The following is a 115343-nucleotide window of genomic DNA, read 5'->3' as shown; positions in this document are numbered from 1 at the left end:
CCGGCCGAGAACGGCCACAGCCCGCAGACCTGCACCGTCGTACCACGCCACTCGGTCGGAGCCTGGACGTACGTCGAGTAGCCGCCGCCCGGACGCGCCCAGCCACGGGGCATCGGCCGCTTTCCACCACGCGCCGGATCGACCGGCTTCTTCGCCTTCTTGCTCACGGTGACTCCCCAGCTGTCACAAGGACTCTCGAATCCCGGCCGGTACCGAAAGGTGGTTCGCCAGTACGACGCCCAGCGGCAGCGCGGCCACGAAGGCCGAGTCCTGCGAGCCGTACGCCGGACGGAGCAGGATGCGGGCGGTCGCGCCCAGGTTGTCGACGGCGGCGATCATGTCCGGGATCTGCTCGGCCGACATCACCGTGCCGGTGACGACCATGCCGAAGTTGACCAGACCCGCGCCGCGAGCCTCCTCCTGCGCGGTGCGGTCCGCGGCACGGGCCTCGGCCAGCGTCCGGGCCGAGGGCCGGTCCGAGGTGGTCGCGCGGAACAACGCGTTGCGCTTGTCCGCCTCGACCATGCGCGCCGTGGTGGCGGCGTCCAGCGGACGGTAGAGCAGCGTGACCCGTTTGCGGTCGATGTCCGGGTGTGGCCCGACCAGCTGGGACAGCACCGACGAGAAGACCTCGCCGCGTGGTGCCTGGCTCATCTGCCAGGTCACCGACCAGGCGGAGTCGTGCCGGTACTTGTCCCAGAACGCCTGCGCCCCGGCCGGGCCGACATCGGTCCACTGCAGCTCCGGCGCCATGCCCTGGCTCCGAGCTTCGTCGATCAGTACGGCGGCCGCCGGGTCGTACGCGATCCGTACTGTCTCGCAGAGCTCCTGAGCGGTGACTGGCCGGGCCGCGCCGGCACCGGTCGAGTTCAGGCTCTGGGTGAGCGCGGGCAGCCGGGACGCGAGCTCGCGGCCCATGTCCTCTTCCTTCCGGCGCTTGCCGCTACGGTCCGTGCCCTTGAAGGTCAGCGCGACCCGGGCCGAGATCAGGGCCGAGCCCTCGGGGTAGGTCTGCACGACCTCGGTCAGCATCGCCCGTGCGATCGGCGGCGTGCCGTCCAGCATGTTGTTGCCGACCTCACGGCGCAGCCGGATGCCGGTGTCCGGGGCGCTCTCGACCGTCACCGACGCGGCGACGATGCCCGGCTCGTGACCGAGCGAGGCGAGCCACTGGCCCCAGTGCGCCACCCAGACGTCGATCTGATCCTCGTCGACCAGCGAGGCGCCGTCCGGCTCGGCGTTGATGACGACGGTGAAGTGCCGGGTGCTCGGGTAGTACAGCAGCGCGAACGGCCGGCCGTACGAGTCCTGGAACTCGCTCAGCTGGGACGCGGCGGCCAGGCCGGGCAGCTGGAACTTGCCCCACGGGGTCCGTCCGAGCGGACCGGAGCGGTAAATGTTGTGCTTCGCCATCTTTGCTCGTTGCCATCCAATGTGGTTCGAGAGCCGTGCCAGCGCGGACATGCCGTGCTTGTCCTTGGTCATCAGCATCAGCAGGACGAAGCCGACGATGAGGATCATCACCATCGCGGCGCCGATACCGCCCGCCATGCTGGCGAAGACGGTCAGCAGCAGGCCGCCCATCATGATGCCGGTGCCGAGCGTGCCCAGACCGGCGATGCCCGCCGAGGCAGGCTGCCGCCAGTTGCCGTAGGTGCGCGGTGCGCTTCGGATGTTGTCAGCCGCTGCCACTTGGTCCGTCCGAGGATTGTTGTGCGTTCCGTCGCTGGTCGTCCCGTCGACGGTCGTCCTGCTGTTGCTGTGCTCGCGCCCGGTCGTTGTCGCGGCTCGTGTCGCGGGCGCGGCCGCGGCTGCCGGACGGCCCGTCAGACCCACCGCCACCGCCACCGCCACCGCCACCGCCGCCGGATTCCTGGTTGGCCGGCTGCAGGAGTTCTCCTTCGAGATGCTTGCCGGTTTCCTTGACCCCGTCGTACGCCTTCTTGGCCGCCACTGCGATCAGGCCGGCACCACCGGTAGCCGCACCACCAGCGGCCGCGGCAGCGCCACTGCTGCTAGCGGCAGCAGCCGCACCACCACTGCTGCTACCGGCAGCAGCCGCACCACCACTGCCACCGCTGGCGGCCGCAGCACCTCCGCCGCCACCGCCACTACCCGCGGCACCACCCGCGCCACCACCGCCACCGCCACCACCGCCGCCTCCGCCGCCCCCTCCGGAGCCGCTCGGGCTTTGCGCCTGCTGGCCGGAGCGGCCGACGTTACGGGCACCGGTCGGGCCACCGCCGCCACCGCTGCCATCGGGGCTCTGGCTGTCGACCGAGCCCTGCGCCTTGTCGGCGATCTTGTCCATGCCGGTCATCCGGGCGGCGATCGCACCTGCCCCGGCCTGCCCAGCGACCTGGGCGACGAAGGGGCAGACGAACTTCAGCAGCGCCGGCAGTGCGAACAGGGCGAGCCCGAGCATGGTGAGGCCGGTGACCGTGTTCATCACCTGAGCGCCGGTGTCCTTGCCCGAGAAGTCCAGGCCCTTGCCCTCGTTGGACGTCAGCACGATCGCCATCGCGTAGACGGCCGCCTCGACGGGTTTGAGGAGCGCCCAGGCCGCGATCCATCCGGTGACCTGGCCGAAATACTGCCTGCCTCGCTCGGTGTTGGTCGCGGCGGCCGCGATCGGCAGGATGCCGAGCAGCAGAATCAGCAACGCGCTCCGGACCACCATCAGCACGATCTGGATCACCCCGGCCAGGATGGTGAGGATGCCCATGGTGATCATCAGGCCGAAGCCGATCCCGCCGACCACCGTGGTCGCGGCGGCGAAGCCGAGCATCGCGGTCATCGTCTGGCCGAAGCCGCTGCCCTCGGGGATGCTGGTGATGCCGCACTTCCAGCCGTCGGTGGCATCGACGAGCGCGCTCGTGACGAGGCAGTCGGAGAACTTGTCGCCGGCCTCGATCAGCAGCTGCGCCACCGCGATGATCAGGGACGAGGCGACCGCCAGCGTCATCAGCGACTTGAGGATCTGCCGGGCCGAGTCACCGCGCTGACTCCAGGCCATCTGGATGGCACCGACGAGCAGACCGATCGTCGCGACGAAGACGGCGATGAACTGGGTGTGGTCCCAGATCCAGGAGACCGTGCCCTGCGCCGGTTGCCCGGTGTAGGTACCGACGGCCGGTGTCGGCACGTAGATCCAGAAGGTGCCGATCACGCCCATGATGACGTTCACGGCCTGGGCGATCGCGTCCACAATCGGCTGGAACATGAATTTGATCATCTCCTGGACGGCGTCCGGTAGCGCGGCGTCGATCGCGTCTTTCAGGCATTGGAGCCAACCGTCACCACAGATCAGGGCATACATGTCAGGACGTCCTCGGGGAGACGAACCGCAGGATGGCGGGCAGCGCCACCACCGCCAGCAGCATCATCGCGATGCCCATCAGGACCTTGAGCGTCTGCTCGGCCCCTTCCACGATGCTGGCGTTCTCGGGCGCGGCCGGAGTGGCGATCAGCTTGATGGCGGTGGCGTAGATCAGCGCCGCCACCGGTTTGTAGAGGATGAAGCCGGCGAGCCAGCCGACCGCCTGCTTGAACCACATCTGGCCCTTCTCGGTGTTCGTCGCCGCGGCGGTCAGCGGCAGCACACCGCAGAGCAGCACGAGCATGCCGTAGCGGACGATCATCAGGGCCAGCTGGATGATGCCGGTGATCACCATCATGATGCCGACGATGATGGTCAGCGCGAGGCCGACGCCGTTGTCCCGGAGCGGACTGATCATCTTCTCGGCCAGCTTGTTCGAGAAGGCGTTGTCGTCCGCGCCGATCGCCTCGGTGATGATCCACCAGGAGAACTCGTCGGCCGCCTGGATCAGGGCGGCGGCGAACGCCACCCCGGCACTGGACACGACCACCAGGGTGAGCATCGACTTGAGGATGTCGCGCAGCGGTTCGCCGCGGTGCGACACCGCCATCTGGATCGCTCCGAAGATCACCGCGAGCGTGGCCACGAAACCGAGGATGTAGTTGGTGTGGACCTGGAACCAGCCGACCGGCCCATTCGTGGAGATGTCCGGGGTGTCGATCTTGATCCAGAGAAAGCCGACCCCCTTCATCACCGCCTCGACGGCCGCCACCACGACCGCCTTGATGGCGTCGAAGAGCATGTTGAAGAAGTTGCCGAAGGCCCACTCGGCGGCTTCGCCGAGCTTGTCCGCGACACAGTCGCCCCAGTCCCAGGGCGCCCACGAGCAGCCGAGAACGATCATCAGGCGCCCCGGAACGCGACGTAGCCGTCGAGCGACTTCAGCACGTCGGGCGCGACCGACCCGTTGAAGCTGCCGTCGTCCTTCAGTTCGGCCTTCCAGTCACCGCCGGACCAGACCATCGTCACCGGCAGTGATCCGACGCTGTTCACGTCGACCCGGACCGCGATCGCGATGATCGCCCGGTTGCGCTGGTAGTCGATCACCTTGAAGCCGGTGAACTGCGCGGCATCGTCCTGGTTCCGTGGGGTCGCGGTGGACCGGGCTTCGGCCAGCGCCCGGGTCCGGCCGGGGCCGGGCGCGATCCGCTTGGCCAGGACCGCTTCGGTGAGGCCGGGGTTCCGGATCTGCCCGAGCGTCACCATGGCCGCGAGTACGGCGCCGGTCGGTGAATGGGCGAAGCAGTACCGCAGGCCGGACCGGTCCATCAGGGCCGGACCTCCCTGCTGCTGGAGCGGAATGAGCATGTCTGCCTCGAACTGCCAGGTGACCGCCGGCGGCGCCACCCGCGGGACGGTCTGGGCGGGATTCTTGACCTTGCAGCCGCCGGCACCGGTCGTGGGCGGACCAGAGGGTGTGACGGACGGCGTACTCGGTTGGTCTGTGGGCGTGGCGGGCGGCACAGACGGTTCGTCGGTGGGCTGTTCGGTCGGTACGACGGTGCTCGGGGCGGGCGTCGGCTGGGTCGCCGGCGCACCCGAGTCCCGGAGGAAGAGCCAGACCAGCAGGCAGACGACGACCGCGCCCGCGACGATCGCCGCGGACACGAAGCCACGCTCCTGCCAGAACGCGGTTCGCTCGTCCCCGGCGTCGTCGTCGGACTCCGGGCCGGAGCCGCTGCTGAACAGTCCCACCGGCGATCAGTCTCCGGTGACGATCTGAGCGATCACTTGAGCTGGTCGACGATCGCCGTCGCCGAGCCGATCACGATGCAGGCCGCCAGCACCCAGCCGAGCCGGGCCGCGTGCTCACCACCCTCACCGCGCCGCTGGCCGATGGCCATCATGGCGCCGGCGATGATGATGCCGAGGCCGCAGATCAGGTAGGCGATCCACTTGACCCAGGTGACCACACCGTCGAGCTTCTCGTGACCGGGCGGCTCGGGGTCAATCGTCGGGATCTGGTTCGCGACCTCCGAGATCAGGTGTACCAACATCATCGGGATGTTTGCCTTTCAGTACGGGGCGGGGTAGTCCGCAGGGTTTGACGCGCGAAGAGCGTAGATGGATTCAAGGACTTCGAAAACCTCGTCAGGTGTGTTGTCAGGGGTGGGTGCCTCCCCTCGGCGCCACTCCTCGATCCACGGGATGTCCCACACTCTCGGCACGCCACCACCGACGATGTCGGCGAAGTCGTCGAGCACGCGGGGCAGCCGGCCGGGTGCGTCCGCGATCAGCACCAGACCGAGTACGGCGACTCCCTGCACCACTCCGGACGCCCACTCGATGGCCGCCCGCTGCGCTGCCCGCAGACCCGAACCGTGCGTCCGGGCGACCAGGATCACGGGAGTCGGCACCGGCGGTGGCGGGATGGGCCAGCGGTGGTTCGCCGCCCGGGTCCCCGGCAACAGCAGCGACATGGTCGTCTCGCCGGCACCTCCGTGCACACCGAGCCACCAGAGCGTGTCCGCGGCCGGAATGGCGAACTTCGGCAGCCGTTGATCCTCGGCCGGCGCCGGAACGCCGTGCTGAGGCGCTGACGGCCCGCGCGGAGTGACGTCCGCGGGCCGCTCCGAGGGGCCTGGGCCCTGCGGCTGCGGACCCTCGGCCGGCGGTTGCTGCCGAGTCCACGGATTCTGCGTCATGGCCCCTCCTCTCGCGCTGCGTCACAGGCTGTCGCCCACAGTATTCTCTCGCTTTCCGGGTGTACTTTCGTGACCCATCCACAGGCGAGGATGTTTCTACCCCCTTATTGGGGTCAGCCGAGCCGTGAGCTCGCTGCCCGGGCGACCTGGTATGCCTTTGGTGCGCAGCACATGCTAATGGTCTACTTTGCCGGTTGGTCGGGTGGTGGCTCGCTGACACACCGGTCTGGACCACTGAGGGCGGCGTCGCTGTCGGACGAACGAGGGAGCCGGGTAGGAATGAGTGGTCGTCGTGGCTGAGAAGATCCCTTCCTGGCCCAAGGTGACGATCCGGCTGTACGACGACCACAACGCCGAGGTGAAGATCGCCGGCCGGAGCCATCCGGTCAACCACCACGATCCCCGGCAGGCCGCGATCGGCCTGGTCAGCGAGCGGGCCCTGCAACTCGGCCGGCCGGTGAAGGCCACCGCGGTCGAGTCCGACGGCGCCTCCTGGCCGCTGATCATCCATCCGGACGGCCGGGTCGAGGCGGTCGAGACCGAGTCCCGCGGCCGGGGCAAAGGGTCTGGTTCGGGCTCAGGCGGTCAGAAGCCGATCTGGCCGATCATCGTCGCGATGGTCGTCGCCTGCGCTCTCGTCATCGGTACCGTGCTGTATCTGGCCGTGTTCAGCAAAGGCGACCCCGTCGCCAAGCCGACCGAGTCGCCGAAACTGCCGACCTTGCCCGCGCCGAGCGTCAGGCCGGACCAGTTCGTCGGCCGGCCAGTGCCGAGCGGATGGTCCACCAATGCGAGCTGGACGGTGGACATCGCCGACGGCTCCGCTCCGGCGGTGTCGCCGGACGGCACGGAGGTCGCCGTACTGACGCCGGACAACAAGATCGCGGTGTTCGACAGCAACGGCAAGGTGCTCTGGCAGGACAAGGTGCCGCGTGGATCGGAGAACCCGGTCTACACCACGATCGACTCGAAGCGGGTCCTCGCGGTCGAGTCCCCGGAGACCTTGTATTACTGGGCCGGTGACGGCGCCCAGGCGACCGAGCTCGAGCTGCCGAACTCATCCTCCGTCCAATTCTTCGGTACGTCGCCACTGGTGCAGATGGGCACCGAAGCCGGGTCCAGCGTGATCTCCGGCGGCGAGCTCAAGACGGTGCCGAACCAGCCGCGGCTGTCCACGATCCTGCTGGCCGAGGGCGACAAGGCACTGATCGCGCGGTACGCCGGCCCGCTGTACTGGAGCCAGCCCGGCAAGGACCTGGTGAAGCTGGACCTCACGCCGCCGGCCAAGACGAGCGGCATCGACCACGTGGTCGCCGCGAGCCCGGGTCAGGCGCTGGTGCTCTGGAAGTCCACCACCCCCGGCATGGTGGTCCCGGCCGTGCACTCGACCGCCAACGGCGCCGCCGTCGCCACCTGCCCGACGGTCCGGCAGGGCGACAACGACGAGTGGGACTGGGTCCCGGACACTGCCCACAAGGTCGCGGCCTGGGGCGAGTGCCTGATCGACTTCACCGCCCGGAAGACGTTCCTGCACACGGACTTCCAGCCGCAGTCGATCACCGGGACGACGATCTACGGCACCGTCGAAGGCCACCTGGTCGCCACCACGCCGGGCGGTCGCTCGTCCGCTGTCGCCAGCAACACCGCGCGCCCCTGGGGCATCGCCGGCGGCCACGCGATCGTCGTCAACGACAACGTCGTCTACGCCTTGGACAAGAAGTGACTCGGCTTCTGCGGGCAGCGGGGGCGGTGGTGGCGTCGCTGGTACTGCTGGCGCCTTCGGGGATGGCTGTGGCGGCTGATGATCCCGGTCCGACGGGTTGGCCGACCATCCAGAAACCGGACGCCGGCGGCAGCAAGGCCGACCCTGGGCCAGTCGGCTGGCCCAGCGTCAAGGAACCGGAAGCCAGCACTTCCGGCGATCCCCAACCCGTCAGCTGGCCCTCCCCCAAAGAGAACTGAAGCGGCTGAATGACGAAGGCCCGCACTCCACGAAGGAGCGCGGGCCCTGTCGGGACCTACTGACCTCAGCCGGCGACGACCTCGAGGCGGACCGTGGCGGCCACCTCCGGGTGCAGCTGGACCGAGACCTGGTGCTTGCCGGTCGTCTTGATCGGAGTGGCGATCGCGATGGACCGCTTCTCGACCAGCGGGCCGCCGGCGGCCTTGATCGCGCCGGCGACGTCCGCCGGGGTGACCGAGCCGAACAGGCGACCGGTCTCACCGGCCTTGACGTCCAGCGTGACAGCGAGCTGCTCGAGCTGGTTCTTGACCTCGCTCGCGTGCTCCTTGCCCTGAATCGCCCGGGCGTCGCGCGCCCGCTTGATGGTCAGGATCTGCTTCTCGGCGCCGCGGGTCCAGCCGATGGCCAGGCCGCGCGGGACCAGGTAGTTGCGGCCGTAGCCGTCCTTCACCTCGACGATGTCGCCGGGGGCTCCGAGGCCCTCGACCTCCTGCGCCAGGATGAGCTTCATGTGCCGGACCTCCCTCAGCGAGCCGTGCTCGTGTACGGCAGCAGCGCCACCTCACGAGCGTTCTTGATAGCGGTGGCCACGTCGCGCTGGTGCTGCACGCAGTTCCCGGTCACCCGGCGGGCGCGGATCTTGCCGCGGTCCGAGATGAACTTGCGCAGCAGCGCGGTGTCCTTGTAATCGACGTACGTCGCCTTGTCCTTGCAGAAGCCGCAGACCTTCTTCTTCGGCTTCCGAATGATCTTGGCCATTGTGGTGCTCTCTTCCTTCCAGAGCCCGGCACACGTGCCGGAATGGTCTGTCTTACATGGTCACGACCCGGGATCGGATCAGAACGGAGGCTCCTCCATCGAGCCGCCGCCCTGGCTGGCCCAGGGGTCGTTCTGCGGGGCAGCCGCCTGGCCGCCGCCGCCCTGGGGGGTCGCCCAGGGGTCGTTCTGCGGGGCGCCGCCCTGGCCGCCGCCGTAGCCGCCACCCTGGTTGCCACCGCCACCACCGAAGCCACCGCCGCCGCCTTCGCCGCCGGGGCCCGAGCGCATCGCCCGGGTCACCTTCGCGGTGGCGCTGCGCAGGCTCGGACCGACCTCGTCCACGTCGATCTCGAAGACCGTGCGCTTGTTGCCCTCACGGTCGTCGTACGAGCGGGACTTGAGCCGGCCCTGCACGATCACGCGCATGCCGCGCTGCAGCGACTCGGCCACGTTCTCCGCGGCCTGCCGCCAGACGGAACAACTGAGGAACAGCGACTCGCCGTCCTTCCATTCACCTGTCTGCCGGTCGTACGTCCGCGGCGTCGACGCGATCCGGAAGTTCGCGACGGCCGCACCGGACGGGGTGAACCGGAGCTCAGGATCGTCGACAAGGTTGCCGACCAGTGTGACGACGGTTTCGCCTGCCATTGCCGTTCCTCCTGCTTTCGGGTGTGGCTTTGTCAACAACTATCAGTAGCGGCTGGCGCCGACAGTACCGATGGCTGCTGACGACCCCAGGTTCAGTGCTGGTCCGGCCGGATGACCTTGGTGCGGAGAATCGACTCGTTCAGCGTGAGCTGACGGTCGAGTTCCTTCACCACCGCGGGCTCCGCGGTCAGGTCGATGATGGCGTAGATGCCCTCGGCCTTCTTCTTCACGTCATAGGCAAGCTTGCGACGACCCCAGATGTCGAGCTTCTCGACCGTGCCACCTTCCTTGCGGACGATGTTCAGGTACTGGTCGAGGGACGGCTCCACGGTGCGCTCTTCGAGCTCAGGGTCGAGGATCACCATGACTTCATAACGACGCATGCGCGAACTCCACCTCCTTCGGACTTGGCGGCCACGGTCTCTCCGTGGCAGGAGGGCGATGCGGTGTGCTCCACGCCGACACTTGCCGTCGGCGCCAAGCAATGAGCCCGGTCGATGGACCGGGCCACACCCAAGAGAATACCAGCGTCCGGACGCCTACTTGACCATATCCACAGGCCTATTCCGGTGACTCTCCGTCACCGGCTCGCGACCTCGGGCGCCGTACGACGACCGACGAGCACCAGCAACGGTACGGCGAGAGCCGCGGAGATCACGGACAGGAGCGGGAACCCGCCGAGCGTGAAGAGCCACGGCGAGGTGCCAGTGGCGAACGCGGCGACGGCCCAGATGAACGACTCGACCTTGCTCTCCTGGTCCGCGGCGACCAACTGCGAACTGCCTCCGAGGTAGCACAGGTTCCACGCGTAGCCGAGCAGGAACAGCGCCGGTGTGAGTGCCGCACCGCCCTGCGCGACCAGCAGGGCGGACACGAGCAGCAGGCCGAGTCCGGCGAGCATCACGGGTCGCGAGCCGACCCGGTCGACGCACCAACCGGTCAGCGGGGACAGGGCGAACATGCCGAGGGTGTGAGCGGACAGCATCACTCCCAGCAGGCCGAGGCCCTCGCCGTGTTGGTGCGTGTGCACAGGTACGGAGGACATCAACGCGACCATCACCAGATGCCCGACGACCATCACACCGGCGGCGAGCATGACCGACGTACGACGAGCAGCAGCGGGGCGCGGACGGTCAGGAACTGCGCCTTCAACCGGGTGCGCACCACGGAAGTAGCTGGACGCGACCAGAGCAGAGAAGACAGCTGCCAGCGCGAGGAGGAACGGCCCGGCGATCACAGGCAGGCCGAGAGCTGCGGCGAACGACTGCGACGGTGCCATCAGGAAGGGCCCGCTGACAGCACCGGCCGTACTGGCCCAAACGACTGTGCTCATCGCCGCCCCGCGTCGCGCCGCTGGTACGGCGTCAGCGGCGGCGTACCGGGACAGGAGGCTCGCAGCGTTGCCGGCGCCGAGCAGGAACATGCCGGCGAAGAGCAGTGACACGTGTGCACCAACTGCGGTCAGCACTGCCAGCGCTCCACCGGCGACACCTACGGCGTAGCCGATGCGGATCGCCTGAGCGCGTCCCAGCCGGGCAGTCCACCAGCCCACGCCGAGTGCACCGGCCGCGGTGCCCAGCACGCCGGCCGTGTTGGGCAGACCGGCCAAGCCAGGGCTGAGCCGGTCGGAGATCAGGATCGTGCTCACCGCGCTCGCCGCGATCATGGCGGCGTTCATCAGAGCCGCGGCGAGAACGACGGGAATCAGCATGTCTTCAACGCTAGGAAGGCGGCCGTCGGACTTGAAGGCCTGATGTAAGGCGTTCGGCCTTGTCGAGAGGCGAAGTCGAAGGTGTTCTGGGGAGATGACCTTTCAGGAGCGAGACCTGGACCCGACCGACTGGCAGATCCTCGCCGAACTGCAGACCGACGGTCGCCTGTCGTTCAACCAGCTCGGCAAGCGGGTCAACCTGTCGCCGCCGGCAGTCGCGGAGCGAGTACGGCGGCTGGAGGAGGCCGGCGTGATCGTCGGGTATCGCGCCGAGGTCGACCCGGCCCGTGCCGGTCAACCGTTGTCGGCATTCGTCCAGATGCGTTGCACCACCGGGCGCTGCCTGCTGAAGACGACCCGCGCCGAGGACTTCCCCGAGGTGCTCGAGATCCACAAGCTGAGCGGCAACTCCTGCTCGATGCCGCGCGTTCGCGTCACCTCCATGCGGCACCTCGAAGGTCTCTTCGAGCGGCTCGGTGAACACGGTGAGATGAACACCCACATCGTGCTCTCCACCGAGTTCGAGGGCCGTCCGGTCCAGCCGCCGACACAGGAATCACGCCCGGTCACACGATCGGCCGGATGGGGTTCCTGACCGACCGGGGCGGTGGGGTGGGGAGCTTCGGAACTGTCGGTGCGTGGTTCTAGGGTGGATCGCATGAGCTTGAAGCTGGGTGCGCATGTGGATCAGGAAGACCCGCTGGCGGAGGCGGCTGACCGGGGAGCCGACCTGGTGCAGTTCTTCCTGGGCAATCCACAGGACTACAAGGCGCCGAAGCTCGCGTACGCCGACGGCGAAGAGGCGCTGAAGGAGCGGGCTGCCGCGGCGGGCGTCGATCTGTACGTGCACGCGCCGTACCGGCTGAACGTGGCGAACACGAACAACCGGATCCGGATCCCGAGCCGGAAGCTGCTGCAGCAGACACTCGACAAGGCGGCCGAGATCGCCGTCAAAGGCGTGATCGTGCACGGCGGGCACGTCGGCGACGAGGACGATCCCGAGGCCGGGTTCGACAACTGGCGCAAGTGCATCGAGCGGGCCGAGCTGCCGGTGCCACTGCTGATCGAGAACACGGCCGGCGGCGAGAACGCGATGGCGCGTCAGCTGGACCGGATCGCCCGGCTCTGGGACGCGGTGCAGTCGTCCGGCAACGACCGGCTGGAGAACGTCGGCTTCTGCCTGGACACCTGCCACTTCCACGCCGCCGGCGAGGAGCTGCCGACAATCGTGGAGAAGGTGCTGGCGATCACCGGCCGGATCGACCTGGTGCACGCCAACGGCTCGCGGGACGAGTTCGGATCAGGCGCCGACCGGCACAGCAACTTCGAGGAGGGCCACATCGATCCGGCCGACATCGTCGCGGTGGTGCAGGCCGCCGGTGCCCCGGTCGTGGTCGAGACCCCGAACGCCGACCACGGCCAGAAGGCCGACATCGACTACCTCAGGGCTCATCTGAACTAGCCGACTCTGTCCCTGCGGCTTCCAACCCGTGCAGCCAGTAGGTGATGGCAAAAGGCAGGAGCAGAGCCAGCGTCGTGGTGTTGCGACCAGGACTGAGCACTCCGGCCACCAGAGCGATCAGGAACACACCGGCCGACACCTGGAACACGTCGAGCTGCCCCACGACCCGCTGACGCAGAGTCATCCGCTCCAGCGCACACGCGACGTACGCCGCGATCAGTGCCAGTTCGGCGACCGCTGCGACGACCACGCCGAGCCAGGCCAGAGCGCCGTACTGGTCGATCTCGCGGAGGATGTCGGCGAGCTGGAAGACACCGACCATGACCGTTAGCGCGGCGCATCCCCAGAGGAGACGTCCGGTGGTACGACGTGCGCGTTCAGCGTCGGGTGGTGGGGCCGCCATGCGTGGGACGGTAGCGCAGCCGGGAGAATGGCCCGCATGCAGACCTGGCCCGAGCGGTTTCCCGAACTCTTCGCACCGGACTACTGGGCCTGGGGCGAGCTCGACGTCCGCTTCTCCACCGAGGAACCGCCGGACGAGCTGATCAGCAATGTGCACGTGATCGGCCGGACCGACGGCGGCATTGTTGTCTGTGGCAACGACCTGGGCTGGCGGTTCCTGCCGGGCGGAACGCGCGAACCCGGCGAGACGATCGAGCAGATCGTCCACCGCGAACTGCTCGAGGAGGCCGGCGCCCGGCTGACCGGGCCGATGACCTGGCTCGGCGCCCACCGGGCCGAGCACCGCCGCCCCGAGCCATACCGCCCGCACCTGCCACACCCGGTCTCGTACTGGGCCAACTTCGTCACGGACGTCGTCATCGAGCAGGAGCCCACCAACCCGGACGACGGCGAGCAGGTGGTGGAGGTCCTGGTCCTGCCGCCGGACAAGGCGATCGCCTACCTCGACGCCCAGCCCGACGGCATCATGGGCAACCTGGTCAGACTGGCTCAGGCAATGGGGCTGGTCTAGCCGCCCGCCACGGCAGGACGAAGGCGCTGAGCAGACAACACGCGCCCGCGACCCACAGCGCACCCCGCAGACCGATCAAGGCCGCGAGTACGCCGCCCAGTGCCATGAACGCAGGCTGCACACACCGCGAGCTGATCGACCACGCGCCCACCACCCGCGCCATGAACCCGTCCTCCGTGACCTCCATCCGGTACGTCGCGAACGACGGGTTGAACGCACCGGCGGCCACCAGCAAGCAAGTCTCGGCCGCGGTGATCAGCACGAATCCACCCCAGCCATCCGGCGCCAACGGGAACAGCAACAGCCACGGAGTCCGCAGTACGCCGAACACCAGCAGCATCCAATGCAGTCCGTACCGGCCGGTGAGCCAGGGCGCGAGCCGCGCGCCCAGCACCCCACCCAGACACGACACAGCGAGCATCACCCCGTAGCTCCACGGCGCCAGCCCGAGGTCGCGCAGCATGAACACCGTCAGCAGCGGCGACGTCATCATCACCGGCCCGCCGAACAGTTGCGAGGTCCAGAACAGTGCCGCCAGTCCCCGATGGCGAAGGATGTACCGCCACCCCGCGGTGATGTCCGCCTTGCCGTCCCGCCGTACCGGTTCCGACTCGGGCTGCTGGATCCGCCGGATGCCGAGCGCCGAGCCCAGGAACGACACCGCGTCGACCGCCAGGGTTGCGGTCGCACCGACGAGACTGACCAGCGCACCGCCGATCGCCGGACCGATGCTCAGCGAGATCCAGTTCGTCTGCTCGAACCGGCTGTTCGCCTCGGCCCGCCCCTCGGCCGGGACCAGCGCCTTCAGATGCGCGCCACTCGCCGCCTGGAACGCGATCAACGCGGCGGCCTGGAGGACGCCAACCACGCACAGCTGTGGATAAGTCAGTACGCCGAACGCCGCCGCGACCGGGACCGAGAGCAGTACGACGAAGCGGACCAGATCCGCGGTGATCATCACCGGCCGCTTCCGCCGCTGCTCGATGACATCGCCCATCGGCAACGCGATCGCGGCACCGGCGAGCGCCGACAACGCCGCGAGCATGGAGACCTGAAAGGTGCTGGCATCCAGCGCGAGTACGGCGATCAGCGGCAAGGCGCCGAGGCCGACCGCCGATCCGATCGCGCTGACGGTGAATGCGACCCACAACCGGCGAAAGTCTCGACCCAAAGACATCCCGCGATCGTAGGAGTGCTCACCGACAGAATCAGCGCAGGTTGAGACCACCGTCCAAGAGGACTACTTCGCCGGTGACATAGGTGTTGTGGACAAGTGCCGAGATGAGGTCGGCGACGTCCGCGGGCTGAGCCGCGCGGCGCATCGGGCTCGAGGTTTTCCACAGCTCCTGAGCCGCGGTCCAGTCCGCTGTCATGGCTGTGTCGACGAGTCCGGGCGCCACCGCGTTGACCCGAACCTCAGGCCCGAGCGCCGCGGCCAGCAACTTCGTGACGTGGTTCAGCGCGGCCTTCGAAGCGGCGTACGCGATCGAGCTGCCCTTCGGCCGGACGCCGGCGTGGCTGGTCACATTCACGATGGATCCGCCGGACTCGCGCAGCGCCGGCAACGCCGCCGTACACAACAACCATGGCGCGATCAGGTTCACGTCGAGCAGCCGGCGCCAGTCGTCAGCGGTCAACGCGTCCAGCTCCGCATGCGGCACCGGCCAGCTGATCCCGGCGTTGTTCACCAGTACGTCGAGACGCCCGTACTCGCGCATCACCCGCGGCACCAGCTCAGCCGCCTCAACATCGACACCCAGATCGGCCTGGAAATAAGCCCCACCAAGCTCCTCGGCCAAGGCCTCGCCAGCCTCGCGACTGGACCGCGAATGAACGGCGACCACCATGCCGTCCGCCGTCAACCGGCGAGCCGTCGCCGCTCCGATCCCCGATGCCGAACCAGTAACCAACGCGACCTTCTGCACCGCGCAAGCTTAGGAGCTGCGGTAGCGAAGGCCGTCCAGCAGGAGATCAAGTGCGCGATCAGCCTGGTCGCGGTTCTTGCCGGTGGCCAGGGCCACGCCGCTGATGCTGACGAGTACGTCCTCGGCGGAGACGTCGGAGCGGAGTTCGCCGGAGGCGGCGCCGGATTCCAGGAGTGGCTTGATCGCGCCGACCAGGAGTTCGAGGCTCTGGGCGTACGGGTTGGCGCCGGAGGCGGTGACGGCGCGGAGCGCGTCGGCCATGCCCAGCTTGCGGGTCATGTAGTCGATGAAGCGCCCCATCCAGGCCCGCAGCGCCTCGGCCGGTGGGAGCGAGTCGAGCAGCTCGGGCGCGGCGTCGCAGACCGCGGCGAGCTCGTTCCGGTATGCCGCCTCGATCAGCAGCTCGCGGGTCGGGAAGTGGCGGTAGAGCGTGCCGATGCCGACGCCGGCGTCCCTCGCGATGCCCTCCAGCGTCGCCTCCAGCCCGCACGTCGAGAACGCCCGCGCCGCGGCGGCCAGGATCTGGTCCCGGTTGCGCTGTGCGTCGGCGCGCAGCGGGCGGCCGCCCGTCCCCGTCATCTCCCCCTCCTCACACCGTTCCTCGAACCAGCAAACCTAGCGGACTTGATAACCGGAGGTCCCTCCAGTTAACTGGATTCATCCGGAGGTTCCTCCGGTTACAGCGTAGCTCGCAGAACAGGAACCCTGATGAGCAGGATCACTACTCCTTTCACGCATGACTCGACAGCCGCCGACGTGATCGCCGGCGTCGACCTCACCGGCCGCCGCGCGGTCGTCACCGGCGGCGCGTCTGGCATCGGCGTCGAGACCGCCCGGGCCCTCGCGTCCGCGGGCGCCGAGGTCACCCTCGCCGTACGCAACACCGCCGCCGGCGAACGCACCGCGGCGGACATCATCGAGACGACCGGCAACAACCACGTCTTCGTCGCGCCGCTCGAGCTCGCCGACCGCGAGTCGGTGCAGGCGTTCGCCAAGAACTGGACCGGCCCGCTGCACATCCTGGTGAACAACGCCGGCGTGATGGCCGAGCCGCTCAACCGCACCCCCGAAGGCTGGGAGCACCAGTTCGCCACCAACCATCTTGGCCACTTCGGCCTCACAGTCGGCCTGCACGAAGCGCTGACACAAGCAGGCAACGCCCGCATCGTCTCTGTCAGCTCCAGCGCGCATCTGCGCTCGGACGTCGTCTTCGACGACCTCCACTTCGACAACCGCCCGTACGACGAATGGGCGGCGTACGGGCAGTCGAAGACGGCCAACGTGCTGTTCGCCGTCGAGGCGGCCAAGCGGTGGGCGAGTGACGGGATCATCGCCAACGCACTGATGCCAGGCGGAATCCGGACCGCCTTGCAGCGGCATGTGGACCCTGAGGCGCAGAAGGGCTGGGACAGGTTCCAGTGGAAGACCACTGAGCAGGGTGCGTCGACCTCGGTGCTGCTCGCCGCGTCGCCGCTGATCGATGGCGTCACTGGCCGGTACTTCGAGGACAACAACGAGGCCGTGCCCAACACCGGTGAGGAATTCAGTGGCGTCGCGGCCTACGCGCTCGACCCCGAATCTGCCACCCGCCTCTGGGACCTCTCGGAGCAGCTGCTGGCACGCTGACCGCACGACCTTGAGCACAGCTCAACCATTTCGAGGGGCTCTTGGTGGTTGGTGCGTGCTCAAGGTGAGTGCGGCAGGACACCGGCTCGGCTACGGTCTGAGGCTCCGGGCCGGTAACCTGACCGACCGTGAGTGACTTGAGTATCCGGACCATCTCGGCCGACGACCATGCCGCGTACATCGCGACGCAACCGTCGGCGAGCTTCCTGCAGACCCCTGGGTGGGCGGCGGTGAAGAGCGAGTGGAAGGCGGAGTCGCTCGGCTGGTACGACCCGGCCAAGCCGGACGAACTCGTCGGCGCCGGTCTGGTGCTCTACCGGCAGATGCCGAAGGTGAAGCGGTACCTCGCCTATCTGCCCGAAGGTCCGGTGATCGACTGGGACGCGATCGACCTCGGCCGGTACCTGCGCCCGCTCGCCGCGCACACCCAGCAGCAGGGCGCCTTCGGCGTCCGGATGGGCCCGCCGGTGGCGACTCGGCGCTGGGGCGCGAAGACGATCAAGGACGCGATCGCCGCCGGCCAGCAGCCGAAGCTCGGCGACGTACGCGCGGACGCGATCGAGCCGTCCGGTGCCAGAGTCGCCGAGCAACTGCGGGCGCTCGGCTGGAAGGCGCCGCGCGTCGGCGAAGGCTTCGCGGCCGGACAGCCGCAGTACGTCTTCCAGGTCCCGCTGGCCGGCCGCAACCAGGACGACCTGCTCAAGGGCATGAACCAGCTCTGGCGGCGCAACATCAAGAAGGCCGAGAAGGCCGGCGTCGAGGTGACGCAGGGCGGCGTCGAGGACCTGAAGGCGTTCCATGCTTTGTACCTCGAGACGGCCGAGCGGGACCACTTCACCCCGCGGCCGCTGCCGTACTTCGAGAAGATGCACGCGGCGATGGCGAACCAGCCCGCCGACTGCTGTGACTTCCGGATCTACAACGCCTATCACGAAGGCGATCTGGTCGCGTCGACGATCTGGGTCCGGGTCGGCGGTCACTCCTGGTACTCCTACGGGGCCAGCTCGACCGCCAAGCGAGACGTCCGTGGATCCAACGCGATCCAGTGGCGAATGATGTCGGACGCACTCGCGGCGGGCGCGTCCGTGTACGACCTACGGGGCATCACCGACACCTTGGACCCGAACGACCCGCACGTCGGGTTGATCCAGTTCAAGGTCGGCACCGGCGGCGAGGCCGTCGAGTACGTCGGTGAGTGGGATCTGCCGTTGAACAAGGCGCTCTACACCGCATTCGACCTCTACATGAGACGGCGTTGACACCATGCCCTTAGTCCTGCACGTCGATTCCGATCGATGGCGCGAACACCTCCGTTCCACGTGGAACCCCGACATCATCCCGGTCGCCAAGGGCAACGGCTACGGCTTCGGCAACCAGCGCCTGCTGGCCGAGTCGCGCGCCCTCGGCGCCCGGACCGTCGCGGTCGGCACGTACTTCGAGGTGCCACCCGACCCGCGTGAGGACGTCGTCGTACTGTCGCCGTGGCGGCCGTTCCTGGAAATCCCGCAGAGCAAGAACGTGATCCACACGGTCAGCCGGCTGGCCGACCTGGTGTCGATCCCGGCCGGCAGCCGGGTGCTGATCGAGGTGATGACCTCGATGCGGCGGCACGGGATCGGGGCCCGCGAACTCCGGCACACGATGCTGCTCAACGCGCTCGACCGAATCAGGTTCGAAGGCTGGTCACTGCACTTCCCGATGGGTGCCGGCGGTACGTCGGCCAACCTCCGCGAGGCCCAGGAGCTCGGCAAGGCGGCCCAGGCGGTACGGCGAGGTCCGTTGTGGGTGTCGCACGTTCCGTCGCAGAAGCTGACCGACATCGGCGAGAACGTGAAGCTGCGGATGGGCACCGGGCTGTGGCTCGGCGATCGCGGCGCGCTGTCGGTGCAGGCGACTGTGCTCGACGTGCACTCCGTTCGCCGCGGTGAGCGGGTCGGCTACCGGCAGCGCCGGGTCAGCGGTGACGGTCACATCCTGGTGGTCTCGGGCGGGACCGCGCATGGTGTCGGCCTGGAGGCGCCGACCGCGGCGGCCACGGTTCGTCAGCGGGCGATCGCGATGGCGAAGGGCAGCCTGGACGCGGCCGGCATGGCGCTGTCGCCGTTCACGATAGAGGGCAAGCAGCGCTGGTTCGCCGAGCCTCCGCACATGCAGGCCAGCATGCTGTTCCTGCCGTCGTCAGTGGCACCGCCTGCGGTCGGCGACGAGGTGACCGTCGACGTCCGCTACACCACCACCAACTTCGACAAGGTGTCGATGGACTAGTAGCCGGCAGGCGACGCGAGATCGATGATGGTGCCGTCGGGGCAGCGGAGGTACGACGAAACCTGCCCCCACGGCATCTTCTCCGGCTCCTTCAGCGGCTCCGCGCCTGCCTCGACGGCCCGCCGGAAGTCGCCGTCGACGTCGTCGCTGACCAGCGAGAGCTCGAACGCGACCGTGCCGGGCTTGCCGACCGTGTGCGGCTCCGGCAGGTGACTCTGACCGACCGCGTAGTTCGCGAACGCGATCTTGGTCTCTCCGGCCTCCACCTCACCGGCACCCTGGTCCCAGTACGTGCCCTTCCACCCGAACGCACGCTCGAAGAACTCGATCGACGCCTTGGCGTCCTCGACGTACACGACTGTCTTGGCGAACTTCATCTCCGGCCTCCTGGCTCGAAAGGTTCTGACACCCAGGCTGACGTGTGGCGGGCGGAAATGTGACAGTTGACTTCAGGTGGACCTGAAGTTGCAGCGTAGAGTCATGAGCTTTCTGGAACGGATCGAGGAGCGGCCCGGAGCAGTGGAGCTCCGGGCGGAGTCGTACCGGCTGCTGGACCTCAAGCCCGGCGGCATCTGTGTCGACGTCGGCTGCGGAGCCGGGCATGCGGTCGCCGACCTCACGGCGGCCGGCCTGAAGGTGACCGGAGTGGACGCCGACCCCGAGGCGATCGCGGCGGCCCGAGAGCGGATGCCCGATGCGATGTTTCACGTGGCACATTCCGACGAGCTGCCGCTGGAGAACGAGTCGGTGGACGGCTATCGGGCGGTCCGCCTCTTCCACCTGCTCGAGGACCCGGTGCCCACGGTGGCTGAGGCCCGCAGGGTGATCCGTCCGGGTGGACGGATCGTGCTCGGCGGGCAGGACTACGGCTTCCTGCTCATCGACAGCGACGACCAGGACCTGACCGACGTCGTCCTGCTCGGGCTGGAGTCGCGGTCCGTCGCACCACGCGCCGCCCGCAGCCTCCGGGATCTGCTGCTCGACGCGGGCTTCCGCGACGTGGAGGTCGTCGTACGCACGGAAGTGGTCACGGACCACGACGTGATGGCGCGACAGCTCGATGCAGCGGCCGCGGCGGCGGTCGAGAAGGCGCTGATAACGCAGGAGGATGCCGACGGGTGGCTGGCCGAGCAGGCGGATCGTGGCCGGCGGGACCGCTTCCTCGCCGTACTGCCGACGCTGCTTGTCGGTGGCCGCCGCTAGCGTGAGGAAGATGATTCCACTCAAGGGAGTAGTGCTGGACGCGCCGGACCCGCAGCAACTCGCCAGATTCTACTGCGAGCTGCTCGGTTGGAAGCTGGATGACGACGACGCGACGTGGGCGACCGCGGTCGGCCCGAACGACACCAAGTTGTCGTTCCAGTTGGAGCCGAACTACCGGACGCCGTCCTGGCCGAGTGAGACCGAGAAGCAGCAGATGCAATTGCACCTGGACTTCAAGGTGGACGACCTGGAGGCCGCGCATGAACACGCGACCTCTCTCGGCGCCCGGCTGCAGGACTTCCAGCCGCAAGCCGACGTCCGGGTGTACGCCGACCCGGTCGGCCACATCTTCTGCTTGTTCGTCTAGGACTTGAGGTGGCCGCGCCACTTCACGGTCGGTAGCAGGGCGGCGTGGTCGACGCGGTCTTTGTTGGCGGCGACGATGTCGAACATCGAGTCGATCAGGGTGTCGGAGAGCAGGTGCGGCTGCAGGCCGAGGCCGACCAGTCCGGTGTGCTTCACGTTGTAATAGTGCTCGGCCTGCTCGACCCGCGGGTTGTCGAGCTGCTCGACCTGGACCGGGCCGGGGAAGCAGTCCGCGACGTGCTGGGCGAGCTCGGCGACCGAGTAGCTCTCGGTCATCTGGTTGAACACCCGGAACTCGCCGGCGTCGGCCGGGTTCTCGACCGCGAGCCGGATGCACTCGACGGTATCCCGGATGTCCAGGAAGCCGCGGATCTGGTGGCCGGTGCCGTAGACGGTCAGCGGCTCACCGAGCACGGCCTGGATGACGAAGCGGTTGAGCACAGTGCCGAACACGGCGTCGTAGTCGAACCGCGTCGCCAGCCGCGCGTCCCGGACGGTCTGGTCGGTCTGCTGCCCATAGACGACGCCCTGGTTGAGGTCGGTGACCCGCAGCCCCCAGACCCGGCAGCCGAACTCGAGGTTGTGCGAGTCGTGCACCTTGCTCAGGTGGTAGAACGAGCCCGGCTTCTTCGGGTAGAGCATCCGGTCCTTGCGCCCGTTGTGCTCGACCTCGAGCCAGCCTTCCTCGATGTCGATGTTCGGCGTCCCGTACTCGCCCATCGTGCCGAGCTTGACCAGATGGATGTCCGGGTTGATCTCGGCCATGGCGTACATCAGGTTCAGCGTGCCGACCACGTTGTTGTGCTGGGTGTAGACCGCGTGCTCGCGGTCGATCATCGAGTACGGCGCCGCCCGCTGCTCGGCGAAGTGCACGATCGCGTCCGGCTCGAACTCGCGCAGCACGGTATAGACGAAGTCGGCGTCGAGCAGATCACCGACGTACGACGGAATCCGCCGGCCGGAGACTTCCTCCCAGGCCGCTATCCGGAGGTCGAGGTCCTGAATCGGCACCAGGCTCTGCACGCCCAGTTCGCGGTCGTAACCCCGGCGGGCGAAGTTGTCGAGGACGGCCGTCTCATGGCCGCTGTCTGACAGATGAAGTGCTGTCGGCCACCCTAGGTAACCGTCACCGCCCAGAACCAATACGCGCACGGCTCGGCCGCCTTCCTTGTGGGACGTGGCTGTCTCACAGTCTTTCCTATCCCGAGTATCCGGCTCAGTAACGTGACCAGCCCCACTGATTAGCTGGCAATTGGCTATGAATCCGCAACTGGAGACGCCGGTTGGTGCGTGGGTGCACAATAGGCGGGATGGACATTGTGACCAAGGTAACCGGCGGATCCGGCGTGCGCCGGACCCGATTGTTGCTGTGGGCGAAGTATTCGGCGGCTTCGGTAGTCGCCACCGTGATCAGCCAGGTCGCCTTCGCGCTGTGTTACTGGTTCGGTACGGCGCCCATCGTCGCGACGCTGGTCGCCTGGGTGTGCGGCACCGTGCCGAGCTATCTGATGAACCGGCACTGGACCTGGGGCCACAGCGGCCGCCCCGGCCGGGACCTGTTGCCCTACGCAATCATCGTGGTGACGTCCGCGGTGCTTGCCGGGGTCGTCACCACCGTCACCGACCACCTCGTGCAGGACCGAGTCGCCTCGCACTTCTGGCAGACCGTCCTGGTCAGCGGCTCCTACCTCGGCACGTACGGCGTGCTGTTCATCCTGAAGTTCGTACTGTTCGACCGGTACGTGTTCGCCAAGCCTGCCGCTCCGGCCGCCGACCCCGTCGCAACACAAACTCCCGCAGCCACGTAGTCGTCATCACCCGCCCGTAGTTCGCGCCGTACACCAGGCCCGGGCCTTTCTTGCTGGTCCCGTCGCCCCGGCGCCGCATGGTCATCGGCAGTTCCACCACCCGGGCGCCGATGGCGAGTGCCCCGAGCAACAATTCCGACGACTGGTACTGCGGCTCGCGCAACGTCACCGCGGTCGCCAGCTCGGCCCGCATCGCGCGGAACCCGAACGACGTGTCGGTCAGCTGCCGCCGGGTCAGGATCGACGCCAGTACGGCGAAAACTCGGACCCCGACCCAGCGAAGCCGGCTGTCCGCATCCTCCGCGCCAAGCCTGCGCGACCCGGTGACGAAGTCCGCGCGATCGAGCAGGATCGGCTCGAGCAGTGTCTCGAGCTCGTCGTTGTCGTACTGCCCGTCCGCGTCGGTCGTCACGACGTACTCCGCTCCGCCCTCGGCGGCGAGGTGATAGCCCAGCCGGAGTGCGGCCCCTTGACCACGGTTGCTCGGGGCAACGCACACGAAGGCACCATGCCGGCGCGCGACATCGGCCGTGTCATCCGTCGCACCGTCGACGACGACCAGCACATCGACCGGCAGACCGGCACAGGTGCGCGGCATGTTCGTTAGTACGGCGCCGATCCCGGCGGCTTCGTTGTAAGCGGCAATCACTACGACGATGGGCGCGAACGACGGCTTGCCGAAATCCTTCAGCGCAAGGGAATCCACGTGGTCGGGGAAGTCCGCCATCGCCGGGCGTGCCTGATCTTTGCCGAGCAACGCCCGCAACCCGATCGCCCCGGCCAGCGGGAAGAAGACCAGGCCGGGCAACTGATAGCGCCAGGAGAACTCGAACGCCGCTGATCCGAGCAACAGGATCACACCGGCCGCAGCAGGCAGAAGAGCAGCGGCGCGGAGTCCAGACGTCCTGGCCCGACCGAACCCAGCAGCTGCGGCCAGTCCGATCAGTGCGGCGAGCCCCAGCAGCGACCCGGAGGTGTAGCCGCCGTTGAGCTGGTACGCACGCAGGATGGCCGCTGGAACGTGTGCGACCCGCGGCTCCGACCCGTCGTACTTCTCGACGACCTTCGCCGTGTTGGGGTCCTGCAGGTTCGGATAGGTGAGCTGGAACTGCCAGCGCGACAGCGGTACGTCGTCCGCCGACGAGGTCCGGGTGGGAGCGAACCCCTTGGCGAAGTCCTTCAGCGCTGCCCACGTCACGTCCAGCGGCTGGTGCCGGATGACTAAGCGAGCGAACTCAGTAGCCAGCGCCTGCTTGGTTGTGCCGGGCGGGAGCGGTCCCGGCCAGTTCGGGTCGCCGTAGTGGTTGTGGGCGTAGCTGTCGACGCCCAGCCGATGTCCGAGTGGCTCCTTCGGACAGAACAACCTGGTGCCTTCGTTGAGTGGCAGCTTGGAGCAGTCCGCGACCACAGCGGTCCGTCCGTAGAGCACCTGGTTCTCTGCGCCGGTGAAGCCCCACCGGCCGGTCTCAGCGTGGAAGTACACCGCGTAGGCGCTGAAGACGACGGCGAAGCCGGCTGCTGCTGCGGCAGTACGTCGTACGAGGCGCAGACGGTTCTTGCGCCAGGCGTTGCCCGCTATGAGCAGATAGAGCACCACTGGGACGAGCAGGGTGATGCCGATGGTGCGGACTGCGAAGGCGGCACCTAGTAGAAGACCCGCAACGGCGGCACGTCTCCAGCCGGGGACACCATGTGCGAGCAGGAGCCAGAGGATGGCTACGAGCAGTACGGCGAAGGTGGTCTCGGCCATGATGTTCTGCTCGATCTGCACCTGGTAGGCGTCGAGCAGAAGCGGAGCGGCGGCCACTGCGGCCAGCCAGCGGTAGACCGTGAGCCGGCGGGCGAGTGCGTAGATGGCAACGCCGAGCAGGAGGCCGACGACGTGCTGGACGACCACGACCAGGGTGAGCCCGCCGCCTAGCTTCATCAACGGATTCAGGACGAACTCGTAGCCGATCGGATTGAGCTGATCTGGCTTCAGCTCCGTCATGTTCTCGAGGTAGTGCTGCGAATCCGTGTAGACGATCGCCGGCCGGTAGGCGATGGTCGCAAGTACGCGCAGGATGGTGCCGAGCAGCAAGAACACAGCGAGCAGCCAATGTGCTCGCAGGAGGCGCCTCACTGCTGGCGGAAGTATTGCCACGTGCGGGCCAGCCCGTCTTCCAGCGACACCGCAGGCGCGTAGCCGAGGGTATTGGTGATGTCGACGATCACCGCCGGCATCTCCCCCGCCGGTGCCTCTATGTGCTCCGCCGGGACCGGACAGCCGGTCACCGTACGCACGGTCTCGACCAGCTCCAGCACCGACACGGACCGACCCGAGCCGATGATCGCGCGGCCGTCGTACCGGGTGTCGAGCGCCAGCAGCACGCCCGCCACCACGTCGTCGATGTAGACGAGGTCCCGCCGCTGCCGGCCGTCGCCGTACACCCGGACGCCGGTCCCGGTCAGGGCAGCCCGCATCATCCGCGGCACGAAGCTGTCCTTGTGCGACATGCCCGGCCCGTAGACGTTGGTGAATCGCAGCGCGGCGGTCGCCATCCCGTAGCTACCCGAGTACGCCGACAGCAGCATCTCGCAGGCCGCCTTCGTGGCACCGTACGGCGTGAGCGGTCGCAGCGGCAGGTCCGCCGTAATGGTGGACGTGCCGACGTTGCCGACCACGGCATTCGTCGATGCCAGGACGAACCGGTCGACCCCACTGCCGCGGGACAGCTCCAGCAGGACCTGGGTGATCGTGACGTTCTGTGCGAAGGTCTGCATCGGCGCGTCGACTGACCGCAGTACTGACGTCAGCGCGGCCAAGTGGACCACAGCCGTCGGCCGCGTCTCGAAGGCGGCGATACACACCTCCTGGTCCGCCAGGTCGCCGGTCACCACATGCACGCCCTCGTCCCAGGACGGGTCCGGCGGCTCACGATCCACGGCGGTCACCGGTACACCCCGCTGCCGCAGGCCGGCCACCAAGGCCCGCCCGATGAACCCAGCCGCGCCGGTCACCAGCACACGTTCGTCCATGACCTTCAACCTACCGCCGGCGGACCAATGGTGGGACACGGGCGAACAGTGTGCGACGAACCCTTGACCGCGGGTGATCATGATGGGCAGGATCGCCCCGGACGCGGACTGACAACCTTGTCATCGGGGCCGCGTAACGCCGTACAAGGGGGCTAGATGAACTTCCGCCGCCCACTGGGGCTCGTCACGTCTCTCGGTCTTGTTGTGACAATCTCTACTGCCATGACGTCAGCGAATGCCGTCCCGTCCAGGACCACAGAGGAGCAGCCGGTGGTGACCGGTTCTTCGTTCTTCACCTCGTTCGAACCGGGCCAACCGCAGCCGGGCTACACCGACGCGGTCGAGCGCGCCGACGGAGTACGTGGCCCGACGCCGACCGGCATCGGCGGCAGCGAGATGGACAAGGTCACTCACGTCACCGCGAACGGCGAGAACACCGGGTCCGGTGAGATCGCCACCAACGCGGCCGACGGCGACAAGTTCACCAAGTGGCTGGTCTTCCAGCCGACCGGCTGGCTGGTCTACGAGACCTCGGCGCCGGTGGTGATCCGCAAGTACGCACTGACCTCGGCCAATGACGCCGACGGCCGCGACCCGCAGAACTGGACTGTCCAGGGCTCGAACGACGGAAGCAACTGGACCACTCTCGACACCCAGACCGGGCAGAGCTTCGAGAGCCGGTTCCAGACGAAGGAGTACAGCTTCACGAACGAGACGGCGTACAAGTTCTTCAAGCTGGACATCACCCTGAACCACGGGGAGAACATCGTCCAGCTAGCCGACTGGTACCTGTCGAACGGCGCGCCGCTGCCGCCGCCCGGCCCGACCGCCGAGTCGCGGCTGGACTCCGGACCGAGCAGCGCCTACAACGCTCGCGCGCGGGTTGGCTTCACCGGCGTGAAGTCGTTCCGGTACGCCGGTCATCAGACCGCCGAGGGTCGCGGCTACAGCTGGAACAAGATCGCCGACGTCGATCTCACCGTCGGCAAGGACACCCGGCTGTCGTACAAGATCTTCCCCGAGCACACCGAGGGCGACCTCAGCTACCCGAGCACCTACGCCGCGATCGACCTCGCGTTCTCCGACGGGACGTACCTCAGCGACCTGAAGGCGAAGGATCACCACGGCTTCGAGCTCAGCCCGCGCGGTCAGGGTGACGCGAAGGGTCTGTCCACGAACCAGTGGAACAACGTCGAGGCGGATCTCGGCAAGGTTGCCGCCGGCAAGACGATCCAGCGGATCCTGGTCGGCTACGACAAGCCGTCGGGACCGGCCGACTTCCGCGGCTGGATCGACGACATCCGGATCGCCGCGGCGATCAACCCGGACACTGCGGCCCGCACGATCGCGGCCAAGCACCCGTCGGATCTCGCCCTGACCACTCGCGGCACCAACGCGACCGGCGGGTTCTCCCGTGGCAACAACTTCCCGGCGACCGCCGTACCGCACGGCTTCAACTTCTGGACGCCGGTGACGAACGCCGGCTCGACCTCCTGGCTGTACGACTACGCCAAGGGCAACAACGAGGCCAACAAGCCGACCATGCAGGCTCTGTCGATCAGCCACGAGCCCAGCCCGTGGATGGGTGACCGGCAGACCTTCCAGGTGATGCCGTCCACAGCGGCGACGCCGACCGCGGACCGCAAGGCCCGGGCCTGGGCGTTCAGCCACGACAACGAGATCGCGCGCCCGTACTACTACGGCGTCACCTTCGACAACGGCAACGCCGCCGAGATCGCGCCGACCGACCACGCGGCGATCCTGCGGTTCTCGTTCCCCGACGGGAACCCGTCGCTCGTGTTCGACAACGTCAACAACAGCGGCGGCCTGACCCTGGACCCGGCAACCGGCGTGGTCACCGGCTTCAGCGACATCAAGAGCGGCCTGTCCACCGGCGCCGGCAGACTCTTCGTCTACGGCGTGGTGGACCAGAAGGTGGTTGCCTCCGGCAAGCTGTCGAACGGCGGCGGTGCGAATGTCGGCGGCTACTTCTCCTTCGACCCGAAGGTCACCCAGGTCCAGCTCCGGATCGCGACCTCGCTGATCGGCACCGAGCAGGCGCGCAAGAATCTCCAGCTCGAGCTGGGCTCGACCAGCTTCGGCAAGGTGAAGGCGGCAGCGCAGGCCCAGTGGGACGAGAAGCTGCGCACCATCGAGGTCGAGGGCGCGACGGCCGACCAGCTCACCACGCTCTACTCGAACCTCTACCGCCTGTTCCTCTACCCGAACAACGGTTCGGAGAACACCGGGACGGCCAAGGACCCGGTGATCAAGTACGCGTCCCCGACCTCACCGAAGGTCGGCGCGGACACCCCGACCACCACCGGCTCGAAGATCGTGGCCGGCCAGACGTACGTGAACAACGGCTTCTGGGACACCTACCGCACCGTGTGGCCGGCGTACTCGCTCTTCGCGCAGGACGAAGCGGCCAATCTGGTGAACGGGTTCGTCCAGCAGTACAAGGACGGCGGCTGGATCTCGCGCTGGTCGTCACCGGGCTACGCGAACCTGATGGTCGGCACCAGCTCGGACGTCGCCTTCGCCGATGCCTACCTGAAGGGCATCAAGGGCTTTTCAGACGCAGACGTCCAGGCGATTTACAACGCGGCGCTCAAGAACGCGGCCGTCGTACCGCCGTCGGAGAACGTCGGGCGCAAGGGCCTCGACCTGTCCACGTTCAACGGCTACACCGCCAACACCACCGGTGAAGGCTTCAGCTGGTCGATGGACGGATACATCAACGACTTCGGCATCGCCAACATGTCGAAGGCGCTGTACGACGCGGCGAAGAAGAACGACCCGCGCAAGCAGGAGTACCTGGACAACTACAAGTACTTCCTGAACCGGGCCCGCAACTACGTCACCCTCTTCGACCCGGCGATCGGCTTCTTCCAGGGCAAGGACCCGAACGGTGTCTGGGGCAACTCACCCAGCACCTTCGACCCGCGCGACTGGGGCCACGACTACACCGAGACGAACGCGTGGAACATGGCGTTCTCCACCCCACAGGACGGCGCCGGATTGGCCGCTATCTACGGCGGCCGCGACGGCCTGGCCAAGAAGCTCGACGAGTTCTTCAGTACGCCGGAAGACGCGCTGCACACGGGTGGATACGGCGGCACGATCCACGAGATGCTCGAGGCCCGCGACGTACGGATGGGTCAGTACGGGCACAGCAACCAGCCGTCGCACCACATCACCTACATGTACGACTTCGCCGGTCAGCCGTGGAAGACGCAGGCTCTGGTGCGTGAGGCCCTGTCCCGGCTCTACCTGGGGTCGGAAATCGGGCAGGGATACCCGGGCGACGAGGACAACGGCGAGATGTCCGCGTGGTACCTGTTCAGCATGCTCGGGTTCTACCCGCTGCAGGTGGGCTCGCCGACGTACGCGATCGGGTCGCCGCTGTTCACCAAGGCGACGGTGCGGCTGCCCGGGGGCAAGAAGCTGGTGATCAGCGCACCGGGCAACAGCTTGAAGAACGTCTACGTGAAGAGCGTCAAGGTGAACGGGAAGAAGTGGACCTCCACCGCGCTTCCGCACGACCTGATCGCGAGCGGCGGCAAGATCGAGTTCGAGCTGACCGACAAGCCGTCGTCCTGGGGCAGCGGCCGCAACGACGCGCCGCCATCGATCACGACTCCGGGCGAGGACCCGATGACGTGGCGAGACTCGACCTCGGACGACGGCGCGGTGGTTGCTGCCGGCGGCCAGGACGTGACCGCGCTGACCGACGACAACGGGAAGACCCAGGTCACGCTGACGGGTGCGTCGCCGACCATCACGGTCGCCCTGCCGCAGGGCCGGCCGGTCGGGATGTACACCCTGACGAGCGGCTCCACCGGTACGGCGCCATCGGCGTGGGTGCTGGAGGGGTCGAACGACGGCACGACGTGGTCGACCGTTGATCGCCGTACGGGCGAGAGCTGGCGATGGGCGTCGTACACCCGGTCCTTCAGCGTGGCGTCGCCGAAGGCCTACACGCAGTACCGACTGGTGCTGACCGGTAGTGCTGAGGGCGTCACGCTGTCGGAGATCGAGCTGCTCGGGACGCTGAAGGGTGTCGAGCCCGGGACGCACCCGACCGACAAGCGGGTCGCGGAGACCAAGCCGAGCCCGACCCCGTCGCAGTCGATCGACCGGAACTACGGGTAAAAGCTGAGGGCGGTGACAAGTTTCGGTCACCGCCCTCTGCTCGTACTCCGGCGGAGCCTGCCCCTGAAAGGTTCCGCCAGAAAACTGAGGAGGGGTGGCGGTCCCCGCCCGGACTGCCACCCCTTCACCCGTATCGACGTTCGAATCGGCCGCAGGGTTGCCTCTCGGGCAAAGCGTCCGCATGCCGGACGGTGCCAGACGCTGTCTGACTGGTACAGCCGGTATGCCCCGTCGGGCAACGTTGGACGAAATAGCCGTCCGCAACGGTTAGGCTCCATCACTATGTCCGACGGGTCTGGCAGGTCTACCTGGCCACGGTTCGTGGGTGCACTCGTCTGGCTGCTCCCAGCGGTGACCGCGTACTGGGTATTGGCCGCCACAGGGGTGACGAACGGCGAGATCCTCCGTTACACCGCTTACTTCATCGGCGGCGTCGTGCTGCCGGGCGTGCTGCTGCTGCGCGCCTTCGCGCCGGCCCGGCGGACCTGGCCGGAGGACATCGGCATCGGCATCGTCGTCGGGCTCTCCTACGAGTTGCTCGGCTGGGCCTTGTTCACGGCCGCTGGGAAGCAGCAGTGGCTGGTGGTGTGGCCTGCGGTGGTGCTGGTCGTCTTCGCCGCCGTACCGCGGCTGTGGCGTTGCTGGCGGGCACAGGACGCGCCGCGGCTGCCGTTCGCCTGGGGCGCGACGCTGGCGATCCTCATGTCGCTGACGTTCCTGATCCACTACGGCGCCTCAGTCAGTGCACTGCAGGTTCCCGCGGACGGCGGCGACTACTACCAGGACGCGTTGTGGCACCTGTCGATCGTCTACGAGCTGGGCCGCTCCGTCCCGCCGCAGATTCCGCAGGTCGCGGGCGAGACGATGCAGTACCACTGGTTCGCCGACGCCCATCTGGCGTCGGCGGCACAGATCACCGGGATCGACCCCCGGCTCGTGCTGTTCAGGCTGTGGTTCGTCCCGATCATCGTCGGGCTCGTACTCGCGGTGGCCGCTCTCGCGCGTCAGGTCAGCCGCGCTTGGTGGACCGCTCCGCTCGCGGTCGCGCTGACCACCGTCGTCACGCGGGTCGCCCTCTGGGAGTACGTCGGCGGCGTCGGAGCCGCTCCACTCGTCTTTCTGAGCCCGTCGCAGTCTTTCGGTACGACGATCAGCGTCGGAGCAGCGGCTCTCCTGATCGGCGTGTTGTTCCGCGGTGCGCCGAAACGGTCCTGGCTCCTCGTGCTGCTGGTCGTGTGCGCAGCCGCCGGCTCCAAGCCCACCAACGTGCCGCTGCTGCTCGGCGGGACCGGCCTGGCGGCGCTGTTCCTGCTGGTGCGGAACAGGCGCCTCTTCTTGTGGACCGCCGGGGCCGGAATCGCCCTGGTGGGTGTGCTGGCAGCGTCGATGGTGACCGTGTCGGGCAGCAGCGCAGGTACTCCGCTGCGCCTGTTCGGGATGGTGCGGGCATTCCCGGGATACACCGAACTGACCGGACTCATCGGCGCTCCAGCGCCGGGTGGCTGGCTCACCGAAGGGCTCCGGAACGCCGACCAGCAGACGTGGAACTGGGCGATCGCGATCCTGGTGTCCGTCCTGGTGAGCAAGTCGGTGCTGGCGGTGTCGTTCCTGGGTCTGGGACAGCGCAAGACCCGTAGCGATCCGGCGATGTGGTGGCTGGTCGGCACGCTGATCGCAGCCCTGGCCGGGTTCCTGGTCGTCGACCATCCGGCCTTTGGTCAGCTCTACTTCCTCAGTGGCGCGCAGCCCTTCGCCGCCGTCGCAGCGGCGTACGTGGTGCACGGCGCGGTCAGCCGACACCGCCGCTGGTCCCGCCGGGTGACCATTATCGGTGGGCTGGTGGCCGGTACGGCGCTCGCTCTGGTGATCCGTGAGTACGGCAACGTCGGGTCCGCGCCTGTCACCCCGGCAGAGATCACCGACGCCATGTCGAAGCCGATGCTGTGGCTTGCGGGGGCGCTCGGGATCGGAGTGCTCCTCTGGCTCGTCGTCTGGATCGCCCGTCGGCAGGTCCGAGGTCTCGGCCTGGCCCTGCTGGTATGCATCGCAGTCAGCCTCGCCCTGCCCAGCCGGCCCTGGTCGGAGTGGCAGGACGCGGTGGACGGGATCACCGGGAAGCGCGAGATCCCTGTCCCGGAACTTCCGCTGTACAGCACGGACGAGATCCAAGCCGCGCTGTGGCTGGAGCAGAACGCACCACCGGACGACGTGGTCGTGACGAACACCGCCTGCCTGGTCCGCCGCCGACCTGGTCCGATCTGCGACTCGCGTGGCTATCTGGTCAGCGGCATCGGGGGTCATCGAACACTGATGGAAGGCTGGGCCTACACCCAGCAGTCGATGGCCAACCAGGGCACCGACGGAGAGCTTGGCTACAGCCTGCTGCCGTCGCCCTGGCCCGATCGGGTGGAACTGACGACGAAGGCGCTCACGGCGCCGACCGCTGAGGTGCTGGCCACCCTGCGCCGTGACTACGACGTCCGCTGGATCTTCGCGGACTCGCGAAAAGGCAAGATCGCCGAGGCCAAACTCGACCGGCTCGCCACTCGCAAGTACACCCACGGAGAGGTCATCATCTACGAACTGAAGGACTGAGCAAGATCGCTTGACTTGACGTGTCTAGACCTGAATCATGATCGAAATCCCCGACCGAGGAGCGAACCCATCGTGGGTCTGAAAGGCCTGCTCAAGCACGTCCCCGCCTACGTTTTGCTGCAACGCATCGTTGGTGCCGACCGCTTGCGCTACCGCTGTATCGAGGAGATCCAGCCTGGTGAAACCGTGCTGGACGTCGGCTGCGGGCCGGCGTACTACTTTCCGCGTCTGCCCAGCCCGCTGAACTACCACGGGTTCGACACCGACGCGCCGTACATCGACTGGGCCAAGGAGCGCTTCGGCGGGGAGAACGCCAGCTTCCACTGCGGCGACTTCGACGAAGCCGCTGCGAAGGCGCTGCCGCCGATCGACGTGGTGCTGCTGCTCGGGCTGCTGCACCACCTGTCGGACGAGCAGTGCACCGGTCTGCTCGACCTGGCCGCGAGTGTGCTGAGTCCCGGCGGCCGCGTGATCACCGTCGACACCTGCTTCGAGCCGACCCAGGGCCGGATCTCGCGGTGGATGTCGGAGAACGACCGCGGCGAGTACGTCCGGGAGCCGGCAGCGTTCGAGAAGCTCGCCCTGCAGTCCTTCGGCGAGGTCGACGGCAAGGTCATCAACGACGCCACGCATGTGCCGGCAAGCTACTGGATGATGCGGATGACGGCCCCGAACCGGACCTGAGCTCAGCCGAACCGGGCCTGAGCTCAGCCGGACCAGCGGCCGGTGAAGAAGGCGGCAGCCCAGATCGCGGCCAGGGGGACCGCGAGGGCGAGGTACAGGCGACCGAGCCAGGGCTTGCGCTGGGCCAGTACGGCGAGGCCGATCCACAGCGGCCACCACAGCAGGGTCGCGCGGGTCAGCGAGTAGATCCAGAACGACGTACAGAACGCACCGACGGTGGCCGCGATCCAGGCGGCCTCGCCCCAGGACCGGCGCCAGAGCAGCCATGCGAGCAGCACCAGGCCGACGGCCAGCGTGACCAGCTCGGCCCGGAACATCCAGGTCCAGTCGCTGCGGTCGCCGGCGAAGTGACCTCTACTCGCGGCCTCGAACGTGTGCACGAGCGACGTCCACGGCCAGGTGAACTCGCGCGCCCAGCCCTTCTCCTGCGCCTCCTGCCAGGCGAACCACGAGCCGTGGATCTGCTTCAGGTACGCCATGAAGCCGAGCACCGGTACGGCGGGCAGCGCCAGCCACGGCAGTGACAGCCAATCCCGCTTCTTCGAGGTGACGAACTCGACCAGCAGGGCGCAGATCAGGAAGATCCCGGACACCCGCACGGTCGATGCCAGCGCCACGAAGATCGCCGCCCGCGCCCACCGGCCCTGCCGCGCCGCCAGCCAGGCGGGAAACGCGAACGCACAGAACAGCGCCTCGGTGTACCCGGCGGCGAGGAACACGCCGACCGGCGCGGCGAACCACATCAGCGCCGCGCTCGGGCCGAGGTTCCTGAGCTCCGGAAACTCGTACTGCGCCAGCCGGGCGAGGTAGATCCCGGCGACCGCGCTGGCCACCGCTGACACGACGATGCCCGCGGCAACATATCCGATGCCGGTCCAGCTGACGATCCGCACCAGCAACGGGAAGCCCGGGAAGAACGCGGCCAGCGGCGCCCCGGACGGCTCGCCGTTGTCGTACCCATACTGCGCGACGGCGTTGAGATGCCACACATCCCACTGCAGCCAGGCCCGCCAGACCTTCGGGTAGTCGGTCCCGCGGTTGAACAGCAGCGGCGCGGAGATGGACAACAGGAACAACCCCGCTCGGGTGACCAGCCACCACCCGAGCACCTCTCGGGTCATCGCGGCCGGCATCCACCGCCGCAGACGCACTCCGTCCACCCGAGCCCGCCGCGCCCGTTGCGGCCGCCCAGGCTTGGGCTCCTCAGCCGCCGTCCGCTCAAACACAGACGCGACCGCCCACCATGAGACCCACCCGAGCCGAACTCACGCCCCAATGGTGCCCCATCCAGGAAAAGGGAGCCGTTGCGGGCGGCAAACGAAGACGGCACCCCGGTGCGGGATGCCGTCTTCTGAAGTTAGCCTGCAGCGGGTTGGTTCGGAGTTCTGGTGGGCTCGGCTGTCGTCGGGCCCCCGGTCGGGATCGGTGGCCAGCCCGGCGTCTTCGTCGGCTTGGTCTTCGTCGGCGTACTCGACGGAGTGTTCGTCGGCGTGTTGGTCGGGGTGTTGCTCGGCGTGCTCGTCGGCGTGTTGGTCGGAGTGTTGGTTGTCTGCGGCGGGGTGTAGGTCGGCGTCGGGCTGTCCTTGATGTCGTCGTCGTCGGGCTCGGGGAAGCCTTCGTCCGGCAGACCCTCGAGGGCGGGCTCCATGAACGCCAGCCAGGTCCGCACCGGCCAGTTGCCACCGAAGAACGCCGGGTCACTGCTGAACGGGTCGAGGTCGGACTCACCGCTCTTGCCGGCGCGATACAGCACCGAGGTGGACAGCTGTGGCGTGTAACCGGTCCACCACGAGGTCAACGTGTCGTCGCCCTCCTTGCAGCCGTCACACTTGGCGTTCTCGGCGCGGTGTTCGATCGCGACACCACCGGCGGTTCCAGTCTTGCCGGCCACCGGGCGGTCGAGCTGACCGGCCCGCTCGCCAGTGCCCTTCTCGACGACGTTCTGCAGGGCGAAGTTGACCATCCGCGCGATGTCCGGGGGGAACGCCTGCTTGATCTGCTTCTCCAGCCGCTTCTCCGACACCTCCACCTTGCCATCGGCGTTCGTCACGGTCTTGATCGTGTGGACCGGGGCGGCCTTGCCGTCGGCCGCGAAGGTCGCGTAGGCGTTCGCCATGTCGACCGGCGAAGCGTACGCATCCGGGCCGAGCACCGTGGACGGGTTGTGCCGGTCGTCCTCCAGGGTCTTCGAGGCCGGGATGCCGGCGGCTTCGGCCGCGTCGACGACCTTGCTCGGGCCGTCGTCACCCATCTGGTTGTCGACCAGGTCGTAGAAGGCCGTGTTGACCGACTGCTCGGTCGCCTTCAGCAGATTGACCGTGCCGTAGTCCGTGTTCAGTTCGTTCCGGAGCTTCTTGCCCTGGATCTCGATCGGGCTGTCGCCTTGGAACGTGTCCCACATGCTCTTCCCGTCCTGCAGTGCGGCGGCCACCGCGAACGGCTTGAACGACGACCCCGGCCGGCCCCTGAGCGTTGCCCAGTTCAACTGGTTCGTCAGGTAGTCCGGCCCGCCGTAGACCGCGACCAGCTCGCCGGTCCCCGGTTTCACCGCTGCCATGCCGATGTGCAGGTTCTGCCGGTTCTTCTTCGGCAACTTCTCCGTCGCCGCCGCGACCATGTCCTTCTGCTTGTTGACGTCGAAGGTGGTCACGACCTTCAGGCCGCCGCCGCTGATCTCGTCCTGGTCGTAGCCCAGCCGGAGGAGCTCCTTGCGGGCCATGTCGAGCAGGAAGCCGTTAGGCCCCTTGAAGCGGTCGCTCTTCTGCTTCTTCTTCAGCGGCGGGACGGCCTTGCTGTACTGGGCGTACTGAGCGTCGGTGATGGTGCCCATCTGACGCATCCCGTCCAGGACGTACTGGTACCGGCCGAGGACACGCTTCTTGGTCGTGGCGTCCTTGTCTTCCGGGTCGAAGATGGTCGGGTTGTTCAGCACGGTGGCGAGCAGAGCCGCCTGGGGCACTGTCAGCTTCGCCGGATCCGGCTGGCTGAAATACGCGTCGCCCGCGGCGGAGACGCCGTACGCTCCCTCACCGAAGTAGATCGTGTTGAGGTAGCCCTCGAGGGTCTTGCTCTTGTCCTGCGAGCGGCTCAGTTTCGTCGCGATGAACAGCTCCTTGAACTTCCGGGAGGCCGTTCGCTCCTGTGTCAGGTACATGATCTTCACGTACTGCTGCGTCAGCGTCGAACCGCCCTGGAGCTGCTCACCCCGGGCGATGTTGATCGCCGCCCGGGCCATGCCGGTCGGCGAGATGCCGGGGTTGGTCCAGAAGGTGCGATCCTCGGCCGCGATGACGGCGTCCTGGACCCGCTTGGGGATCTGCGCCAGTGGGACCGAGTGCCGGTTCTGGTCGTAGAACGAGCCGAGCGGCGTCTTGCCGTCGGAGTAGTACACCGTGGTGGTGTTGGTGGTGAAGGCCTTGTTGATGTCCGGGATCTCGGTCGTCTGGTAGACGATGAAGAAGGTCGCGACGCCGCCGATGATGCCCAGGAAGAAGAGACCGAGGAACCACCCGAGGGCTCGCAGCGCCCAGTGCCTCTTGGCCTTGCGCGCCGGCGCGGCCTTTCTACGAGCTTCACTCACTCTGCAATCCTCGACGATCTCACGGAAGTCATTGCCCCACAGACTACGGTGGGTGTGGTAACGCGCCCGAATCCGCTCCGGATGTTAACAAGTCAGGGGTCACCCGGTCACATGGGGCGCGAGCAGGGTCACAGCGAGTAGCGCGGCCGGGAAACACGCGAGGAACATGGTGAACGTGTAGCCCATGATGTCGCGCGCCTTCAGCCCGAGGATGGCCAGCGTCGGCAGCATCCAGAACGGCTGCAGCAGGTTCGCGCTGGCCTCGCCGAGGTCGTACACCACCACCATCCAGCCCGCGTCCACCTTGAGCTCGTTGGCGGCCTGCAGCACGTACGGCGCCTCGATCACCCACTTGCTGCCACCACTCGGCACGAAGATGCCGAGGACGCAGGAGTAGATCGCCACCAGCGGCGGGAACAGGAACTGGTTGCTTGCCTGCACCAACCACCCGGCCAGCCGCGCGGAGATTCCGGTGTACGCGATCATGCCGAAGATGCCGCCGTACAAGGGGAACTGCAGCAGTACGCCGGCCGCCGCGGGCGCACCGTCGCGCACGGCCCGGGCCATCCGCCACGGCCGCCAGTGCAGGAGCAGTGCGAGCAGGAAGAGGATGAGGTTGACCGTGTTGAGGTCCAGCGCGCTGAAGAAGCTCTTCCCACTGAAGTAGCGGACCAGATAGACCGCCCCGAGTACGACGATCAGCAGGCTGAACACCGGCGAGTGCTCCAGCCAGTCCCCCGGCCGGCGTGTCTCGTTGTCCTCCCGCTGACCGTTGTACGCCGAACCCCGGCCGATCAGTGGTCGCAGCTCGACGCCGAGGTGTTCCGCCGTACGGGCGTTGTCCTCACTCGGTGCGACGAACCAGGCCATCCCGACGCCGACGACGTACACGAAGAGCGTCGCGACGATCGCCTGCCAGGTGAAGATGGTGTCACTCAGCGGGATCAGCCCGCTGGCGTGTCCGCCCGCCTTGATGACCTCCTGCACCGGCGCCGGGCTGCTGCTGGCGCTGGCGACCTGCAGCGCCGCTGAGCCCGACAGGCCCTGCGCCCACACAGTGCCCAGGCCCAGGAACGCCATGGCGCCCAGCGCACGGTAGTCGGCCTTCGGCACGTTGCGCGCCACCTCACGCGCCAGGATGGCGGCGAAGATCAGACTGAAGGCCCAGTTCAGGTACGACGCCAGCATGGCGACTGCGGCGACGAACGCGACCGCGTTCCGCGGGCTCTGCGGGATCCGGGCCAGCCGGGTGATCAGCCGCGCGATCGGTCCGCTGGTCGCGACCGCATACCCGCCGATGATGATCATCGCCATCTGCAGGGTGAACGTGATCAGGCTCCAGAAACCGATGCCCCAGGCATCGACCATGCCGAACCCCTTGGTCGCGGCCGGATCATCGGGGCGCTTCAGCAGCGGCTCGCCGGTGACCAGGCCGAAGACCAGGACGACGAAGGTACCGACCAGGACGAATCCGAACGCGTCCGGCAGCCACTTCTCCGTGAAGGCGGTGAACCGCAGCGCGATCCGCGCCAGCGCGCCTTCGCTCTCGAGCTCGTGCTTCGCGTGCTTCGCATGGCTGTCGGCCATGACCCTCCGCTCCTGGACCACGACGCTGTGTGTCAGCTGATTAACGCAGATCGACGCCTGACGTAACAGGTTTCGCGGCGCGTTCCGTGAGCTAGATGACAAAGGATGGCTTTGTTAGGTCTTGTCCACAGCTCCCTCCTCTGCTTACAGTGGCGGCACGATGTATCGAACCGATACATCAGGTCATGACAAACTAGACCCGAGGGAGGTGGGTCATGGGAAACCGCAGTGGGGTCCTGGAGCTCGCCGTACTCGGTCTGCTGCATGAAGCGCCGATGCACGGCTACGAGCTCCGCAAGCGCGTCAACGCCCAGTTCGGGTGGGGACGCGTGCTGTCGTTCGGTTCGCTCTACCCGTGCCTGAAGGCGATGCTCCGCAACGGCCTGATCACGGCCGACGCCGGTACGCCGGAGTCCGGTCGCAGGCCGAAGATCGTCTACACGATCACTGCCGACGGCAAGGACTACTTCGCGCACGCGATGCACGACGCCGGTCCGTCGGCGTGGGAGGACGACACGTTCGGCGTCCGGTTCTCGTTCTTCGGCCGGACCGATCCGGCCACCCGGTTGCGCATCCTCGAGGGCCGACGGGCCCGGATGGAGGAGCGGCTGGCCAACTTCCGGGCAGCGATGAGCCGGACCGCGGAGCGGATGGACGCCTACACCCTCGAGCTGCAACGGCACGGCCTGGAGTCGGCCGAGCGCGAGGTCCGCTGGCTGAACGAACTGATCGACGGCGAGCGGCGGCAACAGCGGCCCCCTGACCAGCACCAACCGCCTACCCAAGGAGATCCCAGATGACCTCGATCCGCGTTGCGATCGTCGGCGTCGGCAACTGCGCCAGCTCGCTCGTCCAGGGCGTGCACTACTACCGGGACGCGAAGCCCGGAGAGCGCGTCCCCGGCCTGATGCACGTCGTGTTCGGCGACTACCACGTCAACGACGTGGAGTTCGTTGCCGCTTTCGACGTCGACGGCAAGAAGGTCGGCCTGGACCTCGCCGACGCCATCGGCGCCAGCGAGAACAACACGATCAAGATCTGCGACGTGCCGCCGACCGGTATCACCGTGCAGCGCGGCCACACCCTCGACGGCCTCGGCAAGTACTACCGCGAGACCATCACCGAATCCGACGCCTCGCCGGTCGACGTGGTCGCCGCGTTGCGGGAGGCAGCAGTCGACGTCCTGGTCTGCTACCTTCCGGTCGGCTCGGAGCAGGCGGCCAAGTTCTACGCCCAGTGCGCCATCGACGCGGGTGTCGCCTTCGTCAACGCGCTGCCGGTCTTCATCGCCGGCACCAAGGAGTGGGCCGACAAGTTCACCGCGGCCGGGGTGCCGATCGTCGGCGACGACATCAAGTCGCAGATCGGCGCGACCATCACGCACCGGGTGCTGACCAAGCTGTTCGAGGACCGCGGCGTCACCGTCGACCGGACGTACCAGCTGAACGTCGGCGGCAACATGGACTTCAAGAACATGCTCGAGCGGGAGCGGCTGGAGTCCAAGAAGATCAGCAAGACCCAGTCCGTCACCTCCCAGTTGCGGGACGAGATCGACGACCGCAACGTGCACATCGGCCCGTCCGACTACGTGGCCTGGCTGGACGACCGCAAGTGGGCGTTCATCCGGCTCGAGGGCCGCAACTTCGGCGACGTACCGCTGTCGCTGGAGTACAAGCTCGAGGTCTGGGACTCGCCGAACTCGGCCGGCATCATCATCGACGCGATCCGGGCGGCGAAGATCGCCAAGGACCGCGGGATCGGCGGCCCGATCCTGTCCGCGTCGTCGTACTTCATGAAGTCGCCGCCGGAGCAGTACGCCGACGACGTCTGCCGCGACCTGGTGGAGAAGTTCATCCGCGGTGAGGTCGAGCGCTGACAATTCGTCCCTCAGCCCCGCAGTCGGTTTCGACCGGCTGCGGGGCTGTTTTATAGGTTGGGCGGCATGCGGCTGCATGTGGGGTGTGCGCAGTGGACCCACCCTGCGTGGCCACAGCCGTCGCGATCGAAGCTTCAGGCCTATGCCTCGTGGTGCAACGCGGTCGAGAGCAACACCACCTTCTACGCCACGCCTTCCCCCTCGACCGTGGCTTCGTGGGCCGCCCAGACCTCATCCGACTTCCGCTTCGTGGTGAAGCTTCCCCAGCTGATCACCCATGAACGCCGCCTCACCAACGTCGACGCCGACCTCCGCGCCTTCCTCACCGCGATCGAGCCGCTCGGCCCACGCACGCACGTCGTCTGGATCCAGCTCCCCGCCGCCTTCTCCCCCACCGACCTCGGCACCCTCGCCGCCTTCCTGCACCAGGCGCCCCGTTCCTTCAGGTACGCCGTGGAAGTCCGCCACCGCGCCTTCTTCGACGACCCCCGTACCGCTGGCTTGCTCGAGCAGGTACTGGCCCGGGTCGACGCGGAGTGGATCCCGTTCGACACCGTGACATTGTTTTCGCGGGAGGCGACGAGCTACGCCGAACGCGATGCCTGGATGAAGAAGCCTCAGGTCGCACGACGGACTCGGGCGCTGACGGCTTATCCGATCGTCCGGTACATCGGCCGCGACGATGTGTCGGAGACAGTCGATGGGTGGGACTATCTGGTCGAGTCGGTCGTTGCCTGGCTCGGTGAGGGGCGGTCGCCGACCATCTTCCTGCACACGCCGGACAACGCCGAGGCGCTCGGCTTGGCCCGCCGCTTCTACGATGCCGTCCACTTGCGCGTGCCGTCGCTCGCACCACTCCCATCGCCCGTCGAGGTCGATCCTCCCACGCTCTTCTAGGCCCTTTGGGGCCATCCGACTCTCCTGCTTGATGTGGGCGGATGTATGGCGAACACCGATCCCAGTCGGGGCCGTCGAGGAGGTGGCGACTGGGTGGTGGGTGTGCGTGTGGACTGTGGAGGGTTTTGGTGTCGACGGTGGAGGGTTTTCGCGAAATGGCGCAAGAAGCCCTCCACTGTCTGCCGGGGGGCCTCACCTGGCACGCGTCGTCCGTGCAACTCACCTGGCAGATTGCTGCTGAGCAACCGCCCACACACGCGACAGGAGGGCCAGTTATCCACAGCTGAAAAGTTCGCCGTTGGGAGAGGGGCGAATCTCCATATGTTCTCCGCCGAGAAACCGAATCTCGGGAGGACATCATGGAAAACACCGGTAGCAGCACGTCGACCCGCGAGGAGCGACAGGCCCGCGCGGACTGGCTGGTCGCCGAGCTGCGCAAACGCGCGGCCGTCTGCGAAGACCCGAACGAGCAGGCCAACCTGCACCGATCCGCGGACTCGCTGGTCCGCCTGGCCACGGCGTTCCGCGGATGACCGCCGACGTTCTCGCCCCGCGCGCGGGCGTGCCGACCTCACTCGACGAGCTCCTGCAGCGCAGCGCCGCGGCCGCGCTCCAGATCTCCGGCGCCGGCCAGTCCGCCTGGAACGGCCAGGTGATCGAGACGACCGGGAGCATCCTCGGCCTAGCCCACTGGGACGGGACCTTGTATCTCGATCGCGACTGCATCCTCGACCCACTGCGCCAGATGTACGAACGCTCCGGCGAGAAGCAACCCAGAGCGACGCTCGTCCGCTACCGCGAGGCCTTCTCCACGCTGCTGCACGAGCACTCACACTTTCTCGGCCCGGCGGGCGCGACGCAGGAGGCGGCTCGGATCGCCTTCACCGAGCCAGGCGCCCGGCAACTCGAGGAAGGCGTCGCGGAAGCCTGGGCCCAGGACCACCTGAACGAGTACCTGACCCTGCTCGGTGTCGACAAAGTTGCCCCCGGCATCGAAGATGTCCGGGCCCAGGGCCACTACCCGGCCTTCGTCCCCGCGGTCCGCGTGCTCACCGCCGACCTCGAATCCCGCAACGAGCTGGAGCCCGGCGGGCTGCTCAACGTCCTGAGCAACCAAACCGCCGAAGGTCAGTTCCCGGTGATGATCACTATGTTCTACAACTCCACCCAACTGCCCGAGCTCGACTCAGCAGCTCAGGGCGCCGACAACCACCGCCGGATCGAAACCCTCCTCCGCGAAGGCCTCAGCAACCTCGACCGATACGAATTCCTCCCACCCGGCTTCGCCGCCGCGCGCTCCCGCGCCGCCGCCGGCACCCTCCTCACCCGCATCGACGCCGAACTCACCGCCGCCGCATCCGTCCACACCCCCGCCCCCGTCGCCTGCCTACTCCCCGACCCCGCCAGGCCGGCTCTCTCCGGCCTGGCTCCCCCGGAGCTCTCCACGACAACCGCCGTACCATCAACCCTCACCCCAGCACCACGCTCACGCCGAGTCGTGGATCTAGGACGCCGATAAGCCACGTGCCGCCTCCAAACCCACGACTCGGCCCGCATCGCCCCGCTCATGCTCCTCCCGAGCCCGCAGAGGCTGCTTTCCGGAACATAGTCTGCGCCTGGCGCAACTTATGTTCCGGAAACCGCGGTAGCCCACTGCGGCGCTAGGCATGTCGCCGAGCTGGTCCCAAACCCGTTAGCCCGGGACACTGGGGGCGTGGTCGCCAGCGTGCAGGAGCTCATGGCGCAGCAGGCTGTGGCAGCGGTGAAGGTGACGGGTGCGCACCACAGCTCGTGGAACGGCTCGGTGACCGAGCTCCCGGTCGACGACCCCCGACGCGGCGTCGTCGGGCCGGATCAGTCACTCCGCTATCACCCCGTGAGCGTCATCGCCGTACTGCAGGACATGTTCGACCGGGCCGGGCAGCAGCGCGATCTCGAGACGCTGAAGGCGTACCGCCAGGCGCTCAGGGCGGTGTTCCACGAGAACATCCACCTGCTCGCCGCGGCGGGTACGTCGTACGCCTCGGCACTCGACGCCTACTACCGTCCGGCGAATCAGGTTCTCGAGGAGGCGGTCACCGAGCTCCACACCCAGAACGCCCTCGACGACTACATCGACGAACTCGGCCTGGAGGCGATCGCGCCCGGAATCAAGGCAGTGCGGACCGAGCCCGAATACCAGGAATACCTGCCTGCCGCCAAGAACTTCAGCCAGGCCCTCGGCAGCCGCGCCAAACTCTCGGGTGCGAAGGTCATCCACCGGATCGCGGTGGTCAACGCGGCCGAGAAGTTCCGGGTCGCGGCGAGCGGATCGCGACAGCCATGCGCTCGCCCTTTGCCCTGATCCACCACTACGACGCCTCAGACCCAGCCGACCTGATCCTCTCCGGCATGGCCGGCACCAAAGCCGAGCAGGACGCCTACGAAGAGGCCGTCAAGCTCGCCACCTACTGGTCCGCCAACCAGGACCTCCGCCACGCCCTGGACGCCGGCCTCACCCCGGTCTCATCTCCACTCACCCCACGCCCGTCCACCCGAACAGATCCCCAGCCCTCAAAGCCCAGCGCCCCGCGACGTGACTCCCCAGCCCTCAACGACTAACGCCCGCGGCTCCAAGACCGGCGGGTGACCTTGTCTGTCATTGCCGCCTGGTCGCGGTCAAAGCTCGGAGGTGCGTGGTCAGCGGCACGCGCAACGAGGCGGCCGCGAGCCGGTCTGACGTTGGTCGTTCATACGAATGTGGCTCAATCAGACAGGTCTGGGCCGGAGTCCACTCGGCCGCTGCCGAACAGGTCGGAAGCCTCTGTGCTCCGCGGTGTCTCAGGCATCCGGTCGGCGTACCGCTTGACCCGGGCGATCGCCAGGATGAGCGGAAGGCCGAGGAGACCGACGGCGACGAACAGACCGCCGAGTACGCGGTAGCCGGGGTCCTGCAACAGCAGGATCCCGCACGCCGCCGCGGCCGCGGCGAGTGCACCCCAGGGCCCGATCGTCCAGCGACGGGCCGTGCCCGCCGCAGCCAGCCAGCCCGCGAGGACAGCGACGATGGTCGCAACGGTCCCCGCTGCCTCACCATCCACGACGGCCGTCGCCGCCAGCGCAGCGAGGAGAACGATGATGGCAACCCAGACAGGCACCCTGGGTGCAGGTCGTACGTCGCGAAGCTCGGCCACGGCTCGCACCCTACTGCCACGCGGGCTCGTGCATCAGGTGCTGCGTGGTCACCAGCGCGTCCGCAGCACGGCTGCGGGTCATAGTGGTCCCTCCCACCGCTGTGTCTAGCGGGAGTGCGGTTCGCCAGTGGTCCAGTTCCAGCCGGCGAGCGTGGTGCGCATCAGCCGGGCCGCGGTGGACAGGTGGCTGTCGGCGCCCCAGTAGAGGGTCACACTACGACGGCAGCCGGGGTCGTCGACGGGGATCCAGGCGAGGGGGGCGCGGGTGGCGCTGCGACGGGCGAAGGCAGGGACGAGACCGACGCCCAGGCCCGCGCTGATGAGGTCGGCGATCGCGCTGTGTTCGTCGCTCTCACACACGATTTTCGGGGTCAGGCCGTGCGCCGCGAAAAGCCGATCGAGCAGCCGGCGCAGCCAGTGACCGTTGCGTGCGGTGACGAACGACTGGTCGGCGAGTTCGCCGACGGTCACGGACGCACGGCCCGCCAGCGGGTGATCGAGGGGAAACGCCACTCCCACCTCCTCCTCGAACAGTTGCGTCGCCTCCAGGCTCTCGCCATGGATCGGTTGCGAGGCGACGCACAGATCGATCTCCTGGGCGCGCAGCCGGCGGGACATGTCTTCGGGCGGTGACCAGTGGAGTTCGATCTCGACGGCTGGATGGGAGCGCTTGAAGGCCGCCAACGGCCCGGTGAGGGTGAGGAAGGTCTTGAGGCCAGCCGTACCACGCCCAGGCCCTCGCCAGTGGCCTCGGTGACGGCACGCCGTCCCGCCTCGAGCTCGCCGAGGGCGCGTTCGACGTGATCGCGGAAGAGCCTGCCCATGTCGTTCAGCCGGAGTCGGCCGCTGCGGTCGAACAGCGGCACGCCCAGTTCGTCCTCCAGCCTGGCGATCGTGCGGCTCAGCGACGGCTGGGCGACATGAAGCTCGTCGGCGGCCCGGCTGAGGTGCTCCAGCCGGGCGACCACCAGGAACTGCCGGAGCGAGTTCAGCTCCATCATGCCTCCCAAAGCATAACTTCATAGCAATATAGATCTTAGACAAGATAGCCCGAGCGTCATAACTTCGTGGTGCGAGAAACCGCAAACCCACCACGAAAGGAACCTCCAGTGACGATCTCGACGCAACGTGAGACGGACGAAGCCCAGATCCGCCGGCAGATCGGCCAGATCGTTCAAGGACTCAAGGACAAGGACCTCGAGGGCTTGAAGCGCCTCTACACGCCGGAGGTCGTGTCCTTCGACGTCGAGCCGCCGATCCAGCACGTCGGGGTCGCGGCGAAGGCCCGGAACTGGGCCAACGTGTTCGAGTTCTTCGAGACCGTGACCTACGAGGTCCGGGACTTGACCCTCGCCGTGGGCGACGACGTGGCGTTCGGGTACGCCTTTGCCCGCCTCAGCGGCCAACTGAAGAACGGGACGGCCACGAACGGCATGTGGGTCAGGATCACCTACGGCCTGCGGAAGATCGACGGGACCTGGCTGATCGCCCATGACCAGGTCTCGGTGCCCCTCGACATCCAGAGCGGCAAGGGAATGACCGGCCTCGAGCCGTGACAAGCCACCGGGAACGGGCCGAACGCGGCCCGCCGGCGACCGCCTCTCCCGCACCACTGACGAAGACCCCGCGCCGAGTCCGTGCGCGCCACACCCATGGAGATGAATATGAGTATCACCCCAGCGACCGTCGCGATCCCCAGCTACCTGGTCGGAACCTGGAAGGCCGATCCGGCCCACTCCGAGATCGCCTTCTCCGTCCGCCACCTGATGATCAGCAAGGCGCGCGGCCGGTTCACCGCGTACGACGTCACGATCGTCACGGGCGAGGACCTCCTGGACTCGTCGGTCGTCGCGACGATCGACCTGGCGTCCGTCGACACCGGCAATGCGACCCGTGACGACCACCTGCGCACCGCCGACTACCTCGAGGTCGGGAAGTACCCGACGATGGACTACCGCTCGACCGGGGTTCGCCGGACCGACGACGGCTGGATCATCGACGGCGAACTCACGTTGCACGGCGTCACCCGACAGGTGCCGCTGGCCGTCGAGGTGAACGGGTTCGGCCCGGATCAGTGGGGCGGACAACGGGCCGGGTTCTCGGCGACCGCCCAGATCAACCGGCGCGACTTCGGCATCGACATCACCGTCCCGCTGGACGCCGGCGGCGTCGCGGTCGGCGACACGGTGTCGATCGGCCTCGAGATCGAAGCCGTCCTCCAGAAGTGACCCACCCCGGACCGGCGGCGGCACACCGGTTCTACGACGAGTGAGGAGGGTGACTCATGGTCACCGGATTCGACGGGGTCCGCCAGGCCGCTCCGGCCCGGCCCGGTCCCGCGCATCGAACGAGCCCTGCCGGGTGGGTACTGCGGGCGGTCGTCAGTGCCCACACGGCCGCGATATTCGGCCAGCCGGTGTTCGCCGGTATCTACCTCAGCGGCGAGTACGACGGCCTTCGCTTGCACGCGGCGGGCGCCGACGCCACCACCTCCATCGGCTACCTGCAGCTGATCGCGGCGATCGTGGTCTGGGCTCGGCTGCGTCAGGCCGGGCCCTTCCTCGCCACGCTGGCATTGGTGACGGCCGAGACGGTGCAGTACTTCGCCGGGATGGACGGGGCTCTCTGGCTGCACCTGCCACTGGGGGTGCTGACCATCGCGGGGCTCGTCGTGCAGTTCGTCGCCGTGTGGCGGCGGCCGCTCGGGCCGGTCTCACGTGCGGAGGACGACGATGAGTGAACTGACCAGGCGCCAGGTGCTGGGCCTCGGCGGGGCGCTCGGCCTGACCGCGGCCATCGGGCTGTCGACCGCGGCCGCGCTGTCCCGCCATCCGGCCGCCACCGGCGCGCAGTTGCGGAGCGCCGTACCGCTGCCACCCGCGTTCCGGACGCCGCTGCCGCTTCCGCCGATCCTGAAGCCCGTCGGCACGGCCGGCGGCGTCGACCGGTACGAGATGACGCAGCGCGAGGCGGTCGTGGAGATCCTGCCTGGCGTCAGGACGCCGATGTGGACCTACGAGGGCGTCTTTCCTGGACCGACGATCGAGGCCCGCCGCGGCCGGCCGGTCACCGTGACGCACCGCAACGAGCTGCCCGTGCCGACCGTCGTCCACCTCCACGGCGGACACACCACCGCGGCCTCCGACGGGTACCCGACCGACCTCGTCCTGCCCGAAGGCTGGCAGGACGAGGCCCACGGGACGCACCACATGCACGGCATGCCAGAGATGGGCGGAATGCCAGGCATGCGCGATCCGCGGGCCGTGGTGACGAGGTTGACCCGGGACTACACGTTCCCGATGAGCCAACGTCCGACGCTGCTGTGGTACCACGACCACCGCATGGACTTCACCGCCCCCGCGATCTGGCGCGGCCTCGCCGGGCTCCATGTCATCCGCGACGAGATGGAAGAGGAGCTCGGCCTGCCCGCCGGGCCCCGGGAGCTGCCGCTCGTGATCATGGATCGCGCCTTCGACGGCGACGGTGGCCTTCTCTACCCCTCCCTCGACCCCGCCCTGCGCACGCGGCCGGGCGTCCACGAGCCCTACCTTGCCGGGGTCCTCGGCGACGTGATCCTCGTCAACGGCGCTCCTTGGCCCGTCCACGAAGTCGACGCGGCCCGCTACCGGCTGCGCGTCCTGAACGCCTCCAACGCCCGGCATTACGAGCTCGAAGCCGTCACTGACGATGGGCGCCGGCTCGACCTCGTCCAGGTCGGCGCCGACCAGGGGTTGCTTGCCGCGCCGGTCTTGCACCGGTCGCTGCCGATCGCCCCGGCCGAACGATACGACCTGATCGTCGACTTCTCCGGCGTACCGGTCGGCGATCGCGTCAGGCTCGTCAACCGGCTGGGTTCGGGACGCACCCGCGACGTGATGGCCTTCCGCGTCGCCCGTAAGGCCGCCGACCCCAGCCGCATCCCACCCGTCCTCTCCCACGATCTGCCGACCTGGCGCCGGTCGGACGTGGTCCGCGCGCGTGACTTCTCCTTCCGCGCCGGGCGCATGCACGGCGACCACGGCTGGCTGATCGGCGGCCAGCCGTTCGACCCCGCCCGCACGGACGTCACGACCCGCCTCGGCGACGTCGAGGTCTGGCGCCTGATCGCCGACGTACACCACCCCGTGCACCTCCACCTGGTCGGGTTCCAGGTGCTCTCCCGCGGCGGAAGCCAACCGCGCCCACACGACGCGGGCCTGAAGGACACCGTCTCCCTCCGCCCGGGCGAATCCGTAGAGATCATCACGCGCTTCAACGGTTACCGCGGCCGCTACCTCTTCCACTGCCACAACGCCGAACACGAAGACATGGGAATGATGGCCAACCTCGAGATCATCTGACCCGCAGGCCACCCGCCGCCCGGCACGCGAGCCCACTGTTCAGCTGGGTGCGCGGTGTCAGCTGTCGATCGGGCGATTGAGGGTGTCCAGGAGGTGGGTGATCACGGTGTCGGGGGTGCGGGTCCAGTCGGTGGTGAGGATGTGGTGGACTCGCCAGCCTGTCGCGGTCAAGGCTCGGGGGTGCGTGGTCAGGCGCTCGAGCAAGGAATCGGCGGCGAGGCGGTCTGGCGTGTCGACCAGAACCGCGAGGCGATGCCCGGTGTCGCCAGGCAGCTTCAGCGCCAGATCACACCGAAAGACCGACTCGCCCACAGTTGTTTCCACCTCGACACCGTGGGCTTCCAAAGCCACTCGCACCTGTTCGACCACGGAGGTGGTGTCTCGGAGCGAAGCGGTGGGCCTGGAGAGGTTGTAGGGGGCGAGGGCGGCTTTGGCGGCTGGAGTGTCTCCTCGGGAGACGGCGGCGGCGTAGGTGAGGAAGCGGCGGAGGGTGTTGGCGCCGTCGTTGTAGGTGTTGGTGATGGCGTCGGGTTCGATGCTGCTGACAACGACCATGTGCTGGCGGGCACGGCTGAAGATGACGTTCAGGCGCTTCTCGCCGCCGGCGGTGTTGATCGGGCCGAAGTTCATCAGCATCCGGCCGTCCGGTCCGGCGGCGTAGCAGACGCTCATCAGGACGATGTCGCGCTCGTCGCCCTGCACGTTCTCGAGGTTCTTCACGAACAGGCCGACGTCCTGCTCGCCGTGTGTCCGGACCTGCTCGGCCTCGTACTGCGCGCCGAACGCCGGATCCGCGTCGGCCAACTCGTCCAGCGCGCGTTCGATCTCACCTTGCTGAGCCTCGGAGAACGCGACGATGCCCAGGCTCTTGCCGGTCTGCCGGGCGAGCAGCTCGCGCACCAGCCCGGCGATCCACCGAGCCTCGGCCGGATTGGTACGGCGTACATAGGTGCCGTCGACGAGTCGGACCGCCGTGATGCTGCCGGCCAGCAAGCTGTCACAAACCTCAGCCAGGGCAAATGAATCCGACCGCAGCGTCCACGGTGGGGCGACATGCGCAGGCAGCCTGTCCGGCACGGTCGCCAGCCGGCCCTGGTAGAACGCTGCGTTGCTGAACGAGATCAGCGCCTCCGACCGGCTCCGGTAGTGCCAAGTCAGCATCGTCGACGCGAGCCGCAACGCACTGATCGAGAGAAAGCTGTCCTCGGTCAACGCAATCCCCACGTCCTCGGCAGCCTCATCCTCTGTCTCCTGAGCTCCCGTGACCGCCAGCGGGTCGGTTCGGACTTGGAAGTACTGGGTTGGGGGGAGTTGCATTTGGTCGCCGACGACGATTACCTGGGGGGCTCGGTGGAGGGCTGGGATGGCTTCTTCTACTGGGATCTGGCTTGCTTCGTCGTAGATGACGACGTCGAAGGAGGTTGTCAGCGGCAACGTGTCGGAGACTGAGGACGGGCTCATCAGCCAGACCGGGCGAAGCAGTGACACCACCGCGCCGGCGGCTCCCGAGGCGAGGTCCCGGATCGAGCGGTAGCGCATCACCTTGCCGAACTCGTGCTCCAGCTCCCGTCGGCCAGTCGCGAAGGTCTTCTTCCGTGCGCGGTCCTCCGGCGACATCCCGCTCGCACTCAGCTCGGAATGAGCCAGCTCGGTCAGGAAGCGCCGCCGTACGCCGGCCACGACGACATCCGCGTTGACCGTCGTGAGCTCGTCGTACACCAGACTCAGCTCGCCGACGATCGAGTCCACTCGCGCCGACGTCACTTGCAGCGCGGCGGCCGATCGGGATCGGTCCCACTCCGCCGCGCAGATCGCGTACTCGAGCTGCTCCGGCGTCGCATCAAGCCGTTGTACGACGCTCAGCACGGACTCCGGCGCCTCGGCCAGCTCCCGCAGCGCGGGACCGACAGCCCGTACGACGGACTCGGCCGAGGCAAGCCTGAGCGCCAACTCCCGCACACCGGCCACGGTCAACTCGTCGTACTGCGGCACCAGCAGACCGGACGTGGACGCCTCGGCCTGCTCGAGCGCAGAAGCGATCCGGGCCAGCCCGGCTGGAACTCCGGCCCGCAAGGTGATCCGCCAATCACCAAGCCGCGGGTCGCTCCGGATCGCCGAAAGCCTGTCGGACAGCGCACGCGGATCGTCGGTGCCCCATTCGCGACCGGTCTGCTCCGTGTGCTCCCGCACCGCCGCGGTCGCATCGTGCGCTGCGACAAGGTCGGTGAGAGTGTCCACGACGGACGGCCGCACGGCTCGCGCCGTACTGTCGAAGCGGTCCTTGACCAGCGACTTCACCCGGCGCCAGTCGCCGCTGAGGAAGGAGAGCAGGCCGCCTTCCTTGCTCTCGGCAACCTTGAGTGCCGCCTTGGCATCCGCCGGTGCCAGCGGCTCGGACCAACCGGACGCCGAGGACCAGGCCGACCGCTCCGCGGCGACGAGGCGCTCTCGCTCCACCACCGCCGCTGCCAACCGCTGCGCCGCGGCTGAGCCCGGATCGACTACAGAGATGAGCTCGCGATCGGCGAGTGGGCCAAGCACCCGACCGACCTCGCCGAGCGCCCTGGCCTCCTTGACCAGCCAATCGCTCGAAGGGACGCCGGACTCCGCGAGTGCGGCAGCGACCGCAGCCCACTGGTTCTCAAGCGAGCGAGCGCGCCGAGGTGCGCCGGCATCACCCCACAGCGATGGCACGACGTACGCGAGCGGACTGCGCGCGAGCACGCCACCCGAGGCTGGATCCGCAGCAGCCAAGTCCTGTGCGACTCTCCGAACGACCGAGCGTGAAGGCCACCAGGCAGCCGGCGACGGAAGCAAGCCAGGATCCAGGTCCAACCGGTGATCCCGCAGCTCGGCCAGCCGGTTCACGATGTCACGCAGGCCGGGCTCTCCGAGGGCCAGGTGATCCTCGAACGCCGAGACCGTGGCGAGCAGCTGATCCACCCGCGCCACCAGCGAGTCCCGTCGTACGGCAAGCGCATCCAGGTCGTCCGAAGCGGTGAGCCAGCTCTCGTAGGTCTCGCGCAGGCCGTGGACGAACGCCTTCTTGTCCGCCTGCGAGTCGTGAATCAGCGTGCAGAGCCCGTCCAGCCGCCGGCTCGCCAATCGAGCGTGTACGACGTCGAGCGCGGCCCGCTTCTGGCAGACGAACAGCACTCGCTGACCGCGGGCGACGAGGTCCGCGATCATGTTGGTGATCGTCTGCGACTTGCCGGTGCCCGGCGGGCCCTGGATCACGAAGCTCTCACCCCGCTGGGCACGCGCGATCGCCGCGACCTGCGAACCGTCCGCGGGCACCACCAGATGCCGTTCGGCGACGGGCAGTTCGGGCGGCGAGCTGCTGAGCGGCCGCGGCCGGTCGGAGAACAATTGGTCGAACGACGGACACGACTGCCCGGTCGCGAGGAGCTCGTCGTAGTCGCGGACCAGGCCGAGCGTGCGGTAGTTGAAGTTCGCCAGCGACACCGCGCACAGGTCGATGTCCCACGAGTACGGACCGCCCTCGGTGTCGAGCGTGTACGTGTCGGTCTCGATCACCGCCGGCCGCCGCGGTTCGGATCCGAGCGCGATGCTCAGCGGAAGCTCCGGCGCGGCCAGCTGCGAGCGGAAGATCTGTACGCCGAGCGGCTCGTAGTCGCTGCGCCGATAGGAGTATGCGTACTGCCGGCCGCCGAACTCGTGCACGGTGTTGCCGTGCTGCCGGCGGCGGTAGCTGCGCAGCTTCAGCATCGCCCGCTGCCGGACCAGGTCGATCCGCGGCCGTTCCCGCAGGTGCAGCCGCAGTCCCGGCTCAGTCGCCTTGATCTGCTGCGAGAGGCTCTCGTGCAAGTCCGCGATCGCGCGCGGATCGGCGAGATCGACCTTCTCCGGGAGGTTGATCCCGTACAACTGGTGCAGGTGGTGCCGCAGCGTCGGGTTGACCTCGGCGACCGGATCGGTGATGCGCAGCGTGTACGAATCCCGCACGCCGCGCTTCCTGGTCAACTCCACCTTGGCCAGCACCAGCGGCGACGCCAGCCGGGTCGCCGGGTCGTTCTTCAGGTCGTGCCACCGCAGGAACGCCGGGATCAGGCGCAGCTGGTCCTGCCCGTACTCCGCTCGGTCCCGCCTGGCCGTGGCGATCAGCTTGTCCAGAGCGTTCGCGGCGTACGGCGCTTCGTCGTACCGGATCCATTTGCCGAGGGGCTGGGCCTTGCCGAGCAGCGACGCGGCGAGGTCCTCCCGCCAGGTGAACAGCTGTTCGGGGCGGATCGTGCGTACGTCGAGCATCAGCGGGACGGACGACTCGGTCAGGTTCAGCGTCTGCGCGGTGGGGCGGAAGTTCACCAGCCGGTTGCGCCGGGACAGGTCGAACAACCGGTCGCGCAGTGCCCGGAGCACCGCCGTACGACGGTCGGCCGCGCCGCGGGTGATGGCCTCGACGTCGAAGTCGAGTGGTTGGTCGCGATAGTTCTCGAGCTGCTCGATCAGCGAGCGGAGGTCCTGAGCGCGGCGGTGCCGGCTCGGCTCGGCCATCTGGGCGGCCACCGAGACGATGACTGGGTGCAGGCCTGGATCGAGGGCGTAGAGGTTGCCTCTGGCCTCGATCAGCCGGGCGACGTCCTCGGTCCGGGACAGGTCGAGACCGCAGCCAAGGCCGATCAGGAGCTGGCCGAGGCTGAAGATGTCGGTGAGCGGATCGTGGTGACCGACCACGTGCTCCCAGCACTGCCACCCGGCCACGTGCACGGGCGCCGTGATGGCGGCCGCGACCGGCTCGACCACCGTGGTCTTCGGCCGGCCACCGCTGTCGCCGAGATCCAGGTCGGACTGCCGGTGCGCGACTACCTCGAATGCCGCTGCGACAGGCCCTTCGCGGAGATCGAGTTCACGCTGGTTGAGCACCGGCCGGCCGGCGTCCTCGGGACCGAAGCCGAGCCGCGCCTGCTCGTCGACAACAATCCGGTCGAGCCCGCGCAGCGGCGCGACCAAACCGCGCTCGTGCACCGCGGCCGTCGCATGGAACAACGGCAGCACCGCCGCCAGCAATGCGTCGTTGCCGAGCCCGCCCTGCGAGACCGCCAACGCAACGAGGTCCTTGGCGCTCACCCGACCACCTCGTCTGCGGCCTGGGTGAGCTTTGCGCGGCGCTTGTCGCTCCAGCCGAGTTCGTCATCGGCCAGATCGTCGTACGACGTGAGCCGCGCGCGCCGGGCGATCGCCAGCGAGGCGACGAGCCCGGCATCGCCGGTGTCCGGATCGGCCGTGGCCAGGTCCAGCAGCAGGTAGCACAAGTACCGTTTCGTTGCCTCGGTCAACGGACGAGGTCGCGGCAACGGCGCGCCGTCGACCGGCCGCACCGCCAGCGGCTCGTCGAACCGCGGAAACGACGTACCCGGTTCACCAAGGGGCCGATCCGTGAACCCAGCAGCAAAGGTAGCGACGGCGTCCGTACGCAGGCCGTCGGTCTGCGCGATCCAGGCGGCGAAGTCCGCGCTCAGCTCGCGCAGCACCACAGCGTCCAGCAGGTCCGGCGCGTCGACGTCGAGCGGACCGGTGATCAGCGACTCCACGTCCTCACCGGCGAGCCAGTTCTTCAGCGCCCAGGCCCGGGCGACGCCCTCGGGATGGGTCGTGCCCCGGCTCCCTGTGCTCAGATCCAGCTCGTCCGCCTGCCGCAGGTAGGCCTCGGGGTCCGCCGTACTCAGCCCGGTCTGGAGCTTGAGCAACGCGCGGACCGTCGTACTGAGGTCACCGCAGGCCGTCAACGCACCGCGGTCGGCGTACAACTCCGTAGCCAGGCCCCAGCGCCGATGGGTCTCCAGATACTGCGCCGGCGTCCGGGCGTCCCCAGCCGCCGCGTCCAGGAGCCGGTCGACCGCGAGATACGCGCCGTCCTCCGCATCCCACAGCACCCGGTGCGCCAACTCGTGACCCATCACCGCCGTCAGCTCGCCGGGCTCCAACTGATCGAGCAACGAGCCCTCGAAGACGACGATCGCCTTCCCGTCCTGGTGCAGGTAGAACGCATTGGCGTCCCCGTTCCCCCGCACCTGGAAGAACTCGACCTCCGCGTCCACGCCCAGCGCCTCCGCCGCGCGTCGCCCCGCCTGATGCACCGCCGGATGCGCGCTCTCCTCCAGCCGATACGCGTTCCGCAGCAACACGTCGCCAACCCCACCCACGGGCCCACCCCGCAACGCCGCCCACGCGTGCTCATCCACCCGGCGCACATAAGCCAGCACGCTCCGGTGGTACCCCAACGCGGACAACATTCCGTCACCATAACCACGCCCACCGACGAAAGTTCTCGTCAGCGGGTTGGAGGGATGAACTTGGCATGGTGACCGGAGGGGGTGAGGGTATGGCCGAGGCGTTTGGGAAAGCGGGGCAGCAGCCAGCGTTCCTCGGCGCGGGCGGTGGGGAACGCGCGGGCGATCTTGGTTTCGATGGCGTCGAGTTCGCGCAGGTCGCGCAGCCAGAAGGCGACGGCGAGGTTGGCACGGTTCACGACCGAGCAGCACATCCGCGTCTGCGGCATCAAAGCCAGCCCGGCTCCGACCATCTCCAGCTGATGGTGTGGAACGCGGAACCAGACCATCACCGATGCGTTGTAGCCGACCAGGTTGTGCGCGAAGTCCACCCGGGTGCGGGCCCACGGCGCATGCATGATCTGGCCGATCGCGCGGGTGACGGTGGCGACGCTCTTGCCCAGCTCCTCGGCGATCGCCGTCGCGGAACGGCGGATGTCACCGGCCAGGCAGCCGATGACGAGTTCGTGCAGCCGCGTCGGTACGGCGGGCGCGTCGATCCCCGTTACCGGCAACGCCTGCAGAGCCTTCACCTGGCGCTGACTCAGCACGCCGGGCCGCCAACTCGTTCCCTCCTTGAAGAAGGTCCGGGTGAAGTGCGTCCGAGTCCGCCGTACGCCGGGATCCGCGGCCAGCTCCGTCGCGACAAAAGCGTCGACCTCGGCGACCGACGGGCAGGACAGCGTGAGGACCAGGTCCGGACCACCAGACGTGCATTCGATCGTCAGCACCGACGGCGTACGGGCGATGTTGTCGATGACGCTCTCGCGACGACCGGCCTCGCAGTACACCAGGACCAGAGCCAGTACGCCGGTCAGCGGGTGGACGGAGGCGTCGAACCGGCCGTCGCGGCGGTCCGGATCAGCCGGGCTGACCGCGAAGCAGGAGCTCCACACCAGCCCCGTCTCGACCAGCCGGGACCACCGTCGCGACAACGTCGACGCGTCGACCCCCAGGATCGCCTCGAGCTGCGACCAGCCGGCCCGCGGGCTGAGCTGTAAGGCGTTAACCAGCGCGAAATCTACGTCGTCCACAACTCAAAATCCCCGCATGCGTCACAACGGCCACGCAAGTTCTCTGCGATGTCATGACAAGAATTTGATCGTCTGCGCGGACGGCGGAACATCGTCGGTGAGCCACTCGCAACCGCCCTTATCCTGACCCGACCCGGACAGTGTGAGCTCCTCGTCGCCCCCTTGGAGGATCGCTTGTCAGTTACTCCGTTGCTGCAGGTCGACGGTCTGCGGACCGAGTTCAGCACCGATCAAGGACCGGTCACCTCGGTGGACGGCGTCAGTTTCAGCCTCGCGCCCGGCGAGACGTTGTGCCTGGTCGGCGAGTCCGGCAGCGGGAAGTCGGTGTCCGCGTTGTCGATCATGGGACTGCTGGCCCGGAACGGCCGGATCACCGCGGGCTCGGTCCTCTTCGAGGGCCAGGACCTGGTCGGGCTGCCCGATCGGGAGCTGCGCCGGGTTCGCGGGCACGCGATCGCGATGATCTTCCAGGAGCCGATGACCTCGCTGAACCCGGTGCTGACGATCGGCGACCAACTGGCCGAGACGATGATTCTGCACCTCGGGCTGACCAAGGCCCAGGCCCGGCAACGGGCGATCGAGCTGCTCGAGAAGGTCGGCATCCCCCGCGCCAAGGACGTCGTCGACGACCACCCGCACCGGTTGTCCGGCGGGATGCGGCAGCGGGTGATGATCGCGATGGCGTTGAGCTGCGAGCCGAAGCTGATCATCGCGGACGAGCCCACGACAGCCCTGGACGTGACCATCCAGGCGCAGATCCTGCGGCTGATGCGCGAGCTCAGCGCCGAGACCGGTACGGCGATGATCTTCATCACCCACGACCTCGGAGTGGTGGCGGAGATGGCCGACCGGGTCGCGGTGATGTACGCCGGTCAGGTCGTCGAGGAGACGGACGTCTACACCTTGTTCGACGATCCGAAGCACCCGTACACCAGCGCCTTGCTGCGATCGATCCCGCACATCACCACCCCGGCCGGCGACCGGCTCAACCCGATCTCCGGCTCGGTGCCGAACCTGCTGCACATGCCCACCGGCTGCCGTTTCCACGACCGCTGCCTCCAGGCGATGGACCGTTGCGCGACCGAGCCGCCCGAACTTCTTCCGGTTGCCAGCCAGCACTCGGTCCGCTGCTGGCTGTACGACGAAACGGAGGTCCCGGCATGACGGATCCACTCCTGCAGGTCCGCAACCTCAAGCGCTACTACCCGATCCGCAAAGGTGTGATCGCCCGTACGGTCGGACACGTACGCGCGGTCGACGACGTCAGCTTCGACGTGTATCCAGGCGAGACGCTCGGCATCGTCGGCGAGTCCGGCTGCGGCAAGTCCACCACCGGGCGAGCCGTCGTACGGCTGGAAGCACCCACGGCTGGTTCGGTCGTGTACGACGGCACGGACATCGCCGGGCTGTCGACCGCGAAGATGCGACGGCTGCGGACCGAGCTGCAGATGGTGTTCCAGGATCCGTACTCCTCGCTCAACCCGCAGATCCGGATCGGCGAGCTGCTGGCCGAGCCCCTGATCGCGCATAAACGACTCGACCGTACGGCGGCCCACGCGAAGGCCGCCGAGATGCTCGAGACCGTAGGCCTGCCGAAGCTGTACCTGAACCGCTATCCACACGAGCTGTCTGGTGGCCAACGGCAACGAGTCGGCATCGCGCGGGCGCTGATGCTCGAACCGAAGCTGATCGTCTGCGATGAACCGGTCTCGGCGCTGGATGTATCGATCCAGGCGCAGGTGCTCAACCTGCTGAAGGATCTGCAGGGCGAGTTCGGCCTGACCTACGTGTTCATCAGCCACGGACTCGGCGCGATCAAGTACATCAGCGACCGGATCGTGGTGATGTACCTCGGCAAGGTGATGGAGACCGCGACCACCGCGGAGATCTTCGCGCAACCGAAGCATCCGTACACCGAGATCCTGCTCGACGCGTATCCCGAGCCCGACCCACGGCTGCGGGACCGGCAGCGGATCATCGTCGAGGGCGACGTACCGAGCCCGGCCAACCCACCGAAGGGCTGTGTTTTTCACACCCGTTGCCCGTATACGAAGGACATCTGCCGCACCGAGAGCCCACCGCTGGCCGACGGCGTCGCCTGCCACTTCCCACTGGAGGCGGCCGGCAGATGATCGCCTACCTGATCCGCCGGCTGCTGATCGGTATCCCGGTCCTGCTCGGCGTCACCGTGATCAACTTCTTCATCATCAACCTGGCCCCGGGCAGCCCGGCCGACCTGTTCCTCTCACCGACCGCGACCCCCGAGGACGTCGCCCGGACCGAGGCCGAGCTCGGGCTGAACAAGCCGATCTTCGTCCAGTACGTCAACTGGCTCACCCAGTTGCTCCACGGCAACCTCGGCGTCTCGTTCCAGAACCGCGAGCCGGTCACTCAGCTGATCGGCGACCGGATCGGCCCGACCCTGCTGCTGATGGGTACGTCGCTCGTCGTCGCCTACCTGGTCGCGATCCCGATCGGCATCATCGCGGCCCGGCGGCGCAACACGGTCGTCGACTACGGCGTCGTCGGCGCGTCCTTCCTTGGCATCTCGGTGCCGCACTTCTTCCTCGGCCTGGCGATGATCTACGTGTTCGCGCTGACGCTCGGCTGGTTCCCGACCGGCGGCATGCTCACCCTCGGCCGCGGCGGTGGGTTCGCCGATCGGCTGTCCCATCTCGTCCTGCCGGTCGTCGTACTCGCGACGGCGATCGCGGCGAACATGGTCCGGTACGTGCGGTCGAGCATGATCGACGCTTTCGGCCAGGACTACATCCGGACCGCGAAGGCCAAGGGCCTCGGTACTTCGGTGATCACCAACAAGCACGCGCTCCGGAACGCGCTGATCCCGGTCGTGACGGTGATCGGCGTCGACCTGTCCGCGCTGATCGGCGGCGCGATCGTCACCGAGCAGATCTTCCAGTGGCCGGGGATCGGGCTGCTGACGATCCAGTCGATCGGCGCTCGCGACTACGCCGTACTGATGGGCATCAACCTGATCGCGGCAGTGGCCGTGTTCGCCGCCAACCTGCTCACCGACATCGCCTACGCGGTGGTGGACCCGAGGGTCGCTTATGCATAAGAGGGTTGAACCGGAGGCCGGGCGGTCGTCCGCTCGGCTGATGCTGCGGCGGTTCCTCAAGCACCGGATGGCGGTCGCCGGACTGGTGGTCGTCGTTCTGATGGTGCTGATGGCCGCGCTGGCGCCCGTACTCGCGCCGCACAATCCGAACCAGATCTTCGACAAGTTCGAGGCGTCGCCGTCGAGTGAGCACCTGCTCGGCACCGACTCGGTCGGGCGGGACGTGCTCAGCCGGCTGATCTATGGCGCCCGGGTGTCGATGAGCGTCGGCGTCGGAGCAGTCGTCGTGTACGTCGTGATCGGCGTACTGCTCGGTCTGCTCGCCGGGTACTACGGCCGCTGGGTGGACCAGGTGATCATGCGGATCACCGACGTGTTCATGTCGTTCCCGTACTTCATGGTGATCCTGATCCTGGTCAGTGTGCTCGGCCCGAGCCTGCTCACCATCATCGTGGTGATCGGCGTCCTCGCGTGGCCGATGATCGGCCGGCTGGTTCGCGGCAGCGTGCTGTCGATCAAGCAGACCGACTACGTCCAGGCCGCGGTGGCGCTCGGCTACCGGACGCCGCGGATCCTGTTCCGGCACATCCTGCCGAACGCACTGTCGCCGATCATCGTGAACGCGACCTTCGGCGTCGCCCAGGCGATCATCCTCGAGTCCGGGCTGAGCTTCCTCGGGATGGGAGTCCGGCCGCCCGCGGCCAGCTGGGGCAACATGCTCAGCGAGGCGCAGTCGATCACCGTGCTGTCCAGCCAGCCGTGGATCTGGATCCCGCCCGGCCTGATGATCCTGCTCGCCGTCCTCGCCATCAACTTCGTCGGCGACGGCCTCCGCGACTCGATGGAGTCCCGCTCCTAGACCTGCCCCGCCCCCACTGCCCGAGAAGGGACCTCCCATGAATAGACCAAGACGGCTCAGCTGGATAGCGATAACCCCGCTGTTGCTGATCGCATCCTCGTGTGCGGGCGATGCCGGCGGCTCGGCCGGTGACACGCTGTACGTCGGCACGGTCAACCCGCCAGCCAGTTTCAACCCGATCAACCAGGCTGACGTGGCCGGGCAGTTCGCGACGCGGTTCGTGATGGACACCTTGATGGACCAGCCCGAGCCGCTGAAGTTCGTCCCGAAGCTGGCCGAGTCGATCGAGAGCAAGGACAACAAGACCTTCACCGTGAAGCTGCGGACCGGCGCCAAATGGAGCGACGGACAGCCGATCACCGCGAAGGACGTCGTCTACACGATCAACCTGATCGCCAACAAGGACTCGCTCACCACCCTTGGTGGCAACATCGCGCCACTGACCGGGCTCGATGGAACCGGCAAGCTGCCGAAGGGGCAGACCGCCGTACCGGGGCTGAAGGCAACGGATGACACCACGGTCGTGTTCACTACCAAGACGCCGACGGACCCGAACTACGTCAAGGAGATGATCGGCACCAAGATCATCATCATGCCCGAGCACGTACTGGCGAAGACCGCGCCGGCGCAGATCGACGACAGCAAGTTCGCCCAGCTCCCGGACGTGGTCAGCGGCCCGTACAAGTTCACGAAGTACACCCAGAACGCGAGTATCGAGTACGCCGCCAACCCGGACTACTACGCCGGTACGCCGAAGATCGCCAAGCTGATCATGAAGATCATGCCGGCCCCGAACCTGGCCGGTGAGCTGCAGACCGGGTCGATCATGATGAACTCCGGCGGCGGCATCGGGAACGTCCCGTTCCAGGACCTGAAGACGGTGCAGGGGATCAAGGACGTCGACACGTCGGTGAACCCGACGATCGGGTTCCAGACGATCCAGTTCAACGTGAAGACCTTCCCGGACGCGCGGATGCGGCAGGGGCTCGCGCACGCGATCAACCGCAAGCAGATCGTCGACGAACTGCTGCTCGGCAACGGCGAGGTGGTCGACGGGCCGTACACCAGCCAGAGCCCGTTCCTGGACAAGGACCTGAAGACGCTGACCTACGACCCGGCGCTGGCGAAGAAGCTGCTCACCGAGGCGGGCTGGGACTTCAGCCGGAAGATCAACTTCGTCGTCCCGACCGGGAACAAGATCCGCGAGCGCTCGGCCGACATCATGCTGCAGAACTTCAAGGCGATCGGGCTGAACGTCGTCCAGACCAACTACGACTTCCCGACCACGCTGGCCAAGGCGCGGGCGAAGGATCACGACATGGTGCTGATGGGGCTGACCTTCAACATCGACCCGGACGTATCCAACATGTACGCCTCGAACGGCTCCTTCAACCTGACCGGCTACGACTCGCCCGAGACCGACAAGCTGCTGGCGGCCGGCAAGTCCGAGGCGAACACCGCGGCCCGGCACAAGACCTACGACGAGCTGCAGAAGGTGTGGCAGGCTGATCTACCGGTGTTCACCCTCTACTCCGACTACGCCGTGGCAGCGACGAACAAGTCGGTGGCGGTGGGTGGCGCAACCCCGTTCTGGCCGGGCACCGTGGCCAACATCGGGCAGTGGGCCTTCGAGGGAGCGAACTGATGAACCTTGTCGAGGAAGCCGCCGCGATCGCACCTGACCTGATCGGGCTGCGACGCGAACTCCACCAGATCCCCGAGGTCGGCCTCGAGCTGCCGAAGACGCAGGCGCTCGTGCTCGATGCCGTGGCCGGGCTGCCGCTGGAGATCGGCACCGGTAAGGAGCTGACGTCGGTGATCGGCGTACTGCGAGGTGGTCAGCCCGGGCCGACGGTCCTGCTGCGGGGTGACATGGACGCGCTCCCGGTGGTCGAGGAGACCGAGCTCGAGTACATGTCGACCAACGGGAACATGCATGCCTGCGGCCACGATCTGCACACGGCCGGTCTGGTCGGTGCGGCCCGGCTGCTGAGCGCGCATCGCGAAGAGCTGCAGGGCAACGTGATCTTCATGTTCCAGCCGGGCGAGGAAGGGCTGGGCGGTGCCGGGTACATGCTGCGCGAAGGCCTGCTCGCCGCCACCGGTGACAAGCCGATCGCGGCGTACGCCGTTCACGTCTGGTCGCAGGCGGAGAAGGGCCTGTTCCAGACCCGGCCGGGGACGATGATGGCCGGCTCGAACCAGTTGCACATCACCGTCCAGGGCAAGGGCGGCCACGGCTCATCGCCGTACACGACCGTCGACCCGGTGCCGGTGGTGGCAGAGCTCGTACTGGCGCTCCAGACCTATGCGACGCGCAAGATCAACGTGTTCGATCCCGTGGTGATCACAGTGACCCAGCTCGCGGCCGGGATCGCCGTGAACGTCATCCCGAACGCGGCGAAGCTCGGCGCGACAGTACGGACGCTGTCGAACGAGACCTTCGATCAGCTGTCCCGGGAGTTGCCCGCGCTGGCCGAGGGGATCGCGTCGGCGTACGGGTGCACAGTTGATGTCGACTTCAGCAAGCAGTACCCAGTGACGATCAACGATCCCGACGCGACTGTGGACACCGTTGCCGAGCTGGGGCAGCTGTTCGGGGTGGATCGAGTGACGCCGCTGGACAACCCCTTGATGGGGTCGGAGGACTTCTCGATGGTGCTGGACGAGGTGCCCGGCTCGTTCATCATGCTCGGCGCTCGGCCGGACGATGTGGGTGAGGACGGGCCGTCGAACCACTCGAGCGTGGTGCGCTTCGACGACGCCGTACTCGGTGACGAGGCGGCGGCGCTGGCGCAGCTGGCTTTGGCGAAGCTGACTTAGGAACCTGCGGTTGGTCGGCCCGCCAGAGGCCGACCAACCGCAGGGGTTCTTCTAGGAAGGACCCGGGGCCGTCGATCTCGGTGGGATCGACGGCCCCGGGTAGCTCAGCTTGCTTTGACGCGGACCGTATAGGCGCCGCGGCTGCCGTACGTCGAGTAGCCGGTGTCGAGTGGGTCGCCGTACCCGACGTTCTCGATCCGGAGGTAGTAGCGGCCCTTCGCCAGCTCCTTGTCGATACGTCCGGACACGCCGGTCGGTGTGGACGCGTCGTTCTGACCGGAGGCGGGGTTGGACGTGGCGATCACCGTGCCGGCGGAGTTCAGCAGCTGAAGCCGGATGTCCAGGTTCGCGCCGTCCGGAGCGGGCATGGCGTGCATGGTGTACTTGCCGGCCGACACATCGAACCGGAAGACGTCCTTGTCCGCGTCGCTGGCGTAGATGCCCTTCTTCCAGCTGCCGAGCGTCAGCGCCGTCGCGGTGGCGGTGGTATCGCCGTGGTCGTCGGCCCGCAGCGCCAGGCCGTTCTCCGCCACGACGGCGAAGTCGTCCTGCTTGTTGTTGGCATCGGCGTACTCACCCTTGCTCCACTGGGTGATCGCCTTGTTGTAGCCCACGCCCATGATCGGCGCCCAGGCACCGTGGCCCTTGTAGTAGTTCACTGACGAGGTGCCGTCGTGGCTCAGACCGACGTTGTGACCGGCCTCGTGCGACGCGGCCTCGGCGAGGTTCTTCGCGCCGGTGCCGACGCCCTTGGTGAAGACCATCGCGGGCTGGTAGTACGAGTGCTGGCTGGTCCGGTCGTAGACACCGACGTACGCGATGCCACCGCAACCACAGCTGGACTGGTACCAGCTGCTCGGGTCGATGAGTACGCGCGTCCCGTACTGCTGGTCCGCCGCATCGGTCCGGGTGATCGCCGACTCCGGCGGCGCCTGAGTGGTCACGTCCACGTCGAACGGCGCGTAGTCCTCGGCGACCCGAGCCCACACGTCGTGTACGACGTCCTGCTCAGCGGTGCTCCAGTTGCTCTTGTTCCCGTCGGTGTCGTAGGCGGGGACCTTGACCGTTTCGGGCTTGCCGTCGGTGTTCCACCCCGTACCGGTGATGGTGTGGCCGTCGAAGTCCAGGTAGATGGTCCGATTCGAGCCCTTCTTGCTGTGCAGCTCGAAGGCCGGACCGGTCGCGCCGGTGACTGCCGCGGTCGCGAAGCTCGGGGAGGCTTCCGACGTACTGGAGGTGGCTCCGGCGACAGGCTCGCGGTAGAAGAGCGTGCCGTCCTTGTCCAGCCAGCTGGTCTTGTCGGTCGCCAGGATCCGCTCCAGCTGCGGAGCAGGGATCCCGTTGCGCTCGGCCAGCTCGGCGAGTCGCGACTGTACCTTGCCGAGGGCGGCCTTACCCTGAAGCTCCTGGCCCAGGATCTGGTCGATGGGGGTCGGTTCCGGTTGCCGGGCGTCGGCCTGGTTGCCGGCCACCACGGCCAGCGCACCGAAGACAACGGCACCGGCGCCCACCAGAGCACCGGTTCGGCGGAAACGGCTATGCATAAATAGGGGTCCTAGCCTCACTGTGTGACGTGCCTCACTTGCTGTGCGCCTCCGCGCACTGTCCGTAGCCTGCCCCGAACGTTGCCCCGCTGTATATGACTTTCGGCGGAATTAACCTTCGTCTGCTGAGCTGCGGTGGGGCCATCATTGCTGGGGTGGAGGGTCACCAGGAGGGGAGATTCCGATGCGGTTCATGATGATGTTCCAGGCCAGCGAGGCGTCCGAGGCGGGGCAAATGCCGAGCGAGAAGAGCCTCACCGAGATGACCTTGGTGATGTCGGAGATGGCCGAGAAGGGCGTTCTGCTCGCCGGCGAAGGGCTGCTGCCGAGCTCCGAGGGCTTCCGGATGCAGCTCAGCAACGGCAAGCAGCGGGTCGTCGACGGCCCCTTTGCCGAGACCAAGGAGCTGATCGCCGGGTTCTGCCTGATCGAGGTCGGCTCCCGCGAGGAAGCGCTCGAGTGGGGCTGGCGCTGCCTGGCCGCCGACGACGGCAACAGCAGCGGGCTGGAGATCCGGCAGGTCGCCGGCCCGGACGACTTCGGCGCCGAGTTCACGCCCGAGGCGCGGGCTCGGGAGGAGCAGACGTTCCTGAAGGCCGCTGAGAACCTTCAGAAGAGCAACACCTGACGGATCGACGCCCCGGCGGCGAGTTCGTCGAAGGCTTCGTTCAGGTTGTCGAGGTTGACGGTTTTTGTCAGCAACCGGTCCACCGGGAGCCGGCCGGCCTGGTAGAGCGCGATGTAGCGCGGGATGTCGCGGCTCGGGATCGACGAGCCGAGGTACGAGCCTTTCACCGTGCGTTCCTCCGCGACCAGGCTGACGGCCGGCACGCTGAACATCTGCGCCGGGTGCGGCAGTCCGACGGTGACCGTCGTACCGCCGCGGCGGGTGGCGGCGTACGCCTGCTCGAGCACGTTCGCGCTGCCGACCGTCTCGAAGGCGTAGTCGGCGCCGCCCCTTGTTGCCTCCCGTACCTGTTCGAGCGCGTCGTTGTCGCGGGCATCGATCGCGTGAGTGGCGCCGAGGTCGCGCGCGAGCGCGAGCTTCTCCGGTACGACGTCTATCGCGACCACCGGGTGTGCACCGACCAGGACCGCGCCGAGCAGCGCCGACAGGCCGACGCCGCCCAGGCCGAAGATGGCGACGCTCCGGCCGGCTCTCACCTGGGCCGTGTTGACCACCGCGCCGACGCCGGTCATCACCGCGCAGCCGAACAGCGCGGCGATCTCCGGTGGCAGGGTCGGGTCGATCTTCACCGCCGAGCGCGCCGAGACGACCGCGTGGTCGGCGAAGCCTGAGACCCCGAGGTGGTGATGCACGCCGTCCAGACGCCGTACTCCATTGAGAAGCGTGCCGGCGCTGTTGGCCGCGGCGCCTGGTTCGCACAGCGCGGCGCGACCTTCGGCGCAGGGGCCGCACTCACCGCAGGCGGGCACGAAGGCGAACGCGACCGTGTCTCCTGCGGTGAAATTTGGGGCTTCGGAGTGGACGACTTCACCGGTCGCCTCGTGGCCGAGGAGCATCGGCATCACGCGCGGCCGGGAGCCGTCGATCACTGACAGGTCCGAGTGACACAGTCCTGCGGCGCGGATCCGGACCAGCAGCTCACCAGGCCCGGGCGGCGCCAGCTCGACCTCTTCGATCCGCAGCGGCCGGGATTCGGCGTACGGGCTGGGCAGACCCATTTCCCGCAGTACGGCGCCTCGCACGATCATCCGGTGATCCCTTCGAGTGCTGCGCGGATGCGATCCGGGACCGGCACCGGGCGGCGATCCTCCCGGCCGACGAACACATGCACGAACCGCCCGGTCGCGGCGGGCGCGTCCGAGCCCGCGCGGAACAAGCCGATCTCGTACCGCACGCTCGAGTTACCCAGCTTGCCGACCCGCAATCCGGCGTCGACCGTGCCCGGAAATTCCAGCGGCTTCTTGAACGTGCACTGCGAGTCCACACACAGCCCGATCACCCCGCCATCGTGGATGTCGAGCCCACCGACCCGGATCAGAAAATCATTGATCACCGTGTCGAAAAAGCTGTAGTACTCCACGTTGTTCACATGCCCGTAGACGTCGTTGTCCTTCCACCGCAACGTAATCACACTGAAGTGCGGAAAAGACCTACGCTCCATCCGGCCACCATAGAGGCATGACGTTCGTGCTGATCCCCGGAGCAGGATGTACGCCGTGGCACTGGCAGCCGCTGACGGACGAGACGCGATCGGGCGGGACGACCTGCTGTTTCCGGCAGACTTCATGCGGCGGATGACACGAGCGTCTCGGGTTCACGCCGGACGAACTACCAGGCGCCCACTTCCCGATGCTCGGGCATCCGCGGGTAGTGGCCGATTATCTGACGAGCTGAAGGGTGGGACGGATGGGTGTGGTGGAGGGGCGCCAGACGGCGGCGTATGACGGGGAGATCGTCGTGTTTCTGATTGGGATGCGGATCAACTCGCTGCGGGCGGTGCGGGCTTGGTTGCCGGTGGTTCGGGCGATGGGGCCGATGTTGCGGGAGCTGTCGAAGGATCCATCTAGTGGGCTGCTTGGGTTCCGGACGATGCCGACGTGGCGCGGTGTCACCTTGATCCAGTACTGGGAGTCCGTGGAGAAGCTGCAGGCGTTCGCGAATGACAGTGGGCGGACGCATCGGCCGGCGTGGGTGGACTACTTTCGGCAGTCGTTCAAGGGCGGGGCCGCTGGGATCTGGCATGAGACGTACGTCGTGCCGGCCGGGAACACCGAGACGATCTACGGGAACATGCCGCTGACCGGGCTCGGCAAGGTCGCCGGTGTGGTGCCGGTGGGGAAGCGTGGGGAGACGGCAGCCGAGCGGTTAGGTGGCGAGGGAGCAGGTGGGTGAGCAGCCGCAGGGGCGTTGGGCGACGGCGCCGCCGGTGGTCCAGGTGAGGTCGGTGATGATGCGGTCCACGGTTTGATCCAGGGTGCTGGAGGGTTCGATGATCTGCTCGCCCTCGACGCCCAGGAGGTCGTTCGGCTGGTACCAGTCGCGCATTTGCTCCGGGGTGGCCTTCCCCAGTGGCTTGGTGGCGTGTCGCCGAAGCGTCTCTTCGAAGGAGAGCTGGAAGTAGTAAACGCCTGTCACACCCGCGTGGTCCGCGATCAACTGGTGCAGCATCTCGCCGTACGTCGGTTTGTAGAAGATGCCTTCCAGGATCACGTGGTAGCCGTGGTCGAGGGCGTAGCGGGCGGTCTGGTCGATCAGGGCGATGTTGGGGGCGCCGGCGCGATCGTGTTCGCGGAGCAGGATCCGGCGTAGGTAGTCCTGTTCGACCCAGGCGACCCCGCGCCCGACTCGCCGCCGTACCTCCTGCGCCGTGGTGCTCTTGCCGGATCCGGAGTTCCCCCGCAGTACCACCAGCCGCGTCGTAGCATCCCCAAGTTTCGCCACCCCGGAGACCCTAGACCACGCCGGAGCTGCGCGGCAGGATCCGACCGCGTCGAACATCCCTCGCGCCGGCATCTCACAGATCCCGCCACGCTCGCTGCTCTCGGTTGTACTGCGATAGCGAAAGGACGATGGCATCTACCAGGGCAGAAGCGCCGCTCTGCGGCAGACAGAAGGTGAACCTCAGGCCTTCTTCCGCGGCCTTCTCGTCATCACAGATCGACCGGCGTACCGACCGGTGGCACCGGGTGGGTGCCGGTGTGGTCGACGTGGAAGCGGAACCCGTGCGGGCTGGTCCACTCGATGCCGCCGGTGGGCAGCCTGCGGCTCTGCCATCCGCCGAAGGTTTTGGCGCGGTGGTGGAGTCGCCCGAGCGGTATGAGGTTGTCGGGATCGGTCTGACCTGGTGGACCGGTCCGGTCGTACGGCGTGATGTGGTCCTGGTCCATCCGGGTGGTCGCCTCGGCCGCGCCGTACGGGAACATGTCGACCGGGTGCCGGAGCCGGACGCGTTCGCGGATGCGGTCGGGGATTTCGTAGCTGTGGACATTGACCTGTTCGGCCAGGTCGATGACGGGCTTGACGACGATCTGGTCGTGGCCGAGCAGTTCGCTCAATTGGTTGAGCAGCAGCGGTCCGAGTTCTTCGACCCGGAGCACGCCGTTGCGGGTGGCAAGTGCCTTGTCGGTGAGGTGGACGTACAGGGTGTGCCGGTTGGCGCGCTGCCCGGTGTCGGCGGCGAGGCCGTGGCTGTAGGCGTGCTGCTTGAGCGCCGCGAGCCTGGCCGGAAGTGAGCCCGCCAGGGTCCGCCGCGTAAACGCGTCCGACTCGTACGGCGGCATGCCTGATGCACCGGAGTCGGCCGCCGTGCCGTGGTGATCCGGGTCGTCCCAACCCTCCGGGCCCGGATCGTCATCGGAAACGGCCCAATCGGCCGGAAGGGCCGGGTCCGAGGCATCGGCGCGAGCGTCGTCGTCGGTCTCCGCGTTGCTGTCAGGGCCGGTGCTGGTGGGCTCGCCGCTCGGGCTGCTGCTGTCGGGTGCGCAAGAGTCTTCGCTGACGACGGCATCGTCGGTGGGGTCACAGCGAGGGTCGGTGTCGGTCTCCGCGTCCTGATTGATATGGCCTGCGAGGGCGTCGACCGGCTCGTCGTGGCCAGTAGGTCGGTCGTTCGGCGCGGGCCAGTGGTCACTGTTGGGGTAGTCGTCCTCGGCAGGCCAGTCGTCCGGCGGCTCGGTGGGGCCGGTGTCCTCTGTGGTGTGGTCGCTGTCGCCGCGGGCGGGTGTCGTGGACAGGTTGTCGTCGTTGTCGGGGATGTGGGGCCGGGTGCGGGCGAGGTAGCGGGCGACCTGGAGGAGGTGGTGGGCGGCGGCCGGGTCGGCGATCCAGCCGATCGCCTTGGCGCGGCGCTCGTCCAGGGAGTCGGGGTCGCCGAGGATCTTCAGGGCGTGGGCGATGTCGTTGATGGTGGCGTCGAAGCGGATCACGTCGCCGGCGGCGGCGCGGACCCAGAACCGTTTGGTGCCGTGGTCGTCGGAGGGGCCGACGTAGACGCCGCGGGCTTTGGCGACCGCCTCGGCGTGGGCCCTGGCCAGGTCGGGGTCGGCCTCCCACATGGCGGCCTTCACGATGGTGGCCAGTTTGGTCGGGGTGACGGTGTTGACGATGCCGACGACGCGGCGGTCGACGATCGCGGCCGCCTCCAGCGACAGCGACAGGCAGGCGTGGGCGATCTTGCGGGCCCGCCACGCGACCGCGTTCCCGGCCAGCACGGCGGCCCAGATCCTGGGCAGCCGGTGCCGCAACGCCAACGCCTCACCGATGAAGGAGGCGGCCGCGCCGGTGGACATCCGGGTGACGGCGCCGAACTCGACCGGGGCGAACTCGGCCACCCCGGGGCAGCCGTCACCGCCGTACACCTTCAAGCGTTCGGTGCCGGGCAGCACCTCGCCGCGGTCGGGGGCGTGGTCGATGACGGCGTGCCGGTCGGCGTAGGCGAGGGCGGCCTCGAGCAGCCGCACCGCCGCGTGTTCTTGGACGTCGACGAACTGCGCCGCGGCGACCAGCAGGTCCGCGGTGTCGAGCTCATCCAGGTCATCGTCGAACATGTATCCGAGCATATGTTCGATTGGATGCCGAGGCAAATCAGCCAAGGCCGGAATCCCCTTATCCACAAGGGGATTCCGTCACATTCGAAGCCGCTACAAAAGTGGTAGGCAGCAGACTCGGCGCTCGTGTGACGTGCCGAGTCTGGTTTGGGACGGAGCAGCATGCACGCGAGGTCCGGCCACCTGGTGCGGAACTGTCCGGCTAGGCTGCGGGGGTGCGGTTTGTCCGGGATCTGGTGACGCTGTTGCGGCGGTGGGATTTCCGGCGACTGTTCGCGGTGCGGCTGACGTCGCAGTTCGGGGACGGGGTCTTTCAGGTCGCGCTGGCGTCGTACGTGTTGTTCTCGCCGGAGCGGGCGCCGGATGCGGGCGCGATCGCGGGGTTGTTCGCGGTGGCGCTGCTGCCGTACTCGGTCCTCGGACCGTTCACCGGCGTGCTGCTGGACCGGTGGTCGCGGCGGCAGATCCTGTTCGGGGCGAACCTCACGCGGGCCGGGCTCGTCATCGTGGTCGGCGTGATCGTGGCGGCGGGCAACGCGGGCGTGCCGTTCTACCTGGCCGTCTTGCTGACTCTCGGAGTGAACCGCTTCCTGCTCTCGGGACTCTCGGCCGGCCTGCCGCATGTCGTCGACCGTGACGAGCTGGTGATGGCGAACGCGGTCACCCCGACCTCCGGTACGGCGTCCTTCCTCGTCGGCGGAGGCGTCGGTGCCGGGGTGAAGCTACTCGTCGACTCGGATCTCGCCGTACTCGCGCTGACGGTCGTCGTCTACACCGCAGCCGCCCTGCTCGCGCTCAGGCTGCGACGCGACCAGCTCGGCCCCGACCTGAACGGCGACGAGCCAGGTGTGCTCGAGGCGATCCGGACCATCGCCAACGGCCTGATCGACGGCGGCAGGCACCTGAAGCAGCGCAAGCAGCCCGCGCTCGGGCTGGCCGCGATCGGCTCGCTCCGGTTCTTCTTCGGCCTCGTCACCGTCGCGATGATCCTGCTGTACCGCAACTACTTCTACGGTCCCGACAGCCTCGACGAAGCGTTCGGTGCGCTCGCAATCGCGACCGGCGCGGTCGGCGCCGGCCTGTTCCTCGCCGCGCTCGTAACGCCGTGGGCGACCCGGGTGATGACTCTGCGCCAGTGGATCACGCTGCTGTTCGTGGCTGCCGCCGTGGTCACCGCGATGCCGCTCGGCCTCTACACCCAGCCCGCGATGATCGTCGGTGGATTCCTCACCGGCTTCTGCGCGCAGGGCGTGAAGATCAGCGTCGACACCCTCGTCCAGACGGGTGTCGACGACGTCTACCGCGGCCGGGTGTTCTCGCTCTACGACATGATCTTCAATGTCGGGCAGGTCTCCGCAGCCGCGCTCGGCGCGGTGATCCTGCCCGACAGCGGGAAGTCGTACCCGGTGCTGGCCTTCATCGTGGTCGGCTTTGCCCTGACCGCGCTGGTCTACGCGCGGCTCAGCGCCGGCGGTTCAGGTGCCGCGCAACGCGGTGATGGGCTGGATGGCGGAGGCCTTCCACGCGGGGTACGTGCCGGCGACCAGGCCGATGAACGCACCCAGCAGGGGTGACCCGAACGCCAGCCTGTTGTCCAGAATCGGTGTCCAGTCCCGCACCCACGACACCCCGACAGTCAGCAGTACGCCGACCGCCGTACCGAGCAAGCCACCCAGGAAGCCGACGATCACGCTCTCGACCAGGAACTGCATGGCGACATGCCGCCGAGCAGCGCCGAGAGCTCGACGCAGGCCGATCTCGGAGATGCGTTCCAGCACCGAGAGCAGCGTGACGTTCGCGATGCCCAGACCACCCACGAGCAGCGCGACGGCACCGAGCAGCAGGAACAACGCGTTCAGGTCCGACTCGACACCCTTGCGTACGGCGCCCTGCTTCGGCGGAGCGTCGACGCGGAGAGCGCTGGGATTGTTCGGCTCGATCGCGACCGGCGCCTGCCCGGCGATCAACTGGGCCGCACCGACCTGAGTGCGGATCTCGACCGCGTCCGGCGATTCCAGGTCGTACGCCGTCTTGGCCGCGCCGTTCGGCATGATCACGGCATCGTTCAGCTCGGCCCGGCCGGTGACGGAGTCGAGGATGCCGATGACCGTGTACGGCTCCTCGCCGATGAACACCGCCGGCTGGGAGTCGACCCGGTTGATGCCGAGCCGCTCGGCCGCATGCTTGCCGAGCACAACAACCTTGTCGCCGCGCTGGTCATGCCCCGCGTCGAAGAACCGCCCGGTCTTCAGCACCCCACGCACCGCGTCGAACAGTCCGGCCGAGCCTGCCATCACCTGCAACGCATAGCCGTCCTTCTGGCTGTCGAGCGCGGCCACGCTGCGGACGAGGTCGTCGCCGACGTCGAGTGCGCTGACCGTGCCCGCGGCTTCCACACCGTTGAGCCGCCCGATACGATCCGGCGCGTCCCACGGCAGCTGAGTCGCGGCTTCACCCTCCTGCCCACCTTTGTCATCAGGCTGTACGACGACTCGCGTCGCCGCCGCCAAGTCGAATCGCTGGGTGATCTGCCCGGCCGCGGTTTGACCGAGCCCGACGGTTCCCACCAGCGCGGCGATCCCCAGCACCGTCCCCAGGGTGGTGAGGATCAACCGCGTCGGCCGGGCCGCAACGCCCGCCAGCGCTTCGTCCAGCAGATCGCGGACGGCGGGGGCGCTCCGCCGCCCCCCGGCGCGACGGACGAGGCCGGCGAGGGCGAGCCGCGGACGCAGCCGGCGACGGCTGCGCCGCGACGTGGTCGGCCCGCCGGCGGGATCCGGGAGGCCGGTCTGTGGGGTCACCACTGGAGGGTTCCGTCGACGATGCGGACCTGACGCTGGGCCCGGCGGCTGACGTGGTCGTCGTGGGTGATGACGGCCAGCGTCATCCCTTCGTGGTGCAACTCGTCGAACACTTCGAGGATCGCCTCCGCGTTGGCGCTGTCCAGGTTGCCGGTGGGTTCGTCCGCGAGTAGCAGACTCGGTTCGGCCACCAGCGCCCGGGCGATCGCGACCCGCTGCCGCTCACCACCGGACAGCGTGGTCGGCGCGAACTCCATCCGGTGCGCCAGTCCGACCCGCTCCAGCGCCACCCGCGCCCGGGCCAACCGCTCCCGCCGCGGCACTCCGACGTACACCATCGACAATGCGACGTTCTCCAGCACGGTCCGGTGGTCGAGCAGATGGAACGACTGGAACACGAACCCGATCCGCTCACCCCGCAGTACGGCGCGACGCCGCTCCCTCAGGCTCATCGTGTCCACACCGTCGAGCCGGTAGACGCCGCCGGTCGGGTTGTCGAGCAGGCCGAGCAGATGCAGCAGCGTCGACTTGCCCGACCCGGATGGCCCGACGATCGACAGGTACTCCCCCTGCCCGATCGTCAGGTCGACATCCCGGATCGCCCGGACCTCCGGCGGTCCGGGGAAGAACCGTCGTACGCCGATCATCTCCACCACCGGAGCCGGCAGTGCGACGGCTGTCGCGGTCATCGTCCCACCACCACTTGGTCGCCCTCGGAGAGCTTGACGTCGCCGGTCGGCGTGACCTGTGCATAACCATCGGCCGACAGCCCGACCTTCACCGGGACGAGCTCGACCTTTCCGTCCCGCAGTACCTCGACGCGTGATCCGCCGTCCGATCCCGACGACACCGCGGCCACCGGTACGGCGAGGACCTTGCCGCTGGTGCTCTTCACGGGGATCGTCACCCGGACGTTCGCATCCCGCAGCAGGGTCAGCTGCCGCGCGGTCAGCTTGTTCGGCGCGACGACGACGTCGTACTGGTCACCGTTGCGCGTCACTCGCTTGACCTTCGCGGCGACCGCCGTACCGTCGCCGAGATCCAGAGTCGCGGCCATGCCCGCCTTCAGGCGCTCGGCGGTCTGTGCGTCGACCTTCAGTGTCACCACGAGCGAGGCACCGCTGGCTGACATGACCACGCCGTTGACGGTGCCGCCACGCTCGACCTTCACGTCGTCGACCCGGCGCGGCAGCGTCTTCACGTAGACGATCTCGGAGACCGGTAACGGCGTACCAGCTTTGAACTCGGCCTCGTTGAGCGCGTCCTGCGCGTCGTTCAGGTTCTCCTCCGCGTCGTCGACCGCGCCCTGCTGGACGGACGTGTCCGGAGACTTGGCGGCCTTGGCCTGCTTGAGAGCGGCTTTGGCCTGACGCAGTGCGTTCTTCGCTTGGTCGACGGTCTTCTTCGCGGCGTCGACCGCCTCGGTGAGCCGCTCGTCCGCGACCGGAGCGTCGTACCCGGCCTTCTCGTAGAGCCGTTCGACGGCCTCCGCTGTGTCGCTGTCGTACTCGCTGTCCACATCGCCCGGATCGAACCCAAGCCGGTCCAGCGTCTGCTCGAGTTGCAGCACGTCCGGACCCTTGCCGCCCGGCGACAGTGTGCGATACATCGGCAGTACGCCGGCAAGCCCGATCACCGGGCGGCCGGTGATCTCCAGCAACGCCTTGCCCTCGGTGAGGGTCGACCCGACCGCCGGCACCTTGCCGGTGACGATCGGCGCCGTGGTCAGCCCGCTGGTCTCGACCCGGATGTTCACCGCGCCGTCGAACGAAGCGTCACCGCGGCCGACCACCTTGCTGGACAGCGCCTTCTTCTCCACCGGCACGGTGATCTGGGATGCCTTCGGAGCCGCCGTCTTCGCGGCCGCGTCCTCGGGCGAGGTGATCCGGGTGCCGGCGGCGACGCCCACTCCGAGCGAGACCGTCGCCACCGCGGACACCCCGACCAGGACCCGGCGCCGGGATTTGGGCGATGCGGTCACCGGCTCGCCATTCCGTCGCGGTACGCCTCGAGCTCGGCCTTGTGCTGCGTGACGAACTCTTTCTCCAGCTCGTACTGCACCTTCTTGTACGCGTCGTCGTACACCTTGGCCCGGCACTTCTGATCGTCGGTGGCCAGCGCGATCTCGAACTTCCGCAGGTCGGCGAGCTTCGCGGCGTCGACCTTGTCGAACGACGGCGGGCCCTTGACGACCTTGCCGTTGCTGTTCGGCTGGTTGCCGGTCAGCTGGCCGAGTTTCTCGCTGACCTTCTGCCGCGGCTCGTCGATCTTCTTGAAGCCGCTGTGGCCGGCGTCGGCGAGGCAGTCGGACCAGGCGCTGGTCGCGTCGACCACGCGCTGGTCGGACTCGATCCGCTTCATCAGCGCCTCGATGTCCTTGAACAAAGACTCGTACTTGTCCATCTCAGCCTTCGGGTTCTTGCCGTAGACCTCCTCGGCCGCCTTGCCCCGGCAGCCGAGGTTCTGGCTGCTGTTGTTCGTCGGGCCGCTGCCCTCCTTGGGCGCGATCACGACGGCGCCGGGGCCGTTCGCGTTCGGGCCGTTGAGCGCGACGTCGTACGCCTTCTGGGCCTTCGGCGAGAGGGCGTTGCGGATCTTGGTGTTCGGGTTGGTGTCGTCGGCGCCGGACATGGCCTTGGACCAGTCGATGGTGCTGATGCCGTAGCCATACTGCTGGGCGAACTTGTCCGCCGGCAGGTTGAACGCGTCGTTGAACTTGCTCTTCGGCTGCGCGTCCGGCGGTACGGCGACGTACTCGAAACCGGCCGCCTTCATACACGCGGCGGTGGCGTCCTCGACCTTGCGCTGCTTGGCCAGCTCCGCCTCGGTCGGCTGCTCGCCACCACGGATCGCCACCCGCATCCCGCCACCGGCCGAGCTGCTGAAGCCTTCGCCCATGTACTCCGCGAGCGGGCTCTTGTCGCTGTTCTGGTCACCCGTCGCAGCGGGCTCCTTCGCGTTTCCACACCCGGCCAGGGCCAGGACAGCCACGAGGGCGAGTGCTTTCCGTGAGGTTCTCATGGCTGTGGAGCGTGCCGCCGGCGCTGTGAAGAACCTGTGAAGGACCGATATGCACCGGGTGCTCTCAGTCGATCTTCATCGGATTCTCATGAAATTCGGCGACATTGAGGGGTATGCCAGCCCGGATTCTCGTCGCCGAAGACGATCTGAAGCAGGCGGAGCTGATCCGGCGGTATCTCGAGCGGGAGGGGCATCTCACCGTCGTCGTGCACGACGGGCGGGCCGCGATCGACGAGGCCCGCCGGCGCAGCCCTGATCTGCTGGTGCTCGACGTGATGATGCCGAAGGTCGACGGCCTCGACGTCTGCCGGGTGCTGCGAGCTGACGGTGACGTGCCGATCATCATGCTGACCGCCCGCTCCACTGAGGACGACCTGCTGCTCGGCCTCGACCTCGGCGCGGACGACTACCTGACCAAGCCGTATAACCCGCGCGAACTGGTCGCCCGGGTCCGGACCGTGCTGCGCCGCACGAGGAGCCGGGCCGAGGGAGAGGTGTATCGGGTCGGCGAACTGGAGATCGACCCGACGCGGCACGAGGTCCGGCTGTCCGGCAGGCTGGTCGACGTGACTCCGGCGGAGTTCAAGATCCTGGCGTGCCTGTCGGCCTCACCCGGGCGGGCCTTCACTCGGCAGCAGTTGCTCGAGCACGCCTTCGGGTTCGACCACTACGTGTTCGACCGGACGATCGACGTACACGTGATGAACCTGCGGAAGAAGATCGAGCCGGCTCCCGGCACTCCGTCGTACCTGAAGACCGTGTACGGCGTCGGCTACAAGTTGGCAGACAAGGTCGTGCCTGATGCGTCGTAGCGTGCTCGTCCGCTTCCTCGGACTCTCTCTCGCGGTCGCACTTGGTGCGGTGATCGCGACCGCGCTGATCGCGACGTACAGCACCTCGGAGCAGCTGCAGGGCGAGATCGATGCGAACACCGGCCAACTGCAGGTCGACGGCGAGATCTACTCGAAGCTGTCCGCGTACGCAGCCGACCATCCGACCTGGTCCGGTGTCGACAAACTCGTCCACAGGCTCGCCGACGAAACCGGCCGGCGGATCGCGCTGACCGAGCCTGACGGCACCGTGATCGCCGACTCGGCCCGGGTGCTCGGCGCCAGTCCCGACCTCCCTTCGGTGCCGGCGGCAACCGTCGACGCGAGGAACCAAGGCGGCGCGGTCTTCACCGGCGCTGTCTCCCGTACGACGTTGATGGAGAAGTCCGGCGCGATGGTCACCTCCGTCGCCAGCCCCGCGCCGTACCTCCTCTACCCGGGCTGGGGCATGAGCGACGAGGAACGCCGGGACCGCGAGCAGCTCGCCGAGAAGGCCGCCGCCTGCTACAACGCTTCGGGTCGCAAGGCGACAGTCGCGCGCGGAGACGGGAACGTCGCGCCGCAGGTCGTCGTCGAGTCGGAGAAGTCCGGGAAGCCTGTGAGTACGGTCAAGAGCGAGAACACGCTGCAGGTCCTCAAGCCCGGCCAGGCGGCATCCGACCCGTGCTTGCCGGCTGCACTCTATGCGCCGAGCGCCAAGGCGAAGATCGTGAACGACGACGAGATCCGCCGCGCGGTCGAGTGCCTGGACAAGACCGGCGAACCGTACCAACTCGTCGCCGACAACGGCCTGCGGACGGTGCTGCCCAAGGACAAGGCCCTGATGACGAAGGCCTTTGCCGACTGTACGAAGGAGGCCCGGTCGCAGGCCCTCACGCCGTACGTCGCTCCGTCGGCCAAGCTCTACCTGGGTGCGAAGAGCACGTTCAACGTGTTCTCCGGTGAGGGACTACTGCGGACCGCGGCGACCGCGCTCGGCGTGCTGCTGATCGCGGCACTGGTGATGCTCTTCGCCGGTCGCCGGCTGGTGCGGCCGATCGTGGCGCTCACCGGCGCGGCGCAGCGGATGCGGAACGGCGACCACGCGGCCCGGGTGCCGGTCTCGGGCCGGGACGAGGTGGCGCGGCTCGGGCATGCGTTCAACGCGATGGCGGAGTCGATCCAGCGGCACGATCATCAGCGGAAGGCGATGGTGAGCGATGTCGCGCATGAGCTCCGCACCCCGCTCGCCAACATCAAGGGCTATCTGGTCGCGTCGGAGGACGGCGTCGTACCGCTGGATCGTGAACTTGTGATGTCCCTGCTGGAGGAGACCGGGCTGCTCGAACACCTGGTGGCGGATCTGCAGGACCTGGCCCTCGCAGACGCGGGCATGCTGCGGATCCACTCGTCTCCGCGCGACCTGTCCGAGCTGGCCCAGCAGGTGGTGAGCGCACACCGCCCCGCCGCCGAGACCGCCGGTGTGACCTTGACCGCGGACGCGCCTGGCCCTGCTCTCGCATCGGTCGACGGCGCTCGGATCCGCCAGGCACTGGGCAACCTGGTCTCGAACGCGATCCGCTTCACCCCGTCCGGCGGCCAGGTCGTGGTCGGCGTACGACGTACCGGCGACGGCTACAACCTCACCGTCACCGACAACGGCACCGGCATCGACGCGGAACACCTGCCGCACCTCTTCGACCGCTTCTACCGCGCCGAACAGTCCCGCAGCCGTACGACGGGCGGCAGCGGGCTGGGCCTGGCCATCACCAAACACCTGGCCGAGGCCCACGGCGGCCACATCACCGTCACCAGCCGCCTCGGCTCCGGCTCGACCTTCACGATCTGGATCCCGGCTGGTTAACCTCGGGACCGTGGCCAGGTCGAGGAAGGCGCGCGTTGCCGACGTGCATGAGGTGGCGCTGGGGATGCCGCATGTCACGGTCTGGGCGGAGCGGGACACCGAGCGGCCGGTCTACCAGGTCGGCGGGAAGTCGTTCGTCTTCTTCCGGAACCCGCGGCCGGACGCCTTCGACCCCGACACCGGTGAGCGGTACGACGACGTGATCGTCATCTGGGTCGAGTCCGAGGAAGAGAAGCAGGCCCTGGTGTCGGACGAGTCGAACCCGTTCTTCACCACGCCCCACTTCGACGGCCACCCCTCGGTGCTACTCCGCGGCAGCCGCATCGGCGAGCTGACCAAGCAGGAGCTCACCGAGGTGATCCAGGACGCCTGGCTCTCCCGCGCCTCCAAACGCCGCGCGACGACCTGGCTCGAAGAACATCGGCTGAGCTGACCCGCTTCTCGCTGTCACACTGAGCGCTGTGAGCAACCCACCGCCGGAGGGTCCAAGCCAGAGCCCCGGCAGGCAGTCGCAGCCGTACCAGCCGTCAGGCTACCAACCGGGCAGCTATGGCCCTGGTGGACCGGCGGCGCCGAACTACGGCCAGCCTCCCCGGGAGAACCGGGCCGGGCTGGTCATCGTGCTGATGCTGGTGCTGCTGATCGCGGTGCTGGGCGTTGGTGGTGTCCTCGCCTACCGTCTGGTCCAGAAGGAGACCTCCTCGGCTCCCGACCCGGTTACGTCGGCCGCGCCACCGGCCAGTTCACCGACGCCACAGGGCTCGGTCCCGCAGCCGACCAAGACGATCCGGCCACCGACGACCAAGCCACCGACCAAGCCACCCGCCAGCACGCCGGCGAAACCGTCAGGGACCGTGGGCGAGCTGGCCCGGCGGTTTGTTGCCCAGCTCAACGCGAACAACCCCACGGCCGCAGCCGCACTCGCCTGCCAGAGCTCAAAGCAGCTGATCCCCACCCTCATGCTGGCGCAGCTCGAACCGCCGACCAGGCTCACCATCGGCACCCCGGTCGGTCAGCAGACCACCTTCGTGATCCCGCTGTCCGGCACCACCAAAGGCTCGACCGTCCAGGGCGTCATCGTGATCCACAGACTCGGCACCGAACCACTCTGCGTCCGCGCCTTCCAGGTCACCGCCCGCTAGCGGTTTGGGGAGCGCTACCCACCTGAATCGACCGGCCAGACTCCCCAGTCGATCCCTGACTAGCGGGGGGCGAGGGCGCGGGCGGTGTGGAGGAGGTCGGTGCCGGTTGGGAGGGTGGCGATGATCGGGGTGTCGAGGCCGTTGGCGACATAGCGGTTGATGTGGTCACGGCACTGTTCGGGTGTGCCGTGGACAATCAGGTCGTCGATGACCTCGACGGGTACGGCGGCCATGGCGGCGTTGCGGTCGCCGGTGGACCAGGCTTCGCGCATCTCCTTCATCGCGGGGCCACGGCCGAGCCAGTCGTGGAAGGCGGCGTAGCCGGGGACGGTGAGGTAGGTCGCGATCAGGAAGCGGCCGATGTTGCGGGCCATTTCGGCGTCCTCGGTGACGCAGACGAAGATTCGCGCGGCGAGTTCCTTGTCCGGTCCGAGCTCGGCACGTACCTGGCGTACGTCGTCCGCCGACAACCAGTTGGTGATCGCACCATCGGCCTCCCTCGCCGCCAGCCGCAGCATCTGCGGCCGCAGCGCCGCGAGCATGATCGACGGCGGCACCTCCGGCGCCTTCTCCAGCCGGAACCGCCGGATCGTGAAGCTGTCGAACTCCCCGTCCACCTTCTCCCCGGCGAACGCCTGCCGCAGGAACCGCAGTACGTCGCGAGTCCGCGCCAGCGGCGGGTCGTACGCGATCCCGTTCCACCCGGTCACGATCGTCTCGGACGACGCCCCGATCCCGAGCACGAACCGCCCCGGCGCCAGCTCGGCCAGCGCCGCCGCACTCATCGCCAGCGCCGCCGGCCCCCGCGTGTGCACCGGTACGACGGCCGTCCCCAACCGAAGCCGGCTGTCCCACTCGGACGCGAGTACCAACGGAGTGAACGCGTCCGCGCCGGCCACCTCGGCCGACCACAGGTCCGTGTAACCGAGATCGAACAGTTCGGCGATCAGCGGCCGGTGGTCCCGCAGCGGTACACCGGTCAGTGGAACGGTCAGGCCCCAACGCATTCAGATCATCCTCTTCAGCAACGGCAGTGGTGCGTACCGAAACACCCGCGCGAGCGGGCTCCACGGCCAGGAAGGAACGTACGCCTTCGGCTTCTCCGCCTCGATCGCGGCGACGATCGCCCGTACGCCGACGGCCGTGTCCACGATCAGCGGGGTATTCGCGACGTGTTCGTTCATCTCGGACCGAATGTAGCCGGGGAAGATCGTGCTGACCTTGATCGGTTTGCCGAGCAGCTCAAGCCGCAGCCCTTCGGCCAGCGACGCCAGGCCGGCCTTGGTCGCGGCGTACGTCGTCACCGTCTTCGGCAGACCTCGGACGGCGGAGACGGACGAGATGAAGACGAGGTGACCGGCGTTCCGGGCCCGGAAGAGTTCCATCGCGGCCTCAGCCTGAGCGAGAGCGCCGACAAAGTTGGTCATCGCGGTCTGCCGGTTCGCGTCGAACCGGCCGGTGCCGAGCGGCGCGCCCTTGCCGAGCCCGGCGTTGACGATGATCCGGTCGAGTTGCCCGAGCTCGGCATCAGCCTTGCGGAAGACCTCGAAGACCTGGTCGTGGTCGTTCACATCGAGCTTGTGGACAACCACCTCGAGCTGTGGATGATCCGCGATCAACTCTTTGCGCAGTGAGTGCAGCCGGTCGTCGCGGCGGGCGGTCAACGCCAGGTTGTGGCCCTTGGCGGCGAACTGCCGCGCCATCTCCGCACCCAGCCCTGCACTCGCCCCGGTGATCAGGATGTTCCGCCTCATGGAAGCCTCATCTGTAAGAAAGCAGTTCGGTGCCGTCGAGATGTGCGTGTTCGTTGTGGCTCACGACAGTCAGCCCACTGCGACCGGACAGGACCTTGGTGATCGCCGTGTTGATGGTGACCGGGTTCAGCCGCGGCCACAGCTCATCGCCACCGGACAGCAACCGGCTCACCATCGCCGCGATCGGCCCGCCTGACGTGAACACGACTGCCGTCTCGCCCTTGCCGAGCCGCGCCGCAGTACGACGTACCGCTGCCTCGGACCGGTCGCAGAAGTCCGTGAAGCTCTCGGTGTAGCCGTCGCCGCCGAGCGTCCAGCGTTCGGTGGCGGCCGTGAACATCTCCTGAAAGGCACGGCCGGGATGCCCGGTCCGGGCCAGGTCGGCCAGCATCACCGCGCGCCGTCGGTAGGCGGGTTTGTGGGCGACGATGACCTCTTCGTGGTCGAACTCGTCGAACCCCTTGTCCACCTCCGCGGTCGAATCGGCAAGCGCCAACGCGGCCGTCTGAGCGTGCCGCCGCATCGAGCCGCGGACGACGACATCGGCCCGAACCCCGCGCGCGACCAGAGCCTTGCCCAGCAGCGAAGCCTGCTGCTCACCTTGCGGCGAGAGCCGGTCGTAGTCGCTCTTCCCGAACGACGCCTGCGCGTGCCGGATCAGGTAGATGGTCGGCATTCAGCCCCTCATGATCCGGCGGCAGCGCCGCTCGAGCAGGTTGACCGGCAGCCAGAGGTTCTTGAAGCGCGGGTTGCGGGTCTGCTTGTGGTGGTAGCGGTAGTAGATCTGCTGCGCGATCACCGCCAGCCGGAACAGGCCGAACACCTCGTAGAAGGCCCAGTTCTCCGGCTTCAGCCCGGACCGCTCGCAGTAGTACTGCACGATCTCGTCCCGGCTGAGCATGCCGGGTGCATCCGACGGCTGCAGGCGGAACCGGCGGAACTGCCAGTCGTCGTCGGCCTGGACCCAGTACGCGAGCGCGCTGCCAAGGTCCATCAACGGATCGCCGAGCGTGGCAAGCTCCCAGTCCAGCACTCCGGCCACCTTTAGCGGATCATCCGGCGCCAGTACGACGTTGTCGAGCCGGAAGTCGTTGTGGATAACGCAGGTACGGACATCGGCAGGCTGATTGGCCTGAAGCCAGGTCATCACGCGCTCGTAGCTGGGCACGTTCCACGTCTTGGCCTTGCGGTAGCGGGTGGACCAGCCGTTGACTTGGCGTACGACGTACCCGTCGCCGCGGCCGAGGTCGGTGAGACCGGCTTGGCCGGCGTCGACTTGGTGGAGGTCGACGAGCGTGTCGATCACGGTGTAGCAGAGCTGCCTGGTCTGCTCGGCGGTCAGCTCCACACCCAGCTCGGACTTGCGTGGGATGGTGCCGGCGATCCGCTCCATCACGTAGAACTCGGAGCCGATCACCGCGGTGTCATTGCAGTGGGCAACCATCGTCGGGACGTACGGGAAGACCGGCTTGAGGGCGGCCTGGATCCGGTACTCGCGGCCCATGTCGTGCGCGCCCTTGGCCTTCGTCCCGGCCGGTGGACGCCGGAGGATCAGGTCGTGGCCGTCGTACCGCAGTAGATAGGTCAGGTTCGATGCGCCGCCGGAGAACTGCTTGACCTCGGGGAGGCCGGCGGGAAGCTGCGTCCGCTCGCGGAGCCAGCTGTCGACCGCGGGCACGTCGAAGGCATCTTCGTCCCGGACCGGCCGGGCGCCATCCGCCACACTCATCCCTGGTCGCCGGATGCCTCGGCCCGCTCTCGGGCTCGAGTGGCGATCTTGCGCATCTGGCGTTCGTACAGTGGCCGTGCGAAGCGCTTCGTTCGCCAGGCCATCAGCGCCGGGCGGTCCGGGATGATCAGGAACTGCTTCTTCTTGATCCCGGTGATCACGCCCGCCGCGATGTCGTCGGCCGAGCGCGGGGACTTCTCGATCAGCTGCCGCGCGGTCGCACCCATCGCGGTGTCGTCGCCCTGGATCGAATCGCCCAGGTTGGTGCGGAAGAACGACGGGCAGACGACCGAGACGGTCACGCCGTACGGGTGGAGTTCGTGCGACAGCGTCTCCGACAGGGCGACGACCCCGGCCTTGACCGTGTTGTACGAGCTCATCATCGGCGGGTGCACGAGCCCGGCCGCCGACGCGGTGTTGACGATGTGCCCGGAGCGCTGCCGCTTGAACACGGGCGTGAACGCGCGGCATCCGCGGACCACACCCATCAGGTTGATGTCGACGACCCGGTCCCACTCGTCCAGCGACTCGACGTCGATCCGGCCGCCGGTCGCGATCCCGGCGTTGTTCACCAGGATGTCGAGACCGTCCCAGTTCTCCTCACACCAGGCGACCGCCTTGGCCCAGTCTTCCGCACTCCGCACATCGAGTTTCAGGTACGGCGTCCTGTCGTCCGGAGCGTCGGCGGCGACGTCCGTACTGACCACTTGGTGGCCTTCAGCAACAAACCGGGCGACTAGGGCAGCACCTAGTCCGCTGGCTCCCCCGGTGACGAGAACACGGCTCACTTCGCCTCCTGCGGGTCCTGAGCCAGATACTGCGCCAGCTCGAGCTTGGCGATGACTCCACGGTGCACCTCGTCCGGCCCGTCCGCCAGCCTCAGCGCCCGCGCACTCGTCCACGCGGCCGCGAGCGGGAAGTCGTCGGACAGCCCGCCACCGCCGTGCAACTGGATCGCCATGTCGATCACATCCTGCGCCATCCGCGGTACTGCGACCTTGATCTGGCTGACCTCGCTCAGCGCACCCGCGAGCCCCTTGGTGTCGAGCAAGTACGCCGTCTGCAGGACGAGCAGCCGGGCTTGGTTGATCGCGATCCGCGCGTCGGCGATCCGCTCCCGGTTGCCGCCGAGGTTGACCAGCGGCTTCCCGAACGCGGTCCGGCTCGTGCCGCGTCGGAGCGCGAGCTCGAGCGCCTTCTCCGCCAGGCCGATCAGCCGCATGCAATGGTGGACACGACCCGGGCCCAGCCGTCCTTGGGCGATCTCGAAGGCTCGCCCCGGTCCCATCAGGATGTTGCTCGCCGGCACCCGGACGTCGGTGAACGACACCTCGCCGTGGCCGTGCGGCTCGTCGTACCGGCTCATCGCGGGGAGGAGGCGCTCCACCTTCACGCCGGGGGTGTTACGAGGGACGAGGACCATCGTGTGGCGCGCGTACCGGTGGGCGTCGGGATCGGTGAGACCCATGAAGATCAGCAGCTCACAGTCGGGATGGCCGACGCCGGTGCTCCACCACTTGCGCCCGTTCAGTACGACGTCATCGCCGTCGACGACCGCTGTCGCTTCCATGTTGGTCGCGTCGGAGGAGGCGACGTCCGGCTCGGTCATGCAGAACGCGGACCGGATCGTCCCGTCGAGCAGCGGCTCGAGCCACTGCTGCTTCTGCTCAGGGGTGCCGTAGCGGAGCAGGATCTCCATGTTGCCGGTGTCCGGTGCGTTGCAGTTGAAGACGTACGGCGCCAGGAAGGATCGGCCGGTGAGTTCGGCGATGGGGGCGTAGTCGAGGTTCGACAGGCCTTCGCCGTACTGCTCGTTGCCTGGTTCGGCGGGCGGGAGGAAGAGGTTCCACAGGCCGAGCTTGCGGGCCTTGGCCTGGAGTTCCTTGAAGGCGGGCTGCGGCTGCCACGGGTCGTCGGCCGCCCGGATCGCGGTGTGCAGCTCCGCCTCGAGTGGTTCGATCTCGGTCCGGATGAACTCCTCGACCCGTACGATCAGCTCCTGTGCACGGGCGGATGGTTCGAACCCCATTAAGACTCCCCTCGGTTGGCTTGACCGTAGCTCAGCCGCTAAGCAATGCTCAATAGGTGAGTCAGCGATTTACCGCGGATGACCGCCGCAAACAGTTGATCCGGATCGGGTTGATGATGTTGCGGACTCAGCCGATCCACGAACTGTCGATCGACGCCGTCGCCGGTGAGGCGGGGATCTCCCGCGGCCTGCTGTTCCACTACTTCCCGAGCAAACGGGACTACTACGTCGCGGTGATGTCGGCCGCCGGCCGCCGCCTGCTGCGGGTCACCAAGCCGGACGAGTCATTGCCGCCGGACGAACAACTGCAGCAGATGCTGCTGTCCTTCGTCGCGTTCATCACGCGGCGGCGAGCGGCGTACATCTCCTTCGTCCGCGGTGCGGCGGGCGGGGACGACTACGTCGTCGAGGTGTACGCCGAGACCCGCGCCGCGCTGACCACGCGCGTCCTGAAGCTCCTCGAGGTGAACGACGAGGCGTTCGAGCCGGCGTCCGTGGAGCGGATGACCGTGCATGCCTGGCTCGCGTACGTCGAAGACCACGCCATCGAATGGTCGGGCCTCAAGGAAGCCGACCGCCCGACCTCCGCCGGCCAACTAGTCGACCACGCACTCGCAGCGCTGGAAGTGCTCCGCAAGCTCTAGTTTGCTGGGCCGGTCGAGGCGCGGGTGATCAGTTCAGTGGCCAGTTCGATGTGCAGGGCCTCCAGTTGCTGTCGCTCGAGTAGCCGGATCAGGAGGCTGACCGCCATCCGGCCCATCTCTTCCAACGGCTGCCGGACCGTGGTCAGTTGAGGTGTGGTCGCGCGGCTGAGGTCGATGTCGTCGAATCCCGCTATCGACAAATCGCCAGGGATGTCGAGGCCGCGGTCGGCGGCGGCTTGGAGCGCGCCGATCGCCGTCTTGTCGTTGAAGGCGACCAAGGCGGTGGGGCGCTGGTCGAGGAGTTCGACCGCGGCTCGGTAGCCGTGCTGGCTCGTCGGCTCGACATGCCGGACGAGTGCGGGGTCAGGGAGGATGCCGACGTCCGCGAGAGCCGCCGCGTGACCGCTCAACCTGGCGTCGGCGGCGAGCCATTCGCGCGGGCCGGCGATCACGCCGATGCGGGTGTGACCGAGCGAGGTGAGGTGGGCGGTCACCTGCCTGGCGCCGGAATGGTGGGCGGCTGAGACGGACGCGATGTCGCGCGGGAGCGTCGTACGTGGATCGACCACGACGAACGGGAAGCGGCGGGCGCTCAGGCGGACCAGCTCTTCGGCTGGCTCCGGCGGGAGGATGAGGATCGCGCCGCCGATCTCGCGCTGGGCCGGCAATCGGGACAGCACCTGGTCGTGGGCTGCGGCCTCGCCCGCGTTGAGGATCACCTGCCGGCCGTGCCGGTTCAGCGTCTCCGCGATCGAGGACACGATCAGGCCGAAGTAGTCGGTCAGCAGGTAGGGGCAGCGCACATAGACCGCGCCGTCGACGGGCTTCGCCGTACCGCCTCGCGGCGCAGGCGCCCGCAGGCCGAGCTCCTGCACCGCCTGCTCCACCAGCCGCCGGGTCTCCGGCGCGACGCTGCCCTGCTGGTTGAGCACACGGGAGACGGTCGCGATGGACACCCCGGTGGCCGCGGCGACGTCCCGCACTGTCGCCCGCTTTGTTACATCGCCCTGTTTCACGCTCAGCACTCTAGCTGAGCGCTCCTGAGTCTTGACATGGGTCAGGCAGAGGCGTTTCCTGTGGCCGTTTGTTGCAGTTTTGTTTCATCGAGGGAGTGCGATGAGAACACAGGCAATCGGAGCCGCCCTTGCCCTGGCCCTGGGCTCACTGACCGGGCCGGCGGCGGCACAACCGGACAACCAGGTGCACGTGTGGGTGACCACGCCGGACCGCGCGGAGCTGCTGCACGAGCGGGCGCCGGTGAACTTCCAGCCCGGCGCGAGCCCGCGTACGACGATCACGGTCGAGCCGAGGACGTCGTACCAGACCATGGACGGGTTCGGCGCTTCGATCACCGACTCGTCGGCGAACGTGCTTTACCGGCTCAGCGCCGCCGACCGCGAGAAGACCCTGCGCTCGCTGTTCGACCCGCGGGCCGGGATCGGGGTGAGCTTCCTCCGGCAGCCGGTCGGCTCGTCCGACTTCACCGCCGAGGCCGAGCACTACACGTACGATGACGTACCCGCCGGGCGGACCGACTTCGCGCTGAAGCACTTCAGCATCGCCCACGACGAGCAGCAGATCCTGCCGCTGCTGCGCCGCGCGAAGCAGCTCAACCCGTCTTTGAAGGTGATGGCGACCCCGTGGAGTCCGCCGGCCTGGATGAAGACCGGCGACTCCCTGGTCGGCGGCCGCCTCGAGGACGACCCGGCCGTGTACGACGCCTACGCGCGCTACCTGGTGAAGTTCGTGCAGGCGTACACCGCCGCCGACGTACCGATCGACTTCCTCACCATCCAGAACGAGCCGCAGAACCGCAACCCGAGCGCGTACCCGGGCACCGACATGCCGGTCCGCCAGGAAGCCGCGGTCATCTCGGCTCTCGGCCCACTCTTGCTGAAGGCCAGCCCGCGGACGAAGATCCTCGGCTACGACCACAACTGGACCACGCACCCCGGCGACATCGCCTCGACTCCGCCTGGCGAGGACCCGGAGACGGACTACCCGTACAAGCTGTTGCGGACATCGGCCGCTCGCTGGATCGCGGGTACGGCGTACCACTGCTACTCCGGCGACCCGTCGGCGCAGACCGCACTGCACAAGGCGTTTCCGTCAAAGGGCATCTGGTTCTCCGAGTGCTCTGGATCGCACGGGCCGAACGACACTCCGCCGCAGATCTTCCGCGGCACGCTCACCTGGCACGCCCGCAACCTGATGCTCGGCACTACCCGCAACTGGGCCAAGTCGGTGGTCAACTGGAACATCGCGCTGGACTCCACCGGGGGTCCGCACCTCGGCGGCTGCGACACCTGCACCGGTCTGGTCACGCTGCAGACGGACGGCACAGTCAGCACGGACGCCGAGTACTACACGATCGGCCACCTGTCGAAGTTCGTGAAGCCGGGTGCGGTCCGGATCGGGAGTACGTCGTACGGGACGACCGGGTGGAACGGGCAGCTGATGTCGGCGGCGTTCCGGAATCCCGACGGGTCGACGGCGCTCGTCGTACACAACGAGAATGACGACCCGCGCTCGTTTGCGGTGGCGGTCGGGGATCAGTACTTCGACTACGAGCTGCCTGGCGGCGCGATCGCGACCTTCACCTGGCCGCGGCTGTCCGTGTCGACGCTGAATCCAGTGTCGTTGGAAGGAGCCACGGCGACGGCGTCGGTCAACAATGCCGAGGCAGGGCTGGCGATCGATGCTGATGGCTCGACGATCTGGCAGAGCAAGGAGGCGCAGGCGCCCGGGCAGTCGGTGCAGGTCGATCTCGGCGCGGCGCGGGCCTTCCGCCGGGTCGCACTCGACAGCGGCGGCAATCTCGGCGACTACGCCCGCGGCTGGGAGGTTGCCATCAGCAACGACAGTACGACGTGGCGGACGATCGCGACCGGGACGTCATCCGGGCAGCTGACCACGATCGACGTACGACCGGTGAACGCGCGCTACCTGCGGATCACGTCGACCGGTGCCGCCGGCAACTGGTGGACCCTCGCCGACGTACGCCTCTACAACTAGCCTCTGCAGGCAACCCACCGCGACCGATCGGTCTCGGTGGGTTGCCTCACTGGCGTTCTGGCGCGTGGAGAGAACTGCGAAACAGGAGCGTCATACCTGGTTGCTACCGTCTGGAACTATGACGGAGCGAGCGGAACTGATCGAGGGAGTGGAACTGGAGGCGGTTCCGAACACCGATCCCGCCGTACTGACGCTGGCCTCGGCGCAGCAGGCGGAACTGGCCGCGATGTACGGCGAGGACCAGCCGCTGGTCGCGCTCCACCCCGACATCTCCTTCATCCTGCTCCGCCTCGACGGCATCCCGGCCGGCTGCGTCGGCCTGCAGCCGGTCGGCCCCGGCCTCGGCGAGATCAAGCGCATGTACGTCGAACCGTCCTCCCGCGGCTGGGGCCTGTCCCGCATCCTCCTCGACGCGGTCGAATCCGCCGCCCGCACCGCCGGCCTGACCCGCCTCCGCCTCGAAACCGGCACCCGCCAAACCGAAGCCATAGCCCTCTACACCCGCCACGGCTACACCCCCACCCCGCCCTACCCACCCTTCGAACACGAACCCGCCTCCCTCTGCTACGCCAAGAACCTCTGATCCGGCCGCATTTGGTGGGTTCACCCATCAACTTGTGGGTTCCCCCACGGAATCCGGGCCGGGAACCCACCACATGGTGGGTGAACCCACCAAAGGTCAGGGATTCGGCAGGTCCAGGACCAGGTGGTTGCCTTCGGGGTGGAAGCCGAGTTTGTTGAGGTAGGGCTTGGAGTCGCGCATGCGGGGTGGAGCCAGGACCTGGTGGAAGCCGTGGTCGGTGAAGACGTCGCTGCGGCGGTAGACGAACTCGCCAGGGGTGAAGTCGCGGTACTTGGGCAAGACGTAGTCGAGGTCGATCTGGGCCCGGCCGTCGCCGGCGTCGTGGGCGAGGACGACACCGACGGTGCGGTCGCCGTGCTGGACCAGGAAGGCGTACGGACTGTTGTCCGCGGCGAAGCTGGGGTTGAAGCGGCTGATGTCCTTCTGGTGAGAGGTGAGTACATGGCCGAGATACGCGTCGGTCCCGTTGACCTGGAGGACGGTGTATTCCGCTTCGTCGTGCCGGTGCCCGAGTAGTCGCCAGAGATGGATCAGGTTGATGACGGCCAGTACGGCGTTCATCCCGACCATCGGCCAGACTGCGATCGCGGCGTTGAAGCCGATCAGGATCACGCAGCCGACCAGGTTCAGCACCCGCAGTCGCAGGATCCGGGTCTGCAGCAGCGACAGTACGACGAGCGCGGAACCGCCCCACCCGACAATGCTCAAGACGTCCACAGCGCGAGGGTAGACCAGAACGACGAGTGGACTGGTCAGGTCAGACTGGTGGTGTGACCGAATCGCTGCTGCTGAACGGTGAGCTTCTGCGGTCCGTCGACCCGGGGTTGCTGAGAGCAACGAGCTACGGCCACTTCACCTCGATGCAGGTCCGCGACGGCCGGGTGGACGGTCTCGACCTGCACTTCGAGCGACTGGACCGGAGTTCGCGCGAGGTGTTCGGTCGGCCGGTCTCCGCCGACCGCGTGCGCTCTCACCTCCGCGCCGCCCTCGACCACGCCGGCTCCGGCGACCTCTCTATAAGGGTCAATGCCTTCGCATCCGACGACGCCGAGCCCAACCTCCTGATCCGGATGAGCCCACCGATCGACCCCGGCGCGACACCCTTGAGACTGCTTGCCTTCCAGCACGAGCGCGCGGTCCCGCACCTCAAGCACACCGGCACCTTCGACCTCGTGTACTACGGCCGCCAGGCAAAACTCGCCGGGTACGACGACGCCGTCTTCCACACCGCCGACGGCGAAATCTCCGAAGGCTCCATCTGGAACATCTGCTTCGCCCGCGGCACCACCATCGTCTTCCCGTCGGCCCCGGCCCTCCCCGGCATCCGCGAACAGGTCCTCCAACGCGGCCTCGCCACCTTCACTACGATCCCGGTCCGGCTCACCGACCTATCGACGTACGACGCCGCCTACCTCACCAACTCCATCGACCCAGCCCTCCCCGTCGCCGCCGTAGGCACGACGCGGTACGAGCCACACCAGCCGTCAGCTGACGTGATCGCCAAGGCCTACGCGGCTGTGCCGGCGCAGGAGATCTAAGAGCGCGAGGACCACCAGCGGAGGAGTTCTTCGCGGGCCTCATCTTCGCCGAGAGGGCCTTGGTCCAGGCGGAGGTTCATGAGGAATTTGTAGGCTTCGCCGACTTCGCGGCCCGGGGGGATGCCGAGGATCTCCATGATCTGATTGCCGTCCAGGTCGGGGCGGAGGGCGTCCAGTTCCTCTTGTTCCTTGAGCCGCTCGATCCGGGCCTCGAGGTCGTCGTACGCCGCGCGGAGGGCGTCGGCCTTGCGCTTGTTGCGGGTGGTGCAGTCGGCGCGGGTCAGGATGTGCAGGCGGTCGAGTTGGTCGCCGGCGTCGCGGACATAGCGCCGTACGGCGGAATCGGTCCACTCGCCGGTGCCGTAGCCGTGGAAGCGCAGGTGCAGCTCGATCAGCTTGCTGACCTGGTCGATCTGCTCGTTGCTGAACCGGAGCGCCTTCATCCGCTTGCGGGCCAGCTTCGCGCCGACCACGTCGTGGTGGTGGAACGTCACCGTGCGCTCGCCCTCGAACCGCCGGGTCTTCGGCTTCCCGATGTCGTGGATCAGCGAAGCGAACCGAACGACGAAATCGGGCGTCGGAACATCGAGACGCGATTCCAGATCGATGGCCTGATCGAGGACGGTGAGTGAGTGCTCGTACACGTCCTTGTGCCGGTGGTGCTCGTCCTGCAACTGCAGGAGCGCGGGCAACTCAGGCAGCACGTGATCGGCCAGCCCGGTGGAGACCAGCAGATCGAGGCCGATCCGCGGGTGGTCGGAGCAGACCAGCTTGACCAGCTCGTCGCGGACCCGTTCGGCCGACACGATCGTGATCCGCTCGGCCATCGCGGTCATCGCGGCCACCACGGCCGGGTCCGGGGTGAACCCGAGCTGCGCGGCGAACCTGGCCGCCCGCATCATCCGCAGCGGATCGTCGGAGAACGAATCCTCCGGGGTGCCGGGCGTACGAATGGTCTTGTGCGCGACGTCCTCGATCCCGCCGTACGGGTCGACCCACTGATGCGAGGGAAGTCGGACGGCCATCGCGTTCATCGCGAAGTCGCGCCGGGCCAGGTCGCCCTCGAGGCTGTCGCCGTACGAGATCTCCTTCGGCTTGCGCGAGTCGGGATCATAGGACTCCGACCTGTACGTCGTGATCTCCAGAACCCAGTCGCCCTTGCGACAGCCGATCGTGCCGAAGGCCTTGCCGATGTCCCAGATGTGGGTGGCCCAGCCCGCCAGCAGTTGCTCGACCACGTCCGGATGCGCCGAGGTGGCGAAGTCCAGGTCCTTGCTCCCCCGATCGAGGAGAATGTCCCGGACAGGACCCCCGACCAGGGCGATTTCATGCCCGGCGGCGGCGAACCGGGTACCGAGTTCGTCGATCACCGGAGCGATCTTCAGCAGCGCCTGGACGCCCCGCCGCTGGATGGCGGACAACGATCCGGCGGAGCCTGACTGGTCGGCAAATGGTGACACGGGGAACTAGGTTACGGTGACGGCGTGTTCAGACGGCGACTGAGGCTCTCCGCGGCGGCAGGTGCGGGCCTGCTGATCGCTGCGGCGGCAGCGTTTCTCGGCATCGCTCCGGCGCCCGCGGCGCCGGCGGACGAGCCGGTGGTCGACGTCTCGATCGACTCGTTCGCTCCGGTCGCGCCGAAGCCCGGCGACCCGGTGACGATCAAGGGCCGGATCACGAACACCAGTACGACGACATTCCGTGCTCCACAGGTACTCGCGTGTATCGACCGCGAACGGCTGACCAGCAACGACGACGTCGCCGACATCGACACCGAGCAGGACGTGGCGATGAACGAGCGGGACAGCTGCACCCGGTTGACCAACCCGGAGACGCCGACCTTCCAGCAGTTCGAAGAGCCGCTGGCGCCGAAGGCGTCGGTGCAGTTCAGCCTGACGGTGCCGTGGGACGAATGGCGCATCACCAAGAACACCGGTGTGTACGTCGTCGGCGTCGTCTTCCGCGGCCAGCCGGAAGGTAAGGACAGGGCGACCGCCGGCCGGGCGCGCACCCTGATGCCGGTGATCGGCGCCGAGCCGCTGCCCGGCAAGGTGAACACGGCCCTCGTCATTCCGTTGCGCCATCGACCTACCCAATTGGGTGGCAGCAGGTTCGCGAACGAGTCGCTCGCCGAGTCGATGGCGCCGAACGGCGACCTCGGCCGGCTGCTCGCGATCGGCGACCGGCGCAAGGTGACCTGGCTCGTCGATCCCTCGATGCTCGACGAGGCCCGCCAACTGCAGAACGGGTACGTCGTCACCGGACCCGACAACATGACCAAGACAGGCACCGGCCAGAAGGTGGTCGCCGCGTGGCTCAAGGCGTTCGAGGCGAGCCGTGCCAAGGGCAACCAGGTCGTCCTTCTGCCGTACGGCGACCCGGACGTCGCCGGCCTGATCGAGGCGGGCGACCCGCTGAAGAAGATCGTCGGCGACGCCCGGGCAGCCAGCGAGGAGTTCAACCTGGCGGCCGGGTCCAGCGTCGCGGCCGGCTTCACCAACGGGCTCTGGCTGGAGGGCGGCTCGGCCCGCAGCAAGTACCTCGCCGCCGCGTCGACCGGCTTCCGCGGTTCCACCGACCAGGACCTGAACCTGGTCAGCAGCTCGTCCTGGACGACAGCCGCCCGACCGAACCTCACGCCCTCCCCGGTGTACGACGTACTGACTCCGGAAGGTCCGCAGAGCGAGGTTCGCACCGTCATCGCGGACTCGGCGCTCACTGCCGGCGGGCCGGACCCGGACGCTGCCGACAGCCCGCTCCAGGTCCGGCAGCGGTTCGCAGCGGAGACTGCGCTGCTGGCCGCGAGTGGCGCGAGCACTGTCTCGGTCGTCGCGCTGCCGCCGCGTGGCTGGGACGCCGACGGCCGCGCGACCGCTGCGCTGGCCAGTGGCCTGTCGCTGCCGTGGATCAACCAGACCGATGTCGGCACGGTGGTCGCGACGGCGAAGAACCCGCAGACCACCAAGGCACCGAACGTGCCGCGCACGGATGCTGTGCTGAACGGCAACCAGGTCGACGCCGTCCACGGGCTCACCGACACGACACTGACCTTCCGGTCGCTTCTCTCCGCCCCGGAGAACCTCAGCGAGTCGATGGAGCGGGCGCTGCCCCGGTCCGCGTCGACCGGCTGGCGTGACTTCCCCGACGAAGGCCAGCGCTACGCCGCGATCGAGACCTCCTCGGTGAACCAGCAACTGGCCAAGGTGCATCTGGTCAACAGCGTCGACGACAAGGGACTGCACCGCGAGATCAAGGTCAACCTGGCCGGCAGCAAAGGCACCTTCCCGCTGACCATCACGAACAACCTGGACTATTCCGTCCGGGTCGGGATCGTGGTGACGCCGGCGAACCGGACCGACCTGCGGATCAAGCCGGTCCAGACCAAGGTGCTCGGTCCGAAGGTCAAGGCGACGTACCCGATCGCCGCGAGCGCGGAGGCGAACGGTCTGATCCGCGCGAACGTCCAGGTAGTCACCGCCGCCGGGGACCCGGTCGGCAAGCCCCAGGAGCTGGTGATCCAGGCCGCGCAGTACGGCAGCGTCGGCTGGATTCTGGTCGGCGCCGCCTGCGCCTTGTTGTTCGGTACGTCGTTCGTCCGCATCTACCGGCGGATCCGGACCGAGCGGAAGAATCCCGCACCGCAGGCAGACACCCCAGACCCACTGCATCCGGCGCCACTGGATCCCGAGGCGACGACCCCGGACCGGCCCGAGCCGCGGATGAACGGCGTACCGGAAGACGTGCCGGCGTCCCTGAAAGAAGGAGTCGGTTCGAAGGATGGCTGACCGCACCCTGCGATCCGCGGCGGTGATGGCAGCCGGAACGGTGCTGTCCCGCCTGCTCGGATTCGTCCGGATCGCCCTGCTCGCGGCCGCCATCGGCACCGCGCTGCGCGGCGACATCTTCACCGCTGCGAACACGATCCCGAACAGCCTGTACATCCTGCTGGCCGGCGGGGTGTTCAACACCGTGCTGGTCCCGCAGCTGGTCCGGGCGATCAAGAACCACGACGACGGCGGCCAGGACTTCACCAACCGGGTGCTGACCTTCGGCTTCGTCGTACTCGCGGTCGTGACGGTCGCGTGCGTACTGCTCGCGCCCGCGATCGCCGAGCTCTACCTGCCGAAGGAGCTGCACGACCCCTCCCGGGCGTCCGAGCGGGCGTCGATGGTGATGTTCGTCCGGCTCTGCCTGCCGCAGATCTTCTTCTACGGCGCGTTCGTGCTGGTCGGCCAGGTGCTGAACGCGCGGCGCCGGTTCGGCCCGATGATGTGGGCGCCGATCGCGAACAACATCGTCGCCTGCGCATCGATCGTGGTGTTCCTGCTGGTCTACCGGACCGGCGACAACCCGCCGACCTACAGCCACGGCGAGGAGTTGCTGCTCGGTCTCGGGCACACGATCGGGATCGCCGTACAGCTGCTGGTGCTGCTGCCGTATCTGAAGGCGAGTGGGCACACATACAAGCCGAAGTTCGGTCTGCGTGGCACCGGGCTGGGTCACACGGCGAGGCTTGGCATCTGGACCGTGCTGTTCGTCGCCGTGAACCAGGTGACGCTCGTGGTGGTCACCCAGCTCGCCATCGCGGGCAGTGCTTCGACGGACCCCGGCGCCAAGGCGGGTCTGTTCGCCTACAGCACGGCGATGCTGATCATCCTGGTGCCGCACGGCATCGTCACCGTGTCGCTGGCGACGGCCGCGCTGCCGCAGATGTCGGCGCTCGCGGCCGATGGCGACGTGACCGAGGTGGGCCGGCTGTCCGCCCGGTCGATCCGGCAGACGCTGGCGATCGTCGTACCGGCGGCTGCCGCGATGGTCGCGTTCGCGTACCCGATCGTCACGGTGATCGCCGGGTACGGCTCTGGCAAGAACAACCTGACGCTGATGTCGTACACGCTGATGACGCTCGCGTTGGGGATCGTGCCCTTCACCATTCAGTACTTCCAGCTGCGCACCTTCTACGCGTTCGAGGACACCCGGACACCGTTCTTCCTCCAGTGCGTGATCGCGGCGACGAACATCGTGGCGGCCGTCGTGGGCGTCCGGGTGCTGCTGGACGAGGAGCACCTGCGGTTCAGCGGTGTCGTGCTCGGGGCGGCGTACGCGCTGGCGTACCTGGTCGCCGTACTGATCTCCCGGCCAGTGCTTCGGCGGAAGGTGCCGCGGGTGCATGGCGCCGGCATCGGGCTGCCGCTGCTCGCGATGGTGATCGCCGCGGTCATCGGCGCCGGCCTCGGCCGTGCCGCGCTGTGGGTGCTCGACGCCGCGATCGACTGGTCCGGCCCGCTCGGCGCCATCCTCCAACTCGCCGTCGCGGCCGCGGTGATGCTTCCGGTGTACGCCGGGGTGGCCCGGGTACTGCGGATCCACGAGGTGACCGACGTGGTGTCGATGGTCACATCAAAATTGCCGGGCCGCCGCTGAACCAACCAGCTTGTGCACTCGTGCACACCTGTGTTCCTGACGGGGGCACTAGCATGGGGGCTGGCGATCAGGCCGCAGGGCATCGAGGAGGGCGAGAGACACCGTGTCGAACCAGACCGTCAGTCCTGGTGCCCTGCTTGCCGGACGCTACCGGATCGCCGAGCTACTCGCGGAGATCGACGGTGCGCGGGTGTGGCGGGCAGTGGACGAGGTGCTCAGCCGCGCGGTCGTCGTCGACGTCCTGCCGGTCGGCGACCCCCGGACGAACCTGCTCTTCGACGCCGCGCGGCGAGCCGCCGCCGCGGCCGACCCGCGCTTCCTCCGCGTGCTCGACTGCGACATGCACGACGGCGTCACGTACTGCGTCCGTGAGTGGGCCGGAGGCCGCCCGCTGGAGCGGATGCTCAGCAGCGGCCCGCTCACCGGGCAGCAGGCCGGCTGGCTCGCCCGTGAGGTGTCCGAGGCGCTCGAGAACCTGCACCGCACCGGCAACGCGCACGGCTCCATCAGCCCGTCCACGGTCGTGGTCACCGACGCGGGAGCCATCAAGGTCGTCGGCCTCGCCACCGAGGCCGCGCTCCGGTCGACCGGCCCGGGTTCGCCCGAGCAGGACGTCCGGGCCCTCGGTGAGCTGCTCTATGCCTCTCTTACCGGCCGCTGGCCAGGCCCTGCTCCGGCGTGGGGCTTGCAGCCCGCTCCGGTCGAGCACGGCCGACTGCTGAGCCCGCGTCAGGTCCGCGCCGGCGTGCCGCGCTCGCTGGACGACATCAGCGACCGGCTGCTCAGCGACCCGCCGCGGCACCACGCCCCGCCGATCACGAGCGCCGCAGGCCTGTCCGCTGCGCTGTCCGGTGTCGTCGGCAGCTCGCACGAGCCGCCGAGCCAGATGGACGAGACGGTCGCGATCGCCCGGCAGAACGGCAGTGTCGACGACGCCACCCAGGTCGTTCCGCAGCAGACCCCGCCCGCGCTGGACCCGACGCCGTACCAGTCGTCCAACGGGCACGAGGTCCAGTCGGCGTACTCGGCTCCGGCCGAGCCCCGGTCGCGACGCCAGCCGCCCCCGCCGACCGACAACGGCTACGGTCGCCGGCGTCCGCCCGAGGAGCGGAAGCCGAAGGGCTCCTGGGGTGGCCGGATCCTGATCCTGCTCGCCGTACTGGCGCTGCTGTCGGTGATCGCGATGGCGCAGTTCCTGCTCAAGGGCGCGATGAACAACGACCAGGGCTCCGGCTCCGGCGGTGCCACCACCGCTCCGCAGAGCACCGGCACGACCGCGGCATCGGGCGGCCCGGCCAAGATCGTCGGCGCCAAGGACTTCGACCCGCCGCCGGACGGCAACGGCGAGGAGCACCCGGAGGACGTGCCGAACACGTACGACGGCAAGCAGAGCACCACCTGGACGACGATGTCGTACAAGAACAAGCCGGAGCTGGGCGGTGTGAAGCCGGGCGTCGGCATCATCTACGACCTCGGTACGGCGACCACCGTGTCCAAGGTGGCGGTCACGCTCGATGGTGACGACACCAGCCTGCAGATCATGATCCCGAAGGACGACACCAGCCAGTCGCCGTCCACGGTCAGCGGCTGGACCCCGGTCGCCACCAAGGAGGACCAGCCCGAGGGAACCACGACGCTGACGCCGTCGTCGCCGGTCAAGACGCAGTACGTGCTGGTCTGGCTGACCAAGCTGCCGAAGGCCGACAGCGGCTACCGGGGCGAGATCTCGGAGGTCGCGATCAGCAAATGACATCCGACGTGTCCCGCATCGGCACCGCCGAGCCGATCGCCCAGCCTGTGCAGCATGCTGGGCCGGTGAGCTACGACCAGATGGACGACCACGAGCTGCTCCGGCTGCACGTGGCCGGCAACCCGGACACGTTCGGGTTCCTGGTCCGCCGGCACCGGGACCGGATGTGGGCGGTCGCGATCCGCACCCTGGGTGAGCCCGAGGAGGCGGCCGACGCGCTGCAGGAGGCGTTCATCTCGGCGTTCCGGCGGGCCGACTCGTTCCGCGGCGACGCCAAGGTGACCACCTGGCTGCACCGGATCGTGGTGAACGCGTGTCTGGACCGGATCCGCCGGCGCCAGGTCCGCGCGACCGACCCATTGCCAGAGGACGAGGACCGCGCCGCCGAACTGGCCGGACCGGCCGAGGAAGACCCGGCGGAGGTCCGCGAACGGCGCCTCGACGTGCTGAACGCGCTCAAGCAGATCAACGAGGACCAGCGCAGCGCCCTCGTCCTGGTCGACATGGAGGGCTACTCGATCGAGGAAGCGGCCGCCATCCTGGACTGCGCGCCGGGTACGGTGAAGAGCCGCTGCGCCCGTGGCCGGGCCAAACTGCTGCCACTGCTCCGTCACTGGCAGACGACGCGCGGCGGTTCGGACGATTCCGGCGTACCGGAAAAAACCGCCGCCGAAGCGGTGGGAACCGAATGACTGGGTACTCCGTCGAAGCGAAGTCGCCGACCTGCGACCCCGCCTCCATGCCTCGACCCGGAGTACTCCGATGACCACACTGCGTTCCTCCCGTGAGGGGGCGACTTCCCGATGACTGATTCGGGTCTGCCAACCAGTGAGCACCTCGAGCACCTGGACACGGACACCATCGCCGACCTGATCGAGAACCTGCTGCCTGCCCCCGAGGCGCATCGTGCTCGTGAACACGTGAAAGCCTGCCCCGACTGCCAGCAGACGTTCGACGCCCTGGTGCAACTGTCCGAGGACCTCGCCGAGGAGGGCCGGAACGATATCCCGATGCCGGCCGACGTCGCCGAGCACCTCGACGCGGTGATCGTCTCGGAGTCCGTGCTGCGCTCTTCGACGGTTGGTGTGCACTCGCTGGTCCAGATCCGCGAGGAACCGCGCCGGCACCTGCCCAAGCTGCTGGGTGCGGCCGCCGCGGTCGTGGTCATCGCGGCGATCGGCGTCGGTGTGGTCTTCGCCACCAAGGACGACGCTCCGGGCGGCGCGGCGGGGATCAACCCGACCAACGTGCCGACCGGCGTACCGACCCTGACCACCAAAGACGTCGGCCCGCAGGCGCAGCGCTGGCTGGAGAGCAGCAGCAATCCGCTTCTGCACGGCTCCGCCGCCGAGATCGCCTGCGCGCGTACCTTCGCCTCCAGCCGGCCGAACCCCCAGCTCCGGCTGGTCCAGCCCGCCAAGGTCAACGGGCAGCGCGCCACCGTGATCGGCCTGCAGGGCGAATCGGCCCGCGACGTCCAGCTCTTCGTGGTCACCGGATGTAACGAATCAGGCGGCGTCGCCGACCCCTTCTACGACACCACGGTGACCCTGCGCAATCGGTGAGACGGTCGTGACGTGGATCGGCCCGGCGATGGGTACCGTGGGAATGGTCGGCCTCTAGGATCCGTTGAGTACGACGTACCAGAACTCGACGACACCGAGGAACGCCTTTATGAGCGACGCAGGAGTCCGCAACGTCATCATCGTCGGCTCCGGACCGGCCGGTTACACCGCCGCCGTGTACGCAGCGCGCGCCCGGCTCGAACCACTCGTGTTCGAGGGCTCCGTCACCGCCGGCGGCGCGCTGATGAACACCACCGAGGTGGAGAACTTCCCCGGGTTCAGCGAGGGCATCATGGGCCCGGCGCTGATGGACGAGATGCGGACCCAGGCCGAGCGCTTCGGCGCCGAACTGGTGCCGGACGACATCGTCGCCGTGGACCTGACCGGTGAGATCAAGGTCGTCACCGACTCCGCCGGCACCGAGCACCGCGCCAAGACCGTGATCCTGGCGATGGGCTCGGGCTACCGCAAGCTGGGCCTGCCGGACGAGGACCGGATGTCCGGGCACGGCGTGTCCTGGTGTGCGACCTGTGACGGCTTCTTCTTCCGTGAGCAGGAGATCGCGGTCGTCGGCGGCGGCGACTCGGCCGTCGAGGAGGCCACCTTCCTGACCCGGTTCGCGAAGAAGGTCACGCTGGTGCACCGCCGCGAGGAGCTGCGCGCCTCCAAGATCATGGCCGACCGTGCGTTCGCGAACGACAAGATCGACTTCGCCTGGAACTCCGAGGTCGCCGAGATCCACGGCGAGGACAAGCTGACCGGCGTCACCCTGCGGGACACCGTGACCGGTGAGACCCGGGAGCTGCCGGTGACCGGCCTGTTCATCGCGATCGGGCACGACCCGCGGTCCGAGCTGATCAAGGGCCAGGTCCGCCTGGACGAGGAGGGCTACGTCCTGGTCCGGGAAGGCAGCACCGAGACCAACCTGCCCGGCGTCTTCGCCGCCGGCGACCTGGTGGACCACACCTACCGGCAGGCGATCACCGCCGCCGGCACCGGCTGTGCGGCCGCCCTGGACGCCGAGCGCTTCCTGGCCACCCTGGAGCACGAGGCGACCGCGGCGGCCGCGGCTGCCACCGAGCCTGTCACCGTCTGAATCTCACAATCACTGAAGGAGTTACGCCCGTGGGCGAGAAGATGAACGCCGTCACCGACGCCGAGTTCGACCAGACCGTGCTGAAGAGCGACAAGCCGGTGCTGGTGGACTTCTGGGCCGAGTGGTGTGGACCGTGCCGCCAGGTCTCCCCCATCCTGGAGGAGCTGAACCAGGACCACGGGGACAAGATCACCTTCCTGAAGATGAACGTGGACGAGAACCCGGTCACCCCGAGCAACTACCGCGTCACCGGTATCCCTACCATCAACGTCTACGTGAACGGTGAACTGGCCAAGTCCATCGTCGGCGCCAAGCCGAAGGCTGCGCTGCTGAAGGAATTGGCAGACTTCACCTCCTGAATGACGCAGGACACCCGTCCGCCACGGCAAGGAGCAGTTGATGGAAGCCCCGCACGGCGTGTACCGAGTAGGCGACAGCGGTGAGGCCGTCGCCGAGATCATCGGCAAGCTCCAGCGGCTCGGCCTGCTGGCAGGCGGTCACGACGTCTACGACGAACTGACCGCGCACGCTGTCCGGGGATTCCAGCAGCAACGCGGGCTGATGATCGACGGGATCGTCGGCCCGCAGACCTACCGGGCGCTCGACGACGCCCGCTGGCGACTCGGCGACCGCCTTCTGACGTACGTCGTATCGCATCCGTTGACCGGTGACGACGTACTGGCGCTGCAGGCCAAGCTGCAGGAGCTGGGCTTCGCCGTCGCTCGCGTCGACGGAATCTTCGGCGCGGATACTCAGCGCGCGGTGACCGAGTTCCAGCGCAACATGGGCCTGCCGGCCGACGGCACGTGCGGCCCGTCCACCTTTAAGGCCCTGCAGCGGATCCGCCCGATGGCGACCGGGGGCCGGCCGGACGCTCTGCGCGCTTCCGAGGCAGTCCGGGCCGCGGGTCCGCGCCTCTCGGGCAAGACGGTCGTCATCGACCCGGGCCATGGTGGCTTCGACTACGGCTGGGAGGGCTACGGCCTGCGCGAGTCCGATGTCGCGTACGACCTGGCTTCCCGGATCGAGGGCCGACTGGGCGCGACCGGCGTACGGGCGTACCTGTCGCGCGGGCGTGATCAAGGGCCGGACGAGCTGGCCCGGGCCGCGTTCGCGAACGAGACCGACGCCAACCTGTGCGTGTCCCTGCACACCGACGGTTCGATGAACCCGGAGGCGCAGGGCGTCGCGACGTACTTCTACGGCAACGACCTGCACGGCGCGTCGTCGAGCGTCGGTGAGCAGTTCGCCGGTCTGGTGCAGCGCGAGATCGTCGCGCGTACCGACCTGCTGAACTGCCGCACCCACGCCAAGACCTGGGACCTCCTGCGCCGGACGAAGATGCCCGCGGTCCGGCTCGAGATCGGCTACGTGACCAACCCGCACGACTCGGCTCGCCTCGCCGACCCGGCCTTCCGCGACGTGATCGCCGAGGCCATCGTGGTCGCGATCCAGCGCGTTTACCTCCCACCGGAGCAGGACGCGGCCACCGGCATGCTCCGCTTCGGCCAGCTAACCGTCTAGCTCAACCTTCGGCAGCACGCGGCCGAGACCGCGAGGTAGCCACCAGGCGCGGTCGCCGAAGAGGCGCATGACCGCCGGCACGATGACGCAGCGGATCAGTACGGCGTCGAGCAGTACGGCGGTGGCGAGGCCGAGGCCGAACTGCTTCAGCATCCGGTCCGGGCTGAGCAGGAAGGCGCCGAAGACAACGATCATGATTGCCGCCGCCGCGGTGATCACGCTGCCGGTGTTCGCCAGCCCTTCACGAACCGCCTCCTGAGCGTTTCCGGTACGACGCCACTCCTCGTGGATCCGGGAGACCAGGAACACCTCGTAGTCCATCGACAGCCCGAACACGATCGCGAAGATCATCACCGGCACGAACGCCTCGATCGGCCCCGGCTGCGCACCGAACCAGCCCTGCTGGAACACCAGCGTGATCACCCCGAGCGAGGCGCCGATGCTGAGCAGGTTGAGCACCGCCGCCTTCAACGGGATCAGGATCGACCGGAACACCGCCATCAGCAGCAGCGCCGACAGACCGACCACGACCAGGACGAAGATCGGCAGCCGCGCACTGACCGCCGAGGCGAAGTCGTCCGCCGCCGCGGTCGCGCCACCGACCAGGTACGTCGCATTGGTCTTGAGTGGAGGCAGGGTCTCATCGCGGAGCCGCTCGACGAGTTGGCTGGTAGCCGCGTCCTGCGGCGCCGACTTGGGGAACACCAGCATGGTCGCGATCTTCCCGTCCGGCATCAGTTGCGGCGGGGTCACCGCGGCGACATCCGGGTCAGCGCTGATCGTCTTGCTCGCCGCCGTGGCCGCTGCCTCGTCGCCTTCGGTCACCACGACCAGCGGACCGTTGAAGCCAGGGCCGAATCCCTGAGCCAGCAGGTCGTACGCCTTCCGGCTGGTCTTGGCCGGATCGTCCGTACCCGCATCCGCGAACCCGAGCCTCATGTCCAACGCAGGCAGCGACAACGCCACCAGCGCAACCGTCCCGAGCACCAGCGGAACCCACGGACCCCGCTGTACGACGGCCGCCAGCCTCCGCCACCCGTCTCCCGGCGTACGGCGCTTCTTCGCCGCGTGCTTGCGAACGCTCCGCTCGATCCGCTTCCCGAACAACGTCAGCAGCGCCGGCAGCAGACTCACCGCGGCCAGCATCGTCATCAGCACGGTGAGTGTCACACCGAGCGCAACGCCTTGCAGAGCGCCAAGCCCGAGCGCGAGCAAACCGAGCAGGGCAATCACCACTGTGCAGCCGGCGAACATGACCGAACGCCCAGCGGTGTCGAGGGCAACCATCGCGGCGCTCGCCCGGTCGGTGTCGTCCTTCAGCAGCTCGTGGCGGTAGCGGGAGAAGATCAGCAACGCGTAGTCGATCCCGACCCCGAGGCCGACCAGCATCATCACCGGCGCGGTGTAGTCGGGCACGGTGAACAGATGCGAGCCCAGCACCAGCAGACCGAGCGTGCTGCCGACGGCGAACACCGCCGTCAGCAGCGGAAGCGTTGCCGCAAGCAACGATCCGAACAGGAACACCAGGATCACCAGTGCGGCGAGGATGCCGGCGCCTTCCGACGCGCCGCCTCCGCCCTCGGATGCCGACCTCGCCAGATCACCGCCGACCTCGACCTGCAGCCCGGGGCGAGCGAAGTCCTGAGCCCTGTGGATGATCGTCCGTACGTCCTCCACCGGCATGTCAGCGGTGACGACGTCCAGCGCGACCGTCGAGTACGCCGTACGCCCGTCCGGCGCGAGTGATCCGGGAGCGGTGAACGGGTCGGCGACGGAGGCGACGTGCGGGAGGTCCCGGACGACGGCGAGCATCGAGGCGATCCGGGGCTTGTCCGCCGCGAGACCGCCGTCGGCGCGCAGGACGATCTGGACCGACGCGGTGTCGCCCTTCGGCTGGTGCTCGCGGAAAATGTCGGTCACCCGCTGGGATTCGGTGCCCGGCAGCGTGTTGTCGTTGCGGTAGTTGTCGCCGATCAGGGTCGATGCCGCAGTCACGGCGACGAGGCCGACCAGCCAGAGCACCACGGCCAGGCCGGCGTGACGCATTGACCAGCCGGACACCCGGTGCAGCCACCCGTCTTTCCGCGTTGATCGTCGTACTTCGGTGTCCACTGCCATCGCCGTACTCCCTGATAAGTAGATCAGCTACATGTCGCCTCTCGACGGTAGCAGGCGTATGAGTAGACTGGCTACATGAAGGCGGATGCGCTGCGTGGACACCTCGACCCGATGATCCTGGCCGTCGTCGAGAACGAGCCGCTGCACGGTTACGCGATCATGGAGGCGCTGCTGGAGCGCAGCGGCGGCGAACTGGACCTGCCGACCGGGACGCTGTACCCGGCGCTGCGGCGACTCGAGCGGGCCGGCTACCTGGCCAGCGAGTGGAGCACGGTCGGCGGCCGGAAGCGCCGTACGTATCAGCTCACCACGGCCGGCCAGAAGATGCTTGCCTCAGGCAAGCAGGAGTGGCTGACCTTCCGTGCTGTGGTGGAAGGCGTGCTACGCCCGGGACAGGCGTAGGCACCGCCCGGCCTGAAGACCGACGAGGACCAGCGGCAGTACGACGAAACCGCCGACGACCGCATAGTCGAGGGCTGCGACCGGATGGGTGCTGGTCGATGCCATGCCGACCCCGATCGCGCTGATCACCACGGAGTTCGCGAGGGCGAACAGTGCGGTCGCGCGACTCACGTGCTCGCGGACGACCGAGTAGCGCATGCCGATACCCGCCGCGATCACCGCCAGCACTGCGCCGGCGATCGCCACCATGCCGACGGTCCGGACGAAGCTCTGGAGGAAGTCGTTCAGCGCGTTCGGCTCGGCCGGCTCCTGATTCCAGCTCCAGACGCCTTCCTGCCAGACGATCGGCTGGATGATCAGCACCAGGAAGAGCAAGAGCGCCGTACGGCGGCTCTGGCTGACCGCGAGTTCGGCGCGGTAACCGGGGACTACCTCGTCGAGCCGGCCGAAGTCGGCGACGGCCTCTTCTTCGGCACTTTCTCGATCGAGGCCCTCAGCCTCGAAGGCCTCGGTCGCGTCGGTCAGGTGATCGCGTGCCTCGGCCAGCAGGTCCGCCTTTCGACGGCGCGGACCTCCGAGCGCGCGGCTCAGGTCGGTCAGGTACTCGTCGACAAGCACGCTTTCCAGTATGGGGATGGAGCGCTCAGCTCACGTCCGGGGTCCCACTGAGTCGTCCCTGACCTTGGCGTGTTCGACCGCCTTGCGGCGACGGTGCCGCAGTACGAAGAAGCCGGCGTACCCGATCAGGACCAGCGCGAAGCCGACCTTCTCGGCGACCGGCGTCGCGCCCTCGGGCCACAGATGACCGTCCAGGTAGTGGTTGATGTAGCCGCTCTCGTAGACGGTCTCGCCTCCCCGGCGGCGGAAGTATTTCTCCGAGCCGGTCAGCGGGCAGTCGTAGTCGATCAGCACGATGGCGAGGTTCCAGACCACGATGCCGAGGTGCAGCCAGATCAGCTTCCGCCATTTCCAGGCGAGGAAGCCACCGATCACGAAGAACAGCAGGAAGGCGCCGTGCAGCACCATCATCACGTCGCCGAGGAAACGCCAGATCATGACGGTGTGCGCGTGAGGGCGTCCCGGACCGTGACCGGGGCGGGCGGAGAGTGCTCGGGCCGGATCGCGCCCATCAGCCGCTCGACGGCCGCCTCCATCTCACTGCGCCATTTCACCGCCGAGCGGAGATCCAGCCGCAGCCGCGGATTACGAGGATGCTCCCGTACGACGCCGAAGCCGACCGCCTGCAGGAACTCGGTCGGCCACACGCACCCAGGCCCGTCCCACCGCGAGTCGCCGAACGCCTCGACCGCCCGGAAGCCACGCTTGAGCACGTCCTTGGCCACCGCCTGGACGAGGATCTTCCCCAGCCCGAGCCCCAGATACCGCGGCAGGATCCGCCCGGTCGCCAGTACGACGGCATCCGGGCTGACCGGCGCGGTCGGGAACGCCTGGACCCTGGGCAGGTACGCGGCCGGTGCGTAGATGGCGAAGCCGGCCGGGTCGTCGTCGACGTACAGGACGACACCGGCGGTCCCCCAGTCGAGCAGCAGCTGGGACAGCCAGGCCTCCTTCTCGAGGCCGGTGTCGCCGGTCCGGTGGGCCTGCTTGGCCGCTACCGGGTCGAGCTCCCAGAACACACAGTCACGGCACGGCACCGGGAGCTCGTCGATGTTGGCGAGCGTGAGCGGTTCGAGCCGTCGGGCCATCAGTGCGTCCGGTACCTACGGAGTGTTACTTTCGTCACGGTAGGTATCACCGCGTCGCTGGTTCTGGTTGCGGTGCCGGTCTCCTCGCGTCCGGAGTCTCAGCCGCCTCCGGTGCGACGTACCGCTGTTGCACCTTCGCGGCGGGTTGCCGCCGGAGCAGCTCGCCGGCGAACCCGGCCAGCACGCCCAGAAGCAGTCCACCGAGCGTCCATCCGGCTGTCTTGCCCACGCTCATCCCGTTCCGCCTTCCGCATCCACCTCTCAGGCCGCACCGCACCGCGTGGCCGTCTCAGCAGCCAGATCACGGCATGGTCGAACCTGCCCCTATAAGGCATGGTAGTGAGAGGTCACGCAGATCCACAGCCCAGGCGCGCTTGGGCCAGTCGGCGTAACCTGGTGACTTCCCCTCGATACACCCCCGTTGGAGTGGCTCCGTGAGTGCTGACCTGCCCGATGTCCGGCAGACCCGTCTCGACAACTATGTCGACCGGTACGCAGCACGGACCAAGGGCATGACCGCGTCGGAGATCCGGGCCCTGTTCTCCGTCGCCAGCCGGCCCGAGGTGGTCTCGCTGGCCGGCGGCATGCCGAACATCGGCGGCCTCCCACTGGACGTGGTCGGCAGCGCCGTCCGCGACCTGGTGACCGACAACGGCGCGGTCGCGATGCAATACGGCTCCGGCCAGGGCGACCCCGTGCTGCGGGACCAGATCTGCGACGTGATGCGCCTGGAGGGCATCGACGCGCATCCGGACGACGTCGTCGTCACGGTCGGCAGCCAGCAGGCGGTGGACCTGGTGACGCGGGTGTTCTGCGACCCGGGGGACGTGGTGATCTGCGAGGCGCCGTCGTACGTCGGTGCGCTCGGTGTCTTCCGCGCGTACCAGTGCGAGGTCGTGCATGTCGCGATGGACGACGACGGTGTGCAACCGGAGGCGCTGGAGCAGGCGATCGAGGCGGTCCGGGCGGCCGGGAAGCGGATCAAGTTCTTCTACACGATCCCGAACTTCCACAATCCGGCCGGTGTTTCGCTGTCGAACGAGCGCCGGCGGCGGGTGCTGGAGATCTGCCAGCGAGCCGATCTCCTGATCCTGGAGGACAATCCGTACGGGCTGCTCGGCTTCGACGGTGATCCGCAGCGGGCGTTGCGGGCGGATGATCGCGAGGGCGTCATCTACCTCGGCTCGTTCTCGAAGACGTTCGCGCCGGGGTTCCGGGTCGGCTGGGCGGTCGCGCCGCACGCCGTACGCGAAAAGCTTGTGCTGGCACAGGAATCGGCGACCTTGTGCCCGCCGGTGTTCAGCCAGCAGACGATCTCGGCGTACCTGAGCCGGCACGACTGGCTCGGGCAGGTGAAGCAGTTCCGGGAGATGTACCGGGAGCGCCGCGACGCGATGCTGGCGGCCTTGACCGAAAAGATGCCTGCGGCAACGACCTGGACCAGGCCGGGCGGCGGGTTCTATGTCTGGCTGACCTTGCCGGACGGGCTGGACGCGAAGGCGATGCTGCCACGTGCGGTGACCGCGCGAGTGGCGTATGTACCCGGGACCGCCTTCTTCGCGGACGGTTTCGGCTCGCAATGCATGCGGTTGTCGTACTGTCATCCGACACCCGCGCGGATCACCGAGGGAGTCGGCCGGCTGGCCGCGGTGATCAACGAGGAGCTCGAACTGCGGCAGACGTTCGGCCCGCTGACACCAGGGCATGGCCGCGAGTACGACGCGCCGGGGCCGGAGCTGACGTAGCTGCCTTCGCAAAGGTTGCGTCAATGGAACTGCGGGCGGACGGGGGTCCCTGACGAGGTAGCGGTACCGTTCCTGTGGGCCTCGGGACCGGCGACCGAGCCGGAGTCGCCCACGAGTGATCGGGATATTTGTGATGAGTGATCTGGGTCGAGTGCTGGTACTGGCCGGCGGACTGTCACACGAGCGGGACGTCTCGCTCCGGTCCGGCCGGCGAGTCGCCGACGCCCTGCGCAGCGTCGGCGTGGAGGTCGAGCAGCGAGACGTCGACGCGAACCTGGTCGAACGCCTCCGCGACGATCCGCCGGATGCGGTCTTCCCCGTCCTGCACGGTGTCACCGGCGAGGACGGTGCCCTGCGCCAGGTCCTCGACCTGTACGGCGTTCCGTACGTCGGCGCCGACGCGGCCGCGTGCCGGACGGCCTTCGACAAGCCGGTGGCGTCGACGATGGTCGGAGCGGCCGGGCTGCACACTCCTGCGTCGGTGGTGCTCGGGCACGACACCTTCCGTGAGCTGGGTGCCGCCGCGCTGATGGAGGCTGTCGTCGGGCAGGTCGGGCTGCCGCTGGTGGTGAAGCCGGCTCGCGGTGGCTCGGCGCTGGGTGCGTCGATCGTACGGTCGATGGATGAGCTGCCGTCGGCGATGGTGAACTGCTACGCGTACGGGCCGGTCGCGTTGATCGAGCAGTACATCGACGGGACCGAGGTCGCCGTGACCGTGGTGGACACCGGCGACGGGCCGCGGGCGCTCCCGGCGGTGGAGATCCAGCCCGATTCCGGGTTCTACGACTACGAGGCGCGATACACGGCCGGGGCGACCCAGTTCGTCGTACCGGCTCGGCTGGATGCGGACGTGGCGGAGGCCTGTGCCAAGGCGGCTGTGACGGCGCACGAGGCACTGGGACTGCGAGATCTGTCCCGGTCGGACCTGGTCGTCGATGCGGCCGGCGTGCCGTGGTTCCTGGAAGTGAACGTGGCTCCGGGGATGACGGAGACCTCGCTGGTGCCGCTGGCCGCTGAGGCCGCGGGGATCGAGTTGGGCGTGCTGTGCCGCGATCTGCTGGCTGCTGCCGCGGCTCGTTGAGGTCCTGATGTCCCTCTGGCGCACCGTGCTGACGCCTCGGTGGTTAGGGCTGCTTGCGCTGGCGCTGGCGATCGCCGCGGTGATGTCGGTGATGGGCGTGTGGCAGCTGGATGTGTACCGCTCGAAGACGGCGGCGGCGACGGCCAAGCAAGCCTCGGCGGCACCGGTCGCACTGCAGTCGCTGTTCTCCATCGACGAGGGTCTGCCGGCCAAGGCTGTGGGGCGGCGGGTGACGGTGTCCGGCGAGTGGGGACCGGCTGCGGACCAGCTCTTCATCTCCGACCGGCGTCAGGGAGACCGGGACGGTTTCTGGGTGGTGAGTCCGGTCCGGCTGCCTGGTGGTGGCGCGGTGATGGTTGTCCGTGGATGGGTTCCGTCGGTCTCTGACGTTTCTGGGCGCGCTCCTGCCGGCCCGGTTTCGTTGACCGGCGCCGTCGCCGCTTCGGAGGCTCAGGATGCTTCTGGGGATGCCGCTACGGGCCGGGTGCTGCAGTCGCTGCGGATCCCGACCATCGTGGACATGGTCGACTACCGGATCTACGACGCGTTCGTCGTACTCGCGTCGGTGGAGTCCGGCGCGATGCCGTCGCCGGGGCCGGTCGTCGTACCGGCGCCTTCTCCGCCGACGGATCACGCCGGGTGGCGGAATGTGGCGTACGCGTTCCAGTGGTGGATCTTCGCGGCCTTCACGCTGTGGATGTGGGCGCGGATGGTGCTCGATGCGCACCGGTCGGTTGATGAGGAAGCCGATGCGGGCGAGGAGTCTGTGGAGCCGAGCGGTACCGTTTCAGCGTGACTTCACCTGCTGACTCCGCCACGTCCGCCCTTACGCCGGCCGTCCGTGGTGCACTGACCCGCTACCGGGTGATCGCTTACGTCGTGGGCGTGATGCTGCTGCTTCTGCTGTTCGTCGCGATGCCGCTGAAGTACCTGGCCGACGACCCGGGGGCGATGAACATCATCGGCCCGACGCACGGCTTCCTGTACGTCGTCTACCTCCTCGCGACGTTCGACCTCTTCCGTCGCGTCCGCTGGTCCTTCCCCCGCCTCGTCATCATGGCCCTGGCCGGCACCATCCCGTTCCTGTCGTTCTACGCAGAACGCAAAACCACCCACGAACTCACCCGGGGCTAAATCCGGTTTGGTGCGGTCTCCCGGCTGCCGCCTAGCTTCTTCGCGTCCGACAGCTCGACCCTCAAGCCCTTCGAGGCCTCGCCGGCCGGCGATGTCCGCGTACGCGGGCATCGCCGCTGAGTTCCGCCAGGCCGACATCGTCGAACTCCCCACCCAACGACGCCGTCACGTTCTTACTGTCAGCTGGCCTTCGTCTGGACGCCTACTTCGAGGCCCCTTCCCGGACCTCTACCGCGGTATCACCGCCGCCGCTGACCTCCCCGCCATCTATGTCATCAAGCCACCAAGCCCGATGTTTCACATGAAACATCCACCGCAAATCCCTAAGTCTCTTTGTCGACAAATTCTCGTGAGTCCTCCGAGCTTGGTTGCCCAAAGCAAGAACCCCGAAATTCCTCTGTCAGCGCGATCCTGAGCAACCTGCAACCCTCAGCCCTACTACGTTCCACAGTGCCTACGCGAGGAGAGCCGCCCCTGCGAGCGACTTCGTCTCTATGCAACGGCTGGATCCTCCGCCAGCACGCAGACCCGAAGCCGGCGCATACATCGACGTCTGAGTCACCCCGACCACCAAACCGAGATCCACCAGGTCGACGACGTCCCCATCGCCACCCTGATCGCCCTACACGCCACCGACCCACCCCCACATCCGCACCAACGCCCAACACGTGCTGCACGCCCTCACAACACGCCCGCTGATCCCACCCGCCCGGGCACGCCGTGGGGTGTGGCCGCCGCCCCTGCGCATCAACCTCGCCAACACTCAGAGCCCAACCCCAACCTCGGCGGCCTACCCGGCCGTCCCCACGGACTGCCAACCCGTGTCCCACGTATCGCTCAGCTCCGGCATCCTCACCCGGCCGGTGTCCCCACTCCTCCACCCGCCGCAGTCCGCAGCACCGATTCGGCACGAAGCACCCGAGCTCCTACCTCCACGGTCGCCCTCGCTCCCTGTATCACCGACACCCTCACCCCCGCTCCAGACCCGAGCTCCCGACTCAGACTGATTTGCCGGTCAGCTCACCCTGCCGCTGCCAACCTCCGCGCAACGGGCGGTCCCGCCCCATCACCCAGGTGGTGGTGGCACATCACCCAGGTGGTGGTGAGCAGGAGGTTGCGGCACCAGAGTCGGCCTCCGCAAGCTCATGGGCGTTGGCGATCACGGCGTCGGCTCCCATCGCGGAACGCTGACCAGCCGGTGCGCCACACATGCCCGGCTGGCATACCCCACGGCGCCTGCCCCGCGACCTCTCACTCGGAGTTGGTCGCTCCGCGGCGGTTCCCCTCGCCGTACGCAACCCCACGAGCCCCCACACGGCTGCCGACGCGCATCCCAGGACCCCGAAGCCCGCTGAAGCCACCCTCAGGCTGCTCCCAGCTCCCCCGACCCCAGCTCCCCGAGCCCGGCGCCAGACCCCGACCGATTGCCGCCCGGCTCACTCCTGCCGCTATGAAGCTTGCACACACGAGCCATCCCCGCCCTCCGACCGCTGCACCGCCATACTCTGCCGCCGGTTCATCCTGGGTCTGTCCCACCTATCACTCCGGTCGGCCGCTCTGCGCCAATCCCGCGCGGCTCGCCCCCCAGCGCACACACTGCTGCCGAGGCTCATCCACAGCACGCGAAGCTCGCTGAGCTACCCGCAGCACGCCACGCCCTCCGTTCTCGGATCGCCACTGACGCTGCAACCCCTGAGCCCGGCTCTGCCCCGCCCAGCTGGCTTCGCCCTGTCGCCCGACGGGTCCCGATCCGGCTTCGCCCCCGCCGAGCCGCCCGCACGCCGGCGGCAGCTTGTACTACCCCCGATCCCCTCGCGGTGAGCACACCTCTCGCCGTCTTGCCACGCTCGTCCGGGACATGTCCCCCTGCACGCGGCAGCCACAGTCGCCGAGCCACGCCTCCTCCGGGCAGCCGCTCACGTCGCACACTGTTAGGCCCGGCGTCGTCCGGCAGTCCGGCTTCGCACTCGCGGTCCGGCTTCGCCCCGCCAGCCGGCGCTCACACCTGAGTCAGTTTCTGACGTACAGCGAGCTTCGGCGTCTCGAGCGCAGGCTCGGCGCTCCCCGGGCCTCCTCGCGGTGAGCACTCCCCTAAGGTCTCGCCACCTTGCCACGCTCCTCCGGAACACGTCGGCTCGCCGTCGCAGCCACGGTCAGCGCGCCAGGCAATCCGTGCTTTAGTCACCACTTGCGCTGCGCACACCAGGTCTGCCTGCCCGTCCGGCCCCCCTGGGACCCCCCGTCCCGAAGCCCCCGTCCCGCGTGCCCCTCCCGCGTCCTCGTCCCGCGTGCCCGTCCCGAAGCCCCCGTCCCGCGTGCCCCTCCCGCGTCCTCGTCCCGCGTGCCCGTCCCGAAGCCGCCATCCCGCCTGCCCGTCCCGCATGCCCGTCCGGCGCCGCCGTCGCGCGTGCCCGGCCGGCAGCTTCTACTCGGTGGACCAAACAACCTCCGCCCGCGAGTGAGGTGCGCCGGGGCTCGGGCGGTGGGGGCTACTGCTGGTTGGGGGTGTTTGGGTCCATCAGGGTGACGATGCGTTCCAGGTCGTCGAGGGAGGCGAACTCGACGGTGATTTTGCCCTTGGTCTTGCCGAGGTCTACCTTGACGCGGGTTTCGAAGCGGTCGGAGAGGCGGTCGGCTAGGTCGACCAGGCGCGGAGCGACCGGCTTGTTGCGGCGGCGCTGGGTGGGCGCGTCGTCTTCCGCGTTCATGTCGCCCAGGGCGACGATCTCTTCGACCGTTCGGACGGAGAGACCCTCGGCGACGATCCGCTGGGCGAGGCGCTCGATGGCGTCGCCGCTCGGCAGTCCGAGGAGTGCGCGTGCGTGGCCCGCGGACAGTACGCCGGCGGCGACCCGCCGCTGCACCGAGGCCGGCAGCTTCAGGAGTCGGAGCGTGTTGGAGATCTGCGGCCGCGACCGGCCGATGCGCGTCGCCAGTACTTCCTGCGTGCAACCGAAGTCGTCGAGCATCTGCTGGTAGGCGGCCGCCTCTTCGAGCGGGTTCAGCTGGCTGCGGTGCAGGTTCTCGAGCAGCGCATCCCGCAGCATCACGTCGTCGGAGGTGTCGCGCACGATGGCCGGGATCGTAGTCAGGCCGGCCTGCTGGGTCGCGCGCCAGCGGCGCTCCCCCATCACGAGCTCGTACTTGTCCTTCTCCAGGCGGCGTACGACGATCGGCTGCAGCAGGCCGATCTCCTTGACCGAGTGGACCAGTTCGTCCATCGCTTCCTCGTCGAAGACGGAACGCGGCTGCTTCGGGTTCGGGGTGATCTTGTCGACCTCGATCTCGGCGAACTCCGCACCCGGCACGGCGGCCAACTCGGGCTCGGCCCCGTTGGGCGATGCCGGTGGCGCACCGGGGATGAAGCTGGACTTGCTGCCAAGCGTCGGCGTGCTGCCGGGAGCAGGAGTGCTGGGAATCAGCGCACCAAGTCCGCGTCCGAGTCGGGTGTTCATCGCGCTCCCTCGATCGAGTACTGCTGACGTTCTTCGGAACTTCTCCTGCTGCCGCCTCATGCGAGCGGCCGTCGTTTCACGTGAAACGCCGCCCGCCGCACTCAACAGCACTTGCTGCCTGAGCAACCGTAACTGGTCCCGCCTGTCTCCACGATGCAGGCCTGTGGACAACGCCCCGCGTTTCACGTGAAACGGTGAGACCTTCAGTCCGGGAGGCACCGCGGCTCGCGACGCCCGACATGCAAAGCGCCGGCCGAGACAGGCTCGGCCGGCGCGGTCGGTTCAGCTCAGGCGTTGTTGCGCATCGCGATCTCGCGGGAAGCCTCGAGGTACGAGAGAGCTCCAGCGGACGCCGGGTCGTAGGCCAGCACCGTCTGTCCATGGCTCGGCGCCTCGGAGATCCGGACCGATCGCGGAACGGCGGTTCTCAGTACGGCGTCCCGGAAGTGACCGCGGACTTCGGCGGCGACCTCGCCGGCGAGCTTGGTGCGTGCGTCGTACATCGTCAGGAGGATCGTGGAGACGTCGAGGCCGGGGTTCAGGTGTGACTTCACCATGTCGATGTGCCGGAGCAACTGGGACAGTCCCTCCAAGGCGTAGTACTCGCTCTGGATCGGGACGAGCACCTCACGCGCCGCGGTCAGCGCGTTGACGGTCAGCAGGCCGAGCGACGGCGGGCAGTCGATGAAGACGTAGTCGTACTTCTCGCCCGCGGCCTCTGTCTCGGCCAGGTGGGCGTCGAGCGCGCGCTTCAGGCGGCTCTCCCGCGCCACGATACTGACCAGTTCGATCTCGGCGCCGGCCAGGTCGATGGTGGCCGGGATGACCATGATCCCGGGGTGCTCGGCGCAGGGCTGGAGCAGCTTACCCAGCGACTCGCCCTCGATGATCGCCTCGTAGACACCGGGGGTGCCTTCCGAGTGGTCGATGCCGAGCGCCGTCGAGGCGTTGCCCTGCGGGTCGAGGTCGATCACCAGGATCCGGGCGCCGTACAGCGCGAGGCCGGCGGCGACGTTCACAGTCGTCGTCGTCTTCCCGACGCCACCCTTCTGGTTGGCGACCACGAAGACTCGGGTTTCAGCGGGCAACGGGAACTCGCGGCCCATCGTGCGTCCTTCATTCACCAGCAGGGTCCGTTCGGTGGCGGCGGCGATCGGAGTTTCGAGGAGTCGTCGCTGAAGCTCGTCCGACGTGGCCCGCGCGGCGATCTGTGCGGCAGTCATAGCGCCCATTCCGATAGGTGCGGGACTTGGCCCGAAGAGGATGTCAGTAGGGGTAGGGGCGGGTCTGCCCCCAGCTTCATCCACAGGCCGCTGTGGACGAATTCCCGTGTGCGAGGGCAGTTTCATGGGGTCGTCATCCACAGGTCGTGGAGACTCGGGGAAGTCGCGATCGGTGTCCACCAGGTCCGCCGTTTCACGTGAAACACCATCATCTCCTGACCGCGGTTCCGTTTCACGTGAAACCGGCGGCGAACCACTCGGCGATCCCAGATCGAGACCCGCCGCAGCGGCCTTCAACGCAGCACCTTCCAGGGGCGGACGAAACTCAACCCCGTGCTCGACCGGTGCGACATCGCTCGGCGCCTGGTCCGCTGGAGGCTGTGGGACGGGAGCCTCTGAGGCCGGCCTGA

General features: G+C 68.0%; 107 protein-coding genes and 1 pseudogene (1 of these 108 only partly in view). 54 read left to right on the top strand and 54 right to left on the bottom strand.

The annotated features are described in order from the left end of the window. The 7 genes in view from EV646_RS21695 to EV646_RS21665 are tightly spaced (at most 32 nt apart) and all read right to left on the bottom strand, a layout consistent with a single transcriptional unit that may run on beyond the window. Positions 1-167 carry the 5' portion of an ATP/GTP-binding protein gene (locus EV646_RS21695; protein ID WP_132151318.1) on the bottom strand. Its footprint begins 1447 nt before the window's first position, so 167 of the gene's 1614 nt are visible here — the first part of the coding sequence; its start codon is at positions 165-167; its stop codon lies beyond the left edge, outside the window. A gap of 16 nt (positions 168-183) precedes the next feature. Next, positions 184-1692: an SCO6880 family protein gene (locus tag EV646_RS21690; RefSeq protein ID WP_199237109.1), complete on the bottom strand. Its 1509-nt coding sequence runs from the start codon at positions 1690-1692 to the stop codon at positions 184-186. Then, on the bottom strand, positions 1679-3319 hold the full coding sequence (locus EV646_RS40665; RefSeq protein ID WP_199237108.1) for a TrbL/VirB6 family protein: 1641 nt from the start codon (positions 3317-3319) through the stop codon (positions 1679-1681). Before EV646_RS40665 ends, EV646_RS21690 begins: the two co-directional genes overlap by 14 nt. Position 3320: 1 nt before the next feature. Next, on the bottom strand, positions 3321-4223 hold the full coding sequence (locus EV646_RS21680; protein WP_132151316.1) for a type IV secretion system protein: 903 nt from the start codon (positions 4221-4223) through the stop codon (positions 3321-3323). Next, positions 4223-5074 carry a DUF8175 domain-containg protein gene (locus EV646_RS21675; protein WP_132151314.1) on the bottom strand — a complete coding sequence of 284 codons (852 nt, stop codon included), beginning with the start codon at positions 5072-5074 and terminating at the stop codon, positions 4223-4225. The genes EV646_RS21680 and EV646_RS21675 overlap by 1 nt, the downstream gene beginning before the upstream one ends. A 32-nt stretch (positions 5075-5106) precedes the next feature. After that, positions 5107-5376, bottom strand: coding sequence for a TrbC/VirB2 family protein (locus EV646_RS21670; protein WP_199237107.1), 270 nt, complete (start codon positions 5374-5376; stop codon positions 5107-5109). 18 nt (positions 5377-5394) lie between these two features. Then, on the bottom strand, positions 5395-6024 hold the full coding sequence (locus EV646_RS21665) for a DUF6668 family protein (protein ID WP_132151310.1): 630 nt from the start codon (positions 6022-6024) through the stop codon (positions 5395-5397). Positions 6025-6316: 292 nt separating this feature from the next. Here EV646_RS21665 and EV646_RS21660 point away from each other — a divergent pair, with 292 nt between their 5' ends. Continuing rightward, positions 6317-7747 carry a hypothetical protein gene (locus tag EV646_RS21660; RefSeq protein WP_132151308.1) on the top strand — a complete coding sequence of 477 codons (1431 nt, stop codon included), beginning with the start codon at positions 6317-6319 and terminating at the stop codon, positions 7745-7747. Between the two features lie 304 nt (positions 7748-8051). Here EV646_RS21660 and rplI read toward each other — a convergent pair whose 3' ends face one another. From rplI to EV646_RS21635, 5 genes are all read right to left on the bottom strand, one after another. Continuing rightward, positions 8052-8498 carry a 50S ribosomal protein L9 gene (gene rplI / locus EV646_RS21655; RefSeq protein ID WP_132151306.1) on the bottom strand — a complete coding sequence of 149 codons (447 nt, stop codon included), beginning with the start codon at positions 8496-8498 and terminating at the stop codon, positions 8052-8054. 14 nt (positions 8499-8512) lie between these two features. Further along, complete coding sequence (rpsR, locus tag EV646_RS21650) at positions 8513-8746, bottom strand: 30S ribosomal protein S18 (protein ID WP_012924539.1); 234 nt, start codon at positions 8744-8746, stop codon at positions 8513-8515. A gap of 78 nt (positions 8747-8824) precedes the next feature. Continuing rightward, positions 8825-9394 carry a single-stranded DNA-binding protein gene (locus tag EV646_RS21645; protein WP_132151304.1) on the bottom strand — a complete coding sequence of 190 codons (570 nt, stop codon included), beginning with the start codon at positions 9392-9394 and terminating at the stop codon, positions 8825-8827. 92 nt (positions 9395-9486) lie between these two features. Continuing rightward, complete coding sequence (gene rpsF, locus EV646_RS21640) at positions 9487-9777, bottom strand: 30S ribosomal protein S6 (protein ID WP_132151302.1); 291 nt, start codon at positions 9775-9777, stop codon at positions 9487-9489. Between the two features lie 197 nt (positions 9778-9974). Continuing rightward, positions 9975-11105 carry an MFS transporter gene (locus EV646_RS21635; protein WP_132151300.1) on the bottom strand — a complete coding sequence of 377 codons (1131 nt, stop codon included), beginning with the start codon at positions 11103-11105 and terminating at the stop codon, positions 9975-9977. Between the two features lie 94 nt (positions 11106-11199). Here EV646_RS21635 and EV646_RS21630 point away from each other — a divergent pair, with 94 nt between their 5' ends. Together EV646_RS21630 and EV646_RS21625 are read left to right on the top strand one after the other, a co-directional pair. Next, the gene (locus EV646_RS21630) at positions 11200-11700 is read left to right on the top strand and encodes an Lrp/AsnC family transcriptional regulator (protein ID WP_132151298.1); all 501 of its coding nucleotides are present in this window, start codon (positions 11200-11202) and stop codon (positions 11698-11700) included. A 63-nt stretch (positions 11701-11763) separates the two neighbouring features. Then, a complete protein-coding gene (locus tag EV646_RS21625; protein WP_132151296.1) occupies positions 11764-12567 on the top strand; it encodes a deoxyribonuclease IV in 804 nt (267 codons plus the stop codon). Here the strand turns inward: EV646_RS21625 and EV646_RS21620 are convergent. Next, positions 12548-12970 (bottom strand): hypothetical protein, encoded by a 423-nt coding sequence (locus EV646_RS21620; protein WP_132151294.1) that lies wholly within the window; start codon positions 12968-12970, stop codon positions 12548-12550. The two genes, EV646_RS21625 and EV646_RS21620, sit on opposite strands and share 20 nt — an antisense overlap. Before the next feature lie 36 nt (positions 12971-13006). Here EV646_RS21620 and EV646_RS21615 point away from each other — a divergent pair, with 36 nt between their 5' ends. Further along, a complete protein-coding gene (locus EV646_RS21615; protein WP_132151292.1) occupies positions 13007-13540 on the top strand; it encodes an NUDIX hydrolase in 534 nt (177 codons plus the stop codon). Here the strand turns inward: EV646_RS21615 and EV646_RS21610 are convergent. The 3 genes from EV646_RS21610 to EV646_RS21600 are packed head-to-tail and all read right to left on the bottom strand — an operon-like array spanning position 13509 to position 16044. Next, a complete protein-coding gene (locus EV646_RS21610) occupies positions 13509-14717 on the bottom strand; it encodes an MFS transporter (RefSeq protein WP_132151290.1) in 1209 nt (402 codons plus the stop codon). The genes EV646_RS21615 and EV646_RS21610 overlap by 32 nt on opposite strands. A gap of 31 nt (positions 14718-14748) precedes the next feature. After that, positions 14749-15465, bottom strand: coding sequence for an SDR family NAD(P)-dependent oxidoreductase (locus EV646_RS21605; protein ID WP_132151288.1), 717 nt, complete (start codon positions 15463-15465; stop codon positions 14749-14751). A gap of 9 nt (positions 15466-15474) precedes the next feature. Beyond that, a complete protein-coding gene (locus tag EV646_RS21600; protein WP_132151286.1) occupies positions 15475-16044 on the bottom strand; it encodes a TetR/AcrR family transcriptional regulator in 570 nt (189 codons plus the stop codon). 129 nt (positions 16045-16173) lie between these two features. On the opposite strand from EV646_RS21600, the gene EV646_RS21595 reads away from it, so the two are divergent. The 3 genes from EV646_RS21595 (at position 16174) to EV646_RS21585 (ending at position 19356) form a co-directional block, all read left to right on the top strand. Further along, positions 16174-17091, top strand: coding sequence for an SDR family NAD(P)-dependent oxidoreductase (locus EV646_RS21595; RefSeq protein WP_199237106.1), 918 nt, complete (start codon positions 16174-16176; stop codon positions 17089-17091). Between the two features lie 128 nt (positions 17092-17219). Then, positions 17220-18350: a lipid II:glycine glycyltransferase FemX gene (locus tag EV646_RS21590; RefSeq protein WP_132151282.1), complete on the top strand. Its 1131-nt coding sequence runs from the start codon at positions 17220-17222 to the stop codon at positions 18348-18350. Positions 18351-18354: 4 nt separating this feature from the next. Continuing rightward, a complete protein-coding gene (locus EV646_RS21585) occupies positions 18355-19356 on the top strand; it encodes an alanine racemase (protein WP_132151280.1) in 1002 nt (333 codons plus the stop codon). Here EV646_RS21585 and EV646_RS21580 read toward each other — a convergent pair. Continuing rightward, a complete protein-coding gene (locus EV646_RS21580; protein ID WP_132151278.1) occupies positions 19353-19733 on the bottom strand; it encodes a VOC family protein in 381 nt (126 codons plus the stop codon). The genes EV646_RS21585 and EV646_RS21580 overlap by 4 nt on opposite strands. Positions 19734-19836: 103 nt before the next feature. On the opposite strand from EV646_RS21580, the gene EV646_RS21575 reads away from it, so the two are divergent. Further along, on the top strand, positions 19837-20559 hold the full coding sequence (locus EV646_RS21575) for a methyltransferase domain-containing protein (protein WP_132151276.1): 723 nt from the start codon (positions 19837-19839) through the stop codon (positions 20557-20559). A gap of 10 nt (positions 20560-20569) precedes the next feature. Beyond that, positions 20570-20926, top strand: a complete 357-nt coding sequence (locus tag EV646_RS21570; RefSeq protein ID WP_132151274.1) for a VOC family protein — start codon at positions 20570-20572, stop codon at positions 20924-20926. On the opposite strand, the gene EV646_RS21565 is transcribed toward EV646_RS21570, so the two are convergent. Then, positions 20923-22077 (bottom strand): NAD-dependent epimerase/dehydratase family protein, encoded by a 1155-nt coding sequence (locus EV646_RS21565; RefSeq protein ID WP_132151272.1) that lies wholly within the window; start codon positions 22075-22077, stop codon positions 20923-20925. The genes EV646_RS21570 and EV646_RS21565 overlap by 4 nt on opposite strands. Before the next feature lie 158 nt (positions 22078-22235). Between EV646_RS21565 and EV646_RS21560 the strand changes: the two genes are divergently transcribed. Then, positions 22236-22733 (top strand): GtrA family protein, encoded by a 498-nt coding sequence (locus tag EV646_RS21560; protein WP_132151270.1) that lies wholly within the window; start codon positions 22236-22238, stop codon positions 22731-22733. Here the strand turns inward: EV646_RS21560 and EV646_RS21555 are convergent. Together EV646_RS21555 and EV646_RS21550 are read right to left on the bottom strand one after the other, a co-directional pair. Beyond that, positions 22636-24855, bottom strand: a complete 2220-nt coding sequence (locus EV646_RS21555; protein WP_132151268.1) for a glycosyltransferase family 2 protein — start codon at positions 24853-24855, stop codon at positions 22636-22638. The genes EV646_RS21560 and EV646_RS21555 overlap by 98 nt on opposite strands. After that, the gene (locus EV646_RS21550) at positions 24852-25751 is read right to left on the bottom strand and encodes an NAD-dependent epimerase/dehydratase family protein (protein ID WP_241996227.1); all 900 of its coding nucleotides are present in this window, start codon (positions 25749-25751) and stop codon (positions 24852-24854) included. Before EV646_RS21550 ends, EV646_RS21555 begins: the two co-directional genes overlap by 4 nt. A 222-nt stretch (positions 25752-25973) precedes the next feature. Between EV646_RS21550 and EV646_RS21545 the strand changes: the two genes are divergently transcribed. From EV646_RS21545 to EV646_RS21535, 3 genes are all read left to right on the top strand, one after another. Then, on the top strand, positions 25974-29906 hold the full coding sequence (locus EV646_RS21545; protein WP_241996226.1) for a GH92 family glycosyl hydrolase: 3933 nt from the start codon (positions 25974-25976) through the stop codon (positions 29904-29906). Between the two features lie 282 nt (positions 29907-30188). After that, on the top strand, positions 30189-32501 hold the full coding sequence (locus EV646_RS21540) for a hypothetical protein (protein WP_132151264.1): 2313 nt from the start codon (positions 30189-30191) through the stop codon (positions 32499-32501). A 72-nt stretch (positions 32502-32573) separates the two neighbouring features. After that, entirely contained in the window at positions 32574-33185 is a 612-nt protein-coding gene (locus tag EV646_RS21535) for a class I SAM-dependent methyltransferase (RefSeq protein WP_158290998.1), read from the top strand. A 23-nt stretch (positions 33186-33208) separates the two neighbouring features. Here the strand turns inward: EV646_RS21535 and EV646_RS21530 are convergent, their stop codons facing one another. The 3 genes from EV646_RS21530 to EV646_RS21520 all read right to left on the bottom strand — a co-directional run bounded on the left by EV646_RS21530 (position 33209) and on the right by EV646_RS21520 (position 38352). Next, positions 33209-34411 (bottom strand): mannosyltransferase family protein, encoded by a 1203-nt coding sequence (locus tag EV646_RS21530; RefSeq protein WP_241996225.1) that lies wholly within the window; start codon positions 34409-34411, stop codon positions 33209-33211. 131 nt (positions 34412-34542) lie between these two features. After that, complete coding sequence (locus EV646_RS21525; RefSeq protein WP_132151260.1) at positions 34543-36765, bottom strand: transglycosylase domain-containing protein; 2223 nt, start codon at positions 36763-36765, stop codon at positions 34543-34545. Positions 36766-36864: 99 nt separating this feature from the next. Further along, entirely contained in the window at positions 36865-38352 is a 1488-nt protein-coding gene (locus tag EV646_RS21520; RefSeq protein ID WP_132151258.1) for a short-chain fatty acid transporter, read from the bottom strand. A 215-nt stretch (positions 38353-38567) separates the two neighbouring features. Here EV646_RS21520 and EV646_RS21515 point away from each other — a divergent pair, with 215 nt between their 5' ends. The 7 genes from EV646_RS21515 to EV646_RS21490 all read left to right on the top strand — a co-directional run bounded on the left by EV646_RS21515 (position 38568) and on the right by EV646_RS21490 (position 43726). Beyond that, positions 38568-39152, top strand: coding sequence for a PadR family transcriptional regulator (locus EV646_RS21515; RefSeq protein WP_132151256.1), 585 nt, complete (start codon positions 38568-38570; stop codon positions 39150-39152). Continuing rightward, positions 39149-40228, top strand: coding sequence for an inositol-3-phosphate synthase (locus tag EV646_RS21510; RefSeq protein ID WP_132151254.1), 1080 nt, complete (start codon positions 39149-39151; stop codon positions 40226-40228). Before EV646_RS21515 ends, EV646_RS21510 begins: the two co-directional genes overlap by 4 nt. A 66-nt stretch (positions 40229-40294) precedes the next feature. Next, a complete protein-coding gene (locus EV646_RS21505) occupies positions 40295-41125 on the top strand; it encodes a DUF72 domain-containing protein (protein WP_132151252.1) in 831 nt (276 codons plus the stop codon). A gap of 359 nt (positions 41126-41484) precedes the next feature. After that, positions 41485-41658, top strand: coding sequence for a hypothetical protein (locus tag EV646_RS38925; protein ID WP_158290997.1), 174 nt, complete (start codon positions 41485-41487; stop codon positions 41656-41658). After that, the gene (locus EV646_RS21500; protein WP_132151250.1) at positions 41655-42644 is read left to right on the top strand and encodes a hypothetical protein; all 990 of its coding nucleotides are present in this window, start codon (positions 41655-41657) and stop codon (positions 42642-42644) included. Before EV646_RS38925 ends, EV646_RS21500 begins: the two co-directional genes overlap by 4 nt. A gap of 195 nt (positions 42645-42839) precedes the next feature. Further along, the gene (locus EV646_RS21495; protein ID WP_132151248.1) at positions 42840-43469 is read left to right on the top strand and encodes a hypothetical protein; all 630 of its coding nucleotides are present in this window, start codon (positions 42840-42842) and stop codon (positions 43467-43469) included. Next, the gene (locus EV646_RS21490) at positions 43448-43726 is read left to right on the top strand and encodes a hypothetical protein (protein WP_132151246.1); all 279 of its coding nucleotides are present in this window, start codon (positions 43448-43450) and stop codon (positions 43724-43726) included. The genes EV646_RS21495 and EV646_RS21490 overlap by 22 nt, the downstream gene beginning before the upstream one ends. Positions 43727-43869: 143 nt before the next feature. On the opposite strand, the gene EV646_RS21485 is transcribed toward EV646_RS21490, so the two are convergent. The 3 genes and pseudogenes from EV646_RS21485 to EV646_RS41005 form a co-directional block, all read right to left on the bottom strand. Beyond that, entirely contained in the window at positions 43870-44298 is a 429-nt protein-coding gene (locus EV646_RS21485) for a hypothetical protein (protein ID WP_132151244.1), read from the bottom strand. Positions 44299-44403: 105 nt separating this feature from the next. Beyond that, positions 44404-44982 carry a LysR substrate-binding domain-containing protein gene (locus EV646_RS39410; RefSeq protein ID WP_199237105.1) on the bottom strand — a complete coding sequence of 193 codons (579 nt, stop codon included), beginning with the start codon at positions 44980-44982 and terminating at the stop codon, positions 44404-44406. Positions 44983-45125: 143 nt separating this feature from the next. Then, positions 45126-45296 (bottom strand): annotated as a pseudogene (locus EV646_RS41005) (LysR family transcriptional regulator); the annotation flags it as partial. Positions 45297-45407: 111 nt separating this feature from the next. Here EV646_RS41005 and EV646_RS21475 point away from each other — a divergent pair. From EV646_RS21475 to EV646_RS21460, 4 genes are all read left to right on the top strand, one after another. Continuing rightward, a complete protein-coding gene (locus EV646_RS21475) occupies positions 45408-45854 on the top strand; it encodes a YybH family protein (protein WP_199237104.1) in 447 nt (148 codons plus the stop codon). A 108-nt stretch (positions 45855-45962) separates the two neighbouring features. Next, on the top strand, positions 45963-46526 hold the full coding sequence (locus EV646_RS21470) for a YceI family protein (RefSeq protein WP_199237103.1): 564 nt from the start codon (positions 45963-45965) through the stop codon (positions 46524-46526). A gap of 56 nt (positions 46527-46582) precedes the next feature. Continuing rightward, entirely contained in the window at positions 46583-47038 is a 456-nt protein-coding gene (locus EV646_RS21465; RefSeq protein WP_199237102.1) for a hypothetical protein, read from the top strand. Continuing rightward, positions 47031-48638 (top strand): multicopper oxidase family protein, encoded by a 1608-nt coding sequence (locus EV646_RS21460; RefSeq protein ID WP_132151242.1) that lies wholly within the window; start codon positions 47031-47033, stop codon positions 48636-48638. The genes EV646_RS21465 and EV646_RS21460 overlap by 8 nt, the downstream gene beginning before the upstream one ends. Positions 48639-48695: 57 nt before the next feature. On the opposite strand, the gene EV646_RS21455 is transcribed toward EV646_RS21460, so the two are convergent. From EV646_RS21455 to EV646_RS21445, 3 genes are read right to left on the bottom strand one after another with little or no spacing between them, the layout of a single operon-like run. Further along, entirely contained in the window at positions 48696-53726 is a 5031-nt protein-coding gene (locus EV646_RS21455) for an AAA domain-containing protein (protein ID WP_132151240.1), read from the bottom strand. Then, positions 53723-54892 carry a M48 family metalloprotease gene (locus EV646_RS21450; RefSeq protein ID WP_132151238.1) on the bottom strand — a complete coding sequence of 390 codons (1170 nt, stop codon included), beginning with the start codon at positions 54890-54892 and terminating at the stop codon, positions 53723-53725. The genes EV646_RS21455 and EV646_RS21450 overlap by 4 nt, the downstream gene beginning before the upstream one ends. A 38-nt stretch (positions 54893-54930) precedes the next feature. Then, the gene (locus EV646_RS21445; protein ID WP_132151236.1) at positions 54931-55962 is read right to left on the bottom strand and encodes an Lrp/AsnC family transcriptional regulator; all 1032 of its coding nucleotides are present in this window, start codon (positions 55960-55962) and stop codon (positions 54931-54933) included. Between the two features lie 174 nt (positions 55963-56136). Here EV646_RS21445 and EV646_RS21440 point away from each other — a divergent pair, with 174 nt between their 5' ends. The 6 genes from EV646_RS21440 to EV646_RS21415 are packed head-to-tail and all read left to right on the top strand — an operon-like array spanning position 56137 to position 62723. Next, positions 56137-57126 (top strand): ABC transporter ATP-binding protein, encoded by a 990-nt coding sequence (locus EV646_RS21440; RefSeq protein ID WP_132151234.1) that lies wholly within the window; start codon positions 56137-56139, stop codon positions 57124-57126. Continuing rightward, entirely contained in the window at positions 57123-58094 is a 972-nt protein-coding gene (locus EV646_RS21435; RefSeq protein ID WP_132151232.1) for an ABC transporter ATP-binding protein, read from the top strand. The genes EV646_RS21440 and EV646_RS21435 overlap by 4 nt, the downstream gene beginning before the upstream one ends. Beyond that, positions 58091-59041 (top strand): ABC transporter permease, encoded by a 951-nt coding sequence (locus EV646_RS21430; RefSeq protein ID WP_132151230.1) that lies wholly within the window; start codon positions 58091-58093, stop codon positions 59039-59041. Before EV646_RS21435 ends, EV646_RS21430 begins: the two co-directional genes overlap by 4 nt. Then, positions 59034-59900: an oligopeptide ABC transporter permease gene (gene opp4C, locus EV646_RS21425; RefSeq protein ID WP_132151228.1), complete on the top strand. Its 867-nt coding sequence runs from the start codon at positions 59034-59036 to the stop codon at positions 59898-59900. The genes EV646_RS21430 and opp4C overlap by 8 nt, the downstream gene beginning before the upstream one ends. Before the next feature lie 37 nt (positions 59901-59937). Further along, positions 59938-61545, top strand: a complete 1608-nt coding sequence (locus EV646_RS21420; protein WP_132151226.1) for an ABC transporter substrate-binding protein — start codon at positions 59938-59940, stop codon at positions 61543-61545. Next, on the top strand, positions 61545-62723 hold the full coding sequence (locus tag EV646_RS21415) for a M20 metallopeptidase family protein (protein WP_132151224.1): 1179 nt from the start codon (positions 61545-61547) through the stop codon (positions 62721-62723). Before EV646_RS21420 ends, EV646_RS21415 begins: the two co-directional genes overlap by 1 nt. Before the next feature lie 104 nt (positions 62724-62827). On the opposite strand, the gene EV646_RS21410 is transcribed toward EV646_RS21415, so the two are convergent. Beyond that, positions 62828-64267 (bottom strand): M12 family metallo-peptidase, encoded by a 1440-nt coding sequence (locus EV646_RS21410; RefSeq protein ID WP_132151222.1) that lies wholly within the window; start codon positions 64265-64267, stop codon positions 62828-62830. 184 nt (positions 64268-64451) lie between these two features. On the opposite strand from EV646_RS21410, the gene EV646_RS21405 reads away from it, so the two are divergent. Continuing rightward, complete coding sequence (locus EV646_RS21405) at positions 64452-64895, top strand: YciI family protein (protein WP_132151220.1); 444 nt, start codon at positions 64452-64454, stop codon at positions 64893-64895. Here EV646_RS21405 and EV646_RS21400 read toward each other — a convergent pair. Continuing rightward, a complete protein-coding gene (locus EV646_RS21400) occupies positions 64877-65983 on the bottom strand; it encodes a zinc-dependent alcohol dehydrogenase family protein (protein ID WP_132151218.1) in 1107 nt (368 codons plus the stop codon). The genes EV646_RS21405 and EV646_RS21400 overlap by 19 nt on opposite strands. Then, the gene (locus EV646_RS21395; RefSeq protein WP_132151216.1) at positions 65980-66396 is read right to left on the bottom strand and encodes an acyl-CoA thioesterase; all 417 of its coding nucleotides are present in this window, start codon (positions 66394-66396) and stop codon (positions 65980-65982) included. Before EV646_RS21395 ends, EV646_RS21400 begins: the two co-directional genes overlap by 4 nt. Positions 66397-66641: 245 nt before the next feature. Between EV646_RS21395 and EV646_RS21385 the strand changes: the two genes are divergently transcribed. Then, positions 66642-67127: a DUF4188 domain-containing protein gene (locus EV646_RS21385; RefSeq protein WP_132151214.1), complete on the top strand. Its 486-nt coding sequence runs from the start codon at positions 66642-66644 to the stop codon at positions 67125-67127. Here EV646_RS21385 and EV646_RS21380 read toward each other — a convergent pair. Beyond that, complete coding sequence (locus EV646_RS21380; protein WP_241996224.1) at positions 67101-67676, bottom strand: kinase; 576 nt, start codon at positions 67674-67676, stop codon at positions 67101-67103. The genes EV646_RS21385 and EV646_RS21380 overlap by 27 nt on opposite strands. A 209-nt stretch (positions 67677-67885) precedes the next feature. After that, complete coding sequence (locus tag EV646_RS21375) at positions 67886-69781, bottom strand: HNH endonuclease signature motif containing protein (protein WP_158290996.1); 1896 nt, start codon at positions 69779-69781, stop codon at positions 67886-67888. A 215-nt stretch (positions 69782-69996) separates the two neighbouring features. On the opposite strand from EV646_RS21375, the gene EV646_RS21370 reads away from it, so the two are divergent. Continuing rightward, entirely contained in the window at positions 69997-71355 is a 1359-nt protein-coding gene (locus EV646_RS21370; protein WP_132151210.1) for an MFS transporter, read from the top strand. Here EV646_RS21370 and EV646_RS21365 read toward each other — a convergent pair. From EV646_RS21365 to EV646_RS21350, 4 genes are read right to left on the bottom strand one after another with little or no spacing between them, the layout of a single operon-like run. Next, positions 71257-72582, bottom strand: coding sequence for an ABC transporter permease (locus tag EV646_RS21365; protein WP_241996223.1), 1326 nt, complete (start codon positions 72580-72582; stop codon positions 71257-71259). The genes EV646_RS21370 and EV646_RS21365 overlap by 99 nt on opposite strands. Further along, entirely contained in the window at positions 72579-73271 is a 693-nt protein-coding gene (locus tag EV646_RS21360; RefSeq protein WP_132151208.1) for an ABC transporter ATP-binding protein, read from the bottom strand. The genes EV646_RS21365 and EV646_RS21360 overlap by 4 nt, the downstream gene beginning before the upstream one ends. Further along, positions 73268-74563, bottom strand: a complete 1296-nt coding sequence (locus EV646_RS21355) for a peptidoglycan-binding protein (protein WP_132151206.1) — start codon at positions 74561-74563, stop codon at positions 73268-73270. Before EV646_RS21355 ends, EV646_RS21360 begins: the two co-directional genes overlap by 4 nt. Next, positions 74560-75603, bottom strand: a complete 1044-nt coding sequence (locus EV646_RS21350) for a hypothetical protein (RefSeq protein ID WP_132151204.1) — start codon at positions 75601-75603, stop codon at positions 74560-74562. Before EV646_RS21350 ends, EV646_RS21355 begins: the two co-directional genes overlap by 4 nt. Positions 75604-75716: 113 nt before the next feature. On the opposite strand from EV646_RS21350, the gene EV646_RS21345 reads away from it, so the two are divergent. From EV646_RS21345 to EV646_RS21330, 4 genes are read left to right on the top strand one after another with little or no spacing between them, the layout of a single operon-like run. Continuing rightward, positions 75717-76415, top strand: coding sequence for a response regulator transcription factor (locus tag EV646_RS21345; RefSeq protein ID WP_132151202.1), 699 nt, complete (start codon positions 75717-75719; stop codon positions 76413-76415). Next, positions 76405-78276 carry a sensor histidine kinase gene (locus tag EV646_RS21340; RefSeq protein WP_132151200.1) on the top strand — a complete coding sequence of 624 codons (1872 nt, stop codon included), beginning with the start codon at positions 76405-76407 and terminating at the stop codon, positions 78274-78276. The genes EV646_RS21345 and EV646_RS21340 overlap by 11 nt, the downstream gene beginning before the upstream one ends. 10 nt (positions 78277-78286) lie before the next feature. Next, positions 78287-78709 carry an MmcQ/YjbR family DNA-binding protein gene (locus EV646_RS21335; protein ID WP_241996222.1) on the top strand — a complete coding sequence of 141 codons (423 nt, stop codon included), beginning with the start codon at positions 78287-78289 and terminating at the stop codon, positions 78707-78709. A 28-nt stretch (positions 78710-78737) separates the two neighbouring features. Then, positions 78738-79418, top strand: a complete 681-nt coding sequence (locus tag EV646_RS21330; RefSeq protein ID WP_132151198.1) for a hypothetical protein — start codon at positions 78738-78740, stop codon at positions 79416-79418. A 59-nt stretch (positions 79419-79477) separates the two neighbouring features. On the opposite strand, the gene EV646_RS21325 is transcribed toward EV646_RS21330, so the two are convergent. The 6 genes from EV646_RS21325 to EV646_RS21300 are packed head-to-tail and all read right to left on the bottom strand — an operon-like array spanning position 79478 to position 84930. Continuing rightward, the gene (locus tag EV646_RS21325; RefSeq protein ID WP_132151196.1) at positions 79478-80425 is read right to left on the bottom strand and encodes an LLM class F420-dependent oxidoreductase; all 948 of its coding nucleotides are present in this window, start codon (positions 80423-80425) and stop codon (positions 79478-79480) included. Then, entirely contained in the window at positions 80426-81172 is a 747-nt protein-coding gene (locus tag EV646_RS21320) for an SDR family oxidoreductase (RefSeq protein WP_132151194.1), read from the bottom strand. Positions 81173-81179: 7 nt separating this feature from the next. Next, a complete protein-coding gene (locus EV646_RS21315; RefSeq protein ID WP_132151192.1) occupies positions 81180-81848 on the bottom strand; it encodes a histidine phosphatase family protein in 669 nt (222 codons plus the stop codon). Continuing rightward, on the bottom strand, positions 81849-82901 hold the full coding sequence (locus EV646_RS21310) for a phosphotransferase family protein (protein WP_132151190.1): 1053 nt from the start codon (positions 82899-82901) through the stop codon (positions 81849-81851). It lies immediately after the preceding gene. After that, positions 82898-83689 (bottom strand): SDR family NAD(P)-dependent oxidoreductase, encoded by a 792-nt coding sequence (locus EV646_RS21305; RefSeq protein WP_132151188.1) that lies wholly within the window; start codon positions 83687-83689, stop codon positions 82898-82900. Before EV646_RS21305 ends, EV646_RS21310 begins: the two co-directional genes overlap by 4 nt. Continuing rightward, a complete protein-coding gene (locus EV646_RS21300) occupies positions 83686-84930 on the bottom strand; it encodes an acyl-CoA dehydrogenase family protein (protein ID WP_132151186.1) in 1245 nt (414 codons plus the stop codon). Before EV646_RS21300 ends, EV646_RS21305 begins: the two co-directional genes overlap by 4 nt. 56 nt (positions 84931-84986) lie before the next feature. On the opposite strand from EV646_RS21300, the gene EV646_RS21295 reads away from it, so the two are divergent. Continuing rightward, complete coding sequence (locus EV646_RS21295; RefSeq protein ID WP_241996221.1) at positions 84987-85574, top strand: TetR/AcrR family transcriptional regulator; 588 nt, start codon at positions 84987-84989, stop codon at positions 85572-85574. Here EV646_RS21295 and EV646_RS21290 read toward each other — a convergent pair. After that, positions 85571-86590, bottom strand: coding sequence for a LacI family DNA-binding transcriptional regulator (locus EV646_RS21290; protein WP_241996220.1), 1020 nt, complete (start codon positions 86588-86590; stop codon positions 85571-85573). The two genes, EV646_RS21295 and EV646_RS21290, sit on opposite strands and share 4 nt — an antisense overlap. Before the next feature lie 100 nt (positions 86591-86690). Here EV646_RS21290 and EV646_RS21285 point away from each other — a divergent pair, with 100 nt between their 5' ends. Together EV646_RS21285 and EV646_RS21280 are read left to right on the top strand one after the other, a co-directional pair. Beyond that, on the top strand, positions 86691-88589 hold the full coding sequence (locus EV646_RS21285) for a discoidin domain-containing protein (protein ID WP_132151184.1): 1899 nt from the start codon (positions 86691-86693) through the stop codon (positions 88587-88589). A 118-nt stretch (positions 88590-88707) separates the two neighbouring features. Further along, complete coding sequence (locus tag EV646_RS21280; RefSeq protein ID WP_132151182.1) at positions 88708-89172, top strand: GNAT family N-acetyltransferase; 465 nt, start codon at positions 88708-88710, stop codon at positions 89170-89172. Between the two features lie 96 nt (positions 89173-89268). On the opposite strand, the gene EV646_RS21275 is transcribed toward EV646_RS21280, so the two are convergent. Further along, the gene (locus EV646_RS21275; RefSeq protein ID WP_132151180.1) at positions 89269-89889 is read right to left on the bottom strand and encodes a hypothetical protein; all 621 of its coding nucleotides are present in this window, start codon (positions 89887-89889) and stop codon (positions 89269-89271) included. A gap of 53 nt (positions 89890-89942) precedes the next feature. Here EV646_RS21275 and EV646_RS21270 point away from each other — a divergent pair, with 53 nt between their 5' ends. Further along, positions 89943-90710 carry an aminotransferase class IV gene (locus EV646_RS21270; protein ID WP_158290995.1) on the top strand — a complete coding sequence of 256 codons (768 nt, stop codon included), beginning with the start codon at positions 89943-89945 and terminating at the stop codon, positions 90708-90710. On the opposite strand, the gene EV646_RS21265 is transcribed toward EV646_RS21270, so the two are convergent. Continuing rightward, positions 90707-92131, bottom strand: coding sequence for a CCA tRNA nucleotidyltransferase (locus EV646_RS21265; protein ID WP_132151550.1), 1425 nt, complete (start codon positions 92129-92131; stop codon positions 90707-90709). The two genes, EV646_RS21270 and EV646_RS21265, sit on opposite strands and share 4 nt — an antisense overlap. Before the next feature lie 63 nt (positions 92132-92194). Between EV646_RS21265 and EV646_RS21260 the strand changes: the two genes are divergently transcribed. From EV646_RS21260 to EV646_RS21225, 8 genes are all read left to right on the top strand, one after another. Continuing rightward, positions 92195-94495 (top strand): DUF6049 family protein, encoded by a 2301-nt coding sequence (locus EV646_RS21260; RefSeq protein ID WP_132151176.1) that lies wholly within the window; start codon positions 92195-92197, stop codon positions 94493-94495. Continuing rightward, complete coding sequence (gene murJ / locus EV646_RS21255) at positions 94488-96134, top strand: murein biosynthesis integral membrane protein MurJ (RefSeq protein WP_132151174.1); 1647 nt, start codon at positions 94488-94490, stop codon at positions 96132-96134. Before EV646_RS21260 ends, murJ begins: the two co-directional genes overlap by 8 nt. Positions 96135-96237: 103 nt before the next feature. Then, positions 96238-97884 (top strand): protein kinase family protein, encoded by a 1647-nt coding sequence (locus EV646_RS21250; RefSeq protein ID WP_132151172.1) that lies wholly within the window; start codon positions 96238-96240, stop codon positions 97882-97884. Next, on the top strand, positions 97881-98576 hold the full coding sequence (sigM, locus tag EV646_RS21245) for an RNA polymerase sigma factor SigM (protein ID WP_241996219.1): 696 nt from the start codon (positions 97881-97883) through the stop codon (positions 98574-98576). The genes EV646_RS21250 and sigM overlap by 4 nt, the downstream gene beginning before the upstream one ends. A gap of 111 nt (positions 98577-98687) precedes the next feature. Continuing rightward, positions 98688-99449, top strand: a complete 762-nt coding sequence (locus EV646_RS21240; RefSeq protein WP_132151170.1) for an anti-sigma factor family protein — start codon at positions 98688-98690, stop codon at positions 99447-99449. 109 nt (positions 99450-99558) lie between these two features. Continuing rightward, positions 99559-100545, top strand: a complete 987-nt coding sequence (gene trxB, locus EV646_RS21235) for a thioredoxin-disulfide reductase (RefSeq protein WP_132151168.1) — start codon at positions 99559-99561, stop codon at positions 100543-100545. 41 nt (positions 100546-100586) lie between these two features. Beyond that, positions 100587-100904 (top strand): thioredoxin, encoded by a 318-nt coding sequence (gene trxA, locus EV646_RS21230; protein ID WP_199237121.1) that lies wholly within the window; start codon positions 100587-100589, stop codon positions 100902-100904. A 40-nt stretch (positions 100905-100944) separates the two neighbouring features. After that, the gene (locus EV646_RS21225) at positions 100945-102069 is read left to right on the top strand and encodes an N-acetylmuramoyl-L-alanine amidase (RefSeq protein ID WP_132151164.1); all 1125 of its coding nucleotides are present in this window, start codon (positions 100945-100947) and stop codon (positions 102067-102069) included. Here the strand turns inward: EV646_RS21225 and EV646_RS21220 are convergent. Next, entirely contained in the window at positions 102058-104187 is a 2130-nt protein-coding gene (locus tag EV646_RS21220) for an MMPL family transporter (RefSeq protein ID WP_132151162.1), read from the bottom strand. The genes EV646_RS21225 and EV646_RS21220 overlap by 12 nt on opposite strands. Before the next feature lie 75 nt (positions 104188-104262). Between EV646_RS21220 and EV646_RS21215 the strand changes: the two genes are divergently transcribed. After that, positions 104263-104589: a PadR family transcriptional regulator gene (locus tag EV646_RS21215; RefSeq protein WP_132151160.1), complete on the top strand. Its 327-nt coding sequence runs from the start codon at positions 104263-104265 to the stop codon at positions 104587-104589. Here EV646_RS21215 and EV646_RS21210 read toward each other — a convergent pair. The 4 genes from EV646_RS21210 to EV646_RS21195 are packed head-to-tail and all read right to left on the bottom strand — an operon-like array spanning position 104569 to position 106530. After that, complete coding sequence (locus tag EV646_RS21210; protein WP_241996218.1) at positions 104569-105207, bottom strand: permease prefix domain 1-containing protein; 639 nt, start codon at positions 105205-105207, stop codon at positions 104569-104571. The genes EV646_RS21215 and EV646_RS21210 overlap by 21 nt on opposite strands. Before the next feature lie 30 nt (positions 105208-105237). Further along, on the bottom strand, positions 105238-105645 hold the full coding sequence (locus EV646_RS21205; protein ID WP_132151156.1) for a DUF2784 domain-containing protein: 408 nt from the start codon (positions 105643-105645) through the stop codon (positions 105238-105240). Continuing rightward, positions 105642-106295, bottom strand: coding sequence for a GNAT family N-acetyltransferase (locus EV646_RS21200; protein WP_132151154.1), 654 nt, complete (start codon positions 106293-106295; stop codon positions 105642-105644). Before EV646_RS21200 ends, EV646_RS21205 begins: the two co-directional genes overlap by 4 nt. A gap of 46 nt (positions 106296-106341) precedes the next feature. Beyond that, a complete protein-coding gene (locus EV646_RS21195; protein WP_132151152.1) occupies positions 106342-106530 on the bottom strand; it encodes a hypothetical protein in 189 nt (62 codons plus the stop codon). A gap of 199 nt (positions 106531-106729) precedes the next feature. Here EV646_RS21195 and EV646_RS21190 point away from each other — a divergent pair, with 199 nt between their 5' ends. The 4 genes from EV646_RS21190 (at position 106730) to EV646_RS21175 (ending at position 110255) form a co-directional block, all read left to right on the top strand. After that, entirely contained in the window at positions 106730-108040 is a 1311-nt protein-coding gene (locus tag EV646_RS21190; protein WP_132151150.1) for an aminotransferase-like domain-containing protein, read from the top strand. 133 nt (positions 108041-108173) lie between these two features. After that, the gene (locus EV646_RS21185; protein ID WP_132151148.1) at positions 108174-109121 is read left to right on the top strand and encodes a D-alanine--D-alanine ligase family protein; all 948 of its coding nucleotides are present in this window, start codon (positions 108174-108176) and stop codon (positions 109119-109121) included. Between the two features lie 7 nt (positions 109122-109128). After that, positions 109129-109917 (top strand): SURF1 family protein, encoded by a 789-nt coding sequence (locus tag EV646_RS21180; RefSeq protein ID WP_132151146.1) that lies wholly within the window; start codon positions 109129-109131, stop codon positions 109915-109917. Continuing rightward, the gene (locus EV646_RS21175) at positions 109914-110255 is read left to right on the top strand and encodes a DUF3817 domain-containing protein (RefSeq protein ID WP_132151144.1); all 342 of its coding nucleotides are present in this window, start codon (positions 109914-109916) and stop codon (positions 110253-110255) included. Before EV646_RS21180 ends, EV646_RS21175 begins: the two co-directional genes overlap by 4 nt. Positions 110256-112744: 2489 nt before the next feature. Here the strand turns inward: EV646_RS21175 and EV646_RS21170 are convergent. Beyond that, positions 112745-113710, bottom strand: a complete 966-nt coding sequence (locus EV646_RS21170; protein WP_132151142.1) for a ParB/RepB/Spo0J family partition protein — start codon at positions 113708-113710, stop codon at positions 112745-112747. Positions 113711-113997: 287 nt separating this feature from the next. Next, the gene (locus EV646_RS21165; RefSeq protein ID WP_199237101.1) at positions 113998-114933 is read right to left on the bottom strand and encodes a ParA family protein; all 936 of its coding nucleotides are present in this window, start codon (positions 114931-114933) and stop codon (positions 113998-114000) included. Positions 114934-115343: the final 410 nt, after the last annotated feature.

It is taken from the genome of Kribbella antiqua (assembly GCF_004345665.1).
Lineage (GTDB): Bacteria > Actinomycetota > Actinomycetes > Propionibacteriales > Kribbellaceae > Kribbella > Kribbella antiqua.
Note: the sequence above shows the minus strand (reverse complement) of the source record. Positions and strands in the feature narration are given on the sequence as shown.

What these genes read in the sequence shown, in the direction of transcription:
- EV646_RS40665 (WP_199237108.1), bottom strand. Translation starts at nt 3,319, where the DNA reads ATGTATGCCCTGATCTGTGGTGACGGTTGGCTCCAATGCCTGAAAGAC.
- EV646_RS21680 (WP_132151316.1), bottom strand. Translation starts at nt 4,223, where the DNA reads ATGATCGTTCTCGGCTGCTCGTGGGCGCCCTGGGACTGGGGCGACTGT.
- EV646_RS21670 (WP_199237107.1), bottom strand. Translation starts at nt 5,376, where the DNA reads ATGTTGGTACACCTGATCTCGGAGGTCGCGAACCAGATCCCGACGATT.
- EV646_RS21665 (WP_132151310.1), bottom strand. Translation starts at nt 6,024, where the DNA reads ATGACGCAGAATCCGTGGACTCGGCAGCAACCGCCGGCCGAGGGTCCG.
- rplI (WP_132151306.1), bottom strand. Translation starts at nt 8,498, where the DNA reads ATGAAGCTCATCCTGGCGCAGGAGGTCGAGGGCCTCGGAGCCCCCGGC.
- rpsR (WP_012924539.1), bottom strand. Translation starts at nt 8,746, where the DNA reads ATGGCCAAGATCATTCGGAAGCCGAAGAAGAAGGTCTGCGGCTTCTGC.
- EV646_RS21645 (WP_132151304.1), bottom strand. Translation starts at nt 9,394, where the DNA reads ATGGCAGGCGAAACCGTCGTCACACTGGTCGGCAACCTTGTCGACGAT.
- rpsF (WP_132151302.1), bottom strand. Translation starts at nt 9,777, where the DNA reads ATGCGTCGTTATGAAGTCATGGTGATCCTCGACCCTGAGCTCGAAGAG.
- EV646_RS21635 (WP_132151300.1), bottom strand. Translation starts at nt 11,105, where the DNA reads ATGCTGATTCCCGTCGTTCTCGCCGCGGCTCTGATGAACGCCGCCATG.
- EV646_RS21630 (WP_132151298.1), top strand. Translation starts at nt 11,200, where the DNA reads ATGACCTTTCAGGAGCGAGACCTGGACCCGACCGACTGGCAGATCCTC.
- EV646_RS21625 (WP_132151296.1), top strand. Translation starts at nt 11,764, where the DNA reads ATGAGCTTGAAGCTGGGTGCGCATGTGGATCAGGAAGACCCGCTGGCG.
- EV646_RS21620 (WP_132151294.1), bottom strand. Translation starts at nt 12,970, where the DNA reads ATGGCGGCCCCACCACCCGACGCTGAACGCGCACGTCGTACCACCGGA.
- EV646_RS21615 (WP_132151292.1), top strand. Translation starts at nt 13,007, where the DNA reads ATGCAGACCTGGCCCGAGCGGTTTCCCGAACTCTTCGCACCGGACTAC.
- EV646_RS21610 (WP_132151290.1), bottom strand. Translation starts at nt 14,717, where the DNA reads ATGTCTTTGGGTCGAGACTTTCGCCGGTTGTGGGTCGCATTCACCGTC.
- EV646_RS21600 (WP_132151286.1), bottom strand. Translation starts at nt 16,044, where the DNA reads ATGACGGGGACGGGCGGCCGCCCGCTGCGCGCCGACGCACAGCGCAAC.
- EV646_RS21595 (WP_199237106.1), top strand. Translation starts at nt 16,174, where the DNA reads ATGAGCAGGATCACTACTCCTTTCACGCATGACTCGACAGCCGCCGAC.
- EV646_RS21585 (WP_132151280.1), top strand. Translation starts at nt 18,355, where the DNA reads ATGCCCTTAGTCCTGCACGTCGATTCCGATCGATGGCGCGAACACCTC.
- EV646_RS21580 (WP_132151278.1), bottom strand. Translation starts at nt 19,733, where the DNA reads ATGAAGTTCGCCAAGACAGTCGTGTACGTCGAGGACGCCAAGGCGTCG.
- EV646_RS21575 (WP_132151276.1), top strand. Translation starts at nt 19,837, where the DNA reads ATGAGCTTTCTGGAACGGATCGAGGAGCGGCCCGGAGCAGTGGAGCTC.
- EV646_RS21570 (WP_132151274.1), top strand. Translation starts at nt 20,570, where the DNA reads ATGATTCCACTCAAGGGAGTAGTGCTGGACGCGCCGGACCCGCAGCAA.
- EV646_RS21560 (WP_132151270.1), top strand. Translation starts at nt 22,236, where the DNA reads ATGGACATTGTGACCAAGGTAACCGGCGGATCCGGCGTGCGCCGGACC.
- EV646_RS21550 (WP_241996227.1), bottom strand. Translation starts at nt 25,751, where the DNA reads ATGGACGAACGTGTGCTGGTGACCGGCGCGGCTGGGTTCATCGGGCGG.
- EV646_RS21545 (WP_241996226.1), top strand. Translation starts at nt 25,974, where the DNA reads ATGACGTCAGCGAATGCCGTCCCGTCCAGGACCACAGAGGAGCAGCCG.
- EV646_RS21540 (WP_132151264.1), top strand. Translation starts at nt 30,189, where the DNA reads ATGTCCGACGGGTCTGGCAGGTCTACCTGGCCACGGTTCGTGGGTGCA.
- EV646_RS21520 (WP_132151258.1), bottom strand. Translation starts at nt 38,352, where the DNA reads ATGGCCGACAGCCATGCGAAGCACGCGAAGCACGAGCTCGAGAGCGAA.
- EV646_RS21515 (WP_132151256.1), top strand. Translation starts at nt 38,568, where the DNA reads ATGGGAAACCGCAGTGGGGTCCTGGAGCTCGCCGTACTCGGTCTGCTG.
- EV646_RS21510 (WP_132151254.1), top strand. Translation starts at nt 39,149, where the DNA reads ATGACCTCGATCCGCGTTGCGATCGTCGGCGTCGGCAACTGCGCCAGC.
- EV646_RS21505 (WP_132151252.1), top strand. Translation starts at nt 40,295, where the DNA reads ATGCGGCTGCATGTGGGGTGTGCGCAGTGGACCCACCCTGCGTGGCCA.
- EV646_RS38925 (WP_158290997.1), top strand. Translation starts at nt 41,485, where the DNA reads ATGGAAAACACCGGTAGCAGCACGTCGACCCGCGAGGAGCGACAGGCC.
- EV646_RS21500 (WP_132151250.1), top strand. Translation starts at nt 41,655, where the DNA reads ATGACCGCCGACGTTCTCGCCCCGCGCGCGGGCGTGCCGACCTCACTC.
- EV646_RS21490 (WP_132151246.1), top strand. Translation starts at nt 43,448, where the DNA reads ATGCGCTCGCCCTTTGCCCTGATCCACCACTACGACGCCTCAGACCCA.
- EV646_RS21470 (WP_199237103.1), top strand. Translation starts at nt 45,963, where the DNA reads ATGAGTATCACCCCAGCGACCGTCGCGATCCCCAGCTACCTGGTCGGA.
- EV646_RS21465 (WP_199237102.1), top strand. Translation starts at nt 46,583, where the DNA reads ATGGTCACCGGATTCGACGGGGTCCGCCAGGCCGCTCCGGCCCGGCCC.
- EV646_RS21460 (WP_132151242.1), top strand. Translation starts at nt 47,031, where the DNA reads ATGAGTGAACTGACCAGGCGCCAGGTGCTGGGCCTCGGCGGGGCGCTC.
- EV646_RS21450 (WP_132151238.1), bottom strand. Translation starts at nt 54,892, where the DNA reads ATGTTGTCCGCGTTGGGGTACCACCGGAGCGTGCTGGCTTATGTGCGC.
- EV646_RS21435 (WP_132151232.1), top strand. Translation starts at nt 57,123, where the DNA reads ATGACGGATCCACTCCTGCAGGTCCGCAACCTCAAGCGCTACTACCCG.
- EV646_RS21430 (WP_132151230.1), top strand. Translation starts at nt 58,091, where the DNA reads ATGATCGCCTACCTGATCCGCCGGCTGCTGATCGGTATCCCGGTCCTG.
- opp4C (WP_132151228.1), top strand. Translation starts at nt 59,034, where the DNA reads ATGCATAAGAGGGTTGAACCGGAGGCCGGGCGGTCGTCCGCTCGGCTG.
- EV646_RS21420 (WP_132151226.1), top strand. Translation starts at nt 59,938, where the DNA reads ATGAATAGACCAAGACGGCTCAGCTGGATAGCGATAACCCCGCTGTTG.
- EV646_RS21415 (WP_132151224.1), top strand. Translation starts at nt 61,545, where the DNA reads ATGAACCTTGTCGAGGAAGCCGCCGCGATCGCACCTGACCTGATCGGG.
- EV646_RS21410 (WP_132151222.1), bottom strand. Translation starts at nt 64,267, where the DNA reads ATGCATAGCCGTTTCCGCCGAACCGGTGCTCTGGTGGGCGCCGGTGCC.
- EV646_RS21405 (WP_132151220.1), top strand. Translation starts at nt 64,452, where the DNA reads ATGCGGTTCATGATGATGTTCCAGGCCAGCGAGGCGTCCGAGGCGGGG.
- EV646_RS21400 (WP_132151218.1), bottom strand. Translation starts at nt 65,983, where the DNA reads ATGATCGTGCGAGGCGCCGTACTGCGGGAAATGGGTCTGCCCAGCCCG.
- EV646_RS21395 (WP_132151216.1), bottom strand. Translation starts at nt 66,396, where the DNA reads ATGGAGCGTAGGTCTTTTCCGCACTTCAGTGTGATTACGTTGCGGTGG.
- EV646_RS21385 (WP_132151214.1), top strand. Translation starts at nt 66,642, where the DNA reads ATGGGTGTGGTGGAGGGGCGCCAGACGGCGGCGTATGACGGGGAGATC.
- EV646_RS21375 (WP_158290996.1), bottom strand. Translation starts at nt 69,781, where the DNA reads ATGTTCGACGATGACCTGGATGAGCTCGACACCGCGGACCTGCTGGTC.
- EV646_RS21360 (WP_132151208.1), bottom strand. Translation starts at nt 73,271, where the DNA reads ATGACCGCGACAGCCGTCGCACTGCCGGCTCCGGTGGTGGAGATGATC.
- EV646_RS21350 (WP_132151204.1), bottom strand. Translation starts at nt 75,603, where the DNA reads ATGAGAACCTCACGGAAAGCACTCGCCCTCGTGGCTGTCCTGGCCCTG.
- EV646_RS21345 (WP_132151202.1), top strand. Translation starts at nt 75,717, where the DNA reads ATGCCAGCCCGGATTCTCGTCGCCGAAGACGATCTGAAGCAGGCGGAG.
- EV646_RS21340 (WP_132151200.1), top strand. Translation starts at nt 76,405, where the DNA reads ATGCGTCGTAGCGTGCTCGTCCGCTTCCTCGGACTCTCTCTCGCGGTC.
- EV646_RS21325 (WP_132151196.1), bottom strand. Translation starts at nt 80,425, where the DNA reads ATGCGTTGGGGCCTGACCGTTCCACTGACCGGTGTACCGCTGCGGGAC.
- EV646_RS21320 (WP_132151194.1), bottom strand. Translation starts at nt 81,172, where the DNA reads ATGAGGCGGAACATCCTGATCACCGGGGCGAGTGCAGGGCTGGGTGCG.
- EV646_RS21315 (WP_132151192.1), bottom strand. Translation starts at nt 81,848, where the DNA reads ATGCCGACCATCTACCTGATCCGGCACGCGCAGGCGTCGTTCGGGAAG.
- EV646_RS21310 (WP_132151190.1), bottom strand. Translation starts at nt 82,901, where the DNA reads ATGAGTGTGGCGGATGGCGCCCGGCCGGTCCGGGACGAAGATGCCTTC.
- EV646_RS21300 (WP_132151186.1), bottom strand. Translation starts at nt 84,930, where the DNA reads ATGGGGTTCGAACCATCCGCCCGTGCACAGGAGCTGATCGTACGGGTC.
- EV646_RS21285 (WP_132151184.1), top strand. Translation starts at nt 86,691, where the DNA reads ATGAGAACACAGGCAATCGGAGCCGCCCTTGCCCTGGCCCTGGGCTCA.
- EV646_RS21280 (WP_132151182.1), top strand. Translation starts at nt 88,708, where the DNA reads ATGACGGAGCGAGCGGAACTGATCGAGGGAGTGGAACTGGAGGCGGTT.
- murJ (WP_132151174.1), top strand. Translation starts at nt 94,488, where the DNA reads ATGGCTGACCGCACCCTGCGATCCGCGGCGGTGATGGCAGCCGGAACG.
- sigM (WP_241996219.1), top strand. Translation starts at nt 97,881, where the DNA reads ATGACATCCGACGTGTCCCGCATCGGCACCGCCGAGCCGATCGCCCAG.
- EV646_RS21240 (WP_132151170.1), top strand. Translation starts at nt 98,688, where the DNA reads ATGACTGATTCGGGTCTGCCAACCAGTGAGCACCTCGAGCACCTGGAC.
- trxB (WP_132151168.1), top strand. Translation starts at nt 99,559, where the DNA reads ATGAGCGACGCAGGAGTCCGCAACGTCATCATCGTCGGCTCCGGACCG.
- trxA (WP_199237121.1), top strand. Translation starts at nt 100,587, where the DNA reads ATGAACGCCGTCACCGACGCCGAGTTCGACCAGACCGTGCTGAAGAGC.
- EV646_RS21225 (WP_132151164.1), top strand. Translation starts at nt 100,945, where the DNA reads ATGGAAGCCCCGCACGGCGTGTACCGAGTAGGCGACAGCGGTGAGGCC.
- EV646_RS21220 (WP_132151162.1), bottom strand. Translation starts at nt 104,187, where the DNA reads ATGGCAGTGGACACCGAAGTACGACGATCAACGCGGAAAGACGGGTGG.
- EV646_RS21215 (WP_132151160.1), top strand. Translation starts at nt 104,263, where the DNA reads ATGAAGGCGGATGCGCTGCGTGGACACCTCGACCCGATGATCCTGGCC.
- EV646_RS21205 (WP_132151156.1), bottom strand. Translation starts at nt 105,645, where the DNA reads ATGATCTGGCGTTTCCTCGGCGACGTGATGATGGTGCTGCACGGCGCC.
- EV646_RS21200 (WP_132151154.1), bottom strand. Translation starts at nt 106,295, where the DNA reads ATGGCCCGACGGCTCGAACCGCTCACGCTCGCCAACATCGACGAGCTC.
- EV646_RS21195 (WP_132151152.1), bottom strand. Translation starts at nt 106,530, where the DNA reads ATGAGCGTGGGCAAGACAGCCGGATGGACGCTCGGTGGACTGCTTCTG.
- EV646_RS21185 (WP_132151148.1), top strand. Translation starts at nt 108,174, where the DNA reads ATGAGTGATCTGGGTCGAGTGCTGGTACTGGCCGGCGGACTGTCACAC.
- EV646_RS21180 (WP_132151146.1), top strand. Translation starts at nt 109,129, where the DNA reads ATGTCCCTCTGGCGCACCGTGCTGACGCCTCGGTGGTTAGGGCTGCTT.
- EV646_RS21170 (WP_132151142.1), bottom strand. Translation starts at nt 113,710, where the DNA reads ATGAACACCCGACTCGGACGCGGACTTGGTGCGCTGATTCCCAGCACT.
- EV646_RS21165 (WP_199237101.1), bottom strand. Translation starts at nt 114,933, where the DNA reads ATGACTGCCGCACAGATCGCCGCGCGGGCCACGTCGGACGAGCTTCAG.